Here is a 110,849-nt window from a genome sequence, read left to right as displayed (position 1 = left end):
CAGGCCGTCCGCGGCGGGGTCGAGCCCGCGCAGCCAGGACACGGCCACGGCGGCCGGCGAGAAGGTCACCAGGGACAGCGCCAGCAGGATCCGGCCGGCTCGCCGGGGCCAGGCGCCCGCCCGGTCGAGCGCCAGTGCCAGCAGCGGGCCGACCACCAGGGCGACCAGCAGCGGCATGATCGTGAGCGACAGGGTGAAGCCCAGCGCGGGCCATAACGAGCCGGTCGCGCCCAGGATCGTGTCGTAGTTCTTCAGCCCCGCCGACTCAGACGGGCCGACGAGCCCGCCCGACCTGAAGCTGAACGCGATCGTCTGCACGGTGGGCAGGACCAGCGTGATCAGCATGCCGAACACGGCCGGCATGAGGAGCAGCCAGCCGAGCGCCGGCGGTGGGGTCTGAGGTGCGGTGCGGGAGGTCACGACGCCCGACCTTACGCCGACTTCCACGCGCCCGGCCAACTGGAGAACGGGAGCGATGAAACCGCTCAGATGCCGCCAGATCAGCCCTGCACCGCAGCGAAGGACTTGATCACCGGCATGGGCCCACGCTCGCCGTACCGGCGCTCTGAGGAGCGTCTGGAGGCGTCAGACGTCGAGCTTCTCCATGACCTCGTCCGACACGTCGAAGTTGGCCCACACGTTCTGGACGTCGTCGCTGTCCTCGAGCGCGTCGATGAGGCGGAACACCTTGCGGGCCGCTTCCTCGTCCAGCGGCACGCTCATCGTCGGCAGGAAGCTGGACTCGGCCGAGTCGTAGTCGATGCCGGCGTCCTGCAGCGCCTTGCGGACCGGCACCATGTCACCGGCCTCGGAGACGACCTCGAAGGAGTCGCCGAGGTCGTTGACCTCCTCGGCGCCCGCCTCCAGCACGGCCATCAGGACGGTGTCCTCGTCGAGGCCGCCCTTGGGCACGAGCACGACGCCCTTGCGGTTGAACATGTAGGACACCGAGCCCGGGTCGGCCAGTGAGCCGCCGTTGCGGGTGAGCGCGACGCGCACCTCCGAGGCCGCGCGGTTGCGGTTGTCGGTCAGGCACTCGATGAGCACCGCGACGCCGCCGGGCGCGTAGCCCTCGTAGGTGATGGTCTGCCAGTCGGCGCCGCCGGCCTCCAGGCCGCCGCCGCGCTTGCGGGCCCGCTCGATGTTGTCGTTGGGCACGGAGCTCTTCTTGGCCTTGAAGATGGCGTCGAAGAGGGTCGGGTTGGCATCCGGATCAGGGCCACCGGTCCGGGCCGCCACCTCGATGTTCTTGATGAGCTTCGCGAACAGCTTGCCGCGCTTGGCATCGACCACGGCCTTCTTGTGCTTCGTCGTCGCCCATTTGGAGTGGCCGGACATTGGCTACTGATCCCTCACTGTGTTGACAACCATCTCTACGAAGTAACGGTGCACTCGCGGGTCCCCGGTCAGCTCCGGATGGAACGAGGTCGCGAGCAGAGATCCTTGGCGGACCGCGACGATCCTATCGCCAGGCTCGGCGGTGCCCAGCACATCGACGTCCGCGCCGACCGATTCGACCCACGGCGCGCGGATGAACACGGCGTGCAGCGGCGAGCCGGCGAAGTCGAGATCGGCCTCGAAGGAGTCGATCTGGCGGCCGAAGGCGTTGCGCCGGACGACCATGTCGATGCCGCCGAGGGTCTGCTGACCGGCGGCGCCGTCCTCGATCCGGTCGGCCAGCATGATCATGCCGGCGCAGGATCCGTAGGCGGGCATGCCCTCCTTGATCCGCATGCGCAGTGGCTGGAGCATGTCGAAGGCCTCGGCGAGTTTTCCCATGGTGGTCGACTCGCCGCCGGGGATGACCAGCCCATCGACCGCGTCGAGCTCGCCGGGCCGGCGGATGGCCATGGCCGAGGCGCCTGCCTCCTGGAGCATGCGCACATGCTCGCGCACGTCTCCCTGCAGCGCGAGTACACCGATCGCGGGCAACGTTCATCCTTCCGTCAGGTTCCGGGTGCAGTCGATTCAACACCACGTCCGCCCGACATCTTCCTCCAGACCCGCAGGAAAGCCGGAAAGCAGACCCGCGGGAAGGCCGGAAAGGCGGCACCCGTCCGGATGCCGCCTCGCCGTCGTCCGGGGTCAGGGACGCTCGGTCTCCAGGCGGACGGTCTCCTCCACGGTCATCTCCATGCGCAGGCGCAGCGCCGGGTCCACCGGGCGCAGGTAGGTCTGCCGCACGCCCGGCACCCGGTCCTCGATCACGTAGGTGGCCTTGGTGTGCACCGCCGCACCGGGCTCGCGCACCTGGGGCAGCACCTTGAAGTCGGCGGTGAGCAGGTCACGGTCGATCTTCGTCAGCACGTAGCCGCGCTGGTTGTTGTAGAACTTCAGATGCGGGTTGATCTCCAGGAACGGGTGGGCGGCCGGGTCGGAGTCGCCGCCGTCGCCGCCGGTGGAGATCGAGGTCGCCACCAGCTCCGAGCCGACCGACGGGCCGGTGGGGTCGTCGTAGTCGAGCTTGAGGTCGGCGGCCCAGTGCGCGTGCACGTCGCCGGTGAGCACGACGGGGTTGCGCACCTCGGCGTCGATCCAGCCCTGGGTGATGCGGCGGCGGGAGGCGACGTAGCCGTCCCAGGCGTCCTGGCTGGTGATCTTCGCGGGGCCGGCGTTGTTGTCACGCTGGGCGAAGAAGACCTGCTGGCCGATGATGTCCCACTGGGCCCGCGAGCGGCGGAAGCCGTCGAGCAGCCACGCCTCCTGCTCGGCCCCGGTGATCGACCGGGCGGGGTCGACGGCGGCCGGGCAGTCCCGGTAGCCGTCGCCGCAGCCCTGGTCGTCGCGGTACTGGCGGGTGTCGAGCATGTGGAAGGTGGCGGTCCTGCCCCACTGGACGCGCCGGTAGAGCTGCATGTCGATGCCGCGCGGGATGGAGGTGCGGCGCAGCGGCATGTTCTCGTAGTAGGCGCGGAAGGCGGCCTCGCGCCGGGACAGGAAGTCCGGCTGGGGCACCTCGGGCTTCTCCGGCACCTCGTCGGCCCAGTTGTTATCGAGCTCGTGGTCGTCCCACACGACCAGCCAGGGCGCGGCGGCGTGCGCGGCCTGCAGGTCGGGGTCGGATTTGTACTGGGCGTGGCGCTGGCGGTAGTTGGCCAGCGTCTCGGTCTCCGGCCCCTCGTGGTGGCGGACATTGCCGCCGGGGCTGGTGTAGGTGTTCTTGGTGTACTCGTAGGTGTAGTCGCCCAGGTGCAGGACGAGGTCCGGGTGCTCCTCCGCCAGCCTGCGGTAGGAGGTGAAGTAACCGTGCTCGTACTGCGCGCACGAGACGAAGGCCATGGCCAGCGGGCCGCCGTACGAGCGGGGGTGCGGCGCGGTCAGCGCCCGGCCGACCGGCGAGAGGTACGGGCCGACGCGGAAGCGGTACCAGTACGGGCGGCCCGCCTCCAGGTGATCCACCTCGACGTGCACGCTGTGGCCCCACTGGGGCGCGGCCGTGACCACCCCGGAGCGGACCAGGCGGCGGCAGCGTTCGTCGGCGTAGATCTGCCAGAGCACCGGGAACGGGCGCTGCGGCATGCCGCCGAGGCCGTCCTCGGCCAGCGGCTGCTGGGCCAGCCTGGTCCACAGGACGAAGCCGCGGTGGTCCGGGTCTCCGGAGGCGACGCCGAGGGTGAAGGGGTCGGCGCGCAACCCGCGCGAGGCCAGGCTCTGGGCACTCTCGGCGGCGGGGTCGGGGTCGGCGTGCGCGGCGCCGGCGGGGACGGTCGCGGCGGCGCCTGCGGCTAATCCGGTGACGAGGAAGTGCCGGCGGTTGAGCTCGGGCATGGGTGCTCCTGGGACGATCAAGGCCGGGGACGACCGACAGCCTGACTCGGCATGATGACCACGCAGTGAACTCCACACAACACGAAAAAGGCGACATCCTTCACGGATGTCGCCTTAATCGGAAATTTCCTACCGTCACGTCGCGACGCCCCGTCAGGGGCGGCTCGGCCGCCCGCCACGGACGATCATGTCATCCGGCGGGACGGCAGCACCGACGTGACGCGCCGACGTGAACATGCCGACCTGACGCGCCGACGTGAACGTGCCGACGTGAACATGCCGAACGTGACGTGCCGATCACCAGCCGCGCTCAGCCAGGCGGTGCGGCTGCGGGATCTCGTCGACGTTGATGCCGACCATGGCCTCGCCCAGGCCGCGCGAGACCTTGGCGATGACGTCCGGGTCGTCGTAGAAGGTGGTGGCCTTGACGATGGCGGCGGCACGCTTGGCCGGGTCACCGGACTTGAAGATGCCGGAGCCGACGAACACGCCCTCGGCGCCCAGGTGCATCATCATCGCGGCGTCGGCCGGGGTGGCGATGCCGCCCGCGGTGAACAGCACGACCGGCAGCTTGCCGGCCCGGGCCACCTCGGCGACCAGCTCGTAAGGCGCCTGCAACTCCTTGGCCGCGACGTACAGCTCGTCCTCGGGCAGCGAGGACAGGCGCTTGAGCTCGGCGCGGATGGTGCGCATGTGCGTGACGGCGTTGGAGACGTCGCCGGTGCCGGCCTCGCCCTTGGAGCGGATCATGGCCGCGCCCTCGGTGATGCGGCGCAGCGCCTCACCCAGGTTGGTCGCGCCGCAGACGAAGGGCACCGTGAACTGCCACTTGTCGATGTGGTTGGCGTAGTCGGCCGGGGTGAGCACCTCGGACTCGTCGACGTAGTCGACGCCGAGCGCCTGCAGGACGCGGGCCTCGACGAAGTGCCCGATGCGGGCCTTGGCCATGACGGGGATCGAGACGGCGGAGACGATGCCGTCGATCATGTCCGGGTCGCTCATCCTGGAGACGCCGCCCTGCGCGCGGATGTCGGCGGGCACGCGCTCCAGAGCCATGACGGCGACCGCCCCGGCATCCTCGGCGATCTTGGCCTGCTCGGCGGTGACGACGTCCATGATGACGCCGCCCTTGAGCATCTCGGCCATGCCTCGCTTGACCCGGGCGGTGCCGGTGACGGGGCCGGTGGTTGAAGCGGTTTCGGGCGTGCTGCTGGACACGGTCTTCCTTCACGAGCTCTGGGGGGACGGTAAGTTATCAAACCCATCGTAGGTCCTGAAGCACTCTTTCCCCGCATATCACCATGTCAGCGATGGCGGAGAATTTCGTACGTCAAGGAATCACGGGCTTGCGGCTGGCGAGCGCCACCCAGACCTGGCCGGGAGCGAAGTTCAGTGGCTCGCCGCTCGTTGTGGTGAACGTCGTGCCCCCGTCCTCGGATTCCCGCTCCCACTTCGCCTTGTACGCCATGCCGTCGCGCAGCACGATCGCCGAGCCCTTGCCGGTGGTGTGCACGAGGGGCGTGTAGCTCTGGTTGCTGTCGTGGAACTCCGAGCGCTCGGTCTTGGTGTACTGGACGACGATCGTGGGCGCGCCGAGCTGGCCGCCCTCGGCGGCCATGTCCTTCTTGCCGTCCTGCCAGATCAGCCACTGCTTCTTGGCGTCGGACCAGGCGAAGGTGAAGCGCGCGGCGGGCCATTTGACCGTGTACGACTTACGCTCGATCCCGCCCTCGGCCGGCGCGTCGCCGAAGGTGAAGCCCACATCCTTGGCCTTGGTCGCCTTGGGCGCGGCCGACAGCAGCTTCTTGGTGTTGGCGAACAGGTTGTAAGGGGCGAAGCGGCCGGGCTGGCGGAAGTAGGCGCCCGGCGCCCGGCTGTCGGAGACGTCGAACAGCGACGCCTCGGCGATGAACGGCAGCATCTTGGTCTGCGCGCCGGAGTAGGCGAACGCGGGCTTGCCGAACATCGGCGCGATGTGCAGGTCGGAGATACGGGCGCTGCGGACCGGGCCCACCTTGGGCGGGATCTTCGAGGAGAAGATCGCCATCAGGCGGGTCAGGCCGGCCTCGACCTGCTCGATGTAGACGATGTCGGCGCTCTTGAGCCCGAGTTGCGGCTTGCCCGCCGCGGTGTTCTCGATCTTCACGGCGATCACGCGTTTGGCCGCGTCGAAGGGCTCGCCGGTGAAGGGATGGAGTTTCTCCGGCGCCGGCTCCTCGATCGGGCCGGTGGAGACGCTGGCCTCTGGTGCCTGACCTGCGGCGGGCTCGTCGGACGAGCAGGCCGCAGTGGGTATCAAGATAGCCACTCCGGCAAGTGTCACCGTGATCATCCGGGGTAGCCGCACGTGTCCACTCCTCCGCTTTTGCCCAGAACGGAAGGAAGCCTACCGGTCCATCCAAATTGAGGTCATTCAGTTGCCATGGCCGCGGGCGGATTGTCATCAATCTCGAAGAATTGGGGATAGTCGGTGTGCCCGGCCAGCCGCAGCGTCCGGGCCAGCCAGCGGCGCTGCGCCGTACGGGTGACCCCCACCGCGTTGTTGTAGAAGCGGCGCGAGTAGACGACCTTGGCCACGGCCGCGTCGAGCTCCTCCAGGAGGTCCTGCCCGCCTGGGGACTCCGACAGCTTCTCCCGGAACCGCTCCTGGTCCACCGCCGCGCGCAGGGCGCCCGACAGGTCGCTCTCGGCGTGCTCGCGCTCCTCCGGCCCCGCCATTCTGGCCTCGTGCGCCGCCGCCGCGAGCACCAGCGAGGTGGCCGGGTCGAGCAGCCGCGAGCCCGCCAGCTCCAGCACCACCGCCCGGCGCCGCACCAGCGCCGCCTCCAGCGCCTCCCGGGCCAGCTCCAGGCGGATGTGCAGCCGGTCCAGGCGGCCCGCCCGCCAGGAGATGTAGACGGCCGTGAGCACCACGACGATGCCCACGATCAGGAAGATCATGGTGGATGTCACAGGTCTTCCTCCACCCGCCCGGCGCCACCGGCCGTCACGGTCTCATACACCCGCACCACGTCACGCGCCACCGTCGACCAGTCGTACTTCATGACCGCGATCAGCGCCTCCTCCGCCAGTTCGGCCCGCCGCTCGGGCGCGTCGAGCAGCGCCCCCGCCTCGCGGGCGAGCGACGCGGCGTCGCCGTTGGCGAACAGCGCGCCCGCCTGACCGTCGCCGAGCACCCGCCGGAACGCGGGGATGTCACTGGCCAGCACCGTGGCGCCGGAGGCCATCGCCTCGGCCAGCACGATGCCGAAGCTCTCGCCCCGCGTGTTGGGCGCGCAGAAGACGTCGACCGAATGGTAGGCGCGGATCTTGTCGGCCTCGCTCACCATGCCGAGCACCGTGACCCGGTCGTGGAACCGCTTGGGCACCCGGTCGTAGACGTCCTTGGCGTCACCGGGCCCGGCGATCAGCAGCTTCAGCTCCGGCCGGTCGGCGGCCAGCAGTTTGAACGCCTCCAGCAGGATCGGCAGGCCCTTGCGCTCCTCGTCCATCCGGCCCAGGAAGCCGATCGTCGCGCCGTCGGCTCCCCAGCCGTCGAGCGGCTCGGCCTTGGTGTAGCGGCCGACCGTCACCCCGTTGGGGATCAGCACGCTGTCGCCGCCGAACTGCTCGACCAGGCTCTTCCTGGCCGCGTCGGAGACCGCGATGCGCCCGCTCAGCTTCTCCAGCGCGCTGCGCAGTAACGGCTCGGCCATCGCGATCGCCCGCGAGCGCACCCACGAGGCGTGGAAGGTCGCCACGATCGGCCCCTTGGCCGCCCAGCAGGCCAGCACGCCCAGGCTCGGCACCAGCGGCTCATGGATGTGCAGCACGTCGAAGCCGCCGTCGCGCACCCAGCGCCGCACCCGCGCCGCCGAGATGAACCCGAACGACATCCGGGCCACCGACCCGTTGTAGGGCACCGGCACCGCCCGGCCGGCTCCGGTCACGTAAGGAGGCAGCTCGTCGTCCTCGCTGGCCGGCGCGATCACCGAGACGTCGTGCCCGTGCGCGATCAGCGCCTGGGCCAGGTCGTCGACGTGCTGCTTGACGCCGCCCGGCATGTCCCACGAATACGGGCAGACGATGCCGACCTTCATGGGCGCAGATCCTCCAGCCACAGCCGCTGCAGCATGTGCCAGTCCTCCGGGTGCTCGGCGATGCCCTTCTCGAACACGCCGGCCATCCCCTGCGCCACGGCCGCCACCTTCTCCTGGCGGGTGCCCTCGGCCGGGACCGGGATCTCCTCGTGGATGTGGATGCCCCAGTCGTCGCCGACGAAGTAGACGGTGGCCGGCAGCAGCGCCGCGCCCGTCTGCACGGCCAGCAGCGGCGGCCCGGCGGGCACCTTGGTGGTCGCGCCGAAGAACTCCACCTCGATGCCGCTCTTGGTGAGGTCACGCTCGGCCGGCAGGCAGACCACGCCGCCCTTGCGCACGCGGGTGGCCAGCGTGCCGAAGTTGTGCCCGTCGCCGCCGGTCAGCGGCAGCACCTCCATGCCGAGACCCTCACGGAAGCGCACATAGCGGTGGAACAGCGACTCCGGCTTGAGGCGCTCGGCGACCGTGGTGAACGGATGCCCCACCCCCACCAGCCAGGCTCCCGCCTGGTCCCAGTTGCCCATGTGCGGCAGCGCGAGCACCACGCCGCGGCCCGCGGCCACGTTGTCGTGCACGTGCTCGGCGCCGATCACGTGGGTGCGCCGGACGACCTCCTCGGTGGCCATCTTCGGCAACCGGAAAATCTCATGAAAATAACGGAAGTACGAGCGCATGCCGGCTTTGCTCAGCTCGCGGAGCTCATGGCTGCCGGGGTCCAGCCCGGTCACCCTGGCGAGGTTGGTCTCCAGCCGGCGCACGGACTTGCCGCCCTTGCGCCACACCCGATCGGCCATGAACCGGAACGCCGCGGCGGTCGGCCGCTCGGGCAGCAGCGGGACCAGCGTCCAACCGGCCGCGAACCCCGCGGCCACGACGCGATCGGTGACTGACGGCTTGTCGCTCATCGCTCCCTCGTCTGCCGATAGACATGGACCACACGCTGCACAACGGTGACGGCACTGGCCGCCGCGAGCAACCACATGCCGGCCGCCAGGATGTAGGGCACACCCAGCCCGCCGAAGCAGGCGGCGACCAGCACCACCACCAGCCGCTCCGGCCGCTCGGCCAGGCCCACGTCGCAGGTCAGCCCGAGCCCTTCGGCCCGCGCCTTCGCGTAGGACACCAGCAGGCCGGCCACCAGGCAGAACAGCGTCACCGCGGTCAGCAGCGCGTCACCGGTGGACACGAAGTAGAGGATCAGCCCGGCGAAGATGGCGGCGTCCGCCACCCGGTCGAGCGTGGAGTCCAGGAACGCCCCCCAGGTGCTGCCCCCTCCCCCGCCCATCCGCGCCACCAGGCCGTCGAGCAGGTCGAACAGCACGAAGACAGTGATCACGACAGCGCCCACGGGCAGCTGTCCCAACGGGAAGAAGAGCAGGGCGGAGACCACGGTGCCCAGGGTGCCGATCGCGGTGACGGCGTTCGGGCCGATCCCACGGCGGACCAGGGCCCTGCCCAGGGGGGTGAGTATCCGGGTCATGGCCGGGCGCAGGAGTTTCAGCATCGCGCTGTCGATCGTAGGCCATCCGGCGGCCGACCACTTTCTTTGCTTCACCCCTCTTGTGATATCCGCCACAGGGGTATTTGGTGAACACACCGCGTCCATGCGGTCCTGATCCCCTCCGTGCGGGCGCGGCGTTGGCACGCACAACGACGACGCGGGAGGCGGATGTGGCGGAGAAGCACGCAACCGGTGCCATGGGAGCCGCGGGCAGGGCACCAGCGGCCGACAGGGCGGACGCGATACGCAATGTCGTCCTGGTCGGCCACTCAGGATCGGGCAAGACCACCCTGGTCGAGCAGCTCCTGGCCGCCACCGGCACGATCCAGCGCACCGGCCGGGTGGAGGACGGCAACACCGTCAGCGACTTCGACGAGGTCGAGGTCCGCCAGCAGCGCTCGGTCAACCTCACCCTGGCGCCGCTCACGTACACCGGTATCAAGATCAATCTCCTGGACACTCCCGGCTACGCCGACTTCGTGGGCGACCTGCGCGCCGGGCTGCGCGCCGCCGACGCCGCCCTGTTCGTCGTGTCCGCCTGCGACGGCGTCGACGGCCTGACGCGGATGCTGTGGGAGGAGTGCGCCCAGGTCGGCATGCCCAGAGCCGTCGTGATCACCAAGATCGACCACCAGCGGGCGGACTTCGACGAGGTGCTGGCCACCTGCCAGGACGCCTTCGGCGACGGGGTCGCCCCCCTCTACCTGCCAGTGATCACCAACGGGCATGTGAACGGCCTGATCGGGCTGCTGACGCAGAAGTTCTACAACTACGCCACCGGCTCCCGCACCGAGAAGGACCCGGGGACGGAATATCAGGCCCAGATCGAGGAGCATCGCGGCGTCCTGCTCGAAGGGATCATCCAGGAGAGCGAGGACGAGTCGCTCATGGAGCGCTACCTCGAAGGGGAGGAGATCGACACCGCCGTCCTCATCGACGATCTGGAGAAGGCCGTCGCCCGGGGCAGCTTCTACCCCGTGCTCTGCAGCGGGCTCGGCGTCGGCGCGACCGAGCTGCTGGAGCTCATCGCCCAGGGGTTCCCCGCACCGCTCGAACACCCGATGCCCGAGATCACCACCCTCGACGGCAAGCCGGTCCAGGGCATCTCCTGCGACGCCGAGGGCCCGCTGGTCGCCGAGGTCGTCAAGACCACCAGCGACCCGTACGTGGGCCGTATCAGCCTGGTCCGCATCTTCTCCGGCACCCTGCGGCCCGACATGACCGTGCACGTCTCCGGGCACGGCCTGGCCGACCGCGGGCACGAGGACCATGACCTCGACGAGCGCATCGGCGCCTTGACCTGCCCCCTGGGCAAGCAGCAGCGCGGTGCGGCCAAGGGCGTGGCCGGCGACATCATCGCCGTCGCCAAGCTGTCCAGGGCCGAGACCGGCGACACGCTCTCCGACGTCGACCGGCCCCTGCTGATAACCCCCTGGAGCATGCCGGAGCCGCTGCTGCCGATCGCGATCCGCGCCAAGTCCAAGGCCGACGAGGACAAGCTCTCCCAGGCGCTGGGCCGGCTGGTGGCCGAGGATCCGACCCTGCGCCTGGAGAACAACCCCGAGACCCGCCAGCTCGTGCTGTGGTGCATGGGCGAGGCCCACACCGACGTGCTGCTGGACCGCCTGTCCAAGCGCCACGGCGTCGAGGTCGAGCGGGTCGAGCTGCGGGTGCCGCTGCGCGAGACGTTCGGCGGCAAGTGCCAGGCGATGGGCCGCAACGTCAAGCAGACCGGCGGCCACGGCCAGTACGCCATCTGCCACCTCGAGGTCGAGCCGCTGCCGTCCGGCGGCGGGTTCCAGTTCGTCGACAAGATCGTCGGCGGCGTGGTGCCCAGGCAGTTCATCCCGTCGGTGGAGAAGGGCGTACGGGCGCAGATGGAGCGGGGCGTCGTCGCCGGCTACCCGATGGTGGACGTGCGCGTCACCCTGTACGACGGCAAGGCGCACTCGGTGGACTCCTCCGACATGGCCTTCCAGATCGCCGGCCAGCTCGCGCTGAAGGAGGCCGCCTCCAAGGTGTCGACGCTGCTGCTGGAGCCGGTGGACGAGCTGTCGGTGCTGGTCGCCGACGACCACGTCGGTGCGGTGATGTCCGACCTGTCCGCGCGCCGCGGGCGGGTGCTGGGCACCGAGCCGGTCGGCACCGGACGCACCCTGGTCAAGGCCGAGGTGCCGGAGCTGGAGCTCACCCGCTACGCGATCGACCTGCGGTCCATGTCGCACGGCACCGGGAGCTTCCACCGCGCGTTCCTGCGCTACGAGCCGCTGCCGCAGCATCTGGCGGGCAAGGTGGCGGAGACGGAGTGAGCAGGGGGCCGGGAGGGTCATCCCTCCCGGCCCACGCCTACCGTTTCATCACAGGAGCATCACAAATCGATTTCCTTTTTCCGTACAGAGCATGCCGGACCTGATGTCACACTGGGTGGCATTATGCGAACCGGACGCCCACTCCTAGCCGTTGCCGCCCTCGCGATCGTCTCCACCAGTGCCGCCTACGCCTTCGGCCCCGGAGCTGACCAGAGCACGGCGGCCACCGCGGCCAAGAAGAAGACGACCGAGACGGTGGAGACCGCCGCCTGCACGGCCGACGCCCGATACCCCAAACGACAACTGCGCGGGGTGTGGATCGCCACCGTCCAGAACATCGACTGGCCCTCCCGTACGGGCCTGGCGGTCGAGCGCCAGAAGGCCGAGTACGTCAAGTTGCTCGACGCCGCCGCCCAACGCCGGCTCAACGCGGTCTTCGTGCAGGTCCGGCCGGCCGCCGACGCGATCTACAAGTCGTCGATCGAGCCGTGGTCGCGCTTCCTCACCGGCACCGCGGGCAAGGACCCGGGCTGGGACCCGCTGCCGTTCCTCATCCAGGAGTCGCGCAAGCGGGGTATGGAGTTCCACGCCTGGTTCAACCCGTACCGCGCCTCCTACGACGCGGACGTCTCCAAGCTTCCGTCGAACCACCCCGCGCGCCGGCACCCGGACTGGACCGTCAAATACGGCGACCGCGTCTATTTCAACCCCGGCCTGCCGCAGGTCCGCGACCATGTCATCAAGGTCGTCACCGACGTCGTGAAGAGGTACGACATCGACGGCGTGCACTTCGACGACTACTTCTATCCCTACCCGGCGCAGGGCGCCACGTTCGACGACGCCGCCGCCTTTACAAAGTATGGCAAGGGCAAGAAGCTGGCCGACTGGCGCCGCCAGAACGTCAACAAGCTCATCGCCGAGGTCGACAAGGCCGTCCACGCCACCAAGGGGCACGTCAAGTTCGGCGTCAGCCCGTTCGGCATCTGGCGCAACAAGTCCAACGACCCGAGTGGCTCCGACACCGGCGGCATGTCCGCCTACGACGCCATCTACGCCGACGCCCGCGCCTGGATCAAGGCCGGCACCGTCGACTACGTGATGCCCCAGCTCTACTGGTCGCGCGGCCACAAGACGGCCAGCTACCAGGCACTCGCTCCCTGGTGGGCCGAGGCCGTCAAGGGGACCGACGTCCACCTCTACATCGGCCAGGCCCTCTACCGGGTCGGCGCCAAGGACGAGGCCGCCTGGACCAAGCCGGGCGAGCTGCCGGCTCACCTGACGCTCAACCGCAAGCACAAGCAGATCGACGGCGACGTCTACTTCAGCGGCAAGCAACTGCTGACCAACCCGCTGGGCGCCATCGACCGGGTCGCCAAGGCGCACTACGGCCGCCCGGCCCTGCTCCCCCTCATGAAGGAGCGCGGCGGCCAGGCCCCGGCCGCGCCGTCGGGCGTCAAGGCCGCGGGCATGGCCGTGTCGTGGCCCGCCACGGCGGGAGCGCGCTCGTACGCCGTCTACCAGGTGCCGAAGTCCGGCAAGGACTGCCACACCACCGACGCCCGCAACCTGGTCGCCGTGGTGTCCGACCCGGCGTTCACCGCCAAGTCCCCCGGCACCTACCTGGTGACGGCGCTGGACCGCCTGCACCACGAGAGCAAGGCGGTCAAGATCAAGGTGAAGTCGCCCTGATCGGCCCGCCCGGTCACCGCCAGGTGTCGGCGAGCAGTTGCCGCGTGTCGCGCAGCAGCTGCGGCAGCACCTTGGTCTGCGCGACCACCGGCATGAAGTTGGTGTCGCCGCCCCACCTCGGCACGATGTGCTGATGCAGGTGGGCGGCGATGCCCGCGCCCGCCACATGGCCGAGGTTCATGCCGACGTTGAAGCCCTGCGCGCCACTGGCCGCGCGCAGCGCCCGCACCGACCGCTGGGTGAACTCCCCCAGCTCGCAGAGCTCCGCGCCGTCGAGCTCGTCGTAGTCCGACACGTGGCGGTAGGGCACGACCATCAGGTGGCCGGAGTTGTAGGGGTAGAGGTTGAGCACCGCGTAGACCACCTCGCCCCTGGCGACGACCAGGCCGTCCTCGTCGCTCATCTTGGGGATCGCGTCGAACGGGCAGCCGTCCTCCGGCCCCGACCCCGTCGGCTTGTTCTCGCCCTTGATGTAGGCCATCCGATGCGGGGTCCACAGACGCTGGAAGTTGTCCGGCTCCCCGGCTCCTGCCTGATCGTGCATATCTAGCAGCATAGAGCCACGGGTCAGCGGACAAACGGGGTGAACATCCGGCACAATCCAGACACGCCAGAAGGAGGCTGCCATGAGCGACGCCCTAGCCGAGCACACCGCCCCGACCGAGCCCACCGCCGACGACGACCTCCCCTCCGACAGCGCGCTCACCACCGCGCCCAACGGCTCCACCGCCCCGGACGGCGAACCCTCGCCGTCCTCCCGACCGTACGGCGAACTCGCGCCGTCCTCCCCCGCCACCGCCGTCAAGGGACGCATCACGGTGGCCGACGAGGTGGTGGAGAAGGTCGCCGCCCTGGCCGCCCTGGAGGTGCCGGGCGTCGCCGACCTCGGCGGCGACTTCGCCCGCGCCCTGGAGTCGGTACGCGACCGCATCGGCATCGGAGCCCGGCGCGGCACCCAAGGGGTGAGCGCCCAGATCCAGGACCGCCAGGTGGGCATCGACCTGACCGTCGTGGTCGAGTACGGCCACGTCGTGATGGAGGTCGCCGGCGAGGTCAAGGCCAACGTCGCCGGCAGCGTCAGCCGGATGCTGGGCATGCGGGTCATCGAGGTGAACGTGACGGTCGACGACGTCCGCCTCCCCGGCGAGGCCCGACCCAGTCCGGCCCCCGAGGAGGACGACCCGTTCTGACCCGCGCCACCCCCGTGCACGGGCTTACCGGCCCGCTCCGGTGTTACTTCAGACGGGTCATGTTCGAGTCGTAGCCGCCACCGCCCGGGTAGATCCAGGCGCCGGTGGCGGTGTCGCCGTCGGGGCTGAACGTGCCTCGGTAGTAGGCGGGTGAGCCCTTCTCGCCGCCCCAGATGGTGAGCGTGTCGCCGTCGAGTTCGTACACGTAGTCGAAGGTGTTGCCCTGGTTGTCGTAGAAGCGGGACTTGATGTCCTCGCCGGGCTGCTCCGCGCCGAAGGGCCGCTCCCGGCCGATCATCTCCACGCCGCTGATCCGCCGGCCGTACTGCTCGAGCTCGACCTCCTGGATGAGGAAGAAGCCGCCGTCGAGCCAGCGGTAGGTGGCGGTGCCCTCGGCGCCGCCGGTCACCCGCCAGGTGCCCACCAGCCGGTCCAGGGCCTTGAGCTGAGCGTCCGGCCGAGCCGTGTCGGCGGCGGTGCTACCGGTGGTGGTGTGCTCGGTCATGTCGGTGATCCCTTTGGTTCGTCGTTTCAACCGGTGTCGCCCATATGACCGGAGGGCGCGGCGAAAGGAATCGGCCCGGAGGGATAATTCAGGAAATTTCCTTTTTTCGCTGGTCAGAGGGTGTCCGGGAGGCCGAAGGCGGGGAGCACCTCCGGGGCGAACGTGGTGATCTCCGCGATCAGTCCGTCCTCGATGCGCACCACATCGAGATTGACGGCCGTGAACGCGGTCTCGCCACCGCGCCGGACATAGTTGGCGACCGCGGGCCGCCGGTTGGCGAAGGTGAGGATGGACCGCCACTCGCCCCACGCCTGCGCCCCCTCCACGACCGGACGCCACATGTCCAGGATCGCCTCGCGCCCGGCGTACAGCAGAGCCGCGGGCGGCATCGCCTGACGGGCGTCCTCGCGGAGCAGCGCGGCCAGGCTCACCAGGTCGCCCTCCTCCGAGGCCCGCATGTAGCGCCGCAGCACCGCCCGCTCCTCCTCGCTCGGCCTGCTCGCCGGGCCCCACTGGGAGCGCCGCTCGGGCAGGTGCAGGCGGAGGGTCGCCCTGGCCCGCTGCAGGGCGCTCTTGACCGCCGCCACGCTCATCTCCAGCGCTCCCGCGGTCTCCTCGGCCGGCCAGCCCGCCACGTCACGCAGGATGAGCACCGCCCGCTGACGCGGCGGCAGGTGCTGGATGGCGGCCAGGTAGGCGAGCTCGACCGTCTCCCTGGAGACCACGAGCGCGTCCGGCTCCCCGTCGCCCGGCCCCGCCAGGTCCAGCAACCGATCAGGGTAGGGCTGCAGCCACGGCACCTCCGCCAGTGCCGATCGCTCGCCGCCCTCCATGGTCACCACGACCTCACGCGAGCGAGCCGGGCCGGACAGGGCATCGAGGCACACGTTCGTGGCGATCCGGTAGAGCCAAGCCCTGAACGTCGAACGCCCCTCGAACGTCTCCCGCCCGCGCCACGCCTTCAGCAGCGCCTCCTGCACCATGTCCTCGGCCTCGACGTAGGACCCGAGCATCCGGTAGCAGTGCACCTGCACCTCATGCCGATAGCGCTCGGCCAGCTCGGCGAACGCCGCCTGATCGCCCGCCCGAACCGCCTCGACACCCTCGCCCGCTTGGGCCGCCCCCTGTGGCCGCGTCCCCACACCAGCCCCCGATTCGCCATTCACGCCGGCCATCGTAAGCCCCGGGTCCGACGGATTCGGGCTTGACCGGCTTACGGTGACGGGCATGGCTGAGCAACTCGCACCCATGCCCGGCGACTGGCGGCGCGCCCTGGCCGTGGTGGCGCACCCCGACGATCTCGAGTACGGCTGCGCGGCGGCCGTGGCGACCTGGACCGGTGAGGGGCGGGAGGTCACCTACCTGCTCGCCACGCGCGGCGAGGCCGGTATCGACACGCTCGAACCGGCCCAGGCCGGTCCGGTGCGCGAGCGGGAGCAGCGTGCCAGTGCCGCCGTGGTCGGCGTGACGAGCGTCGAGTTCCTCGACCACGCCGATGGCGTGATCGAATACGGTACGGCGCTGCGCCGGGATCTCACGGCCGCCATCCGCAGGCACCGCCCCGAGCTGGTGATCACGCTCAACTTCGACGACACCTGGGACGGCACGGTGTGGAACACCCCGGATCACAGAGCAGTCGGCAGGGCCACCTTGGACGCCGCCGGTGACGCCGGAAACAGGTGGATATTTCGCGACACCGACGCTGAGCCGTGGGACGGCGTCCGCTGGGTCGCCGTCGCGGGCACCGACTCCCCGACCCACGCCGTGGACGTCACCGACGGCCTGGAGGCAGGCGTCCGTTCCCTCATCGAGCACCGCGCCTACATCGAGGCCCTCACCGACGAGGACCCCGAGACCTACGCCCGTACCTTCGTCGAAGACACCGTCCGTCAGGCGGCGAAGCACTTCAACGGCGACCCCGCCGTGACCTTCCGCCTCTATCCCCGCTGACCGAGCGACCCCAACTGACCGAGCGACCCCAACTGACCGAGCGATGATGGCTGACCGAGCGATGATGGCTGACCGAGCGGTCCCGGCCGCCCCCGTCGCTTCGAGGAGGCAGCCGGGCGCGGCGGGCCGGACCCGCGAGGGGCCTCGCCGCGGTCAGACCTGGACGCGGCGCTCAACGGCGTCGATGATCTCGGCGATCGCCTCGTCCACCGGGACGCCGTTCTTCTGCTCGCCGTTGCGGTAGCGGAAGGACACCGCGCCGTTGGCGATGTCGTCGTCGCCCGCGAGCAGCATGAACGGCACCTTGGCCTTCTGCGCGTTGCGGATCTTCTTCTGCATCCGGTCGTCGGCCACGTCCACCTCGACCCGGATGCCGCGCTCGCGCAGCCGCTTGGCGATGTCCTGGAGGTAGGGGGCGTGGGCGTCGGCGATCGGGATGCCGACCGCCTGGACCGGGGACAGCCAGGGCGGGAACGCGCCGGCGTAGTGCTCGGTGAGCACACCGAGGAAGCGCTCGATCGAGCCGAACAGCGCCCGGTGGATCATGACGGGCGTCTGGCGGCTGCCGTCGGCGGCCTGGTATTCGAGCTCGAACCGCTTGGGCTGGTTGAGGTCGAGCTGGATGGTGGACAGCTGCCAGGTGCGGCCGATCGCGTCCTTGGCCTGGACCGAGATCTTGGGGCCGTAGAAGGCGGCGCCGCCCGGATCGTCGACCAGCTCCAGCCCGGACTCCTCGGCCGTCTGGCGCAGCGCGGCGGTGGCCTCGTCCCAGTCGGCCGGGTCGCCGATGAACTTGTCGGAGTCGTCGCGGGTGGACAGCTCCAGGTAGAACTCCGCCAGGCCGAAGTCGCGCAGCACGCTGAGCACGAAGGTGAGCAGGCTCTTGATCTCGCCGACCATCTGCTCGCGGGTGCAGTAGATGTGCGAGTCGTCCTGCGTCATGCCGCGCACCCGGGTCAGGCCGTGCACCACGCCCGACTTCTCGTAGCGGTAGACCGAGCCGAACTCGCACAGCCGCAGCGGCAGCTCACGGTAGGAGCGCCCGCGCGCCCGGAAGATCAGGTTGTGCATCGGGCAGTTCATCGGCTTGACGCGGTATTCGATGCCCTCCAGCTCGAAGGGCGGGAACATGTCCTCGGCATACCACGGCAGGTGACCGGAGGTCTCGAACAGCGTCGACTTGGTGATGTGCGGGGTGTTGACGAACTCGTAGCCCGCCTCGCCCTGCCGCCTGCGCATGTAATCTTCCATCTCCTTGCGGATGATCCCGCCCTTGGGATGGAAGATCGGCAGCCCGCTGCCCAGCTCCGGCGGGAAGCTGAACAGGTCCAGCTCCGCGCCGAGCTTGCGGTGGTCGCGCTTCTCGGCCTCCTCCAGCAGCTTGAGGTAGTCGTCCTGCTTGTCGCGGGACTCCCAGGCGGTGCCGTAGATGCGCTGGAGCTGCGGGTTCTTCTCGCTGCCGCGCCAGTAGGCGCCGCCGGAGCGCATCAGCTTGAAGGCGGGGATGGACCGGGTCGACGGCACGTGCGGGCCGCGGCACAGGTCCTTCCAGCGCAGGTCGCCGGTCTTGGCGTCGAGGTTGTCGTAGATGGTCAGCTGCCCCGCGCCGACCTCCACCGACTCCTCGTCCGCGGCGCCGCCCTTGAGCCCGATGAGCTCCAGTTTGTACGGCTCGGCGGCAAGCTCCTGGCGGGCCTCGTCGTCGGTCACGGCCCGGCGGGAGAACAGCTGGCCCTGCTTGACGATCTCGCGCATGCGCTTCTCGATGCGCTTGATGTCGTCGGGGTGGAAGGCCTGGGCGACGTCGAAGTCGTAGTAGAACCCGTTGTCGACCGGCGGGCCGATGCCCAGCTTGGCCTCGGGGAACAGCTCCTGCACCGCCTGCGCCATGACGTGCGCGGTGGAGTGGCGGACGATCGCCCTGCCCTGCTCGCTGGAGATCTCGATGGGCTCGACCACGTCGCCCTGCTCCAGCTGCCAGGCCAGGTCGCGGGCCTCGCCGTTGACCTGGGCGGCGATGACGGCGCGGCCGTCGGCCTCCAGCGCCTCGCCGGCCGTCGTGCCGGCCTCGACCACACGCTCGGCTCCGGCGAGGGTGATGCGTAGCTCGGCTGACACGATGGCTCCCTTGGATGGCACGAGATGGTGATCCGATGCTATCGCGGGTCGAACCCCAGCCTGGTCAGGTCCCGGCGGCTGCCGTGGAACACGTTACGGTCGACGGGGCTGTTGGCGTGCTGGTGGATCGTCCAGTCCTGCCAGGGCCGGGGCACCTCGGGCCTGCCGCGATGGCTGTGCGGGCTGGCGATCCAGAGCGGATAGCGCTCCAGCCCGGCGCAGTGACCCGCGGCCGCGAAGGAGTGGAAGGTGTAGATGAACGGGCGCACGCCCGAGCGCCGTTCGACGACGTGGCACCAGCGGCGGGCGTAGCGGGCGACCTCCTCGGGCCGCTGCCCGTCGGCGGTCTCCAGGTCGAGCGCGATCAGGTCGCCGCGGCGCAGCCCGCCCGCCGCCCTGACGGTGTGCAGGAAGTGGCGTGCCTGCTCGCCGGGGTCGCCCTTGGGGCGGGCGAAGTGGTAGGCGCCGCAGACGATCCAGCTCTCCCGCATGCCGTCCCAGTTGCGGGCGAACCACCGGTCGGTGAAGTCGCCTCCCTCGGTGGCCTTGGCGAAGGCGAACGCCACTCCGGACCGGGCGTGCCCGCCCCAGTCGACGGAGCCCTGCCAGTTGGACACGTCTATGCCGTGCAGCAAGCCCTTCATCGTGCCGGAGTTTATGGCGACGCCACCTGGTCAGCCCTTCGACGCGCCGATCAGCACGTCGAGAGTGCGCCGGCGGTCGCCCAGCACGGCGGCCACGAAGTCGGTGACGCCGGCCTCGGCGAGCTGGTCGATCTGGGCACGGACGGAGGACTCGTCGCCGACGATCGCCACGTCCCCGGGACCGGCCGCGCCCTCGCGGTCCAGCATGGCGCGGTAGGAGGGGAGCTGGCCGTACACCTCGAAGATCTCGTTGGCGCGGGCCCTGGCGGCGTCGGGGTCGTCGGTGACGCTGACGGGCAGCTCGCAGACGATGCGCGGGGGCTCGCGGCCGGCCTCGGCGGCGGCCGCGTTGATCGTGGGCGCGATGTGGTCGGCGACGGTCTTGGGGCCGGTCATCCAGAGCACGGTGCCGTCGGCCACGGTGCCCGCCAGCTTGAGCATGCGCGGGCCGAGCGCGGCGATGAGCACCGGGAAACCGGCGCCCGGCGTGCCGAGCCGGATATTGGCCTTCACGGTCTCGCCGGTGTAGTCCACCTGCTCGCCGCGGGAGGCGGGCAGCAGGACGTTCAGATACTCCGTCATGTGCCGGGCGGGCTTGTCGTAGCTGTAGCCGTACATGTTCTCGATCACGACCTGGTGCGAGAGCCCGATGCCGAGCGTCAGCCGCCCGCCCAGGGCGGCGTTGGCGGTCATCGCCTGCTGGGCGAGCGCGGCCGGGTGGCGCGGGTAGACGGGCACCACCGCGGTGCCGAGCTCGATGGCGTGCCCGCGGCCGGCGACGGCCAGCGCGGTGAGCGCGTCGACGCCGAAGATGTGGGACGACCACGCCGAGTCGAAGCCGTCCTCGGCGGCCTGGGCGATCGCGTCGCCCAGCTCGGCGAGCGGATCCTGGCCGGTGGGCTCGTTGAGCAGCAGTCCGAATCGCATGGCTCCAGAACTCCATTCGGTTGGCTCAGGCGAGTGTAACTCCGATCATGTACGCGAGCGGGTGTCGACCCGGCCGTCCTGGCGGAGATTTGTACAGTGGCCCCATGACCGACGAACGCGCGGGACAACCCGCTCAGCCCGCCGACCTGGTCGACGTCTCCAGGCTGGTGACCGCCTACTACGCGCTCCACCCGGACCCCGGCGAGGTGGCCCAGCGGGTGGCGTTCGGCACGTCGGGGCATCGCGGCTCCTCGCTGAACGCGGCGTTCAACGAGGACCACATCCTGGCCACCAGCCAGGCCATCTGCGACTACCGGCAGGCGCAGGGCACCGACGGGCCGCTCTACCTGGGCGTCGACACGCACGCGCTGTCGGAGCCCGCGCGGGTGTCGGCGCTGGAGGTGCTGGCGGCCAACGGGGTGCGGGTGCTGATCGACGCCCGCGACGGCTACACGCCGACGCCCGCGGTGTCGCACGCGATCCTCACCCACAACCGGGGCCGCGCGTCCGGCCTGGCCGACGGCGTGGTGATCACGCCGTCGCACAACCCGCCGGCCGACGGTGGCTTCAAGTACAACCCGCCGAACGGCGGACCCGCCGACACCGAGATCACCTCGTGGATCCAGGACCGCGCCAACGAGCTGCTCGCGCAGGGCCTGAAGGGGGTGCGCCGGGTCTCCTACGCCAAGGCCGTGGCGGCGGCGGGCCGTCACGACTTCATCGGCGCGTACGTGGACGACCTGCCGAACGTCGTGGACCTGGACGCGATCCGGGCCGCCGGGGTGCGGATCGGCGCCGACCCGCTGGGCGGCGCGAGCGTCGCCTACTGGGGGGAGATCGCCGAGCGGCACCGGCTCGACCTGACCGTGGTCAACCCGCTGGTCGATCCGACGTGGCGGTTCATGACGCTCGACTGGGACGGCAAGATCCGGATGGACTGCTCGTCGCCGCACGCCATGGCCTCCCTCATCGCCAATCGCGATAAATACGATATTTCCACGGGGAACGATGCCGACTCGGACCGGCACGGCGTCGTCACCCCCGACGGCGGCCTGCTGAACCCCAACCACTACCTGGCCGTCGCCATCTCCTACCTGTACGAGCACCGCGACGGCTGGCCGGGGGCGGCCGGGGTGGGCAAGACGATGGTCAGCAGCGGCATCATCGACCGGGTCGCCGCCTCGCTGGGGCGGAGCCTGTACGAGGTGCCGGTGGGCTTCAAATGGTTCGTGCCCGGTCTGCTGGACGGCTCGCTCGGCTTCGGCGGCGAGGAGAGCGCGGGGGCGTCGTTCCTGCGCCGGGACGGCTCGGTGTGGACGACGGACAAGGACGGGATCATCCTGGCGCTGCTGGCCTCGGAGATCCAGGCCGTCACCGGCCGCTCGCCCAGCGAGCACTACCGGTCGCTGACCTCGCGCCACGGCGAGCCCGCCTACGCCAGGGTGGACGCCCCGGCGACGCGGGAGGAGAAGGCGGTGCTGGCGAAGCTGTCGGCCGACCAGGTGACCGCCTCCAGCCTGGCCGGTGAGCCGATCACCTCCGTGCAGACCTCGGCGCCCGGCAACGGGGCGGCCCTGGGCGGGGTCAAGGTCTCGACCGCGAGCGCCTGGTTCGCCGCGCGGCCGTCCGGCACCGAGGACGTCTACAAGATCTACGCCGAGTCGTTCCAGGGCCCGGACCACCTGGCGAAGGTCCAGCAGGAGGCCCGGACCCTGGTCTCCTCGACCCTGGGCTGAAGACCTTCAGGTGAGTTCGCGGGGGGCGTCGTGGTGGACGCGGGTGCGGCCGAGGTCGGCTCGGCGGCCCGCCGCCACGCCGTCGCCGTAGCCGCTGCCGCTGGTGCGGGGCACGCTGAGCCGGATGCGCGGGTAGGCCGCCGCCACCGCGCGCTCGACCTCGGCGTGCCGGTCCGCGAGGACGAGGGCGGTGCCCGCCACCGGCGCCTCGGCCTCGGCGCGCCGCTCGGCCTCGCGCAGCAGCCGGTAGACCTCGTCGGTGAAGCCGAGCAGCCACGACCGCCGGTAGGCCCGCACGGCCGTCACCTCACCCGGCGGCCGTACGCGGGCCAGGCCGGAGGCCATCTGCAGCAGCAGGGACGTGGCGAGCAGCTCCGCGCGCTCCAGATCGGCGGCGAAGCCGAACACGTGCACCCGGTGCCCGCCGTCGCCGCGCCCGATGAGCAGCGGGCGGCAGCGCAGCGCCTGGGCGACCAGGCTGACCAGCCGGGCCTTCTCCCCGGCCCAGGGGCCGGGGACGGTGACGATCCGGTCGCCAGGCGCCTGGCGGGGCCGCTCCGGGTCGAGGGAGTCGATGCCGTACTTGGCCATGAGCGCGGACGCCGCCGCCATGAAGGCGGCCCGCTCGTGCTCGTTGTCCGTACGCTCGGCCTTGGCCAGCAGTTTCCTGACCCGCTCCAGCGTGCGTCCGCGCACCCACTCCCCCGCTCCTGGGACCTATGACTTGGTCAGCACCCGCCCGTCGGCGGCGATGACCGGGAAGGTGCCGGTGTCGACGATGCCGTGCTGGTGGTAGAGCGCCTCGATGAGGGCGTGCGCCTGAGGCTCCAGCTTCCACAGCGAACGATACTCGCGCGCCGTGGTCAGCGAGATGCCGATCTCCTGGGCGATGTCGACCGTGCGGGGCACGATGCCCTTGGCGATCTGCCGGTCCCAGAACTCCCTGGACGCCCGCATCAGCACCGCTCGCTGGGCGGTGTCGACGACCTGCGGGTTGGGGTCGAGGATCTCGACGTCCTCGTCCTCCTCGTCCACGAGCTGGGCCAGCGCCGGCGGCAGCGCGGGCCTGGCGGGCACCGGGTGGTGGTCGGCGTGCGGCTCCCACGGCACGCGCGGGTCGGCGTCGATGAGGGCGGAGGTGTTGTAGAGGGCGGCGATCTGGGCGAGCAGCGCCTCCTGGCGGGTGGCGTCGACGGCCAGGCCGGTGTGCTCGACGGCCTGGTCCATGGCCTTGTCCAGCTTGGCCAGCGCGGCGCGGACCTTCCGCTCGGGGGCGCCGCCCTCGCGCAGCACCTTGGCCTGCTTGGCGGCCAGCGCGACGCGGGTGAGCCTGCGGTGCGCGTCGACCTCACTCGCCGTACGGTCGCTGACCTCGGCGATGCCGAGCCTGACCAGCAGCCGCTCGGGGGTGAGACGCCAGTTGATCCGGCCGGTGCCGCGGATGCGGTGCCGCTCGATGGCCATGCCGCGCTCCCACAGCCAGGCGGCCACCAGCGGCGCGGCGAGCCTGAAGATCGCCTCGGGCAGGCTGTGCGCGTCCATGCTGGACAGCACCGCCGTGAGGCAGGTCAGAGCCCATACGGCGATGCCGTCGATGCCGGCGGAGTAGTTCTCGCGCATGTTGCGGCGGGCCCGTACGGCGGAGGTGATGATGGCCACTTCGATGAAGGCGAACAGCAGCAGCCGGAGGGGGCCGTCCAGGCCCAGCACGTCGCCGGAGAAGCGCCACATGCCCTGGGCGGAGACGCCGGTCGCGATGGACGCGGCGACGACGGTGAGTACGTCCTCGATGGGGCGGGGGGCGACGTAGCGGGCGACCAGCCAGGTCAGGGCGCGCCAGGCGACTCTGAGCACCAGGTAGGCCAGCACGAGGCCGACCAGGCTCAGGAGGGTGATGACAGCGGTCGCGAGTGGCTTGTCTGTGATGAAGGCAGTGATTTCCTCGAATGTGGGCATCAGTCACTATCCGTGAGGCTCAGGCTTGGGCTTTAAACGACGAGATCATCGCAGAATGTCGCCATCTTGTATGCCAAACACCGCCTGCTGCCCCACTTTGCCCGTCTTTCCCCATACGTCCCACCTGCATGATCAGTGCGCGGGACCGTACCAAAATCGCTTCTTGAGGACCGTCGCGCACGCCGGGCCCGAGGCTCACAATGGAGGGGCGAATCGGCCCTAGGAGGATTTGTGAGCAAGCGATCCCGCAGGCGCCGCGCGCTCACCGGTGGCGCGCTCGGCCCGCGGCCCGGTTTCGGGCCGGGCGAGCCGCACGAGCCCGGTGCGGATGATGATCCCCCGTTCGACGATCCCTTCGGCGGTGACGGCGGGGTGCGCGAGCCGCGCAGGCCCAAACCCGCGCCGCCGTCCATGACCATGGAGGCGCCGCCGCCCGAGCCGCCGCTGCGGGCCCGCGACCGGACGCTGCCGCCGCCCGGCGAGATGACCAGCGTGCTCACGCCAGGTTGAGATGAAATCTCGTCCTTCCGGAGGGGGCGCACCCTGCCTATAAATGGGACCATCTATGGAGGGATTTATCCCAACATGGTGCGATGCATCCCAAATAGGACGGATTCGATGACTGACTCAGAGTTCCCCCTCGTCCAGTTCATGCGTGACGGGTTCGATCCCGACGCCGAGCTCGCGCGCATCCGCGCCGAGCAGCCCGTCTTCCCCATGGCCATTCCTGGCGGGCAGACGGTGTACCTGGTCACGCGGTGGGACGACGTGCGCAACGTGCTCGGCGACCATGAGCGTTTCAGCAACGACTTCGCCGGCGTGATCGGCCTGGGCTCCAGCCAGGAGGACCCCGGCGGCCTCGGCTTCCGCGACCCGCCCGAGCACACGCGGCTGCGCAGGTTCCTGACGCCCGAGTTCACGGTGCGCCGCCTGCGCCGGCTCGAGCCGCGCATCGAAGCCATGGTCGAGGAGCACCTGGACCGGATGGAGGCCAAGGGCTCCCCCGTCGACCTGATGGAGGAGTTCGCGCTGCCGCTCCCGTCGCTGGTCGTCTCCGAACTGCTCGGTGTTCCGTACGAGGACCGCGCCGACTTCGTGAAGATCAGCACGAACCGCTTCGACTTCACCGCCGGTCCGGAGGCGTCGCTGCAGGCGGTCAACGACGCGATGGCGTACCTGACGGAGCTGGTGGCCCGCGAGCGGCGCAACCCGGGCGAGGGGCTGCTCGGCCAGTTGCTGCGCGACCACGGCGACGAGCTCGACGACCGGACGCTGGCCAGCATGGCCGACGGCCTGCTGACCGGTGGCCATGACACCAGCACCAGCATGCTCGCGCTCGGCACCCTGTGGCTGCTGGAGAACCCCGAGCAGGCCGCCAAGGTGCGCGAGGTCGACGGCTACGTCAACGACGTGGTCGAGGAACTGCTGCGCTACATGACCGTCGTGCAGGTGGCCTTCCCCCGCTTCGCCCGCGACGACCTGGAGCTGCACGGGCAGCTGATCAAGAAGGGCGAGCTGGTGCTCTGCTCGCTGGCCGCCGCCAACCGCGACCCGAACCTGGGCGAGGACATGGACCAGGTCAGGCCGGGCCGCGCGACGGTGGGCTCGCACCTGTCGTTCGGGCACGGCATCCACCGCTGCCTCGGCGCGCCGCTGGCCCAGATGGAGATGCGCATCGCCTACCGGGGACTGCTGCGCCGCTTCCCCGGCCTGCACGTCGCCGGCGAGGTCCCCTGGCGCAAACTGGCCATCGTCTACGGCGTGGACAAGCTACCCGTCGCCTGGTAGCCGAGCCACCTACGCGACCGCACGGCCGCGCCGCAAAGCCGCGCGGCCTCGGCGAGCTGACCGTACGCGGCGGGGGTCGCGGTGACCGCCCACTCGTGAACCCTGTTCGCGAGCGCCCTATTCTTGGCGTCGTGACCGTGCTCATCGACCCTCCCCACTGGCCCGGCCCGCGGGGCCTCATGTGGTCGCATCTGGTCAGTGACCTGTCCCACGCCGAGCTGCACGACTTCGCCGTCCGACTGGGCGTGCCGGCGCGGGCGTTCGACCGGGATCACTACGACGTGCCGGAGAGCGTGCACGCACGGGCCGTGTCACTGGGCGCGCATGCGGTCAGCTCCCGCGAGCTGCTACGCCGCCTGATCGACGCGGGCCTGCGCCGCCGCAAAGTCCACGGCGCGACGAGCTAGCGTGCCTGCTCCAGCGTCGTGAGCTCGGCGTTCATGTGGGTGCGTGCCCGCTCTTCCCACAGCTCCCGCGCCCGCGGGGTCCTGAAGAGCTCCGGTACGGCCAGCAGCCGGCGCAGCACCTGGGCGCGGCCCTGCCGGAAGAGGTCGTCCGGTACGTGGGCGTACTCCTGGCGGATGGCGGCCGCGTACTCGTCGTAGCCGTCGCCGCCGAGCACGGCCAGGTCGGCGTCGCACAGGACGGCGCCGTCGCGGTCGGTGCCGGTGAGCGTGTCGTGCGCGGCGGTCAGCCGTACCAGCCGGGCCACCTCGGCGATCCGTGCGGGCGGCACGCCGCAGCGCGGCAGCCTGGACTGCGCGAGCTGGGCGCTGCGCTCCTCGTCCCAGCCGGGCCTGCCGTCGTAGACGGCGTCGTGGAACCAGGCCGCCAGCCGTACGGCGTGCGGGTCGTCGGCCTGGTCGGCGAGCCGGTCGACGGCGGCGAGCACGGCGGCGAGGTGGGTGCGCGTGTGGTAACGGCGATGCGGCTCCGACCAGCGGGCCACCAGCTCGGCGCCGACGGCCTCGGCCGCCGACGACTCCCCGGCCTCGGCCCGCCAGCCCCTCAGGCACGGACCCTCAGCCCGCCAGCCCCTCAGGCACGGGCCCACAACCCATCGGCTCGTCAGCATGGGCCCACAACCCATCCGCTCGTCAGCATGGGTCCACGATAGGGCCGCGGCCACGGGGAGACGCGCGGCCCCCGGCTTGCTAGCGTGGCGGGCATCGACGTGACATCGGGTGATCCTCGGCGGCTGCCTCGCTGGCGGGAGTTGCGGGCGTTCATGCCCGGGCGGCCGCGGCTGTTCCCGTCGCGGGAGCGGCGGCTGGCGCGCGCGGCCGACGTGGCCGATCTGCGGCGGCTGGCGGCGCGGCGGGCGCCGCGCGTGGTGTTCGACTATGTGGACGGGGCCGCCGAGGGCGAGGTGTCGCTGGCCAGGTCGGTGGAGGCGTTCGGCCGGGTGGAGTTCCGGCCGCGGGTGCTGCGTGACGTCGCGCAGGCGCCCACTGCGGTGGAGATTCTGGGCCGGCAAATCGGGATGCCGGTGGTGCTGGCGCCGACGGGCTTCACCCGGATGATGCACCGGGAGGGCGAGCGGGCGGTGGCTCGGGCGGCGGCCAGGGCCTCGGTGCCCTACACCCTGTCCACGATGGGCACGACGACGGCAGCGGACGTCGCGGCGGCGGCGCCCGGCGGCTGGAACTGGTTCCAGCTCTACGTGGTGCGCGATCGGGGCCGCACCCGGGAGTCGCTGCGCCTGGCTCGGGCGGCGGGCATGGACGTGCTGGTGGTGACCGTGGACGTGCCGGTGGCGGGGGCGCGGCTGCGTGACGTACGGCACGGCATGACGATGCCGCCCTCCCTGCGCTGGGGCGGGGTCCTGCGGGCGGTGGGCCGGCCGGCCTGGTGGTTCGACTTCCTGACCAGCGAGCCGCTGCGTTTCGCCACCGTCGAGGGGGCGCCCGACGACCTGGCGGGGATCACGAACCTGCTGTTCGATCCGACGGTGACGATGCGGGATCTGTCGTGGATCCGGTCGGAGTGGGAGGGTCCGCTCCTGGTCAAGGGTGTGCAGCGGGTGGACGACGCCAAGGAGCTGGCGACTTTGGGGGTGGACGGGGTGGTGGTGTCCAACCACGGCGGGCGTCAGCTCGACCGCTCCCCCACGCCGCTGGAGCTGCTGCCGGAGGTGGTGGCGGCGGTGGGTGACCGTACCGAGGTCTTCCTGGACGGCGGCGTGCGCAGCGGCGCCGACGTGGCGGCCGCGGTCGCGCTGGGCGCCCGCGCCTGCTTCGTCGGCAGGGCTTACCTGTACGGACTCATGGCGGGCGGTGAGCCGGGCGTGGACCGGGCGCTGCAGCTCATCCACGCCGAGTTGGTGCGCACGCTGCAACTGCTGGGCGTCGGCGGGGTGGCCGGGCTGAACCAGGACGCGGTCCACCTACGCTGACGGCGGCACGCCACCCGCACGGGGCCCACCTGCGCTAACGGCAGCGCGTCACACGCACGTGGCCCGCCTGCGCTAACGGCAGCGCGTCACACGCACGTGGCCCGCCTGAATTAGCGGCGGCGTGTTACCCGTACGTGCCACTCGTCCGGCCCCTCGCGGAGGTAGGCGAAGCCGTAGTCGCCGCGTCCGGACGCGGACAGCCACCAGCACAGTGCGTTCAGGTCGTGGCCGGAGCGCAGCTCGATCTCCTCGTCGCGGCGCAGCCGGCGCAACCGGTCGGTGACGGCCTCGGTCGCCGTGGCGGGCGGCAGCGCGTCCAGGTCCACCACCGGTCCCTCGGTGAGGGCGTACCAGCGATGGGGGTGGGCCCCCAGGGCGGCGGTCGCCGCCGCCGGGGTGCCGAGCCCGGCCAGGAGGCGTTCCTCGGTGGCGAAGTGGTCGCTGAGCTGGGTGAGCAGGTCGCGGGTCATCGTGACCAGCCGGGTCAGCGAGCAGCGGCGCTCGCCGCCGGCCGTGCCGGCCATCGCGTCGACGGCGGCGCGCAGCCGGGCGTGGTCGCGAGCCACCCAGGCGAGGACGGGCGCCGCGCCGTAGATGGGGAGCAGCAGCCGCTCCTCGTCCCTGATCTGCCGGATGACCTCCGCGCGCAGGTAGGCGGTCAGCGCCCGCAGCTCGCGCTCGGGCCAGCGGCTCTGGGCGGCCACCGCGAGCAGGTCCCTGGCCCGGGCGGAGACCTGGGCGAGCAACTGGGCGTGTTCGGCGGTCAGGGAGTCGCCGCTCTGACGGGCCGGCGTGCCCCCGCTCACCTCAGGACACCCTGCTCTTGGCCGACGCGCTGCTCTTGGCCGACGCGCTGCTCGGGCTCGAGGCGCTGCTCGGGCTCGGCGGTGGTGGCCCGTTCCAGGAAGCGGAGCAGCTCGACGGGGAAGGGCAGCACGAGAGTGGAGTTCTTCTCGGCGGCGACCTCGACGACCGTCTGGAGCAGCCGGAGCTGGAGCGCGGCCGGGTGCGCGGCCATGCACTCGGCGGCCTGGGCCAGCTTCTCCGAAGCCTGCAGCTCCCCTTCGGCGGTGATCACGCGGGAGCGCCGCTCCCGCTCCGCCTCCGCCTGTCGTGACATGGAGCGCTTCATCGTCTCCGGCAGCACCACATCCTTGATCTCGACGCGGTCGATGTGCACGCCCCAGTCCACGGCCGGGCTGTCGATCATCAGCTCCAGGCCCTGGTTGAGCCGCTCCCGGTTGGACAGCAGGTCGTCGAGCTCGCTCTTGCCGATGATCGACCGCAGCGAGGCCAGCGCGACCTGGCAGATGGCGGATCCGTAGTCCTGGACGTCGACGATCACGCGGACCGGGTCGACGACGCGGAAGTAGATCACGGCGTCCACCCGGACCGTCACGTTGTCGCGGGTGATGCCGTCCTGGGCGGGGATGGGCAGGGTGACGATCTGCATGCTGACCTTGTGCAGCCGGTCGGCGATCGGCAGGATCACGGCGAGCCCGGGACCGATGGTCTTCGGGCGGACCCGGCCGAACCGGAAGACCACTCCCCGCTCGAACTGCCTGACGATGCGCACGCTCAGACAGGCCCAGAGCGCGGTAGCCGCCAGGATCCCGATGAGCACAGCGACAAGGGCGTTCATGTCATCCTCCGATCTCCGGCCCGGCCGGCGCGCAGCCGGAGTCCCCACATCACGCCGGCCGCCATGGCGAACACCAGTCCGCCGAGCGGCGCCCCCGCCATGAGCGCGATCACGCTGAGCATCAGGCTCATCACGAGCAGGGTGGTGTAGGTGGACCGGGGCAGATGGGACGGCGTTTGTTCCAGACGCCGGGCGTCGGTACTGAAGACCCGGGCGAAGGCCGGATCCTCGGCCAGCAAGCGGCATTGAATCTCGCGCAATGCCTCGCGTTCGCGATCGCTGAGCACGACACACCTCCTGGGTGCCCGTCTGCCGGAGGCCGTCGTCCCATCTGTGCCACCCGAGCAGTTGTATCGTAACACGATAGATATGAGATGAACATGACCTGTTGGATCAAGCACGACATGTCGCATCACGATAGGCTCAGGCTGTGACGAACCCAGAGGGCGCGCAGCTGACCAAGCAGGACTTCGAGGCGCTGGCCAGGTTCCGGTTCGGCATCCGCCGTTATCTGCGGTTCAGCGAGGAGACGGTGCGCGAGGACGGCCTCACCCCGCAGCAGTATCAACTGCTACTGGCGCTGAAAGGGTTTCCCGGCCGCGAGTGGGCGAGCGTGCGCGAGCTCGCCGAGCGGCTCCAGCTCCGCCACCACAGCGTCGTCGAGCTGGTCAACCGCGCCCAGGCGCAGGACCTGGTACGGCGGGAGGCGCATCCGGACGACGGCCGGGCGGTGCGCGTGCTGCTGACCCCGAGGGGCGAAGAGGTGCTGGCCCGGCTGAGCGCGCTGCACCGCGACGAACTGCGCCGCATGCACACCGTGCTCACCCTTCCGGTCTGGAACAGCGCGCCACCCGAAGGATAGAAAAGACGGGTGAACCATCGCCGCCCCCGCGACGTACCTCCGTCTGTGAGCGGTGATCGTGTGCACGGCGGCCGGCCGGTTCCGCGCGCCCTGCGTGCCGCCGCGTTCGCCGTCGTCTGCGTGTACACCGCGCTCGGCACGCACATGCTGGCCGGTGGCGGGGGCGCCCGGCTGGGCGTCGTGGCCGCCGCCACCGCGATCACCGGGGCGGGGGCGTTCGTCCTGGCCGCCCGCCGCCCGTCCATGGGGACGCTGCTGGCCGCGGCCTTCGCCGCGCAGTACGGCATGCACCATCTGTTCAGCGCGGGCGCCACCGCCGTGCGCACTCCCGTGCCCGGCGCCGACCATCACCAGCCCGCCGGGCTCTTCCCCGGGCTGGGGATGCTGGTGGCGCACGTCCTCGTCGCGATGCTGTCCGCCTGGTGGCTGGAGCGCGGCGACGCGGCGCTGCTCACGCTCCTGCGGCTGCTCGGCTGCGCGCTGCGCGATCTGTGGCGCCCCCTGCCCCGAGGGTTCACCCCGCTCGCCACGCCCCGTCCCGCGCCGCCCGTCGCGGCGCCGGCGCCCGCTCTTCGCACCGCCCAGGCGCTGTCCTCGGCGCTCTCCCGCAGAGGACCGCCGAGGTAGCAGGAGGCATCCGCCCGTCACCGCCGCCGCGCCAGCGCGCGCGGCCGGCCCTGCCTGCCCTGCCCCTCCTCGCGCGCCTTTCGGAGAACTCCCATGACCTCTGTCCACGTACGACCGGAAGCCACCCAGCCGGTCGCCGCCTCCTCCTCCCAGCGCTACCGTGCCGTCTGGCGCTGGCACTTCTACGCCGGCCTGTTCGTCGCCCCCGTCCTGCTGGTCCTCGCTGTGACGGGGGCCATCTACCTGTTCAAGGAGCCGTTCGAGGAGTGGCGCTACCAGGACGTACGCGCCCTCTCCTCCCCCGCCACCACCGCCCGCCCGCTCTCGGAGCAGATCGCCGCGGCCCAGCGGGTCCGTCCGGGCGCGGCCGTGATGTCCGTCATCCCGCCCAACGCCGCAGACCGCACCACCCGCGTCATCCTCCAGGGCGCCGACACCGGGCCGTTCGCGGAAGGGCTGTCGGTGTACGTGAACCCGGCCACCGCCACGGTGACGGGCCAGATCGACGACTCGGCCACCTTCATGCGCGTCGTACGCACGATCCACGGCGAGCTGATGGCCGGCGTCGCCGGCGACCGGGTGGTGGAGATCGCCGCGTGCTGGGCGCTCATCCTCGTCGCGACCGGCACGTACCTGTGGTGGAGCAGCCCTCGCAAGCGCCGCGCCACCTCGGCTCGCGGACGGCTGCTCCGGCTGCACACGATGACCGGCGTCGGGGCGGGCGCGGTCGTCGTCTTCCTCGTCCTGTCCGGGCTTCCCTGGTCGGGCGTGTGGGGTGCGGGGCTGCAGAGCCTGCAGGAGACCACCGGCTCCACCACCCCGAGCGCGGGCGACTACCCCAGCGCCTCCACCGTGCCCGCCCTGTCGGGAGACCTGTCCCACCACCCTGACGCCAAGGTGCCGTGGGCCGCCGAGCAGCTGCCCGTGCCCGACTCGCAGGACGACCCGCACGCCGCCCACAAGAGCACGGGTGGCGTCCTGCAGCCCGGCGCGCTCCCTGTCGAACGCGCGCTGGCCGCCTCCCGGCCCGCCATCCGGGACTGCCCGGCCGCCGAGTGCGACGTCAAGATCCTGCTCCCCGACGGCGCGAAGGGCGTCTACACGATCGTGACCGACCCGCGCCGCGACCCGTCGGCCGCGCAGACGCTGCACGTCGACCAGTACAGCGGCCGGGTGCTGGTCTCCTACGGCTGGGCCGAGTACGGCCTCATGGCCAAGGCCGTCGAGCAGGGCATCGCGGTGCACGAGGGCCGCCGCTACGGCGTCGCCAACCTCATCCTGATGCTCGGCGCCTGCCTGGCGCTGATCACCCTGATCGTCACGGGCGTGTGGATGTGGTGGAAGCGCCGTCCCCGGGGCCGCGTCGGCGCCCCCGCCCGCGTCACCAACAGGCGGACGGCGTACGGCGTGATCGCCATCATGGCGGTGCTCGGCGTGCTCTTCCCGCTGGCCGGCGTCACCATGGTGGCTGTGCTGGCCCTGGACCTGCTGCTGCGGCGCATCCCCAGGCCGGCCCGCGCCTCCGGCTGAGCCCACGCCGCCTCGTCACACGGCCGGATCCGACGTCTCGTCGGGTCCGGCCGCGCCGTTTCCGCACCTCGCCGTAAATTCCTTTATTACCCACTTGGACAGTAGGTTATATAGGGATTAGAGTGAAGGGCATGCACGAGACCTGCCATCTCGTCACCCGATGTAGGCTCTGCCGCTTTCGGTGACGGCGTCACCCCGTCCTGCCGCACCCTTCCCATCGCCCGCTCACGATCTCTTCCGACGCCGCCTGGCGCATGCCCTTCGAGCCGGCATTCCCTCCGACGTCCCACCCGATCGCCGCCGTGTGTCCCTCCGGCGTGCGCGCACGTCTCAAGGAGCCTCCCCCGATGACGTCCCCCGTCCTGAACGCCCCAGCCCCGGACCAGCTCGCCGGCCCGAGCGCGCCCGCGCCGAAGGCCCTGCCACCACCGGTGACGCGGTTCGCCGGCGCCGTCACCGCTCGCGGGCGCAGGCTGGTGGGACTCGCGGCCATCCTGGTCTTCTGGCAGATCGGCGCCTCCCAGGGGTGGTTAGGGGTGAGCACCCCGCCCCCGACCCGGGTGTGGACCGCGGGCGTCGAGCTGATCAGCACCGGCGAGCTCCAGCACCACCTCGCCGCCTCACTCGCCCGCGTGGCGAAAGGGCTGGCGATCGGGCTGACCGCCGGACTGGTGCTCGGCCTCGCGGCCGGGCTGGTCAAGCTCTTCGAGGACCTCGTCGACGCGCCCATCCAGGCCCTGCGGATGCTCCCGCACCTGGCTCTGGTGCCGGTGTTCATCATCTGGTTCGGCATCGACGAGACGGCCAAGATCGCCCTGATCACCATCGGCCCGATCTTCCCGCTCTACCTCAACGTCTTCCACGGCATCCGGAGCGTCGACGAGCGGTTCGTGGAGTCGGCCAGATCCTGCGGGGTGCAGGGGTTCGGGCTGATCCGCCAGGTCATCCTGCCCGGCGCCCTGCCGCAGATCCTCGTCGGGCTGCGCCAGGCGCTCGGCATCGGCTGGCTCAGCCTGGTCGTCGCCGAGCAGACGGCGACCACCTCCGGCATCGGCTTCCTGGTGACGGACGCCAAGGAGTTCCTGCGCACCGACGTGGTGTTCGTCGTCCTGGTCGTGTACGCCCTGCTCGGGCTGGCCACCGACCTGTTCGTACGCGCCCTGGAACGGCACGCCCTGGCCTGGCGCCGAGGGCTGACCGCGAGATGAACCGAGCCGAACCCGAAAGGAGCCCCGCATGAGCCAGGGCCACCTGACAGAAGTCCGCCCCCTTTCCGACGCCACGGGCGGCGTGCGCGTGCGCGGGCTGCGGCGGGCGTTCTCCGGACGCGTCGTCCTCGACGGCGTCGATCTCGACATCGCCCCCGGGGAGTTCGTCGCGCTGCTGGGCGCCAGCGGCTCGGGCAAGAGCACCCTGCTGCGCGCGGTGGCCGGGCTGGACACGGGCGCGGAAGGCGTCCTGGACGTCCCCGGGGAGTCGGCCGTCGTCTTCCAGGAGCACCGGCTGCTGCCCTGGTCGCGGGTGTGGCGCAACGTCACGCTCGGGCTCACCGGCCCGGACCTGCGGGGGCGGGCGCTGCGCGCGCTCACCGAGGTCGGCCTCGCGGCCCGCGCCGACGCCTGGCCGTCGACGCTGTCCGGCGGCGAGTCCCAGCGCGTCGCGCTGGCCCGCGCGCTGGTGCGCACCCCCAAGCTCCTGCTGCTCGACGAGCCCTTCGGCGCGCTGGACGCCCTCACCCGGCTGAAGGCGCAGGCGCTGGTCGCCCGGCTGTGGACCCAGCACCGCCCGGCCGTCCTGCTGGTGACCCACGACGTGGAGGAGGCTCTCCTGCTCGCCGACCGGGCCCTGCTGCTGGCGGACGGCAAGGTCGCCGACGAGATCCACGTCGACATCCCCCGCCCTCGCTCCCTCGACCACCCGCGCTTCGCTCCCCTGCGCCGGCGGCTGCTCATCAGCCTCGGCGTCGACCCCGATCTCGGCCATGACGACCAGCTTCAGGAGTTCTCGTGACAGTGACAGGTCTCTCCCCGCACACCCATGAGCTGTCGGCCGGCGTGTTCGTCGTCGGCGGCGGCCCGGCGGCCGCGTGGGCGGCCTACAAGGCGGCGCAGGCGGGCGCGGACGTCGTGCTCGCGGACAAGGGCTACTGCGGCACCAGCGGCGCCACCGCCGCCGCGGGCACCGGCGTCTGGTACGTGCCGCCGCATCCCGCCGAGCGGGAGAAGGCGATGGCCGGCCGGGAGGCCCTCGGCGGCTACCTCGCCGACCGCCGCTGGATGGCCCGCGTCCTCGACCAGACCTACGAGGGCGTCAACGAGCTGGCCGACACCGGGCGCTACCCGTTCCCGCCGGACGGCGCGGGCGGCCAGCTCCGGCGCGGCGTCCAGGGGCCGGAGTACATGCGGCGGATGCGGATCCTGCTGCGCCGGGCCGGGGTGCGCATCCTCGACCACAGCCCGGTCGTCGAGCTGCTGGTAGACGCCGACGGCGCGGTCGCGGGCGCGGCCGGCTACCAGCGGCGCCACGACCGGCCCTACCGGGTCTCGGCGGGCGCGGTGGTGCTCGCCACCGGCGGCTGCGCGTTCCTGAGCCGCGCCCTGGGCTGCGACGTGAACACCGGCGACGGCGCGCTGATGGCCGCCGAGGCGGGCGCGGAGCTGTCCGGCATGGAGTTCTCCAACGCCTACGCGCTCGCGCCGGAGTTCTCCTCGGTGACCAAGACCGCCTACTACTCCTTCGCCACCTTCTACCACGAGGACGGCACCGTACTGGAGGGAGCCGGCAGCCAGAAGGGCCGGTCGGTGATCGCCCGCACCCTGCTGACGGAGAAGGTCTACTGCCGGATCGACCGCGCCGACGCCGACGCGCAGCGGGCGATGCGGCTCGCCCAGGCGAACTTCTTCCTGCCCTTCGACCGGATGGGCATCGACCCGTTCACCCAGCGCTTCCCGGTCACCCTGCTGCTGGAGGGCACGGTGCGGGGCACCGGCGGCATCCGGATCACCGGCGACGACTGCGCCACCTCGGTGCCCGGCCTGTACGTCGCGGGCGACGCGGCGACCCGGGAGCTGATCTGCGGCGGCTTCACCGGCGGCGGCAGCCACAACGCGGCCTGGGCCATCTCCTCGGGCACCTGGGCGGGCCGGGGCGCGGCCCGGCACGCCGCCTCGCTCGGTCCGCTGACCGCGCGCCGCCGGGTCAGCGCCCTGGGCGGCGCGGGTCTGCGGCCCACCGGCAAGCCCGGCCGGCCCGGTGCGGCCCGCGAGGTCGTGGCCGCCGTGCAGGCCGAGGTGCTGCCGTACGAGAAGAACCTCCTGCGGCACGAGGACCGGCTGGCGCCCGCGCTGGCCGGGCTGCACAGCACCTGGAGCGGGCTGCGCGCCTCGCTGTACGGCGGCGACGGCGCGGAGGTCGTGGCCACCAGGCAGGCGGCGGCGCTGGCCGCGCACGGCCGCTGGATGTACACCGCGGCCCTGGCCAGGCAGGAGACCCGGGGCATGCACAAGCGCGAGGACCGCCCCGGCGCGGACCCGTCCTCGCGGCGGCGGCTGCTGGTCAGCGGGCTGGACGAGATCCAGGTCCGGCCCGACCCGGTCGCGCCGGTCGGCCCGCAGGAGTACGCCGGACTGCGGGCGGCGTCGTGATCGAGATCGTCTCCCAGGAGCGGTGCATCGGCTGCGACCGCTGCGTGGAAGTCTGCCCGACCAGCGTCTTCGACACGGGCCCCGGCGGCATCCCGGTGATCGCCCGCGTGCAGGACTGCCAGACGTGCTTCATGTGCGAGGCGTACTGCCCGGTGGACGCCCTGTTCGTGGCGCCCCAGGCCGAGCCGGTCGAACCGGGCTCGCCGCTGCGTGACGAGGCGTACGTGACCGCCGCCGGGCTGCTCGGCGGCTACCGCAAGAAGATCGGCTGGGGCCGCGGCCGCACCCCGGGCGCCCTGCGCGCCGTCGGCCCCGACCTCCCCCGCCCCACCCCCGCACCACCCCGCAAGGAGCATCGATGAAGACCCGCGCAACGTTCGCACTCATGGTGGCCGCCGCACTCGCGCTCCCGGCGGTCCTGTCGGGCTGCGGCGCGGACTCCGCCGGCGCCACCGGCGCGCCCGCCACCCTGCGGATCGGCGTGATCGGCACCGGCAACAAGCTGACCGGCGTGATCGGCTATCTGAAGGAGAAGAACAAGCTGCTGCCGCTGCTGGCCCCGGCCGGGATCACCGGCGTGGAGGTCTACTCCTTCCCGAACGGCCCCGACCTCAACCAGGCGCTCGTCGCGCGCGAGCTGGACGTGGCCTCCTACGGCGACACCCCCAGCCTGGTCGCGCGCGGGGCGGGCCAGCCCACCAGGCTCATCGCGCAGGCCTCGGTCGGACTCGACGCCGGCGTCCTGGCCAAGAAGGACGGCGGCCCCACGTCGCTGGCCGAGCTTGCGGGCAAGCGGGTGGCCACGCAGAAGGGCTCCTACATCCACCGCTACCTCCTCGGCGCGCTCGGTGACGCCGGGGTGAAGCCGGGCGAGATCGTGCACATCTACAACACCGAGATCGAGGCGGCGCTGGAGCGCGGCGACGTCGACGCGGTGGCCGTGCCCTCGGCGAACTTCGAGGCGCTCAAGAACAAGGGCTACCCCGTGATCGACGTCGCCTCCAAGGACCATCCCCAATATCTGGGGACGAGCTCCACCGTGGGGTCGGAGTCCTTCCTCGACGCCAACGCCGGCTTCGTGAAGGTCTGGCAGCAGACCCAGCGGGAGGGGACCAAGCTCGCCAAGGCCAACTGGGACGACTATCTGGACTTCGCGGGCAAGGTCGGCGGCTTCGCCCCGGAGATCACCAAGGCCACGACGCTGCGCGGCCAGCTCCCCGACGAGCCCTTCACCGACAAGGGGCTGGCCCTGCTGGAGAGCACCAAGAAGTTCCTGGTGAAGGAGGGCTTCGTCAAGACCGACTTCGCCCTCGACGACTGGATCGCCGCCGGAGCGCGTGGATGACCGCCGAGGTGACGCTGCTGCGGCATGCCGACGTGCTGGTGCTGGGCGGCGGCCCCGCCGGGGCCTGGGCCGCGATCGCGGCGGCCGAGGCGGGCGCGGACGTGGTGCTCGCCGACAAGGGCTACTGCGGGACCAGCGGGTCGGCGGCGGCGGGCGGCAACAACCTGTGGTACCTGCCGCCCGACCCCGCCCTCCGCGAGGCCGCGATGGACGCGCGCGAGGCCATCGCCGGCCGGCTGACCGAGCGCCGGTGGATGGAGCGGGTCATCGAGGAGACCTACCACCAGATCGGCAGGCTCGCCGGCTGGGGATACCCGTTCCCGGTGGACGAGGGCGGGGTGGAGCGGCGCGGCAGCCTGCAGGGGCCCGAGTACATGCGCAGGATGCGGCGCAAGGCGCACCGCAGCGGCGTGCGGATCCTCGACCACCATCCCGCGCTGGAACTGCTCGCCACTCCCGACGGCACGGCCGTGGGCGCCGCCGGGATCCGCCGCCAGGACGGCGGCGGGCGCTGGGAGGTGCGGGCGGGCGCCGTCGTGCTCGCGACCGGCGGCTGCGCGTTCCTGTCCGGCGCGTTCGGACTCGACGTCGACACCGGCGACGGCCACCTGATGGCGGCCGAGCTGGGCGCGGAGCTGTCGGGCATGGAGTTCTCCAACGCCTACGCGCTCTCCCCGGCGTACGGGGCGCACACCAAGGGCCTGATGATGCAGTTCGCGAGCTACTACGACGAGGCCGGGCGGCCTCTGGAGCTGGGCGACATGGGGACCGCCCGGCAGGCGGTCGCCCGGCTGCTCGCCGACGGCCGCCAGGTGCTCGCCCGGCTGGACCAGGCGCCGCCCGGCCTGCGCGAGGCGATGCGCCGGTCCCAGCCCAACTACTTCCTTCCGCTGGACAAGGCCGGCATCGACCCGTTCACGCAGGCGTACCCGGTACGGCTCGTCATGGAAGGGACCGTACGCGGGACCGGCGGGCTGCGCGTCGTCGGCGAGGACTGCGCCACCACGGTTCCCGGCCTGTACGCGGCGGGGGACGTGGCCACCCGGGAGCTGATCACCGGGAGCGTCAGCGGCGGCGGCAGTCACAACGGCGCCTGGGCCATCTCCTCCGGCACCTGGGCCGGCGCCGCCGCCGCGGCCTTCGCCACCAGGGGCGAGGGTCGCGCACGGTCGCGCCCCGCCGGCCGGGCCGGGCTGCGCCCGCACGGCCCGGCCACGGGAGCGGCGGCCGAGGTGGTCCGGGCCGTTCAGGACGAGGTGCTGCCGCTCGACCGCAACTACTTCCGCACCGCCGCCGGACTGCGCCGCTCCCTGACCTCCCTGGACCGGCTCTGGACGGACGTCGCCGCTCACCTGTCCGGCGAGGGGCGTGGGGCGCTGCGGGCGCGGCAGGCCGCCGCCATGGTGGCGCACGGGCGGTGGATGTACCGTGCGGCGCTGGCCCGTGCGGAGTCGCGCGGCATGCACCAGCGGCTCGACCGGCCCGAAGCCGACCCGCGCCTGGCCCGGCGCATTCACGTCGGCGGCCTGGACGAGGTCTGGACGGCGCCGGAAGAGCCGAAGGAGGCCGTCGCATGATCGAGGTGGTCAGCCAGGACCGGTGCGTGAAGTGCGACGTGTGCGTGAAGGTGTGCCCGATGGACGTGTTCGCCCTCGGGCCGGACGGCATCCCGGTGATCGCCCGGCAGGACGACTGCCAGACCTGTTTCATGTGCGAGGCGCACTGCCCGGTGGACGCGCTGTTCGTCGCCCCGCTGTCGGGTCCGGCGCCGGCCGGCTCGCCGTACACCGACGAGGCCGCGCTGCTGGAGGCCGGGGCGATGGGCCGCTACCGGGCCGTCCTGGGCTGGGGCGGCGGCCGGACGCCCGGCAGCCGCCTGGACCAGAACCACGTCTTCACCGCCCGCCTGGCGGCCGGCTCGCAGCCCGCGGAGGAGACGCCGGCCGGTCGGCGCCGGGTCAGCGGCGAGCCTTCAGCCTGAGCACGGCCTTCTTGCCGGACAGCGAGGTGACGGTGAACTGGATGCCGTTGACCGTCACCGCGCCGCCCTTGCTGAATCCTCCTCCGGCCGTGACGCCGGGGCCGGTGCCCTTCACCCGGACCTGCCGGGAGTTGAAGGTGATGGTCAGCCGGGTGATGCCGAAGCGCGGGTGGACGCGGAACGACGCCTTCTTCTTCAGGGTGATCTTGCAGGTGCCGTCGTAGCAGGCCCGGTAGCTCGGAGCCGTGGTGGCGGCTGACTGGGCCGCCGAGGCCGGCGCGGCGGCGGTCATCGAGGCGGCTATCAGGATTGCGGCGAACGCGTGGGGCATGACTCTCCGTACTTGCGCTTTCGCGGGCCGTTCTGCTGATCCACTATGCGTGGCGCGTCGCCTACCCGTCCAGTAAATCTGGATGAATAGTCATATTTCCTGTCAAGTCTCACAGGCGCTCGATGATGGTGACGTTGGCCTGGCCGCCGCCCTCGCACATGGTCTGCAGGCCGTACCGGCCGCCGGTGCGCTCCAGCTCGTGCAGCAGGGTGATCATGAGCCGGGCTCCGGTGGCGCCGAGCGGGTGGCCGAGCGCGATGGCGCCGCCGTTCGGGTTGACCCGTGCCGGGTCGGCGCCGGTCTCCTTCAGCCAGGCCAGCACGACCGGGGCGAACGCCTCGTTGATCTCCACCGCGGACATGTCGCCGATCGACATGCCGCTCTTCTTCAGCGCGTACGCCGTCGCCGGGATCGGCGCGGACAGCATCCGGATGGGGTCCTCGCCACGGGCGGACAGGTGGTGGACGCGGGCCCGGGGCCGCAGGCCGTGCGCCCGCACCGCCGCCTCCGAGGCGAGGAGCAGGGCGGCGGCGCCGTCGGAGATCTGCGAGGCCAGCGCGGCGGTGAGCCGCCCGCCCGCCACCAGGGGCTTCAGGCCGGCCATCCGCTCCCGGGTGGTGTCGCGGCGCGGGCCCTCGTCGGTCGTGACGCCCTCGATCGGGGCGATCTCGCGGGTGAAGCGTCCCTCGTCGATCGCGCGGACGGCGCGCCGGTGCGACTCGAAGGCGAACGCCTCCATGTCCTCGCGTGACACGTCCCAGTCGCGGGCGATCATCTCGGCGCCACGGAACTGGGAGACCTCCTGGTCGCCGTAGCGGGCCCGCCAGCCGCGCGAGCCGGCGAACGGGCCCTCGGTGAGGCCGAGCGCGTCGGTGGCGCCCACAGAGGCGTACGCGATCGGGATCTGCGACATGTTCTGCACGCCGCCGGCCACCACGAGATCGCAGGTGCCCGACAGCACCGCCTGGGCGGCGAAGTGCACGGCCTGCTGGGAGGAGCCGCACTGCCGGTCGACGGTGACGCCCGGCACGTGTTCGGGCAGTCCGGCCGCCAGCCAGCAGGTACGCGCGATGTCGCCCGCCTGCGGGCCGACCGCGTCCACACAGCCGAAGATCACGTCCTCGACCGCCGCCGGGTCCACGCCGGCGCGGGTCATCAGCTCGTTCAGCGCGTGCGCGCCGAGGTCGGCCGGGTGCACGCCGGCCAGGCCGCCGCCGCGCCGGCCCACGGGCGTGCGGACCGCTTCGACCAGGTACGCCTCCGCCATCGCGAACTCCTCAGCTGGTCAGGATCCCTTCCAGGACCATCGCTATGTACTGCCGGGCGATCTCGTCGGCGGGCAGCGGGCCGTCGCTGCGGTACCAGCTCGCGGCCAGCCAGACGGTGTCACGGATGAAGCGGTAGATCAGGCCGGTGTCCAGGTCGGCGCGCAGGACCCCGTCGGTGACACCCCGGTCCAGCACCGCCAGCCACATCTCACGGAACCGCCGCTGCGAATCCAGCAAGTACGAGAAACGCGGATTTGTCACGAGATGCTTGGATTCGTTCTGATAAATCACCACAGCGGGCCGGTAGCGTTCGATGCACCGGAACGACGCGACGATCAGCGCCTCGAACGTCTCCCGCGCGCCCAGACCGGCCGCGAGCACCGTGTCGTAGGCCGACCACAGGTCGGTCAGGAAGACGGACAGGATCTCGTCGACCATCGACTCCTTGGAGTCGAAGTGGTAGTAGAGGCTGCCGCCCAGGATGTCCGCCGCGTCGGCCACCTCACGGACCGTGGTGGCCGCGTATCCCCGGGACGCGAACACCTCGGCGGCGGTCGCGAGCAGCTCCGCCCGCCGCCCGGCGCGGGCGGCGGCGGTGCTCTGGGAATCTCGGCGTCGTGCGCTCATGGGACGGTGGACCTCTCAGGGATGCCGGCTGGAGACCGAGACGACCTCTCCGGTCATGTAGGAGGAGTAGTCGCTCGCCAGGAAGACGATAACGTTGGCGACCTCCCACGGCTCCGCCGAGCGGCCGAACGCCTCCTGGCCGGTCAGCTCGGCCAGCAGCTCGCGCGTCGTCACCTTCGCCAGGTGCGGGTGCAGGGCCAGGGAGGGGGCCACCGCGTTGACCCGCACGCCGTGCGGCGCGGCCTCGACCGCCGCGCACCTGGTCAGCGCCATCACGCCCGCCTTGGCCGCGGCGTAGTGCGCCTGGCCCTCCTGGGCCCGCCAGCCGATCACCGACGCGTTGTTGACGATCACGCCGCGCCCGCGCGGCTGCATCCGGGCCAGCGCGGCGCGGGTGCAGCGCATGGTGCCGCCCAGCGTCACGTCCAGCACCCGGCCCCACTGCTCGTCGGTCATCTCCACGAGCCTGGCCGTGCCACCGAGCCCGGCGTTGTTGACCACCACGTCGACCGGGCCGAGCCGCTCCTCGGCAGCCGCGAACAGCCCCTGGACCTGCTCCTCTGAGGTGACGTCGCACGGCACCCCGGTCACCGCGCCGCCGAACTCGCGCGCCAGCCCCGCCACGCTCTCGGCCAGCCGGCGCTCATGGGCGTCGCTGACGACCACCCGCGCGCCCTCTTCGAGCATCCGGCGGGCGCACGCGCCCCCGATGCCGGTGCCGGCCGCGGCCGTGACCACCGCCACCCGATCGCGCAGCAGGCCGTGGCCGGGCACGTAGACCGGCCGCGCGGGCGAGCCCTCCTCGCTGAGCTTCACATGAGTTACCCTACCAAATACTTGTTAGAAAGAATGCGAGGGCCCCATGACCGTGGTGAACTACGAGCGGCGCGGCCCCACGGCGCTGGTCACCATGAACCGCCCGGACTACCGCAACGCCCAGAACTCCGCCATGACCTACGCCCTGGACGAGGCCCTCTACCGGGCCGCCGCCGACGACGAGGTCAAGGTGATCGTGCTGGCCGGCGCGGGCGAGCACTTCAGCGCCGGGCACGACATCGGCACCCCGGAGCGCGACGCGCACCTGTCCTTCGAGCGCCGGGCCGGCCTGTGGTGGGACCACGTGGGCAAGGACGGCGCGGAGAGCCGCCTGGCCCGCGAGTCGGAGGTCTACCTCGGCATGTGCCGGCGCTGGCGGGAGCTGCCGAAGCCGACGATCGCGATGGTGCAGGGCGCGTGCATCGCGGGCGGGCTGATGCTGGCCTGGGTGTGCGACCTGATCGTCGCCGCCGACGACGCGTTCTTCGCCGACCCGGTGGTGCGGATGGGCATTCCGGGCGTGGAGTACTTCGCCCATCCGTGGGCGATGCCGCCGCGCATCGCCAAGGAGTTCCTCTTCACCGGTGACCGGATGCCGGCGCGGCGTGCGTACGAGGTGGGGATGATCAATCAGGTGGTGCCGCGTGCGGAGCTGGCGGCGCGGACCTTCGCGCTCGCCGGGCGGATAGCCGCCATGCCGCGGCTGGGCCTGGCGCTGGCGAAGAAGGCGGTCAATCAGGCGGAGGACCTGCAGGGACTGCACGCCGGCCTGGACTCCGTCTTCGGGCTGCACCACCTCGCGCACGCGCACAACGCCGAGACCGCGGCCGACCCGCTGGCCGGGATGGACGCCCGGAGCATGAAGGCGGCCGCCGATGGATCTTGACCTGTCGGCCGTGGAGCCGTTCCGGGCCGAGGTGCGGGCGTGGCTGCGCGCGCACGTCCCCGCCGCCGCCCTGCCGTCACTGGAGACCGAGGCGGGGTTCGCCGCGCACCGCGCCTGGGAGCGCGAGCTGAACGCGGCCCGCCTGTCGGTGGTGTCCTGGCCACGGGAGTACGGCGGGCGGGCCGCGACGCCGCTGGAGTGGCTGGTCTTCGAGGAGGAGTACCACGCGGCCGGCGCGCCCGCGCGGGTCGGCCAGAACGGCGTCAACCTGCTGGCCCCGACCCTGTTCCGGCACGGCACCCCCGAGCAGCTCGCCCGCGTCCTGCCGCCGATGGCCTCGGGCGAGGAGATCTGGGCCCAGGCCTGGTCGGAGCCGGAGGCGGGCAGCGACCTGGCGTCCCTGCGCGCCACCGCGACCAGGACCGGCGGCGGCTGGCTGCTGAACGGGCAGAAGACGTGGAGCTCGCGCGCGGCCTTCGCCGATCGGGGTTTCGGCCCGTTCCGCGCCGATCCGGAGTCGCGGCGGCACCACGGCCTGATCTACCTGATGTTCGCGCTGGACGCCGACGGGGTCACCCGCCGGCCGATCGGGCGTCTCGACGGCAAGCCGGCCTTCGCCGAGTTGTTCTTCGACGACGTGTTCGTGCCCGACCGCGACGTCATCGGGCGGCCCGGCGAGGGGTGGCGGGTGGCGATGAGCACCACGGGCAACGAGCGGGGGCTCACGCTGCGCAGCCCCGGCCGGTTCCTGGCCGCCGCCGACCGGCTGGTCGGGCTCTGGCGCTCCTGCGGCGACCCCGCCGACACCGCGCTCCGGGACCGGGTGGCCGACGCGTGGATCAGGGCCCGCGCGTACCGGCTCAAGGGCTTCGAGACGATCTCCCGTGGCGAGGACGTGGGCGCGGCGGCCAGCGTCAACAAGATCTTCTGGTCGGAGCTGGACGTGGCGCTGCACGAGACCGCCCTGGACCTGCTCGGCCCGGACGGGGAGCTGGACGGCGAGTGGCTGGAGGGGTACGTCTTCTCCCTCGCGGGCCCGATCTACGCCGGGACCAACGAGATCCAGCGCGACATCGTCGCCGAGCGGGTGCTCGGCCTGCCGAGAGCGGGACGGTCGTGAGGCTCGCCCTGGCCGGCGAGAGCGGGACGGCCTTGAGGGGCGTCCTGGCCGGCGAGTCCGGGACGGCCTTGGGGGGCGTGCCGGACGTGGAGCGGAGGCTGTGGTGAAGTTCGTGCTGGATGCCGAGCAGCGGCTGTTCGGTGAGACGGTGGACAAGGTGCTGGCTCAGGCGGCGGTGCCCGGCGTCATCCGGGCCTGGGCGGGCGGCGATCCGGGGCCCGGCCTGGCGCTGTGGCGGTCGCTGGCCGGGGCGGGGGTGTTCGCGGTCGCGGTGCCGGAGAGGGCGGGCGGCGCGGGCGTGCTCCCGGTCGAGCTGGTGACCGCCTTCCACGAGCTCGGCCGACACGGCGTGCCCGGCCCCTGTGCCGAGACGGTCGCGGCGGCCGTGCTGCTGGACCGGCTGGCTCCGGACTCCCCGTGGCCGGCGGGCATCGCCGACGGCACGGTCATCGCCACCCTGGCGCCGCCGCCCACCCTCGACTCGCCGACGTCCCCGTACCCACCGGACGCCGGGACACCGACGCCCCTGGATTCGCTCAACGCCGGCACGCTCACACCCCCAGATTCGCGCACCGCCGCGCGGACGCCTCCCTATGCGCTGGATGCGGACGTGGCCGCCCCGGTGCTGATGGTGGCGGGGGCGCAGCTGCGGGCCGCAGTTCCGGGCAGGGTCCTCGCATCCCTGGATCCGGCCCGCCGGCTGTTCCCGGTCACGCCGGGGGACGTGCTCGCCGCCGGTCCCGAGGTGGTGGCCGCCGCCGGGGAGGCTCGCGACCTGGGCACGCTGGTGTGCGCCGCCCAGCTCACGGGACTGGGCCGCCGTCTGCTGGAGGTGTCGGTGGAGTATGTCAGGACGCGGCGGCAGTTCGGGCGGCCGATCGGCGAGTTCCAGGCGGTCAGGCACCAGCTGGCGAACGCGCTGGTCGAGCTGGAGTACGCCCGCCCGCTGGTGTACGGCGCGGCCCTCGCCCACGGCACGCCGGACTTCGCCCGTGAGGTGTCGGCGGCCAAGGTCATGGCGTCGGAGGCGGCGTACCGTACCGCCAGGATCGCCTTGCAGGTGCACGGCGCGATCGGCTACACCGACGAGTACGACCTCAGCCTGCTGATCCGCAAGGCGCGCGCCCTGCGCGCCGCCTGGGGATCCCCCACCGAGCACCGCGCCCGCCTGATGTCCTCGCTGAGCTGACGCGCCCCCGGACAGGCGCATGGCGCTCAGTGGGGCAGGTGCGCGTCGAGGTCGCGGATCGCGGCGGCGGCGCGGGTGACGATGGCGTCGATCAGGGACTCGCAGGAGGGCAGGTCGTCGATGACCGCCACCGCCTGGCCGGAGGCCAGCACGCCGAGGTCGGGGCGGCCGTCCACCATCGCGGCCCTCAGGAGCATCGGGGTGTTGGCCGCCATCAGCACCTGCGACCAGGTGAGTTCCTTGCCGCGCTTCATGGTCAGCCCGTCCCGGATCAGCTCCGGCCATGACATCCGGGAGACCGCCTTGAACCGCGCGGCGTTGCGCAGCGCCCGGATCGTCCGGGTCACCGGGCCCGACACTTCCAGGCCGTCCACCAGCCGGGTACGCAGGACGCGGTGCGGCAGGCCGTCCACCTGGCGGGTGACCACGGTCTCGGCCCCGGCGAGGTAGGTCCGCTTGACCGCGTCCGGGACCGTGCTGTCGGAGGTCAGCAGGAACCGGGTGCCCATGGCGATGCCCGCCGCGCCGTACGCGAGGGCGGCGGCCAGCCCGCGCCCGTCGAAGAAGCCGCCGGCCGCGATGACCGGGATGCCGACCGCGTCGACGACCTGGGGCAGCAGCAGCGTGGTGGCGATCGGGCCGGTGTGCCCGCCGCCCTCGCCGCCCTGGACCAGCACGGCGTCGGCGCCCCAGGCCGCGACCTTCTCGGCGTGCCGCCGCGCGCCCACCGACGGGATCACCACGACCCCGGCGTCCTTCAGCCGGGCGATCAGCTCTCGGCGCGGGGCCAGCGCGAACGAGGCGACCCGTACCCGCTCTCTGATCAGCAGGTCGATACGGTCGCCCGCGTCGGCGGCGTCGGCGCGCAGGTTGACCCCGAAAGGCTCGTCGGTGCGGGCGCGGACCTCCTTGATCGCGGCGGCGAGCTCGCCGAGGCTCATGGTGGCCGAGCCGAGAATGCCGAGCCCGCCCGCGCGCGCCACGGCGGAGACCAGCCGGGGGCCCGCCACCCAGCCCATCCCGGTCTGCACGACGGGATGCCGCACCCCGGTGAGCCGGGTCAGCGGCGTGTCCAGCACCTGCCTCGTCATGTCCGGACCTCGCGGTCACGCGCCGACCGTGGGTCGAGGACCTCGCGGATCAGGCGGAGCTCCTCGTCCGTGGGCTGCCGGGTCTCCGGTACGTCGCCGTCGATGGCGAGGGCGAAGCCGGTGGCGGCCAGGACCTGCTCGACGGGCACGCCCGGGTGAGTGGAGACCAGCCGCATCGTCCCGTCCGACGCGCCGAAGTCGAGGACCGCGAGGTCGGTCACCACGCGCCGCAGGTCGTGGAAGCGCGCCGCCACGGGGCCGAGCGCGGCGGCGCGGTCGGTGCCGACGCCGCTGACCACGTCCACCTTCGGCACGAAGACGCGGGTGGCGTGGCGCGGGATCCAGTAGCTCGTCGGGTTGGCGATCGTGTTGCCGGGCGCGCCGCGGACGCCGAGGAGTTGCGAGGCGGGCCGCTCCCAGGAGCCGATGGCGGAGATGTTGGTGTTGCCGTGCCGGTCGATCTGTGAGGCGCCCATCATCACGTGCCGCCGGCCGTTCTGCACCAGCCACAGGTGCTCGCGGAACGGCAGCCACCCTTCGACCGGGCCGGCGGGTGCGCCGATCGGCACCGGCTCGGCGGTGAGCAGCGCGCCGCCGTCCGTCGTCAGCAGGCCGGGTTCGAACGTCAGCCGGGCCAGCCTGGCCCCCAGGATCGAGCAGGTGCCCATCGCCGCGGCCAGCACCTCGCCGTCGCCGCGCCACGCCTCGGCGCAGGCGACCACGCACACTTCCGCCCGGCTCGCGCTCATCGCGTCTCCTGTTCCTGGTGCCATCGGCGTAGGGCCTCCTGGTAGGCCCGTTCGTCGCCGGACAGGAACCGGCCGGCGAAGGCCTCCCACCGCTCGGGGTCGGCCGCCGAGGTGGCGTAGTGCCGCTGGAACGCCTCGTCCCTCCCGGTGCCGAGGTCGGTGAAGTGGCCGCCGCCGGGCGTCTCGACGACCCCGGTGACGTGCATGCGGCTGAGCAGCAGCGTCTGCGGCGGGCCGCCCAGCTCGCCGGGCCGCACCAGCCGCTCGCAGGACAGGTAGCAGCGGGCGGCGGCCTTGGCGAACAGGTCGTCCATGAAGGGGTCGGGGCCGAGGTAGCGGCCGTTGCCGCGGGTGTCGGCCAGGTCCAGGTGCAGCAGCGCGGCGTCCAGGGTGAGCGCGGGCACCGCGACCAGCTCCTCCTGGTCGGCGTACGGGGAGCGTACGGTGCGCAGGGCGGGGTCGACCCGCAGGACGTCGGAGCCGAGCCCGGCCCGCGTCGGCAGGAACGGCAGCCGGTGCGCCCCCGCGAGCAGGCCGAACATGAACATGCCCTCGTCGTACTCGGTGAACTCGACGGTCCCGCGCTGCCTGGCGGTGCGGAAGTGCGGTTCGAGGGCGATCGAGTCGAGGGTCACGAACGGCGCGACGACCCGGCGGACCTTGCCCGCCGCGCACAGCAGGCCCACGTCCGGCCCGCCGTAGGACACGATGGTCAGGTCCCGCAGCGCCGACCGGCACAGCGCCCGGACCAGCGCCATCGGCTTGCGCCGCGAGCCCCAGCCACCGATCCCGATCGTCATGCCGCTCTCCAGCGCGGCGACGACCTCCTCGACCTGCATCACGGCGCCCATCATCGGCCTCCATCCGTGAGGAAGGCGTCCCGGTGGCGGTCACCGGCGCCCATCAGGTTGAGCTCGTAGGTGAAGCCCTGCTCGTAGCGGTAGCTGCGGTTGACGTCGATCGGGTCGATGCCGTTCAGCGACTCCTTCGCGCGGCGGATGACGTACGGATCCTTGGCGGCGATCGTGGCGGCCACCTCCAGCGCGGCCGCGCGGAGCCCGTCGCGGGGGGTCACCTCCAGGACGGAGCCGAAGGCGTGCAGCTCGGCGGCGGTGACGTTGCGGCAGGTGTAGACCATGGCGCGCATCAGGTGCTGGGGCACCAGCCGGGCCAGGTGGGTGGCGGCGCCGAGCGCGCCCCGTTCGACCTCGGGCAGCCCGAAGTAGGCGTCGTCGGAGGCGATCACGATGTCGGCGTTGCCGGCCAGCCCGACGCCGCCGCCCAGGCAGAACCCGTGCACGGCGGCGATCACCGGGACCTCGCACGCGTAGACGGCGGCGAACGCGGCGTAGCAGCCCCGGTTGGCTCCCACCAGCGCTTCGAAGCCGCGGGCGGCCTGCATCTCCTTGAGGTCGACGCCGGCGTTGAAGCCGCGGCCCTCGGCGCGCAGCACCACGACGCGGTTCGCGGGGTCGCGCCCGGCGGCCCGCACGGCGTCGGCCAGGTCGAACCAGCCCTGGACGGTGAGCGCGTTGACCGGCGGCACGTCCATGACGACCTCGGCGATGCCCTGGCCGGGGCTGTGGGCAGAGATTCCCATGAGCCACCTTTCGACCTAACATTTGTTAGAAACAATAGCTCGTCAACGAGGACAGCGCGAGGAGACCCTGGGCATGAGCGTGGACTTCACCGGTCGCACGGTGCTGGTGACCGGCGGCACCAAGGGCATCGGGTACGTGATCGCGCGAACGTTCCTCGCCGCGGGCGCCGACGTGGTGGTGTGCGGCAGAACCGACCCGACCGCTCCGCCGGCCGCAGGCGGCAGGACCGCCTGCTTCGTCGTGGCGGACGTCCGGGACCCGGCGGCCGCCGTGCATCTGGTGGAGCAGGTCGTCGAGCGGTTCGGGCGGCTCGACGTGCTGGTCAACAATGCCGGCGGCTCTCCGGACGCGGACGCGGCGACCGTCTCGCCCAGGTTCGTCGAGCGGGTCGTGGCGCTGAACCTGCTCGCCCCGTTCTACGTGGCGCAGCCCGCCAACCAGGTGATGCGGTCCCAGGACAGCGGCGGGTCGATCATCAACATAGGCAGCGTCTCCGCCGTGCACCCCCAGCCGGGCACCGCCGCCTACTCGGCGGCCAAGGCCGGGCTGCTCACGCTGACCAAGGCGCTGGCGCTGGAGTGGGCGCCGAAGGTGCGAGTCAACCACGTCACCGCCGGCCCGATGGCCTCCGCCTACGGCGAGGACGGCGGCGCGGCCGTGGCCGGGGTGATCCCGATGGGGCGGCCGGCGGTCCCGGCCGACGTCGCGAACGCCTGCCTCTTCCTGGCCGGCGACGCGGCCTCCTACCTCACCGGCGCGGACCTCGCGGTGCACGGCGGAGGCGAGTTCCCGGCCCGCTACCTGGCGACGCGCAGCTGACCCAGGGTCAGGGACGGGCCTCGCGAGGCAGGCCGAGCACCCGTTCGACGGTCAGGGACGGGCCTCGCGGGGCAGGCCGAGGACGCGTTCGGCGATGATGCCTCGCTGGATCTCGTTCGATCCGGCGTAAATCGTGTCGGCGCGCGAGAACAGGTAGAGCCGCTGCGCGTCGCTCAGCTCGTACGGCGGGCCGTCGGCGATCATCCCGCCGGCCCCGAGCACGTCCATGGCCAGCTCGCCCAGCTCCCGGTGCCACACGCCCCACACGAGCTTGGAGATGGACGACTCGGGCCCCGGCGGGCCCTCCATGGTGCGGATCGCGTTGAGCCGCATCACCCGCAGGCCGATCCACGAGCGTACGAGCCGGTCGCGCAGCAGCGGGTCGTCGATCGCGCCCGTCCGGCGGGCCGTCTCGATCACGGCCTCCAGCTCGTGCCGGAAGCCCACCTGCTGGCCGAGGGTGGCCACGCCGCGTTCGAAGCCGAGCGTGGCCATGGCGATCCGCCAGCCGTCGCCCGGCGCGCCCACGATGTCGGCGGCGCCGGTCACGGCGTCGTCGAAGAAGACCTCGTTGAACTCGCTCGTCCCGGTCAGCTGGACGATCGGCCTGACCTCCACCCCGTCCTGCCGCATCGGCACGAGCAGGTAGGACAGGCCGTGGTGGCGGGTGGAGCCCGGCTCGGTACGGCAGAGCGCGAAGCACCAGTCGGCCTCCACCGCCAGGGAGGTCCACACCTTCTGCCCGGTGACGCGCCACCGGTCGCCGTCCAGCTCGGCGCGGGTCCGTACGCCGGCCAGGTCGGAGCCGGCGCCGGGCTCGGAGTAGCCCTGGCACCACAGCTCGCGCACGGCCACGATCGGCGGCAGGAACCGCGCACGCTGCTCGTCGGTGCCGAACGCGATGACGGTCGGGCCGAGCAGGTTCTCGCCGATGTGGTTCACCCGGGCGGGGGCCCTGGCCAAGGCGTACTCCTCGTGGAAGGCGACCTGGTCCGCGATGCTCGCGCCCCGGCCGCCGTGCTCCTCGGGCCAGCCCAGGCAGGTCCAGCCGGCCGCGGCCAGGTGCCGCTCCCAGGCCAGCCGCAGGTCGAACGCCTCGTGCTCGCGCCCCGGCCCGCCCAGCCCGCGCGCCTCGGCGAACTCGCCCGTCAGACTGTCCCGCAGCCAGGCCCGGACCTCCGCCCTGAACGTCACACCTGGAACCCTACCAAGCACTTGTTAGATAATACGAGTGTGATCACCACGGACGAGCAGGAGGAGCTGCGGAGCACCGTGCGCACCCTCCTGGCGCGCACTCCCCCGTCCCGGCCCGCGCCGGACGCCGAGGCCGGGTACGACGAGACCATCTGGCGACTGCTCGCCGACCAGGTGGGCGCGTTCGGCCTCGCCGTGCCCGAGGAGCACGGCGGCGCGGGCTGCACCCTGGCCGAAACCCAGGTGGTGTGCGAAGAGCTGGGCCGGGCCGTGGCCACCCTGCCCTACCTGGGCTCCGCCGTACTCGCCACTCAAGCCCTCCTCGCGTGCGGCGCGACCAGCACGCAGCCCAGCCCCGCCGACAGCGTGAGCGGCGCGACCGGCGCGCTGCCCGGTCTCGCCGACGGTAGCCGGGTCGGGGCGCTGGCCTGGGCCGAGGGCGGCACCTGGGATCCGGCGGCGATCCGCGCCCAGGTGGCGGGCGGGCGGCTGACCGGCGTCAAGGAGCATGTGCTCGACGGCGCCCGCGCCGACCTGTTCATCGTGCCCGCCCGAACTCCCGACGGCGGTCTTGGGCTTTATCGTGTGGACCCCGCTGCCCCCGGCGTCCGGGTGGAGTCGCTTGTCACGCTGGATCGCACCAGGCCGCAGGCGCGGGTGCGGTTCGACGCCGCGCCCGCCCGGCTGCTCGCCGCCGACGGGCGGCGCGTCCTCGAACGGCTGCTCGCCGTGGCGGCGACCGCGCTCAGCGCCGAACAACTCGGCGGCAGCGACCGGTGCCTGGAGATGACGCTCGCGTACGTGAAGGTCCGGGAGCAGTTCGGCAGGCCGATCGGCTCGTTCCAGGCGGTCAAGCACCGGCTGGCCGACCTGTACGTCCTGGTCGAATCCGCCCGATCGGTCAGCCGCGACGCCGCCCGCGCGCTCGCCGACGACGCACCCGACCTCGGGGTACGGGCGGCCACGGCCCAGGCGTACTGCGCGGAGGCGTACGCGGCGGTGGCCGCCGAGACCATCCAGCTGCACGGCGGCATCGGCTTCACCTGGGAGCACGAGGCCCACCTGCACTTCAAGCGGGCCCACGCGGCGGCGGCCCTGTTCGGCTCGCCCGCCTGGCACCGGGCCCGGCTGGCCGCCCACGTGCTCGACGAGTGATCATCGTCACATCGCTCTTGTAAGGTCACACCGTCGGCACCCGCCCTGCTCGTCCAGAGAGGACTCCCATGTCCCGTCGCGACCTGATCGACCCTGCGAGCCGCATCCCCCTGGACGCGATGCGCGCCATGATGCCCGAAGGACTCCAGAGCATCCCCGACATCACCGAGCGCCGCGCCGCCGCCGCTGCCATGGCGCTCGCCGTCGAGGCGCCCGACAACCCGAACGTCACCAAGGAGGACCGGACCGTTCCCGGCCCTGACGGGGCTCCCGACCTCACCGTGCGGATCTACCGGCCGGTCGACCAGGCGGGCCCGCTGCCCGGCCTCTACTACATCCATGGCGGCGGCATGATCCTCGGCGACCTCGCCTCGGAGGACGACGTCGCGACGAAGATCTGCGACGCGGTCGGCGCCGTCGTGGTCTCCGTCGAATACCGGCTCGCTCCGGAGCACCCCCACCCCGCCCCCGTCGAGGACTGCTACGCCGGCCTGGTGTGGACCGCGAAGAGCGCCACCGAGCTGGGCATCGACCCGCAACGGCTGGCGATCTACGGCGGCAGCGCCGGCGGCGGGCTGACCATCGGCACCGCGCTCCTGGCACGCGACCGCGGCGGCCCCGCGCTGTCGTTCATGATGCCGATCTACCCGATGATCGACGACCGGAACGAGACGCTGTCCAGTCATGAGATCACCGACATCGGGCTGTGGGACCGTGCCACCAACATCGAGGCCTGGGCCTGGTACCTCGGCGGCAAGGACGCCGACCAGTACGCCGCCCCGGCCCGGGCCGGGGACCTGGCCGGCCTGCCGCCCGCCTACCTCGACGTCGGCACCGTCGACCTGTTCCGGGACGAGGACATCGCGTTCGCGCAGCGGCTCATGCAGGCGGGCGTGCCGACCGAGCTGCACGTCCACCCGGGCTCCTATCACGCCTCGGAGATGTTCGCCCCCGACACGGCCCTGTCACAGCGCATCTGGGCCCACCGGCTCGACGCGCTCCGGCGGGCCCTCGCCTGAGCTACCGCCCGTCGAGCCGGCTCACCGTGACGTCGAGCCGGGCGGCGAGCTCGTCGACGGTCGTGCCGTACGTCTCGACCGCCGTGACGCCGCCGGGGCCGACCTGGAAGAGCGCCTGGTCGGTGTAGAGGCGGCTGACGCAGGCCAGGCCGGTGAGCGGATAGGTGCACTCCCGGACGAGCTTGGGTGAGCCGTCCCTGGCGAACAGCGTCATCATGACGAACACGTCCTTGGCGCCGATGGCCAGGTCCATGGCGCCGCCGACGGCGGGGATCGCGTCGGGGGCGCCGGTGTGCCAGTTGGCCAGGTCGCCGCGCTCGGAGACCTGGTAGGCGCCGAGCACGCAGACGTCCAGGTGGCCGCCGCGCATCATGGCGAAGGAGTCGGCGTGGTGGAAGTACGCCGCGCCGGGCGGCTCGGTGACCGGGATCTTGCCGGCGTTGGTCAGATCGGGGTCCACCTCGTCGGCCGACGCGGCGGGGCCCATGCCGAGCATGCCGTTCTCGGTGTGCAGGATGACGCCGGAGTCGGCGGCGAGGTGGTCGGCCACCGTCGTCGGCTGGCCAATGCCGAGGTTGACGAACGAGTCGCGCGGGATGTCGCGGGCGACCACGGCGGCGAGCTCGTCGCGGCCGAGCGGACCGCGGCCCAGGTGCTCGACGGTCCGGCCCGCCGGAGGGATGGGGAACGTCATGAGCTGGCCTCCGCTGCGCTCAGGTCCAGGATCCGGTCCACGTAGATGCTGGGCGTGACGACCGCCTCGGGGTCGAGCTCGCCGAGCTCGACGACCCGGCGCACCTCGGCGATCGTCAACGTCGCCGCCGTCGCCATGACGGGCCCGAAGTTCCGGGCGGTCTTGCGGTAGACGAGGTTGCCCCTCCGGTCGCCGAGGTAGGCGCCGATGAGCGCGACGTCACCCTTGATCGGATACTCCAGCACGTACTCCCGGCCGTCGATGGTGCGCCGCTCCTTGCCCTCGGCCAGCAGCGTGCCGACGCCGGTGGGGCTGAAGAACGCGCCGATGCCGGCGCCGGCGGCGCGCATCCGCTCGGCGAGGTTGCCCTGCGGGACGACCTCCAGCTCGATCCGCCCCTCCCTATACAGGCCGTCGAAGACCCAGGAGTCGCTCTGGCGCGGGAACGAGCAGATCATCTTGCGCACCCGGCCGGCGGCGAGCAGGGCGGCCAGGCCGGTGTCGCCGTTGCCCGCGTTGTTGCTGACCACGGTCAGATCCGTGGCGCCCTGCCGGATCAGCGCCTCGATCAGCGTGACCGGCATGCCCGCCATGCCGAACCCGCCGACGAGCACGGTGGCGCCGTCCGCGATCCCGGCGACGGCCTCGTCGGGATCGCCGGTGATGGCCGTCATGAGGCGCTCACGTTCTCGAGGACGACGGCCAGCCCCTGGCCGACGCCGATGCAGATGGCGGCGACCCCCCACCGCTCGCCCCGTTCGGCGAGCACGTGGGCGAGGGTGCCGAGGACGCGGCCGCCGGAGGCGCCGAGGGGGTGGCCGAGGGCGATGGCGCCGCCCTTGGTGTTGACGATCTCCGGGTCGACCTTCCAGGCGTCCACGCAGACCAGCGACTGCACGGCGAACGCCTCGTTCAGCTCCACGGCCCCGACGTCGTCCCAGCCGATGCCGGCCCGGCGCAGCGCCTGGTCGGCGGCGGCCACCGGCGCGTACCCGAACAGGTGCGGTTCGAGGGCCGAGGCGGCGCGCCCGGCCACGCGGGCGATCGGGTCGGCGCCGATCCGGCTCGCGGCCGCCGCCGAGCCGAGCACGACCGCCGAAGCGCCGTCGTTGAGCGGTGAGGCGTTGCCGGCCGTGATGGTGCCGTCGGGCCGGAAGACCGGCTTGAGGCCGGCGAGCGTCTCCGGGGTGGAGCCGGGTCTGATCCCCTCGTCGCGCGCCAGGTCCACGCCCTCGACCGGCACCACCAGGTCGTCGTAGAACCCGGCGTTCCAGGCGGCGTCGGCCAGCACGTGCGAGCGGGCCGCGAAGGCGTCCTGCCGCTCGCGGGAGATGGCGTACCTCTCCCGCAGTCGCTCGTTCGCCTCGCCGAGTGAGACGGTCCACTCCTTGGGCATCCTCGGGTTCACCAGGCGCCAGCCGAGCGTGGTGGAGACGGCGGTCACGTCGCCGGCCGGGAACGCCCGCGAGGGCTTGGGCAGCACCCACGGGGCGCGCGTCATCGACTCCACGCCGCCGGCCACCACCACGTCGGCGTCGCCGCTCTCGATCGTCCGCGACGCCATCATGGCCGCGTCCAGGCTGGACCCGCACAGCCGGTTCACCGTGGTGGCGGGCACGCTCACCGGCAGGCCGGCGAGCAGCACGGCCATCCGGCCGACGTTGCGATTGTCCTCACCGGCGCCGTTGGCGTTGCCCCAGACGACGTCGCCGATCGCGGCCGGATCCAGCGCCGGGACCTTGGCCAGCGCGCCCCGCAGGGCGGTGGCCGCCAGGTCGTCGGGGCGCACGCCGGCTAGCGCGCCGTTGAACCTGCCGAAGGGTGTACGCGCCGCGGCGTAGACGAAGGCGGAGCCCATACCGTCCTCCAACTGTTCGCTATGCGAACACTTGTCCTCTTTATGAACATCTGTAGAGTAGCCCACCGACACGACCGACCCAGGCGCCGATCTCGGCCGGCTCGATCGGCGATGAGGTCCATCGCGCGGGCATACCCGTACGTGCTTGTCGCGGCGTCAGATCTGGGCGGGGACGGCGATCGCGGTGATCAGCAGGCCGTCGCGGTGGATCCAGCGGCCGGTGAACCCGGTCAGCGGGCCGATGACGGTGCTCGGCGGCGCCACCAGCAGTGTCGCGGTGAACCCGCCGGCCGGGTCCAGCTCGATCCGGGCCTGGTCGAACTCCAGGAACCGGTGGGTGAGGGGGAACCAGGCCTTGTAGACCGATTCCTTGGCGCTGAACAGCAGCCGGTCCCACGGAACCCCCGGTCCCAGGCGGCGGAGTCCGGACCGCTCTTCCGGCAGCGCGATGGCGTCCAGGACGCCGTCGGGCAGCGGCTCGGCCGGCTCGGCGTCGAGGCCGATCGTGCGCAGGTGGGTGGCGTGGGCGACCGCGCAGCCACGGAAGCCGGCGCAGTGGGTCATGCTGCCGACGACCCCCGCCGGCCAGCGCGGCGCGCCACGCTCGCCAGGCAGGATCGGGCCGGGCGTCACCCCGAGTCGTTCCAGCGCGGCGCGGGCGCAGTGCCGGACGGTGGCGAACTCACGGCGGCGCTTGTCCACCGCGCGCGCGATCACCGCCTCCTCGTCCGGGAACAGCACGACACGAGGCGGATCGGCGTACACCTCGGCGGTCAGCGCCTGCGCGGGCAGGACCTGGGCGAGCAGTCCGGTCGTGGACAGCGGGTCGTTCATCCCGTCCCGGTGCGCGGTGCCGCCATCGCGCGTCACTCCGCCGCGTCTCCGGTCACGCTGATCTTCCGGCTGAGAACCAGCGAGAACACCTGCCCCACCGCTCGTCACCTCGTTGATGTCGACCGCGTGTCGGCGACGGTGCGGGAATCCACCGGCCAGCAGCACGGTACCCAGACCGATCGGCGCGAGACAACCCTGGGGCTCACGTACTGGATGGCGGCAGGGGGTTGAGGTCGGCGGGGGCCTCGCTTAGCCTTCGCCCGTGGAAGCCCCGACGCCTTCGGCCGTGGAAGCCCCGACGCTGTTCGCGATCAGCGACCTGCACGTCGCCTACAAGGAGAACCGTGAGATCGTCGAGAGGATCAAGCCCGAGCACGACGGCGACTGGCTGATCGTCGCCGGTGACGTCGGAGAGCTCTTCGCCGACGTGGAATGGGCCCTGGGCCTGCTCGCCGGCCGGTTCGCCAAGGTGATCTGGACGCCGGGCAACCACGAGCTGTGGACCCCCCGGGAGGACCCGGTCCAACTGCGCGGCGAGGCCCGCTACCGCCGCCTGGTGGAGTCCTGCCGCGAGCTCGGCGTCGTCACCCCGGAGGACCCGTATCCGGTGTGGACGGGGCAGGGCGGCCCGGTCGCGGTCGTGCCGCTGTTCCTGCTCTACGACTACTCCTTCCGGATGCCGGGCCTGACCACCAAGGAGGCGTCGCTGGACTACGCCTACGAGACGGGCGTGGTGTGCACCGACGAGATCCTGCTCCACCCCGACCCGTACCCCAGCCGGGAGGCCTGGTGCTGGGCCCGGCTGGCCGAGACCGAGCGGCGGCTGGCCGACCTCGACGACACCCTGCCGACCGTGCTGGTCAACCACTATCCCCTGGTACGCGAGCCCACCCGGATCCTGCGTTACCCGGAGTTCGCCCAGTGGTGCGGCACCGAGCGGACCGCCGACTGGCACCTGCGCTACCGGGCCGCGGTCGCCGTCTACGGGCACCTGCACATCCCCCGGACCACCTGGCACGACGGCGTCCGCTTCGAGGAGGTGTCGGTCGGCTATCCGCGCGAGTGGCGTCCGCGGAGCACCCCACCGGGGACGCTCCGCCGGGTGTTCGACTGAGCGGGCGCGGGCGTGGAACACCCACTCCTCGCGCCGGCCGGAGCGGTCGTGCGAGCACCCTTCAGCGGCGCGGTGCTCTCCGCCGCCGGGCGGCCGTGACGTGATGCGCGAAGGCCAGGTTGTCGGCCCGTTCCTCGTCGCCTTCGGCGATCGCGTCGAGGAGCGCCTGGTGCTCGCGGTAGCGGCGGACGAACCGTTCGGGCTGGCTGTCGATCCGCTCGATGGTCCGGTGCAGCCGCTCGTCCCGCGAGAACACCCGCGACTGCGCGAGCAGGGCCTCCATGACCGGGTTGGCGGCGGCCCCCTCGATCCGGCGATGGAAGCGGGCGAGGATCGCCATCACCCGGTCCAGCGATTCGGCGCACTCGCCCAGCGTGCCGTCCTGCCGAGCCCTCAGGAGCCGCGCGACCAGCGCGTCCGCCTCAGCGAGGCTCTCGTTCAGGCTCTTGACCAGTGACGGCGGCCGTTTGCGCGCGGCGAACCGGGCGACGAGTCCGCGCAGCCGGGCCTCCGTCTCCGCGATCTCGTCCAGGGTCTCGGGGCCGTAGTCCGCGATCTGCAGGGAGCGTGGCCCGGTGCGTACGACGACACGCTCGTGGATGAGCTGCCGAAGCGCCTCGCGTACGGGCGTCGGGCTCACGCCGAGCCGGGCCGCCAGCTCTCGCTCGGTGACCTTCTGCCCCCGGCTCAGCGTGCCGCCTTGCACCGCGGCACGCAGCCACGCGTACACCTGATCGGCCAAGCTGGTCTCCGGGACGCCCGCCCAAGGATCGAATGCCACCTCGACACCATATGCTGTAGCAAAAATTGGGCACAAGCGGCTCAGGGAGCGATGCCCACCCCGTCGATCCGGCTCCAGGCGCGCTCCTGCGCGGCGGTCATCGCGGGCCAGCGCAGGCCGCCGGGCCGGGGGCGGATCTTCGTGGCGAACGACGCGGGCCGGAAGTTCCAGTCGTAGAAGCACCCGCTGCCGTACGTCTTGTCGAACGTGCCGCAGGAACGGGCGATCGCGTGCGGGGCCGGCTTCCGGCCGGAGCGCACCCACGTGTCGAGCGCGGAGATGGAAGTGGCGTACTCGGAGTCGCTCAGCTCGCCGTGCTCGGACTCCGTCGTGAACGTCTGGACGAGCCGCCCGTCCCGGCCGGCGCCCCGGAGAGTGGCCCGGTAGGCCGCCTCGTGCTCCACGAAGACCTGCGGGTCGTGGATGGCGTGCAGGGTGAGGACCGGGATGGACACCCGGCCGGTGAGGTCGCTGTCGTAGGACAGGTCACGGCGGGCGGCGGGGTCGGCCGAGAATCGCGCCACTCCGGCGTTGAGCGCCTTGTCGTCGTGGGAACCGCTGTACCGCACGCCTCGGTTGCCGAACGGGTTACGGCCGTCGAGCCGCTTGAACACGATGTCCTGGAACAGGTAGGTCGCGTACAGCAGATCCGTTTTCAGGGTGTCCTGCTGAATACGGGTGACGGCGAGGATGGCGTCGAGATTGCGCTGCTGCCGCGCGGTCCGGTCGCCGGGGTCGGCGTCGATGCCGGTGCACTCCTGCAGCCGGGCGTGAATCGCGGCGGGGGTCAGGGTGGAGTCGGCGGGGAGGCCCTGCCACAGCGGGTACTGCCGCTCCTTGGGACGGGGAAGGTTGCGGCAGTAGTACTGGTAGACCACGCGCAGGTCCACGCGGTGGTCGTAGCCGCGCGAGCCACCGCTCAGGTTGCCGCTGGTCAGCAGCAGCCCGTCGTAGACGCCGCGCTTCTGACCGTAGGTCTCGGCGACCTTGGCCGCGACGTTGCCGCCCCAGGACTGTCCGTGCAGGTAGGTGCGGGACGGCCGGCCGAAACGCGCCGCGAAGAGGCGGCGGACGTTCTCGGTGTCGGCGGCGGCCATCCTGACCCCGTACCCGCCGCGCCGGTAGGAGGAGCCGGCCCAGGCGTATCCCTGGTCGACCATCACCGCCCAGCGCGCCAGATCCTCGGTCGGGGTGGACGCATCGTAGGAGACGTCGGGCCCGCCATGGGCGTGCACGACGAGGGAGCCGTTCCAGCGCTTCGGGACGGCCATCGTGTAGTAGGCGCCGTTGGCGTCCCGGCCGGTGTGGCAGGTGGCCTTGTCGGCCAGGCCGGACGGGCAGGCGGCAGCCTTGGGCCGCGTGGTGCGCGCTTCGGCCTCGGCGGACGCCCCGGGGCCGAGCGTGCCCGTGAGCGCGGCGGCGAGCACCGCCGTGAGGACCACCGGACGGCGGGAGGACCAGGAACGAGGGGCAGGCGCATCAGAGGTTTTCAAGGAGTTACTCCTTCAGGTGCTCGGTGCGACCGACGCGTCGGGTCGGGAACAAGGGAAACCGTCCCGTGCTGGGACCGCCCGACGAGCGTAACGTTCTATGTGCTATAGCATGCAGCTCACAGACGGCCCCCCGTGCCGGCCGCGCCGTGCGGCTACGTGAGCCCGTCTCCACGCCGGTCCGCGCCGTCGGCGCGCGCCTGGCCGGCGGACGCGTCTTCCGCCCCTCGACCCTGCCCGGCCACCACCTCGGCCAGCAGCCTGGCCGTTCCCTCGGGAGCCTCCACCGGGAAGTGATGGCTCCCCAGGTCGACGAGCACGACGTCGACGCGGTCCCCAAGCTGATCGATCGCCTCCTGCGTGACCAGGTCCCGCACCCCGAACACCGTGATCGGCTGCTTCGCCTCGGCCAGCGCCTCTTCCATGTTCCAGCGCACCAGGCCCTCGAACGCCCGCCTGCCCGCCGGCTGGCGCACGGAGACGATCTTCTGGAAGTACACGTCCTTGAGAGCCGGATCGGTGCCGGCCGGCGAGCCCGCCTCGACCATGCCGCGCACCAGCCCGGCGAAGTCGTCGTCCAGGGGCCGCAGCATCTCCTTCGTCTGCTGCTCGTCCAGCGCGCCGAACAGGAAGACGTAGTGCAGCGCGTCGAGCGTGACCACGTGCGTGACCGTGCCGGGAAGCAGTCGGCCGACCTCGACGGCGACCGCCCCGCCGAGGGAGTGCCCGGCCACGACACACGTGTCGACCGACTCGGCCTCCAGCACCGCCGCCACGTCGCGAGCGAACTCCTCCATCGTCCAGATGTCCCGCGTCGAACGCGACTCGCCGTGCTCGGCGAGATCGATCGCGATGACCCGACAGTGGTCAGGAAGGTAGGTGGTGATCGCGTCGAAGTCGGTGCGGTTGCAGCCCCAGCCATGAATCAGGATCACGGTGGTCCCGTCGGCCGGGCCACCGATCGTGTAGCGAATCGTCGTGTCGCCCGAACGCCGAACCTCACGGTTCGTCGCAGTCCTGCTTGCTCCTGCCATGAGAACCCCTTGTGCCGCATGATGAAACGCCGTGTCGTTTGGTAGCATGACTTTAATAACAGCACCCTGCCGCGTCAACGACGATCGGTGCTTTGACACGCCGAGTGCCGCACCAGTGCTCCTGGTCGTCACTGCTTGTCCATGCCATGGCCGGCCATGGACGTCGCGCGCCCTGGCGTCGCCACCGGACCTGCCGGCCAAGGGAGTACGCGCATGTCCCATGACCTCTTCAGCCCGCTCGAGATCCGAGGAGTGCGGCTCAAGAACCGGGTGGTGGCCTCTCCGATGTGGCAGTACTCCGGCGTGGACGGCATGCCGACGGACACGCACGCCGTGCACCTCGGCCGGCTCGCCGAGGGCGGCGCCGGCCTGATCTTCCAGGAGGGCACGACCGTCGACCGCAAGGGCCGGGGCACCGTTGGCGACCTTGGCATCTGGGACGACAGCCTGGTGCCGCACTACGCGCGACTGGTCGACCTCGTGAGGGCCGGCGGCGCCGTGCCGGGCATCCAGCTCATCCATGCCGGTCGCAAGGGTCGCCGGAATCCACCGTGGGCCTGGCGCGAGCCCAATCCCCCGGCCGCCGAGGACTGGCAGGTGCTGGGCCCCAGCCCGTTACCCGTCATGCTCGACGGCTACAACCTGCCCATCGAGATGTCGCTGCGCGACATCCAGGAGACGGTGGACGCATGGGCGCACGCGGCGCGGCGGGCACAGGAGGCCGGATACGACGTCCTTGAGGTGCAGGCGGCGCATGGTTACCTGATCCACACCTTCCTCTCGCCGCTGTCGAACCATCGCACGGACGACTACGGCGGATCGCCGGAGAACCGCTCCCGGCTTCTCATGGAGATCATCGACGGAATCCGGACCGTCTGGCCGGCCGACAAGCCCCTGTTCGTCCGCCTGTCCTGCGTGGACGTCGACTGGGGGATCGACCAGACCGTCGAGTTGGTACGGGAGCTGCGCGGACATGAGGTGGATGTCATCGACTGCAGCTCGGGGAGCCTCACGGGCCGGCCCGTCTTCGACACCGCGAGCGCGGGTTACGGCTACCAGGTGCCCTACGCGGAGGAGGTGCGGGCACGTACCGGGATCAGGACGATGGCGGTCGGGCACATCGTGCACGCCAAGCAGGCCCAGGCGATCATCGAACAGGGCCGGGCGGATCTCGTCGCACTGGGCCGCGAGCTGCTCTACAACCCGAACTGGCCCATGGACGCCGCCCGAAAGCTCGGGGTGCCCGATCCGTACGCGCAGGCACCGTCCCGCATCGCCTACTGGCTCGCCAAGCGCGACGGCGGTTTCGAGGGATTCGCGCCCTCCACCGAGGGGACCCGTTAACGCGACCGCCGCTGGAGGCTAGGCGGATGAGATCAGTCGGCTGATCTCATCCGCCGCCGCGACGGTCATCCGCGCCAGCGCGTCCCGCCGGGAGTGGTCGTAGCGCATCTCCGGGATGGCCAGCGCGAGCGCCGCGACGGGTCGTCCCTCCGCGTCCGTGATGGCCGCGCCGATGGAGGCGACGTACGGCGGGTGGTACCACGACGACATGTTGAGCGCGTAACCACGCTCGGCGGTCCGGGCGATCTCCTGCCGGAGCTCTTCGGAGCTCGGCATGGGCGTGCCCGCGAACTCCTTGAACTCGGGCCGCAGCAGCCGGTCGACCTCGGCGGCCTCCAGGCGCGACATGATCGCGACACCGGCCGACGTGGCGCGGAGCGGCAGGCGAGCGCCGATGTCGAGGAACGCGCGGACGACCTGCGTGCTGTCCTCCCGTGCGACGATGACGCACTCTTCGCCGTCGCCCACCCCGAGGAAGACGGTCTCGTCCGCCTCGGCCGAGAGGCGCTTCATCGCCGGTCCCGCCAGCTCTCTGAGGTCCTGCTCGCCGGCCCCGCGCAGCCCGAGGGCCAGCACCTTCATCGTCACGCCCCAGCGCGCGTGCTCAGGGTCCACGACTCTCAGCCAGCCGGCCTGCTGGAGTGTCACCAGGCACCGCTGGACCGAGCTCTTCGGGATGCGCGTGACGCGGGACAGCTCCGAGACGCCGATCGGCTGTCGCACGGCGACTTCTTCGAAAACGCGGAGCGTGCTCAGCACGCTGTTCATCGTCCGGATGCCGCTGGCCGGCCTGTCCTGGGCAGGCGTGTCGTCGTCGCCTTTTCCGGTGCTCATGGGGAGTCGAGCGTACCACTCAGCACTAAGCCATGCCTCATCGCGGCACAGTCCGGAGCGCACCTCTTTACCGCCACGTCACCATCGGACTACCATGCGGCACGTCGTACTGCATAGTGGAACGGACGATCCATGGATCTCACCGTCGTAGGAGACGTCGTCGTATCAGGGTGGCCGCGGCGCCCGGTCGTGAACCGCCCTGGACCGGGCGACTCCGCGTTCGGGCTGCTGCGGAGCGGGGATCTGACGATCGGCAATCTGGAGGCTCCGCTCACCGCGGCCGGGCAGCGCGCCGAGAAACTGGTCGCCATGCGCGCGCCGACGGCGGGCGCGGCGGAACTGGCGGGACTCGGCGTCGACCTGGTGTCGCTGGCGACGAACCACGCGATGGACTACGGCGCCGACGGCATGCGCGACACCGTGCGGGCGCTGGACGCGGCAGGAGTCCTGCATGCCGGCTTCGGCGAGTCGGTCACCGAGGCGACCGGCCCCCGGGTCGTGTCCGCCGGCGGGAGCACCCTCGCCTTCTTCAGCTTCTGCTCCGCGCTTCCGCTGGGCTACGACGCCACTCCCGACCGGGCGGGCATCGGTGCGATCCGGGTACGGCAGAGCTTCGAGTACGACACCGGCTTCCTGGAGGAGACGCCCGGCACGCCTCCGTTCGTGCACTCCAGCGCGCATGAGCCGGATGTCCGAGCGGCCGAGGCCCTGATCGGCGAGGCCAAGAAGAGCAGCGACTTCGTCGTGGTGGCGCTGCACTGGGGAGTTCCCTTCCCCTATCTGCCGACGGCGCAAGGACCCCTGGCGCAGTATCAGCGACCCCTGGCACGGCGCCTGATCGACGCCGGAGCGGACCTCATCATCGGGCACCATCCGCACTGCCTGCACCCCGTGGAGTTCTATGCGCACGGACTGATCCTCTACTCGACGGGAAACTTCGTCTTCGACTGGTGCGACGGGTGGAGCCCGGACTCGATGGTCGCCCGGGAGGACGCGCACCCGTTCGCCCCCTACCGGCCGGTCCTGTTGAAAGGCCCGTGGTATGAGAGTGCGGTGTTCCAGGTGCGGCTGGGGGTGGCCGACGCGCCCACGCTCCGGGTCGAGCCCGTCGAGCTCGATCAGGACAGCCAGCCGATCATGCCGCGACCCGAGGTGGCGGCCTCGATCCTCGCGCGGTTCGCGGAGGCGTCGAGGGATCTGGACCCGTCCGTCGTGGTGGACGACGACGGGTCCGTACGACGCCGGCCGGTCGGACGTTGACAGCGGAACGTGACGACTGCCACAGTTTGTACTGCAATGCAGAACAGCGTACCGCAATACGGCACGAAGCTCGAGAGAGGCGACATTCCATGTCCAGCCCGGTGGCCAGGCCGTCCGACTACGAGTCGTTCCCGTACATGCGGCGCGGGATCGACTTCCCCGCCGTCGAGCTGTCCGATCCCCGCCATCGCCGGAGCGGTTTCGCCGCCGCACTGGACGAGGAGCAGGTGGCACGGGTCGAACGACTGCTCGCGGACAACGTGGTGATCAGCTTCCACGACCATCCCCAACTGTTCCCTGCGGACCAGAGCGACGTGTCCGCCTTCCTGCGGACCACGCGGGAGTTCACGGCCTTCACCGAACTGCGGCGATCCGGACTGACGGCGATCTTCGACAACTGGTTCGGCGTCATCGGGAGCTCGACCCCGTCGGGATGGCAGTGGGACGACCTGATCACGACGCTCGGCATGCGCCTGGCGGACCTCGCCCACCAGGACGGGGTCGTGGTGGCGCACACGGTCCGGGACATCCTCGACGCCAAGCGCGACGGCCGCCTCGCCTTCGTCATGGGCACCGAGTCCGTGGGACCGATCGGGACCGAGCTGGACCGCATCGACGTGCTCTACGGCCTGGGGATCCGGCAGATGGGCCTGGTCTACGCCACGGCGAACACCCTCGGAAGCGGACAGAAGGACCCCAAAGACGAAGGTCTGACGGCCTTCGGCCGGCGCGCGGTGCGGCGCATGAACGCGCTGGGCGTCCTCATCGACGTCTCCCATGCCGGCGACCGGACCTCCCTGGAGGCGATCGAGGCCTCCTCGAAGCCGGTCGCGATCACCCACGCCGGCGCCCGCGGGGTGTGGCCGATCGCCCGCATGAAGCCGGACGAGGTGCTGCGGGCATGCGCGGAGCGTGGCGGCGTCCTGGGCCTCGAAGCGGCGCCGCACACCACCGTGTCCTACGACCACCGCACGCACACGATCGAGTCGGTGATGGATCACTTCACCTACGCGGTCGACCTGATGGGCATCGAGCACGTCGCGTTCGGCCCGGACACCCTGTACGGCGACCACGTGGGTTTCCACCACGCGATCAGCGGACAACTCGGTCTCACGCCGACCGACGTCGCCTACGACCGGGTCGCGCACGTCGACGGGCTGGAGAACCCGAGCGAGAACTTCCGCAACATCACCGGATGGCTCGTCGAGCACGGCTACAGCGACAGCGAGATCCAGGCCGTCCTGGGCGGCAACATCCTTCGGCTTCTTAACGAGGTGTGGCGATGACCGACATCAACGACCGGATCACCCGTGAGTTCGACCAGAACCTGAACGCGGTCCTGGACCTCTCACACCGGATCAACGCCGATCCCGAGCCGGCGTTCCAGGAACACCGGGCATCGGCGTCGATCGTCGCGGCCCTCGAAGGCGGTGGGGCGTTCACGATCGAGAAGGGAGTGGCCGACCTGCCGACGGCCTTCGTGGCGTCGGCGGGATCCGGTGATCTGGTGTTCGGCATCTGCGCGGAGATGGACGCGCTTCCCGGCATCGGCCATGGGTGCGGTCACAACGTCATCGCCGGAGCGGCCGTGGGCGCCGCGCTCGCGCTGGCGCCGTTCGCCGAGGAGCTGGGACTGACGGTACGGGTCTTCGGCACGCCCGCCGAGGAGAGCGGGACCGGCAAGGAGATCATGCTGAACCGTGGCGTCTTCGCCGGGACGCACGCCGCCATGATGGTGCATCCGTCGCTGAAGGACGTCGTCGCGCCGCGGTTCCGCGCGTCGCGGTCGTGGCGGGTCACGTACACCGGCCGTGGCGGGCACGCCTCGCGGCCGTGGAGCGCGCTGAACGCCGCCGACGCGACGGTAGTCGCCCAGGTCGCCATCGGGCTGCTGCGGCAGCAGCTGCGGGACGGCATCCTGGTGCACCACGTGGTGAAGGAGGCGGGCTCCGCCGTCAACGTCATCGCCGACCGCGCCGTGGTCGAGTGCATGATCCGGGGCGACACGATCGACGAGGTCGACGAGGTGTGGGAGCGGGTGCGCCGCTGCTTCGAGGCCGGAGCCGTCGCCACCGGGACCGCCGCCGAGTTCGCCTTGCTGCCCTCCCTCTACCGCGAGTTCCATCACGACGACGATCTGGCCGCCGCCTTTCAGGCTCAGGCGGAGGCCATCGGACGCACCTTCCCCGACTATCCGGACAAACTGTTCGGGTCGACCGACATGGGGAACGTCTCGCAACGCGTCCCCGCCCTGCACCCGATGCTCTCGTTCGACCTTCCGGCCGAGGAGGGCAACCACACCGCCGCCTTCGCGGTCGCCGCGGGAGGCCCGGAGGGCGACCGGTTCGTCCGCGACGGCGGGCTGGCGATGGCGCTCACGATCGCGGACATCGCGCGGTCCGCGCCGCTTCGCGCGCGACTGCTGGCCGGCGGCCCCGCCGTGGGCACGGATCATTGAGGACCGTCACGGTGCCCGCCGTCGAACAGGCCGGCTCAGTCTGACCGCTCGACGGCGCGGGCCGTCGGCCATCCCCCGTCCTTGACCAGCCGGCGCGCGGCCCGGACGAGTTCGGTCGCGACCACCTGCACCGCGGCCGGCACCCGGCCGCTGCGTTGCAGGGCGAGGACGACGGTGCGGGACACCTCGGGCTCGGTCAGCGGGCCGCCGTTCAGCCGTCCGGCCGCCACGTCCCCGGCGACGCCCGCGGCGGGCAGGACGCTCCACCCGCTGCCCGAGGCCACCAGCCTCTTCTGCAGCAGCATCGAGTTGGTCTGGCACACCACCGTGGGCTCGGCGTCGGTGATGTGCAGCGCCTCGTCGATCAGGACCCGGAGGCCGTGCCCGGCCACGGGCAGCACGAGGGGCTGCTCCGCCACGTGCTTCCAGGTCAGCGCGTCGGCGCCGAGAGCCGCGCCGGGCGGCGCGACCGCCCACAGCGACTCGTGGAGCAGCGGCGTGACGAAGATCGAGGGTGTCGACTCCAGGTTGTACAGCAGGGTCATGTCGACATCGCCGTCGTCGAGCCACTGCTGCAGATGGCCGGAGAAGGCGCTGAGCAGGCGCAGCTCGACGCCCGGGTGCTGCCGCGCCACCGACTCCAGCAGGGGCGCGGCGAGGATCTCGACGGTGCTCTCCAGCAGGCCGATCGTCACGATCCCCTGGACCGGCCCGCGATCCGGGCGGATCTCGGCCCGGGCCCGCTCCAGTTCGAGGAGCGCGCGACGGGCGCGCTCGGTCAGGATCTCACCGGCGGGGGTGAGCGTCATGCCCTGCCGGGTGCGCTCGAAGAGCGGCACGCCGACCTCCTCCTCCAGGGAGCGGATGTGCCGGCTGACCGCGGGCTGCACCACGTGAAGCAGGCGCGCCGCCTTGGTGACGCTACCGACGTCGCTCACGGTCACGAGCGCGGTGAGCTGCTTGAGGTCCATCGAGTCCTTCCGCCGTCATGCGCGAACCGCCTGGGGTCATTACAAATCAGCATTACACCGTACGACCTATAACAAAGCAAGATGTAAGCAGCCCTGCGCACCCACCCGCTCCGAAAGGCCCACCATGTACGAGCTCAGCGCAGATGAGACAGCGATCGTCGCCCTGGTACGGGACTGGGTCGACCATGAGGTCAAGCCCGTCGTACGGGACCTCGAGCACACCGACACCTATCCCGAGGCCCTCATCGAGCAGATGAAACAGATGGGCATCTACGGGCTGGCCATCCCCGAGCCGTGGAACGACGCCGCCGTGTCCGCGCCCTGCTACGCCGCGGTGACCGAGGAGCTCGCCCGCGGCTGGATGAGCCTGGCCGGCGCCATGGGCGGGCACAGCGTGGTCGCGAAGCTGCTGCTGAACTACGGAACCCAGGAGCAGAAGGACACCTACCTGCCGAAGATGGCCACCGGCGAGATCCGGGCGACCATGGCCCTGACCGAACCAGGCGGCGGATCCGACCTCCAGGCCATGCGCACCGTCGCGCGCAAGCAGGGCGACGAGTACGTGATCAACGGCTCCAAGACCTGGATCACGAACGCGCGGCGGTCCCAGCTGATCGCCCTGCTGTGTCTCACCGATCCGGCGGCCGAGCCGGCGCACCGGGGCATCAGCGTCCTGCTCATCGAGAAGGGGCCGGGCTTCGAGGTGTCGCGCGACCTCCCGAAGCTCGGCTACAAGGGCGTCGAGAGCTGCGAGCTGTCCTTCGACGATCTCCGCGTGCCCCGGTCCGCGCTGCTCGGCACGCAGGAGGGCCAGGGCTTCGCGCAGATGATGCGCGGCCTGGAGATCGGCCGCATCCAGGTGGCCTCGCGCGCGCTGGGCGTCGGCGCCGCGGCGTTGGAGGACGCGGTGCGGTACAGCCAGGAGCGGGAGAGCTTCGGGCAGCCCATCTGGAAGCACCAGTCCATCAGCAACTACCTCGCGGACATGGCCACCCAGTTGACGGCCGCGCGGCAGCTCGTGCAGTACGCCGCCCGCCGGTACGACTCGGGTGAGCGAGCCGATCTGGAGGCCGGGATGGCCAAGCTGTTCGCGTCCGAGACGGCCATGAAGATCGCCCTCGACGCCATGCGCATCCACGGCGGGTACGGCTACTCGACCGAGTTCGACGTCGAGCGGTACTTCCGCGACGCGCCCCTGATGATCCTCGGTGAAGGGACCAACGAGATCCAGCGCAACGTCATCGCCAGGGAGCTCGTGAAACGCAACAGGATCAGCTCATGAACTCCTGGCTGTTCGTCCCGGGCCACCGGCCCGACCGGTTCGCCAAGGCCGCCGCCTCCGGGGCGCACGAGATCATCGCCGATCTCGAGGACGCGGTCTCCCCCGAGCACAAGGACTCCGCCCGGAGCGAGGTCGTCCGGTGGCTCGCCCACGGCGGCACGGCCTGGGTGCGCGTCAACGCCGCCGGCACCCCCTGGCACCACGACGATCTGGGCTCCCTGCGGGACTCCCCCGGGCTGCGGGGCGTGGTCCTGCCCAAGGCCCAGGGACCGGCGACGGTGCGGCGCGTCCAGCGGGAGCTGCCGGGCACGCGGATCCTCGCGTTGATCGAGACCGCTGTCGGGCTCCAGGACGCGCCCTCCGTCGCGGCGTGCACCGCGGTGACCGGGCTGGCCTTCGGCTCGATCGACTTCGCCCTCGACATCGGAGCCGACGAGAGCGACGAGACCCTGCTGTTCGCCCGCAGCGCCCTGGTGGTCGCCGCACGCGCGGCCGGCCTCCCCCCGCCCATCGACGGCGTCACCGTCGAGACGCGCGACATCGAGGCCGTCCGCGCGGCGGCCGTCCGCTCCCGGCGCCTCGGCTTCGGCGGCAAGCTGTGCATCCACCCCGCCCAGGTGGATCCCGTCAACCACGCCTTCAGCCCGGAGCCGGCCGAGATCGACTGGGCCCGGAGCGTGCTCACCGCCGCCACCGCCCAGAGCGGCCCGTTCACCGTCGACGGCCGCATGGTCGACGAGCCGGTCCTGGCCAAGGCCCGCCGCATCCTGCAAGCCCGACACTGAGGAGATCTCATGCTTCCGCTGGCCGGCATCACCGTCGTCTCCCTCGAACAGGCGGTCGCCGCCCCCTTCGCCACCAGGCAGCTCGCCGACCTCGGCGCGCGGGTCATCAAGGTCGAGCGCCCCGGCGCGGGCGACTTCGCGCGCGACTACGACCGCACCGTCCACGGCGACTCCAGCTACTTCGTGTGGCTGAACCGCGGTAAGGAGTCGATCGAGCTCGACATCAAGGACCCCGGCGACCGGCAGGTGCTCGACACCATCGTCGGCGCGGCCGACGTGGTCGTCCAGAATCTCGCCCCCGGCGCGGCCGCCCGGCTGGGCCTCGACGCCGCGACGCTGCGCGCGTCGCGTCCCGAGCTCGTGCACTGCTCGATCTCCGGGTACGGACCGCAGGGACCCTACCGGGCGAAGAAGGCCTACGACCTGCTCGTCCAGTGCGAGACCGGGCTCGTCATGGCCACCGGCACCCCGGAGGCGCCGTCCAAGGCCGGCGTCTCCGTCGCCGACATCGCCACGGGGATGTACGCGTACTCGGGGATCCTGACCGCCCTGCTCCAGCGGGCGACGCAGGGGGCCGGGGCGACGGTCGAGGTCGCGATGATCGACGCGCTCGGCGAGTGGATGGTCCAGCCGGCCTACCACGCCGCTTACGGCGGGTCGGAGACCCGCCGGACGACCGCGAAGCACCCGTCGATCTCGCCGTACGGCCCCTATCAGGCCGGTGACGGGAATCGGGTGTTCGTGGGCGTCCAGAATGATCGCGAGTGGGCCCGGCTGTGCCATGAGGTCCTGGGGCGGCCCGATCTGGTCGACGATCCCCGCTTCGCCCACAACCCCGAACGGGTGGTCAACGACGACCTGATCGGTCCGCTGATCGAGTCGGCCTTCGCCACGCTCGACGCCGACCGCGCCGTCGAGCTGCTCGACCGGGCGGGCATCGCCTGCGCCCGCCTGCGGCGACCGGTCGAACTCCTGACCCACCCGCAGCTCGTGGCACGCGACCGCTGGCGTGAGGTCCGTACTCCGGGAGGTGTCGTCGAGGCGATGCTGCCGCCCGTCACGATCGCCGGCCAGGAGCAGGTGATGGGGGACGTGCCGCGGCTGGGCGAGCACAACGAGAGCCTGCGCGCCGAGTTCGGCGGAGCACGAGAGGAGGTCACCGCATGACCGGGGACCACGAGGTCATCACGCGCACCGAGGTGCTGCGGCCGGAGCCCGCCATCGCGTTCGCCGGGCTCCTCGACGTCGGCCTGCCCGACCTGGAGACCGAAGGACTCCCGCTGCTGTGGCACTGGTTCTACCTGCTGGAGCGGCCGCGCCAGGCCGACCTCGGGCCGGACGGTCATCCGGTGCGCGGCGTGCTCCCCACCCCGCCGGGACCGGGGCGGCGCCGGATGTTCGCCGGTGGCCGGGTCACCCGGCTCGGCCCGCTGGTCGTGGGCCGCGAGGCGACCCGGCGCACCGAGGTCGTGTCGTCCTTCGACAAGGAGGGGCGTACGGGCCGGCTCACCTTCACCGTCGTACGGCACACCCTCACCCAAGGCGGCGAGGTGAAGGTGGTCGAGGAGCAGGACGTCGTCTACCGTGACGCCGCGGCCCTCGGCGCGCCCGCCGAGGCGGCCCCGGTCACGCCGGTGCCGCCCGAGGACGGTGCGTGGTCCCTGCTCGTCGACCCGGTCCTGCTGTTCCGGTTCTCGGCGCTGACGTACAACGCCCATCGGATCCACTACGACCGTGACTACGCTCGCGACGTCGAGGGCTACCCGGGCCTGGTGACTCATGGCCCGCTGCAGGCGCTGGCGATGGCGGAGTCCGTACGGCGGACCGGCGTGACCGCCACTTCCCTCGACTATCGGCTGGTGTCCCCGCTGTTCGACCATCAGGGCCTCATCGTGAGCAGCGTCGAGTCCGGCTCGGGCCATGCGGTGATCGTGCGCGACCTCGGTGGCCGCGTCACCGCGAAGGGCCAGGTCGAGGCGTGAGCGGATCAGCCGGCAGGTGACCCCGGGGCGGGCGGCTCGCGAAAGGTCGCAGCCGCTGGAAGACCATGACAAAGGACAGGAACGATGGAGATGAAGATGAAGGCCGGTGTGGTGCGGCGCTTCGGCGGTCCGGACGTCGTCGAGATCGACGATGTGCCACGGCCCGTCGTAAGCGACGGGGATGTCCTGGTCCGGCTGCGGGCCGCCGGGCTGAACCGCGCTGACGTGACCGTCCGGGAGGGCCGTTTCGCCGAGCAGCAGCCGCTTCCGATCATTTTGGGCGTGGAAGGCGCCGGGGACGTCGTCGAGGTCGGCAGTGCGGTCACCACGCTGCGGCCGGGGCAGCGGGTCGTGCTGCTGCCGATGCTGGTGTGCGGATCCTGCGCCGCCTGCCGGTCGGGGCTGGACAGCCAATGCCACGCGCTGAAGTTCCTCGGCGAGCACACCGACGGCACCTACGCCGAGTACATCGCGGTCCCCGCGCGTAACGCGATTCCCGCCCCGGAATCTCTCGGCTACGCCGAACTGGCGGCGAGCATCCTGGCCTACCTGACCGCCTGGCATATGCTCGTGACGCGTGGCCGGCTGCAGCCGGAGGAGACCGTGCTGGTCGTCGGGGCGGGCAGCGGCGTGGGCAGCGCCGCCGTCCAGCTGGCCGGCGTCCTGGGCGCGCGGGTCATCGCCACCACCGGAACCGACGACAAGCGCGACAGGCTCCTTCGGCTCGGCGCGCACGAGGTCGTGAACTACAGGCAGGTTCCCGAGTTCAGCGACGCCGTCCGGACGCTGACCGAGGGGCGCGGCGCGGACCTCGTCCACGATTCGGTCGGCGGGGCGACGATCCAGCAGTCCATTCACGCGCTGCGTCATGGCGGACGCCTGATCGGCATGGGATCGCACTCCGGTCCCCACGCCGACATCGTCCTGTACAGCCTGTACCGCAAGGAGATCGACTTCCGTGGCGCGCACGCCGCCGACTCTCGCGAACTCGCCGAGGTCCTGCCCATGCTGGCCGACGGGCGGCTGCGTCCCATCGTCGACTCGGAGTTCGCCCTGGACAACGCACCGGCGGCCCAGGAACGGCTGGTCAGCCCGGACCGCTTCGGCAAGGTGGTGTTGACCATCGAGTGACCCGGCATGCCGTCCCTGAGTCCCGCCTTGCCAAGGGGCGGGATTCAGAAACGGGATGTGCACTGCAATATGCCGTGGACGGCGTCAGGAACGCATCGACCCGCTGACGCTCCGTCAGCCCCCGTCAGTCCCCGTCAGTCCCCGTCAGTCCAGGAAGCGGCCGGCGATCCGGGAGGCGTTCGAGCTGTGGCTGTGCGCCCTCATCAGCTCTTCGGCCCGTTCTCCGTCACCGGCGGCGATGGCCTCGAAGATGGCTCGGTGCTGCCCGTAACGCTCGCCAACGGCCTCCCGGTGCTCACCCCGCACCTGGGACAGAACGCTGCTGCGCCGCTCCGCCGAGTCGAACGCCTCAACGGTGCGCAGCATCTGCATCAGGGTCGCGTTGCCGCTCGCCTGGTCCACGAGCGAATGAAAACGCTGCATGCGGACCTGAACCTCGATCACCAGGTCCAGCTCTCTCGCGCTCCCCGGCGCGACGTCGCGCATCTCGGTGCGCAGCGCGTCCGCCTCGCCCAGGCACCGGGACATCTCACGGCGCTGGGCCGCCGTCGACTTCTCCGCGGCCAACCGGGCGGCGAGCGCCCGGAGCACATCCTCGATCATGGTGAACTCGCGCAGCTCGTCCTCGCCGAACTCGGCGACGCGGACAGATCTGGGCCCCGTCCGCTCGACCAGGCGATCCTGCTCCAGCCGCCGCAACGCCTCGCGGACAGGGGTCGCGCTGATGTTGAGCGACTCCGCCAGACCCCGCTCCGTGACCTTCTCCCCGCGCTGCAGAGAGCCGGTGACGATGGCCTCGCGGATGGCGGCATACGCCTGATCACCGAGAGTCACCGGCGAGGGAAGCTGAGAAAGCGCGGCCATGGATCGCATGGTATTTGCTACAGCATCCTTGTCAACCATGATCCGGATCCGCCGGCGGTGATGCCCGCAGGGTATGACCGCCGGCGCTGCGAAGAGTCTTTCCCTTCACCTACGCGTGCCGCTGACATGAGCCGCTCGAAATGAGCATCAGCCGAATAGGGACGATGAGCGTATCGGTGATCTAAGCACAATACCGCTGATGCAACCGTGGGCCTGTTCTGCGCGGTCCAGAGGTTGCGAAGGCCGGCCACCTGATGGTTGACCAGTCGCCTGACCTGGGAAACATGGTAGGCGATACTGGGATCGAACCAGTGGCCTCTTCGATGTTGAGCAGTCACGACAAGTTCTCGACTTGGCGTTGCACCTGGTCGATGAATATCTGCACAATGGCGGCAATGGCGGATATCGTACCGATGATCAGAGGTAGATTGAGTTCAATTTCCTCTTCGTCAAGAACACCCTCGCTTGGATCTGAAGGATAGGCCGACATCCTATTGCCTCCCGCGCAATCGTGCACCACCTCGCCCGACTCCTGCACGAGAAAAGCCGACTGCGCGGCACTCCGAATAACAGTCGAGCGTTGACCCCGTTTCGGCAAGCGGTCATGGTGCCGCACAGGTTGCGCGGGGAGCGTGACACCGCAGAAGCCGCGATCACCACGCCCCCGGCCCACCGCCTACCGCTCCACGAAGGCAGTGACGTTCTCGCAGGTCAGGAACCAGATCTCCACGAGGCCCTCGATCGCGCCCAAGCCGCTGGCGAACCCTCTTCAACCACGACCACCTACAGGAACTTCAACGAGATCACGTCAGTGGATTCGAAGTGTTCCGACACACACCCAACCCACCGTCGGGAATGTCATGACAGTACGCCTGGGGATGTACGTTGGATTCGCCGAATGATCGTCCCAGAACGTGATGTCGTTGTTTCCCGTGGAGATTTTGTTCGCCCACCAGCAGTTCGACGATCCGGTGAAATCGTAGGACTTCCAGGTCCCGGCATTGGCGAAGCATATGTTGCCGCTGTGTCCCCACAGTTCCACAAAATTGTGATCGCCGCATGAGACAGTGTTGATGGCGTAAGCACTGCCCGCCGGCGCCGCCAGCGTGAAAGCGGAAACCAGCGCCGCCACCAACGCGAGAGATTTCAACTTCGAGCGCATCATGCTCCTTGGATTCGTGTAGATCTTGTTTTCTTCTTCACGGTAAGGGGCCTTATGGAAAGCTGTCAATCCCTGAAAATGCGGAGGCGGTTCCATGCCGAAGCGGCCCCATCAGGGCTGTTCATGCAATTCTTTTCTCGTTCATCCGCCGCTCGAATTTGTTATGGATGCTTTTCTCATATCGTTCATCTGACGCTCGGATGTCCCGTCGCCCCACGCAGAACTGCTGCGGGCCGAACCCTGGTCAACGCGCCGGCTGTTCGCTTGGCTGGTGGAGCCATTCCTGTCGATCGCCCTGCTGGTCGTCGTCGGCGCCCGCGCCTACCCGGCCACCCGCGGCCGGCGACTGGACGAGCCCAAGCTGATCCGCATCGAGTGGCTGTTCCTCGCGCTCACGCTCGGCATGAACGCCTGGCCGTACCCGCCCTGGGCCGTCGCTGAGTTCTCGCTGTCGCGGCTGCTCCTGCACATCCCGGGGCCGATCGTGGCGGCCTGGTTCACCCACCGGCCCGCCGAGATGGCGATATGCCCGTCCGGTGTCACCGCCGGGCTACTGGATGCGACACAGCTTCGTGTCACCGTTGGACACAGCTTCGTGTCACCGTTGTCCGCAGACCTTCGTGTCACCGTTGTCCGCAGACGGTGTTCCCGTCGAGAACATCGCCCGGTTGATCGGGAATGCTGGCGGGTCAGCGGTCACCGAGCAGGTCTACCGTCATCAGATCAAGCCCGTCATCCAGGACGGCGCGACTGTCATGGATCGGATCGTCCCTGGCGGCGACCGCAGAGCGGGGCAGTCACCCGAAAGATCAAAAAAGCCGCCTCCCGCATTCGGGAGGCGGCTCTTGAGCCGGTGGGCGATACTGGGATCGAACCAGTGACCTCTTCGGTGTGAACGAAGCGCTCTCCCCCTGAGCTAATCGCCCGGCAGGTCGGTGCCTTACGGTGCCGACGGGGAAAACCATACCGCATCCCAGGGGCCGCTGGCGAAACGGCGAGCGAGCGGGCCCGGAGGCGGCGGCAGGTGGATGATTCGGGTGAAAGGCGGCGGTTGCCCATCGGTGTGGCGGCCGGGTGGCATACCATCGTCCTGTCCCGGGTAGACGCCGATCGTGATCCACGCCGTAAACGTTCTTGGAGCCTCTCGGAACCTGGCTTCGCCCCACGCAAAACCCTTGCAAATACGACCCGATAGATGCCGTTTAGCCAGCTAGAGGGCTAAATGTCCAGCTGTGAGTTGCGTTACAGAAGGCCCTTGGAGCGGAATCTTTCCTACAGGTTTCTTCGTTCCGCGTCATAGCTCAAGGACGAAGTCCGCAAGAGCAGTGAAAGCCCCGCAGAGGGGACCTACGACGAAAAGGTTTGGCTGACGATGAACAGCACCACCGTCTCCGCCGAGCTTGGCCTTCGGCTTGTGGTCCCCGACCGTACTACCGTCCCCCTGCTCGCCGGACTGAGCTACACAGCCGACGATCCGTACGCCATCCGCATGGCATTCCACGTAGGGAACGACGAACCGGTCGAGTGGATCTTCGCACGCGAGTTGCTGACCGTCGGGATCGTACGACGGGTCGGCGACGGCGACGTGCAGGTGTGGCCGGCGCGCGCCGACGGCGAGCGCACGCTGCACATCAGCCTGACCTCCCCCTTCGGGCAGGCGCTGTTCGAGGTGCCGTTGGCGCCGCTGACGGAGTTCCTGCACAGGACGTACGAGAAGGTGCCCGCCGGCCGCGAGGCCGACTACATGGATCTGGACGCGGAGCTGACCAACATGCTCTGGCCCTCCTGAGCCTCAGCCGGGCAGTGTGTCCAAGGTCGTGCGCATCCTGGTGATCTCGATGCTCTGGCCCGCGTACACATCCCTGGCCATCCGCCGCATCCGCTGGTCACGGCCGCCCGCGAGCTGCTCCCCCGCCATCCGGACCGCGCCCTCGTGGTGCCGGATCATGAGCTCCAGGAACATCCGGTCGAAGGCCGCGCCCCGGGCCGCGCGCAGCTCCCGCAGCTGCGCCTCGGTGGCCATGCCGTAGCCGTCCCCCGCGCCGTCGTGCGTGTGCCCGCCGGGGACGGGGCGGCCGAGAGCCGTCAGCCAGTTCGACATGATGGTGATCTCGGGCTGCTGGGTGAGCGCGATCTGGTCGGCGACGGCCCGGATCGCGGGGCTGGTGGTGCGGTTCGGCACCAGCCCGGTCATCTCCAGGGCCTGCCGGTGGTGCGGGATCATGCCTTCGGCGAAGCGCACGTCCGCGGCCGTCGGGCTCGCGGGCAGCCGCCCCACGCGCTCGCCGGGTGTCGCCGTCCGGCCCGTTCCGCCCGGCTGCTGGGGGACGATCACCGGAGCGTCGGTGCCCACCGGCGCCGGGCGTTCCGGCTCCTGGCCGCAGCCTGCCGACCCAGATATCAGCAGAACCGTGACGAATAGTGCGCACATTCGGGACTTCTCTGGCATAGCTTCCATACTGAGCTATGTGACGAGGGGGACAGGCGTGATCTTCGCCAAGGTTCGGGGGGCGGCGCTGTGCGCCGCCGTTCTGCTGGTATCCGCGTGTGCGGCGAGCCCGGAGCAACCGGCGGCCGCGCCGCCGACCCAGCAGCCGAGCACGCAGCCGGGCACGCCGTCGAGCAGCCTTCCGCCGGGCCAGGTCAAGACCAGCGACAACGTCAAGCTGGTGACCAACGTGCCCCGCGCGGCCCCGCTCAACGGCGCGGACGACTGGAACACCGACCTGGCCTTCCAGGGCGACTACGCGTTCGTGGGCAACTTCGGCGGGTTCTCGATCTACGACATCAGCGACCCGACCGCACCCAAGACGGTGAGCCAGGTGGCCTGCCCCGCGCAGCAGAACGACGTCACGGTCCACGGCGACCTGCTGATCCTTTCGGTGGACGAGCCGCGCAGCGGCGAGGGCTGCGACTCCACCGATGAGGAGCGCGCCTGGGAGGGCCTGCGCATCTTCGACATCAGCGACAAGAAGAGCCCCAAGTACGTCTCCTCCGTCGCCACCGCCTGCGGCTCGCACACCCACACGATGGTGCCGAAGAACGACAAGCTGTACGTGTACGTCTCCTCCCCCGGCCCCGAGCCGGACTCCAAGACCTGCCCGCCGCCGCACAAGCTGCTGCAGATCGTGGAAGTCCCGGTGAGCGATCCGAAGTCCGCGCGGGTCGTCGCCGCGCCCGACATCCCGATCAAGGGCGCCGAGGAGGGCTCCGTCGGCTGCCACGACATCACCGCCTTCCCGGAGAAGAACCTGGCCGCGGGCGCCTGCTTCGGTGACGGCGTGCTGCTGGACATCGCCGACCCGGTGAACCCCAAGCTGCTGCAGCAGATCAGCGACCCGGAGAACTTCCAGATCTGGCACTCCGCGACGTTCAACAACGACGCGACCAAGGTCCTGTTCAGCGACGAGCTGGGCGGCGGCGGCGCGCCGACGTGCGACGCCAAGACCCCGGCCACCAAGGGCGCGGACGCCATCTACGACCTCGTCGACGGCCAGTTGCAGAAGCGCGGCTACTTCAAGATCCCGCGCGAGCAGCAGGAGAGCGAGAACTGCGTCGCCCACAACGGCTCACTGCTGCCGGTGCCGGGCAAGGACATCATGGTCCAGGCGTGGTACCAGGGCGGCGTGTCGTTCGTCGACTTCACCGACTCCGACAACCCGAAGGAGATCGGCTACTTCGAGCGCGGCCCGTTCGACGGTGAGGGCGGCATCGCCGGCTCCTGGTCGGCCTACTACTACAACGGGTACGTCTACTCCTCCGACATCCAGCTGGGCCTGGACGTCCTGGAGATCACCGACCCGCTGACCGATCCGGCCAAGCAGGTCAAGATGGACGACTTCAACGTCCAGACCCAGAAGACCTACTGAGGCGCCTCGATCGTGCCGGTGCGCCAGCCGCTGTAGCCGGTGGTCCAGGAGGACGCGAGCACGGCCTCCTGGATCGGCGCCCGCCAGACGAGCTGGAAGGCCCGCGGGCAGTTCCGCTCGTCCAGCGTGAGCTTCCAGTTGAGGGTGCTCTTCTCCAGCTCCTGCCTGCTCCAGCCGCCGGCGATCTCGGCGAGGATGTCCTGTACGGTGTGCGGCGCGGTCGTGGTGACGAGCGAGCCCATGTAGACGCGGTCTGACCTGCTCAGCCTGGGGGTGAGCGCGACCAGCTCAGTAATGGCCCCGACGGAGGCCACGAACGCGATGACGCGGGTGTACAGCACGACCCCGGTCTCGTCCTTGCCCTTGACCTCGCGCCCGTTGAGGTAGACGCCCTCCCGCTCGCCGGCGCCGATGACCACGACCTGGTCGTCGTCTGTCTCGGGGGTGGTCAGGGTCATGGTGACGTTCACGCTGCCGGAGCCTTCGGTGGCCGGCGGATCGTGGACGAGGCTGCCCTTGGCCGTGGCGGTGAAGCTGCTCTGGGACAGCCCGCCCTCATGGGTGAAGTCGGCCATCGGCGTGCCGGCGAGGGCGGCCCGCAGCGCGGCGGCGAGCGGTTGCGGCTCACCGGGCGGCGCCGCCACGGCCTCGGGAGCGGACGTCGGCTCGGTCGCCGGGGTGCCGGACGTGGTCCGCCATCCGACGGCGGCGGCGATCCCCGCGGTCAGCGCTCCCGCCCCGAACAGCAGCAGCCTGCGCCGCGAGACGGGGGCGGGCGTGGCGGCTATGGCGTCCCACCGCCCGTCAGCACCTTGATGGCCATGCGCTCCGCACCGTCGGCCCCGCCCAGATAAACGCCCAGATAGACGCCCGGGCGGACGCCCGGACGGACGCCTGGGCGGACGCCCGGACGGACGGCGTCCTTGCCAGGCCGGCCCACGATGCGGTGGTCGCCGAGCCGTTCGGGATCTCCCGGACGCGGCTTGCCAACGGCCAACGCGATCAGGGATCGATGTCGGCGGCGGAGCGCTCGGCGAAGACGCGCATCGCCTTGGCGGTGATCGGGCCCGGCGCGGTGGGCAGCACGGTCTCGTCGACCAGCGCGATCGGCTGGATGTCACGGGTGGTGGAGGTGAGGAACGCCTCCTCCGCGCCGTAGAGCGCCTGCAGCGGCACGTCCACCTCCTCGGCGCCGAACCACTCCACGACCAGCGCGCGGGTGACGCCCGCCAGGCAGCCGGAGGCGAGGGTCGGGGTGAGCAGGTGCCCGTCGCGGACGATGAAGATGTTGGACCCGGTGCCCTCGCACAGGTCGCCGGCGAGGTTGCCGAAGATGGCCTCGCCGCCGCCGCGCGCCTTGGCGTAGGCCAGGGCCTTGGCGTTGTCGCCGTAGGAGGTGCTCTTGACGCCGGACAGCGCGCCGCGCTCGTTGCGCGGCCACGGGACGACCGTGACGTTCGCGGTGGCGGGGAACGGCTTCTGCTCGTCGACGATCACGACCGAGGTGCCGCCCTGGTCGCCGCGGTCGGAGCCGAGCGGGCCGGGGCCGCTGGTGTAGGTGATCCGGATCCGGCCGAGCGTCCAGGCGGGCGCGGCGGCCAGGCACTGGTCGATGCCGTCGGCGATCGCCTTGACGTCGGGCTCGGGCAGGTCCATGCGCTGGGCGGAGAGCGTGAGCCGGTCGAGGTGCCGGGTGAGGGCGAACGCCCTGCCGTGCACGATCTTCACGGTCTCGAAGACGCCGTCGCCGACCATCAGCCCGTGGTCGAACACCGAGACGCTGGCCTGCGCGGGGTCGAGAAGCTCTCCGTTGACCCAGACAGGGATGTTCATCAGTTGCCTCCTGAGGATGCCAGGGCTATCAGCCTGGACGCTTTGAGCTCGGTTTCGACCCACTCTCGCCTGGGGTCGCTGCCCCAGGTGATGCCCGCTCCGGTGCCGAAGCGGATCTCGTCGCCGGTGATCCAGAAGGTCCGGATGCTCACCGCCAGCGCCGCCGTGCCCCGATCGGCGTCGACCCAACCCACCGCACCACAGTAGGGCCCGCGCGGCTCTGGTTCGAGCTCATTGATGATCCGCAGCGCGGACGATTTGGGCGCGCCGGTCACCGAGCCGGGCGGGAACGTGGCGGCGAACAGCTCCGGCCACCCCATTCCCGGCGCGAGCCGGGCCCGCACGGTGGAGACGAGGTGCGCCAGGCCGGGGTGCTCCTCGATCGCGCAGAGCTCCGGCACCTCGACCGATCCGACGGCCGCTACCCTGCCGAGGTCGTTGCGGACCAGGTCGACGATCATGACGTTCTCGGCGTAGTCCTTGGCCAGCATGTCGTCGGCGGTGACGCCGGTGCCCTTGATGGGCCGGGACTCGACGACGTCACCGGCCCGCGACAGGTAGAGCTCGGGGGAGGCCGACACGACGGTGAGGCCCGGCACCTGGATGACGGCGGAGTAGGGGGCCGGGTTGCCGGCCGCGAGCCGGGCGGCCAGCGCCAGCGGGTCTGCGCCGGGGGCGACGGGCGCGGTCAGCACCCGGCACAGGTTGGCCTGGTAGACCTCGCCGCGCTCGATCTCGTCGCGGATCGCCTGGACGCCGCGCTCGTAGGCGGCCTGGTCGAGCGAGCTGCGCCACTCGTCGAGGCGCGGGCCGGGCCAGGCGCCGCGCGGCTCGGGCAACGGTGCGGGACGAACCTGGTCGAACCGGGCGCAGGTCACCTTGCCCTCGTAGTCGGCCACGACGGCCCACCAGCCCTCGCCGTCGAGCGCGGCGAGGTCCGTCGTCACGTCGCGCAGCCCCGTGGCCAGCCGGTGGCCCAGGTGCGCGAAACCGTCGTACACGCTTCCCATTCTCCCAGCATTCCAGCGAGCCCCCGCGCCGCGGGCAGCGGCCTGTCCGGAAGGGCGGCGTACACCGTCCGCGCGGGCATCTGCCCGCGCAGCGGCACCAGCACCAGATCATGAGGTACGGCGCGGGCCGCCAGTTCGGGGACGAGTGTGACGCCGAGCCCGGCGGCCACGAAGCCGAACTTCCCCGACCATTCGGCCACCCGCAGCCCGCCGCGCGGCGTGAACCCGGCGGCGGCGCACGCGTCCACCAGCAACGTCGGCTGCCCACGCGGCGCCGCCTCGATCCACCGCTCCCCCGCCAACTCCCGAAGATCAATCCCACCCTCCGGCGACTCCCGAAGATCGCCCCCACTCTCCGGCGACCCGGCCACCGTCCCGCCCTGGCAACACCCCGGCGCACCGCCCTCGTGGCCGTCGCCGGATCCGGTGCGGCTTCGGGCCAGGGGGTGGTCGCGGGGTAGGGCGACCAGGAGGCGGTCCTCGTACAGGGGGATCAGGCGGCCCGCGAAGGGGGGCAGGCCCGCCGGGTAGTCGCTGATCACCGCGAGGTCCAGCGCGCCGGCGGCCAGCCGGTCGGTCAGGCGCGGGCTGAGTCCTTCGACGAGCCGCAGCTCCACCTCTGGATGCCGGTCGGCGAAGCGTTTCAGCGTCGCGGGCACCAGGTCCACGTTGGCGGTGGCGAACGCGCCGACGCGCAGCGTCCCGCCGCTGCCGGCGTGGATCGCGGCCAGTTCCTCGCCCGCGCGGCCGAGCCGGTCCAGCACGTCGATGGCGTGCCGGTGCAGCGCCGCTCCCGCGGGCGTGAGCCGTACCCCTCTCGGCAACCGTTCGAAGAGCGGCCCGCCGGCGGCGCGTTCGAGGGCGGCGACGCGGCGGGAGACCGCCGACTGGGTGTAGCCGAGCAGCTCGGCGGCGGCCGTGAAGGAGCCGCTCCTGGCCACCTCGTCGAGCAGGCGCAGGGCGGTGATGTCGAAGGCATTCACATCAGGCATGGCTGGTATGCAATCTAGTCGCTGGTGGAATACCGCACATTCCCTTTCACTGAGGACGTGATTGCATTTCTCGGACAGGGACGCATGGGCGTCCCCATGGCCCGGCGGCTCAGCGAGGCCGGGCACGAAGTGACCACGTGGCGGCGCGGCAGCGGCGTCACCGCGGCGGCGGCGGTGGACGGGGCGGACCTGGTCATCACGATGCTGCGGGATCCGGACGCGGTACGGGAGGTGCTGGCGGCGGCCCTGCCGGGGCTGCGGCCCGGCGCGACGGTCGTGGAGATGTCCACGATCGGGCCCGAGGCCGTGCGCGAGCTCCGCGCGGCGCTGCCCGCGGCGGTGCGCCTGGTGGACGCGCCGGTGCTGGGCAGCGTCGGCCCGGCCGCGGACGGCACGCTGACGGTGCTCGCGGGCGGGGACCTGTCGGGCTGCCGCGAGATCCTCGAAGTCTTCGGCACCGTGCGCGAGCTCGGCCCGCTGGGCGCGGGGGCGGCGATGAAACTCGCCGTCATGAGCGCGCTGGTGCCCGCCCAGGTGCTGCTCGCGGAGACCTTCGGGTACGCCGACGCGCACGGGATCGATCGTGGCGCGCTGGCCGACGTGCTGTCGGGCACCCCGCTCGGCGCGCTGGCCGGGCGGCTGCACGCCCCGGCCCAGGACACCCGCTACGCGCTCGGGCTCGCCGCCAAGGACATGGGCCTCGCCGCCTGGCCGGGCGCCTCCCTGGCGAGCGCCGCCCTCACTCGCCTGCGCGAGGCCGAGGCGGCCGGCCTGACCGACCGCGACATCACGGCCATCGCCGACCACGTACGCGCCACACCACCCCAGAACCCGCCCCACCAGAGCCCGTCGGCACCTCCGAGCCCGGCTTCGGCACAGACCCACGCGGAACCGCACAGCCGAGTGGAACCGCAGAGCCGGGCGGTGGCGGTCAACCCGGAGACGGTTCCCGCCACCAATGGGTTCTACTCGCACGCCGTGCGGGTCGGGGACATGCTCTACATCTCCGGCCAGGCGGCCTTCGACGAGCGGGGGGAACTGGTCGGCGTGGGCTCCATGACGGACCAGGCCGAGCACGTCTTCCAGTGCCTGTCCCACATCCTCGCCGACCAGGGCGCCACGTTCGACGACCTCGCCTTCCTCAGGACGTACCTCACGGACATGGATCTGCGCGTGGAGTACGGACAGGTACGCAGGAAGTACATCACCGGCGCCCCGCCGGCGAGCACGACGGTGGAGGTGTCGCGGCTGTTCATGCCGGGCCTGCTCCTGGAGATCGACGCGATCGTCGCCCTGCCGGGCCCGCGCCAGCGGCCGCGGTCGGCGCCCTGCCGTGCTCGCGCCGGCGGCTAGGCGAGCGGGCCCGTCACCGACTCGACCGCGTCCAGCACCGTGCCGTCGGCCACGAACCGGACCGCGGACTCGATCTCCGGCGCGAGGAAGCGGTCCGGCCCCGGCCCGGGGACGGTCTCGCGCAGCGCCCGCACCACGGCGGCCGTCGCCGGGGCCGGCGTCAGCGGGCGGCGCAGGTCGAGGGCGCGGGCGGCGGTGAGCACCTCGATGGCCAGCACCCGGGTGAGCCCGTCGATCGACCGGCGCAGCTTGCGGGCCGCCGACCAGCCCATCGAGACGTGGTCCTCCTGCATGGCCGAGCTCGGGATGGAGTCGACGCTGGCGGGCACGGCCAGCCGCTTCAGCTCCGACACGATGGCCGCCTGGGTGTACTGGGCGATCATGTGGCCGGAGTCGACGCCGGGGTCGTCGGCCAGGAAGGCGGGCAGTCCGTGGTTGCGGGCCACGTCGAGGAAGCGGTCGGTACGGCGTTCGGACATCGAGGCCAGGTCGGCGGCGACGATGGCCAGGAAGTCCAGCACGTAGGCGACGGGGGCGCCGTGGAAGTTGCCGTTGGACTCCACCCGGCCGTCGGCGAGCACGGCGGGGTTGTCGACGGCGCTGGCGAGCTCCCAGGTGGCGACCGTCGCGGCGTGCGCGATCGTGTCGCGGGCCGCGCCGGCGACCTGGGGGGCGCAGCGCAGCGAGTAGGCGTCCTGGACGCGGGTGCAGCTGTCCGGGTCGCGGTGGCTGGCCATGATGCCGGAGCCGGCCAGGACGGCCGTCATGTTGGCGGCCGCGGCGGCCTGGCCGGGGTGCGGGCGCAGGGCCTGGAGCTCGGGGGCGAAGACGCGGTCGGTGCCGAGCAGCGCCTCCACGCTCATCGCGGCGCTGACGTCGGCGGTCCTGGCGAGCCGGGTGAGGTCGTGGATGGCCAGGATGAGCATGCCGAGCATGCCGTCGGTGCCGTTGATGAGCGCCAGGCCCTCCTTGGCGGCCAGCTCGACGGGGTCGATCCCGGCCTGCTTCAGCGCCTCGGCGGCTTCCGTAATATTTCCGGACTTATCCCGTACGACGCCTTCGCCCATGAGCGTGAGGGCGACGTGCGCCAGCGGGGCCAGGTCGCCCGAGCACCCCAGGCTGCCGTACTCGTGCACGACCGGCGTGATCCCCGCGCTGACGAGCGCGGCGAGAGTCTTGGCGGTGGTCGGCCTGATGCCGGTGTGGCCGGTGGCGAGGGTGTGCAGCCGCAGCAGCATGAGCGCGCGCACCACCTCGGTCTCCACCTCGGGACCGTTGCCCGCCGCGTGCGAGCGCACCAGCGAGCGCTGCAGCTGCGCGCGCAGCTCCGGGTCGATGTGGCGGGTGGCCAGCGCGCCGAACCCGGTGGAGATGCCGTACACCGGGACCGGGCTCTCGGCCAGCTCGTCCACGCGCTGCCGCGCCGCCGCGACGGCGGCCATGGCGTCGTCCGTGAGCCGTACGGGGGCGCCGTGGCGCGCCACCTTGATCACATCGTCGAAGGTCAGGGGCTCGGGACCGACGTTCACGACTCCGTTGTCGCGCATGATTACTCTCCCGCATAGGTAACTGGCGTATGCGATGTTAGCTCCTTACCCGGGAACAGTTCCGCCAGCCCCTGCCTGCCTTCTTCGGTGAGCGTCACCGCGCGGGGTGTCGTGCCCGGCCGGTACCACCCTCGCTCCAGCAGCACCCCGGTGATCGCCGCGCCCAGCGCGCCGCCGAGGTGCGCACGGCGCTCGGTCCAGTCCAGGCACTCGGGCGCGAACCTACGCCTGGTCGCCCGCGCGCCCGCCACGTCGACGCCCAGGCCCGCCAGCCGCCGCTCGCCCTCGGCGGTCACCTCCTCGCCGTCCAGGCAGCCGCCCGCGCGCAGGCCGTCGAGCAGCGCCACCCCGGCCCGCCCCGCGAGGTGGTCGTAACAGGTACGGGCCTCCTCCAGCAGCCGGGCCTGCCGCGACTGGCGCAGGGACCGCACCGGCGGCCGGGCGCTGACCCGGGCCAGCACCTCCAGCACCTCCGCCACCTCGTGCCCGGCCAGGCGGTAGTAGCGGTGGCGGCCCTGCCGCAGCACGTCCACCAGGCCGCCGTCGAGCAGCCTGGCCAGGTGCGCGCTCGCGGTCGCGGCGCTCACACCGGCCAGCCGGGCCAGCTCCCCCGCCGCCAGCGCGCGTCCCCCGAGAAGCGCCGTCAGGATCGCGGCCCTGGTCGGGTCGGCGATGAGCGCCGCCACCGGGGCGATATCGGCATCGCGTGCCGCGTGGTCAACAGCCATGCCGTGACGTTAACTCACTCACGTTTCGTCCCCCGTCGAAGCGTCACCGGTGCTGCCCCCTACGGCGGCTCAGCAGCAGGCCGAGCGCGATCATGCCGACGCCCAGCAGGAAGTGCAGCCAGTCGTCGGCCGTGTTGAGCGGCACGAAGTTGGCGGTGCTCGCCTTGCCGATGAGCAGCCCGTACAGCCACAGGATCAGATAGATGATCCCGCCGCCGACCAGGAACGTCCGCGCCGTGGAGACGGCCCGGGACATGAGCACGCCCGCGATCCCGAACAGCAGGTGCACGATGTTGTGCAGGATGGACACCTGGAAGATGCCCAGCAGGTACGCCTCGGAGTGGTGGCCGGCGAACCGCATGCTGCCGTAGCCGGTGGTGATGCCGGGGATGAATCCGAGGATCCCGACCAGCAGGAACACCACGCCCACGACCAGCGCGGCCAGCTGGAGGGGTGTCCGAGTATGTGACTTCGGGGTGACCATGTGACCCTCCCGTTCACTGAGTTTCTCGCCCGGCCTGGGCGAAAGTCCCCCATCTGATCCGGGTGAGTGCCCGGTGCGGGTTGACCTTTATTGCCACCTGCCCGCCAGGTGGGGTCTTATAGTCGGCTCGGCGTCCGTTTTCGGGCTCCGGGCCGCTTACCGGTGGGCGTGGTTCAGGCTCATCGAGACACGGCCGGGCAGAACTCGGCGGCGAGCACGTCGGTGAAGACGCTCAGGGGCGCCCAGTCGCCGTTGACCTGGGTGGTGAGGCGGTGCTTGCCGTCACGGGTGCCCATGGCATAGCTCCATGAGCCGTAAGTGGCACCGGCGTTGCCCCAGACGCTGGTGCCGCAGGGCAGCTTCTGCTCGAAGACGCCCAGGCCGTACCGCGTTCCAGGGATCCAGTTCGCCCCCTCGGTGGGGACGGTGGTGAGCATCTCGCGCAGCTGCGCGGCCGGCAGGACGCGCCCGCCGAACAGGGCGCCGAAGAACCGGTTGAGGTCGATGGTGGTGGAGATGACGCCACCGGCGGCCCAGGCGAAGGACTGGTTCATGCGGGTGGCGTCGTAGATCGTGGGCTGGGGGTCGCGGGAGAACAGGATGGAGTAGTGCATCGGGTGCGGACCGCGGATCTCGGGGTCGGTGCCGGGCAGGGAGGTGCCGGTCAGGCGCAGCGGGCGGATGACGGTCCGGGTGAGTTCCTGCTCGAACGTCCTGCCTGTCGCCTTCTCGACGACCATCGCGGCGAGGATGTAGTTGGTGTTGGAGTAGGTGAAGCGCTGACCCGGCTCGCCGGTGGGCGGGTGCGCCAGGGCGATCTTCGCCAGCTGCCGCGGGGTATAGGTGTCGTAGCGGTGCTTGAACCACTCGGCGCCGACGCCCCTGGCGAAGAACTCCTCATCGCCGGTGTAGGCGTAGATGCCGCTGGTCTGGTTGAGCAGCTGCCTTATGGTGATCTTGCCGGGCTTGTAGGCACTGCCGTCGAACAGCCCTGGCAGCCACTTGTCCAGGGGGTCGTCGAGGCTCAACTTGCCCTCGGCCGCGAGCTTGAGCACCACGGTGGCGGTGAAGGCCTTGGAGGCGCTGCCGATACGGAACCGCTCGTTCTGCCGGCGCTGGCGTCCGGTCCCGGTGTCGGACACGCCCGCTGAGCCGAACCAGGAGCGGTGACCGTCCCGGACCTCGGCCACCATCCCAGGGGCGAGCTTGGCGGCCACGGTCCGGTCGAGCACTCGCTGCACCTGGGGATGGACGGGAGCAGGCGATGCGGCGGCGGGCAGGGCGGTGGCGGCCAGGGTCGCGGTGACGAGCAGCGCCGCCTTGGCGGACTTCGATGCGATCACGTCAATTCCTTCGAGGGGTGGGGCGCCGTCCAGCGGGGCGCCCACTTTGCGTTCACAATAATCGAAAAGCTAACTTGCATTTACTGAAACGTCAACATGAATCGAGCCTTCATACAGGCGATGCATGCATGACTTGCAATGTGAATGGCGGTGAACGCAAGCCAAGTGACTTGCAATGAGATGGGTACGAATGCAAGACTGCCCTGTCCGAACGCGCATGACCAGGGAGGCGTCGCCCATGCCCGGAGGCAGGCTGACCCACCAAGACCGCCGGCAGATCGCCGACGGACTGACCCAAGGGCTGTCTCCGACCGAGATCGCCGCTCGGCTGAACCGGCCGCTGTCCACCATCACGCGGGAAGTCGCCCGCAACGGCGGCCCCGACGGTTACCAGGCCGACCAGGCGCACCAGGCCACCCGGGACCGCGCCCGCAGACGTCCGCCGCCGCAGGGACGACGCGACCCCAAAACGGTCGGTGAGCTGGAGGAGCAGTTCACCACGGTGATGATCGACACCGGGCTGTCGCGGATGACCGCCCGCGTCCTGGCCAGCCTCTACCTCACCGACAGCGGCAGCCTCACCGCGGCCGAACTCACCCACAAGCTGCAGGTCAGCCCCGCCTCCATCTCCAAGGCCATCGGCGAACTCGAACGACAGGAACTGATCCGCCGCGAACGAGATCCCCGCCGCCGGCGCGATCGCTACGTCATCGATGCCGATGCCTGGTTCCGCGGCTGGCTGGCCAGCGCCCGCCAGAACACCCGGCTGGCCTCCTTCGCCCACCAAGGAGCGGCGACGCTCGGCGCCACCTCACCCGCCGGAATCCGGCTCCGGGACATCGGCGACTTCTTCGACCACGTCAGCCACGCCATGCTCCAAGCAGCCGAGCAGTGGCGCCAGGCCTACGAACGTTCCCTGCGGGAACGCCCGCCGACCGGCTCGCAGCCGGATGAGCCGACCCATGCTCGCTAGGCTGGCGCGCATGTGCGTACCAAGGAGTGAGCAGTGAAGGTGGCGCTGGTGACCGGCGCGTCCCGGGGGCTCGGCGCCGCCATCGCGCGGCGGCTGGGCGCCGACGGCTGGGCCGTCGCGGTCAACTACCGCTCCGACTCCGGCGGGGCCGCCCAGGTGGTCGAGGAGATCCGTACGGCGGGCGGCCGCGCCGAGTCGTTCGCCGCCGACGTCACGGACGAGGCGGGCACCGCCGAGCTGGCCGCCCAGGTGGCCGAGCGGCTCGGTCCCATCGACGCGCTGGTGCTCAACGCGACCGGCCCGCAGCCCGAGGCGCCGGTGGCGGAGGTGACCTGGCAGGCCTACCTCGATCAGCTCACGTTCTTCGTCAAGAGCCCGACGCTGCTGGTGCAGGCCTGCCTGCCGTCCTGGCAGGCCCGAGGCGGCGGCCGGGTCATCCAGATCGGCTCCGACATCGTCGACCGCGCCCTGCCCCTGACGTCCGCGTACACCGCCGCCAAGGGTGCGCAGCAGGCCCTGACCCGCCTGTGGGCCCGCGAGCTCGGCCCGCACGGCGTCACCGTCAACCTCGTCGCTCCCGGCTGGATCCCGGTCGAACGGCACGCGGGCCTGGAGGTCGCCGACTATCTGACTCAGGTCCCCCTGGGCCGCATGGGGACGCCCGAGGACGTGGCGGGCATGGTGGCCTACCTCGCCTCGGACCAGGCCGCCTTCGTCACCGCCCAGCACATCACCGTCAACGGCGGGCACACCTGACCTTCGCGTGAGCCGCTGTCCCGATGTCCCGCTCGCACGTGAGCCCCGGTCCTCGCACGTGAGCCCCGGCCCGCGCCTTCGGAGTGGTGCACGGCTCAGGTGTTCAGCGTCGCGGCGGTCGCCATCGTGGTGTAGGTCATGGTGAAGCCGCCGCCGATCGCGTCGATGGCGGCCCCGACGCTCTCCAGCACCTCGGCCAGCCTGTCCGGTGGGAGCCGGGTGAGCGCGCCGGTGGTGGGCAGCAGGTCGAGCCAGTCGTCGCGGCGGTAGTGCCGCTCCCAGTCGAATCGCCACCGCTCCGGCTCGCCGAACCCGGCCGCATCACGGATGCCGTCGCTGAACGTGTCGAACATCGCCTGGTAGACGTCCTGGGCCGGCCTCGGCGGTCCGGCGCTGAGCGGCGAATCGGGCGCCACCTTCCGGAAGACGGTGGCGAACGCCTCCGCGACGGACGGCGGCGGGGCGTACGCGTGCGCGAACACCGCCAGCAGGCCGCCGGGACGCAGCACCCGCGCCGCCTTGGCCGCGCCCGCGACGGGGTCCACCCAGTGCCAGGACTGCCCGGCGACGACCGCGTCGAAGGTGCGACCGGCGGCGTCCCAGTCCTCGAACGTCGCCACCTCGACCTCGACCCCCGTGCGGCGGGCGAACTCGGCCATCCGGGCGTCCGGCTCGACGCCCAGCACCGTGCACCCGGCCGCCAGGAACTGACGGGCTTCTATGCCGGTGCCGCAGCCGACGTCGACGAGGTCAGGGCCCGGGGCGGCGGCGATGATCCGCCGCACCAGGGCGTCGGGATACTCGGGCCGGGTCCGGTCGTAACGTTCGGTGTCGGCCCCGAAGGACTCCGCCATCTGCCTGGCCTTATGAGGTTCGTTCCACGGAGGCTCAGGTCGTTCTCGCGCTATAGTGGGCATGCGCCCACGGTAGTGGGCAGTCGCCCACTCTACAACCGGTCAGCGGTTCGCCGTGAGCGAAGGCGTGTGCAGAAGGAGGAACGGGCGATGCCGACGGGAGTGGCTCTCCGGGATGTGCGGCAGCAGTTGTTCGACGCCGCCGAGCGTGTCCTGCTCCGGGACGGGGCCGCCGGCCTGACCAGCCGGGCGGTCACGGCGGAGGCGGGTGTCGCCAAGGGCGTCCTGCACCGGCACTTCGAGGACTTCGACGCCTTCCTCGCCGACCTCGTGCGGGACCGCATCGCCCGGCTCGAGAGCCAGACCGCCGCCCTGCGCGCCGCCGCCGGGACCGGCGACGTCGCCGGCAACCTGACCGGGGCACTGTTCGAGCTGTTCGACTCGGTCGCCGTGGCGATCGTCGGCCTGGTCATCTTCCGGGATGAGTTGCGTGCCCGGCTGCGTCAGGCCGGGCCTGCTGTCGGCATCCCGGTCCTGACGGATGCCGTAGCCATGATCGCCGCCTATCTGAACGAGGAGTGTGAGCTTGGCCGCGTCGCGGCGGACGCCGACGTGGACGCGCTGGCGCTCTCCCTGATCGGGGCCGGGCACCTGCTGTTCGCGGGCCGGGAGGGGGTCGCGCCGCAGCCTGCGGAAGTCAGCGAAGTGGTGACCGCCGTCATCGCCGACATCGTGCAACGACGACTGCTGTGAGCCGATGATCAGCGGACACGTCGCGGGATCACCTGGTACGCCGAGCGGGTGGGGTAATCCGGTTTGGGGACTTGGCCGTCATTCGCTAGAGTTCTCTTCGTCGCCCGGTGTTCAGCCGGGACGGACGCGGAAGTGGCTCAGTGGTAGAGCATCACCTTGCCAAGGTGAGGGTCGCGGGTTCGAATCCCGTCTTCCGCTCTGAGCTTCGGCTCGACACGGACGATTAGCTCAGCGGGAGAGCGCTTCCCTGACACGGAAGAGGTCACTGGTTCAATCCCAGTATCGTCCACCACACTTTGCGCAGTCCAGGTCCGATGGGCCGGGCAGGCTCAGCGCCCGCCATCGGTGACCTCCTCGCTCCCGGCCGAGGTCCCGAAACCGTCCAGGGTCTCGCGTTCCTCCTGGCCGACAAGCTCCTGGAAGAGCGTGATGTGCAGGTCCGCAGGCGCGTCCAGGCGTGAGTTCAGCGACTGCCAAGGCGTGACGGTGGGTGGTGCGACCTGGGTGGCGCCGGCGGCCAGCAGCCGGTCGGTGGCGGCGACGCTGTCGTCCACCTCGAACGCGACGCGGATCCGGGGCGCCACCTGGCGGCCTACCTCGACGTCGTCGATCATCCGCTTCTGCGCCGGGTTGGCGATCTCCAACGTGGCCCGGCCGGCGTCCAGGATCATCACCTCAGCGCCGTCGCCCCCGGAGAAGGCGGCTTCCTCGCGCAGGCCCAGCTGGTCGCGGTAGAACGCCACGGCGGCCTCGTAGTCCTCCGCCTCGACCACCAGCCGGAGCTGGCGGACAATGGGGGTCGGAGAGTCGGTGGGTGAGGTCATGCGAAGCTCCATGGGGAAGGTCAGCGGATACCGGTCCGGTGCACCGGGCCGGGAGCGGGCGTGTCCATCATCTCGATCAAACCCCTGCCCGGTGTGGCGGGGTCGCATCACGGCCTGGTCACCGCCAGTGCGCCCGCGCGAGCTTCGACGATCTTAAGTGGCACACGAGCGGAGACCGGGACCAGGACGTAGGCGGCGGGCATCTCCATGATCGGCCGCGAAGTCCCGCCGTGGGTCCGGCGAGTTGGGAGAGCCGATGAAGGTGATCATCTTCGGCGCCGCCGGCATGGTCGGGCAGGGCGTGCTGCGCGAATGCCTGGCCGATGACCGGGTGGAGGCGGTGCTGGTGGTGGGCCGGTCCCCCACCGGGCGGGCACACGGCAAGTCGCGTGCGATCGTGCACGGTGACCTGCTCGACCTGGCGCCCATCGAGAGCGAGCTGGCGGGGTTCGACGCGTGCTTCTTCTGCCTGGGCGTCTCCTCGGCGGGCCTGGACGAGCACCAGCGGGTCACTCTGTCCGCCGGGACGACGCTGGCCAGGGTCAACCCCGGCTCGACGTTCGTGTACGTGTCCGCAGCCGGGGCCGACGCGCAGGGTCGCCAGAAGTGGGCCAGAGTGCGGGGCGCGACCGAGAACGCGCTGCTCGCCCTGCCTTTCGAGGCGTACGTCCTGCGGCCCGGTTACATCCAGCCCCGGACGTCGCGGACGCCGTTCTACCGGCTGGCGTACGTGGTGGCGCGGCCGTTCTACCCTGTGCTGCGGCGGTTGATGCCGTCGGCGGTGACCACGACCGAGCAGATCGGGCGGGCTATGATCGCGATCGCCGACCACGGGGCGCCGAAACGCGTCCTCGGCGCGGCGGACATCAACGCTCTGTGATCTGGAATATACGAGCAGGCCCTGTCGCTGTTAGCAGTTGAAAGTTCAATAGTTCGGGATGGTGACTATCATGCAGTTCGGGATTTTCAGCGTCGGGGACGTGACCACCGATCCGACCACAGGCAGGACCCCGACCGAGGCCGAGCGGATCAAGGCCATGGTCACCATCGCGCTCAAGGCCGAGGAGGTCGGGCTCGACGTGTTCGCCACCGGCGAGCACCACAACCCGCCCTTCGTGCCGTCCTCGCCGACGACCATGCTCGGCTACATCGCGGCCAGGACCGAGCGGCTCCAGCTGTCCACGGCCACCACGTTGATCACGACCAACGACCCGGTCAAGATCGCCGAGGACTTCGCCATGCTGCAACACCTGGCGGACGGCCGGGTGGACCTCATGCTGGGCCGTGGCAACACCGGACCGGTCTACCCGTGGTTCGGGCAGGACATCCGCCAGGGCATCCCGCTCGCCGTGGAGAACTACGCCCTGCTGCACAAGCTGTGGCGCGAGGACGTGGTGCACTGGGAGGGCCGCTTCCGCACGCCGCTGCAGGGCTTCACCTCCACGCCCCGCCCGCTCGACGGCGTGCCGCCGTTCGTGTGGCACGGCTCCATCCGCAGCCCCGAGATCGCCGAGCAGGCCGCCTACTACGGTGACGGGTTCTTCGCCAACAACATCTTCTGGCCGAAGGAGCACTTCGTCCGGCTGATCGACCTCTACCGGCAGCGGTACGCCCACTACGGGCACGGCACCGCCGAGCAGGCCATCGTCGGGCTCGGCGGCCAGCTGTTCATGCGGAAGAACTCCCAGGACGCCATCCGCGAGTTCCGCCCGTACTTCGACAAGGCCCCGGTGTACGGGCACGGGCCGTCGTTGGAGGATTTCATGGCTGAGACGCCGCTGGCGGTCGGCAGCCCGCAGCAGATCATCGACAAGACGCTGCGCTTCCGCGAGTACTTCGGCGACTACCAGCGCCAGCTCTTCCTCATGGACCACGCCGGGCTGCCGCTGAAGACGGTCCTGGAGCAGCTCGACATCCTCGGTGAGGAGGTCGTGCCGGTGCTGCGCGAGGAGTTCGCCAAGAACCGCCCCGCCGAGGTGCCGGAGACCCCGACCCACGCCTCCCTGCTGGCCGCCCGTACGACCGAGCCCGCCGGCGCCTGACCCGCCGCCGTCCGGCCCGCCTGACCAGCGCCTGGCCGGGCCGCGCGACCGACCCGTCAGGGTCCGAAGAAGGAGATCACCTCATGAAGCTCGTCGTCGTCACGGCGGGACTCACCCAGCCGTCCTCCACCCGCCTGCTCGCCGACCGCCTCGCCGAGGCGACCGGGGAGCGACTCCAGGGCGCGGCCGACACGACCGTGATCGAGCTGCGCGAGCTCGCGGTGGACATCGCGAACAACTTCGTCACCGGGTTCGCCAACGCCCGACTGCGCGCCGCCCTCGCGGCCGTGACGGAGGCCGACGGGCTGATCGCCGTCACGCCGGTGTTCACCGCCTCCTACAGCGGGCTGTTCAAGTCCTTCTTCGACGTCGTGGACAACACCGCGCTGGCGGGCAAGCCGGTGCTGATCGCCGCCACCGGCGGCACGCCACGTCACTCGCTGGTGCTGGAGCACGCGCTGCGCCCGCTCTTCGCGTACCTGCGCGCCGTGGTCGTGCCGACGGCCGTGTACGCGGCCTCGGAGGACTGGGGCGCGGGCGGCGACGCCGGCACCGACGGCCTGGCGGACCGCATCACCCGCGCGGCGTCCGAGCTCGCCGGCCTCATGCGCCCCCGAGCCCCGCACGCCGCCCCCCAGACCGACGCCCAGGTCAAGATCGGGACCGGCGACAGAACCGGGGCCGGTAACAAGACCAAGGGGAACGGACAAAACGGGCGAAGTGGCGGAGACGGCAAGCGGGCCGGCACCACGCTGCCCGAGGACGTCGTCCCCTTCGCGGAGTATCTCGCCTCCCTGCGCCCCTGACCGGCGACACTCCCCTGTCGCCGGCCACCCGGCCCCGCTCGTGCGGGCCGGGCGCTCGGCAGGCGAAGGTCGGCCGAAGGTCAGCGCTTGATCGAGACGACGTCGTACGGCGTGTCAGGGGTGGGCGGGGTGCTGAAGCGGGCGTTGGGCAGGTAGAGGCGCTTGCCGAAGGCCGCCACCGTGGTCGGGATGTCGAAGCGCTCGTCGGTGAGGCGTCCGGTGACGCGGCCGGAGGTGCCGTCGTGGCTCAGATGGAGCACGGCGACCGCGTTGAGCCGGTTCTGCACCACGTACAGCTTGCGGCCGTTCAGGAGCAGGCCGTCGCCGTTGGTGAGGAGTTCGCCGCCCAGGTTCACCTCGGTGGTGACGCCGGTACGGGGGTCGGCCCTGAACAGTTTGCCGGTGTTGGACTGGATGAGGAGCAGGCCCTTACCGTCCGGCGTGGCGGCGATGCCGTTGACGTTGATGCCGTCGGCGTACTGAAGAGCGCCGGTGAGGGAGAGCGTGACGGCCTGGCCGGGCAGCTTGCCGTGGCGGAGCGGCAGCTTGTACAGGACGGGGTTGGTCGAGTCGGTGATCCAGGCGGCGTCGCGGGTGAGCACGACGTCGTTGACGAACGAGGCGCCGGTGGCCAGCGGGTACGACTTGAGCACCGCGCCGGTGCGCAGGTCGACGACCCGGGCGTTGCCGGCGTTGCCGCCCGCCACGAAGAGCCTCCCCCGGTCGTCGCTCTTGAGGCCGAGCGAGGGGGTGCCCGGCCCGTTGCTGATGATCTTGCCCTTGCCGGTCCGCAAGTCGGCCCGGTAGATGGAGCCGGTCGCCCGGGAGCCGAAGTAGGCGAAGGGGCCTGGCCCGATCTCGATGCCCTCCGGCTGGAAGCCGTTGGGCAGCGAGAAGGTGTCAGGCAGCGGGGTCGCCTGGGCGGGCGGCGTCAACAGCACGCCCGCGAGCGCGGCGCAGAGCGCGGTCTTGAGGATCGCTGATCTCATGCGGACCACGATTCCTCTGCCCGAGGCGCCCCGAAAGGCCCAAGTGTCGGCTTCACAGGGACTTCGGAGGATCCGCCGGCCGGGCCCACGCCCTCGCGCTACTCGCCGTTGCGCAGGTCGGAGAGCCGTTTGGGGGTGTACTGAATGTCCTCGAAGCGGACGGTGGCGCCGTCGCCGGTCGGGCTCTGGGCGAGGAAGCCCACCTCGGGGTCTCCGTCGAGCGCGAAGTAGCGGATGAGGCTCCAGGGGCCGTCCCCTTCGGCGATGTGGAAGGCGAAGGCGGAGCCGACCCGGGAGACGCGGAGCCGGATGTCGTCGCCCCTCATCGGCATGGAGTTGCAGTCGTCGGACACGCCCCGGTTGACCACCGAGACGACCGTGGGCGTGCCCTGCGGGGACAGCTCCAGGCAGAACTTGGCCCACCGGTCGCCGTCGGCGTGCAGCAGCAGGACGGCCGCGTCGAAGGTGGACAGCAGGTCGAGCCTGACCCGGGCGCTCAGGGTGAAGTCGCCGTCCAGGCGTCCCACCAGGGCGGGGGCGTTGGCGTACCGGTTCGGCTCGCCCGGGTCGGAGAACAGGTCGGTGCCCGCCGCGGCGGTGATGACGAGCGCGTCGTCGCCGTCGACACTCCACTGCTCGGGCTCGTTCAGCCAGTGCAGCGGCGCGGGGAACGCGGGCAGGGATACGGCGGCCGTCATGTGTCTTCCTCCAGAGGGGTGGCGGCCGCGTACACGGCCGAGATGAGTCGGTCGACGGCGAAGGCGTCGCGGACGGGACAGATCGGTGCGGACCCATCGCGGACGCTACGCGCGAAGTCGGCCATGAGCGGGATGTGCAGGTTCGCCGGTGGCGGCAGGAACTCCTCGACGGTCACCCCGTCGACGGTCCCGCGCACGTTGCCCGAGTCCAGGGGGTCGAGCTCCAGGTGCCCGCCGTCGAAGGCGAGGCGCAGGTGGTCGCGGCGCGGCTCGGGGCCCCACACCGTCCTCACCTCGCCGGTGGCCCCCGCGGGCCAGGCCAGCCGCGCCCGTACGTCCCGCTCGGCACCGAGCGGGAAGCGCCGGCCGGTCCGCGCGCCGGTCACGGCCGGCTCGCCCAGCAGCAGGCAGAGCAGGTCGAGGCGGTGGCTGCCGACGTCGGCGAGCACGCCGCCGCCGGACAGCGCCGGGTCGGTACGCCACAGCTTCGGGTCGTCGGGACCGGGGTCGAAAGGACCTCGACAGTCCACGGCCACCTCGTGGATCGCGCGGCCGCGCAGCAGGTCGAGCGCGCGGCGGACGGCGGGCGCGAGCCTGCGGTAGTAGGCGACCCCCACGTGGGCGGCGGCCAGCTCGGCGAGAAGCGGTGAGCCACCAGGAGACTCCTCCTCCGGCGCCGACGAGCCGCCGGGCCCTTCCCACTCCAGCGTGGGCAGACCACCGAGCGGTTGCTCCGCCAGCGCGGGCAGAGCGCCCAGTGGCTTCTCCATGAGTACGGGCAGGCCGGCGCGGGCCGCCGCCACCGCGAGAGGCACGTGGGTCGCGACCGGCGTGGCGACGTAGACGACGTCGACCGTGTCGAGCAGCTTGCCGTAGTCGGAGGTGCCGAAGCCCGTGCCGAACTCGTCGCAGGTCCGCTGCGCACGCGCCGCATCGCGGCCCCACACGCAGGTGACCGTCTCGCCGAGGGAGAGCAGCGCGGGCAGGGCGCGCTTGCGGACGATGTCGCCGTAACCGGCGACTCCCCATCTCAGGGGCATATCGCGATCTTCAGGGTCTTCTCCGGCGGAGTGCGGTGGGGCGTGTCGTGCCCGGCGGGATGCAGGGTGGGGCTCTGGGAGAGGCGGTCGAGGGCTTCCTGGAGGTTCTCCAGCGGATAGGTGGCGGTGAGGATCGTATCGAGGCGCACCCGCCCGGCGAACGCCAGCCGTACGGCGACCGCCATGGCCTCGGCCCTGGCCGTGTCGGTCGGCTCGGCGGAGCTGTGCACGCGCAGCCCCTTCTTCTCCCACTTGACCATGTCGAAGGTGACCTCGGTGTCGACGTGGTGGGTGCCGAGGAAGACGACGAGCCCGTTCTGGCGGACCAGGTCGACGCAGGCACGGGCGGTGTGCGGGGTGCCGACCGCCTCGACGGCCACGTCGAAGTCCGCGCCGAGCCGGTCGGGCACGGCGTGCGGGGACTCCACCAGGACCGTCCGGTCGGCGCCCAGCAGCATCGACTGGTCCAGCCGCCACGGATCGAGGTCCGCGACGGCGATCTCCGCCGCGCCGCGCAGCCGCGCGACCTGGAGGGCCATCAGGCCGACCGGGCCCTGGCCGACGATGGCCACCCGGTCGCCGAGCCGTACTCCCCGGGTGGCGTGCACGGCCAGCGGCAGCAGTTGCAGGATCGCGCCGCGCTCGAACGGCACGTCGTCGGGCAGCGCGCCCACGCTGACCTCCCTGGCGGCCGCGAACTCGGCGAATCCCGAGGTGAGCGGGGTGCGCACGAACACCCGCCGCCCCGGCTCGACGCTGGTCACCCGCTCGCCGACGGCCGCCACGGTGCCGGCGATCTCGTGGCCGAAGCAGCCGGTGGCGCAGTGGTCGCGCAGGCCGTAGTAGTGGTAGTAGGCCAGGTCGCTGCGGTTGCAGACGGTGCAGGCGGCCACCCGGACCAGCACGTCGCCCGGCCCGATGGCGGGCACGGGCGCGTCGTGGTCCAGCCGGATGCGGCGGCGGCCGGCGAGCGAGATGTGGCGCACGCGCTTCCCCTCAGAGGTCGATGTCCATGAACGGCTCCCGCCAGTGGAGGTCGCCGGCCGGGGTGGCGCCGATGAGCCTGCCCGCCGTGCCGGTCAGGGTGGTCAGGCCGGGGGTCGGGCCCGATCGGGTCCACGCTCCGGTGTCCGGCGCCCTGCCGTACAGCGTGCCGTGGTCGTCCAGGCCCATCAGCCGTCCGCCCACGTGCGCGAGCGCGACGAGGCGCGGGCCGTCGGCCAGGCGGGTCCACGGGCCGGAGTGCGCGGCGGTGAGCGGGCGGCTCCACAGGTCGCCGCCGGGGCCGAGCGCGTACATGGTCCGGTCGACGGGTGCGATGCCGATCGCGCCGGGCGGCGCCTGGTAGATCTCGGTCCAGGCCGCCGCCTCGGGCACCGGGTCACGGGCGAGCACCCGGCCGGTGGAGTCCAGCCCGTACAGGAAGACAGGTGAGCCGGGCGTGGCCTCGCGCGGGGCCGCCAGCGCCATCAGGCCGGGCGCGGGCTCGATCCGCCGCCACGGCAGGTTCTGGGTGCGGCCCTGCCGGACGTGCAGGTCGCCGTCGGCCAGCACGCCGAAGAGCAGGTGCGCGCAGGCGGCCAGCCCGAGCGCGCCGGTCCCGCCGCCCATCGGCTCCCACCAGCCGGTGGGGCCGCCCAGCCGGCGCAGCACATTGCGGGTGACGCGGTCGATGACCGGGTCGTCGATGGCGTCGCCCCAGCCGATCGTGGCCGCGTTGAAGACGGTGCCGGCGCCGCGCCGCATGATGCCCATCGTGGCGTGCCCGCCCTGGCCCAGGCTCCGCCAGTGCCGCAGGTCGGCGGTGGCCAGGATGGCGAACTCGGCGGGCGTCCCGTCGGCGCCGGTCGCCAGCGGCACCCCGTCGACCTCGGTGTACTCGGCGGCGTCGGTCTCGTAGCCGATGGCGCCCCTGCCGAAGGTGTCGCCGTCGCGCAGCCCGGTGCCCTCGAACACCCAGTGCCCGGCGAACCGCACGGTGTACGCCTCGGACTTCACGGCGTTCATGTCCTCCCAGCAGCCCGCGCCGCGCCGGAAGCTCACACCGGTCAGGGTGTTCTCCGGCCGGGACACCGGCGCGCTGGTCCACTCGACCGTGACCAGGCTCGGATCGACGGCGGCCATGGGGTCGAGCAGGGCGTCACGATGGCACACCATCGTCCGGCCGCCGTCCTCCAGCCGGGTCTGCCACCAGCAGGTGTTGCCGCCGAAGAAGGCGATGTTGCCGCCGGCCGCGACGAACGCCTCGGCCGCGTCGCGCATCCGCCTGGTCCAGTACTCGTCGTGGCCCGCGATCACCAGCAGCCGCCGGCCGCGCAGCAGCGCGCCGGGGTCCTGGTGCAGGTCCAGGTTGGAGCAGTAGTCGGCGGGGAGGCCGGTACGGCTCAGCCAGTGGTAGAAGCGGTCCTCCCAGTGGCCGGCCGGACCGCCGCCGGGCCGGTCGAAGGTCACCCGGCCGGCCCGGCTCGCGCCTTCGGTCGGGTAGAGCCCCTCGCCGGGCACGCCCGCCTGGTTGTACGCCTGCCAGGTGAGGAAGGGGACGGACACCAGGATCGCGTCGCGGGGCGGGCCGCCGGGCCGGACGACGAAGTAGACGTCGTCGTCGGGGTCGGCGGAGCCGAACGACGCGGCGTACAGGGAGCTGGGCCAGTCGTGCGGGATCCGCAGCGTCCACCCCGGCTCGGTGCGGCCCCGCTCCGCCCGGATCTCGCCGGTCACCGCGTCGCGGATCGCGCAGCGGTCCGCGACGGCGGCCAGGTGGAAGCGCAGCCGTCCCCCTTGCGGCGCGGAGGTGCCGCTCGCGTACGCCTTCATCCCCGGGGTCCTCGCAGGTCTCCGTATCCGGCGTCGGCGGTCCAGCTCAGCGGCTCGATGTGGGCGTTGAACGGCGTGCCGTCCAGCGTCATCTGCGGGCGCGGATGCGCCAGGTGCAGCAGCGGATCGTCGAATCGGGTCAGCCGCCCGGCGCGGGCCAGCCTGGCCACGACGTCGTCGTCCTCGCCTCCCCAGCCCTGGTAGCGCTCGTCGAACCCGCCGATCTCGTGGAAGAGCGCGGCCCTGACCCACAGGCAGGCGCCGGGCGGCTCGCGCAGCACCAGCGAGCGGATCTCGTCGAGCGGCACGTCGCCCTCGCCCTGCTCGATCCGGCGGCGGATGGCGGCGGCGGAGGACTCAGTGTCGAGGCAGTACATGCGGCGGTAGGGCAGGAAGGCCGACAGCGCGGGGTCGGCGGCCATCCTGTCCAGGTTGCGCGCCAGGAAGCGGCGGTCCGCCAGGATGTCGGTGTCCAGCACGCAGATCAGCTCGGGCTCGCCGGGGGTGTTCCGCACCCCGGCGTTGACCGCCCACGACTTGTTGAAATGGCCGTCGTGCCGGGCGAACAGGTAGTGGTCGGCCAGCGGCTCGACGGTGTCGCGCCAGCGCGGCTCAGAGTCGGACTCGACCACGGTGACGCGCACCTGGGCGCCGTGATGGTGCTGGTCGCGCAGGGCGGCCAGGCAGGCCAGCAGGTTGCGGGCGCGGGCGCCGCCCACCCGGTCGCGGAAGGGGATCACGATCGTGACGGGCAGCCGCGGCCGGGCCCAGACGGCGACCTCGTCCAGGCTCGCGTCGGCGGCCGATCGGCCGGCCCGCTCGCCGTTGTGGTAGTCGACCAGCACCTGCTCGTCGGCCGCGGCGACCAGCTTCTCGAACCGGGCGCGCTCGTCGGGGAACTCCCGCAGCAGGTCGGTGAGCGCGTCGGCGAGCGCCGACTCCAGCGGGCGGTCGTCGGGCGCGTCGGCGAACCGGGACACGAGCGCCGCGGCGGGACCGCGGGCCACGAGGTCGGCCACCGCTCCGGCCACCTCCTTGTAGTGCGGGCCGCTGATCTCCCACCAGTCGGCCGCCACGGCCGGAACCGATGGATCGTTCGCCAGGAAGACATAAGCGGCCAGCCTGCGACCAAGTGCTCCGACTTCCGTTCCGGACATTCCGGACGACGCTATCGGGAATTCTGCCACGCCGATTCCTCTCACCTGCAATAACACGGAGCGCGCCAAACGTTACCGCGCGGAAAATTGCCTCACAAGAGGGGTTGACCAATTTCGACATTTACCCTAGCGTCACCTGGGAGCGCTCCCAAAACCTGCCTCCAGCAGGAATAGAGGCCTTCCAGAGCTGGCGTTAGAATGCTGGCGAAGCGCCCGCCGACGACTCGCGACTTACCGGCCGTCATGGAGACTGAGCGGCCGAGGGTGGAGACGAGATGCCCGACGAAACTTATCGATCCGCGCGCCCCCAGAACAGCGACGGTCTACCGGAGGTCACTCTCGACCAGGCCCACGCACCCGACAAGGTGCTGGCCCACGAGGATCTGCTGCGGAAATTCGTCAACGGCGAGACGTTCCGGCCCATCCATATGCGCATTGGCATCATGGGTGCCTGCAACATGCGTTGCAATTTCTGCAACTTCCATTCGCCGAACGAGGAGAACTTCTACGACCTGTTCTCCTTCAAGGATGCCATTCCCACAGATAAGAGCGTCAAGCTCATGCGGGAATTCGCCGAGTCCGGCGGCCGGGCGGTCACGTTCTGCGGCAGCGGCGAATGCACCATTCATCGCGGATACACGGAGATCTGCGCGGCCGGGCACGAGGCGGGGCTGCGCATCGGCCTCATCACCAACGGATCCCGCCTGCACAAGCAGCAGATCTCCGACTGCGTGATCAACACGCACACCTGGGTGCGGATCGGGCTCAACGCCGGCACCGAGGCGACGTTCAACGAGATCACCCGGGACAAGGAGCGGACCTTCACCACGTTCTTCAAGGCCGTGAGCCGCCTGCGCGAGCAGGCCGTCGACCCGGAGTTCCGGATCGGCTTCAACTTCGTGATCACCCGGCAGAACTACAAGGAGATCGTCCAGGCCGCCCAGGCCGTGCGCGACTCCGGAGCGCACTATGTGCGCTTCGAGCCGGAGTTCTACAGCTCCATGGGTCACGAGACCATCGAAGAGGTCATGGCCGAGGTCTCCGCCTCGTTGGCCGAGGTCGCCGCGCTGTCGTCGGAGGAGTTCGAGATCTCCGTGCCCAAGCTCGACCGGGGCCCGATGGACCAGGTGGAAGAGGTCGAGGGCGACTTCGAGCACTGCCACTACAGCCGCTTCGTCACAGCCGTCGGCGCGGACGGCAACCTCTACCCGTGCCCGCAGGTGCACCTGAACAGCCGTTACCTCATCGGCAATGTGCTGGAGGAGGGCTATCTCCCCGTCCTTGAGGGCGGCCCCAGGGCCGAGTGGGAGGCCAGCAACCCGCGCCGGACCGATCTGTGCAAGTCCTGCTTCTACCGGCCGCAGAACGAGCTGCTCGAATGGCTGCGCCGAGGGCAGATCAAGATCGACGACGCGCTGAACAACTACCGCATCGAAGTGCCCCACGCGCTTCACACCGACTTCGTCTGAGATCCGAGGACGCCGTTGACGCCGATCGAGCGCTTCACCCACCTCGGCCGCTCCCCCGTACGTGCTCCGGACCAGACCACCCGCAACGCGCAGGTGCGCGGGGCGGTCGTGCGGCTGGCCGCCGTCCAGGAGCGGACCCTGCGGATCCGCTCCACCTACGGCGCGGACCGGCAGGGGGCCCGCGTGGACCACTACGTCTTCGAGCACGACGGCCGCGGTGAGCTGCGCGCCGTCATGCTCACCCCGGCGAGCCCGCCGCCGTGGCCGGGCGTGCTGGTGTGCCCGGGGCGCAACGCGACCCTGGAGCGGGTGACCGGCCTCATCCCGCCCGACCATCCGGGCCGCGACGTGGCCGCCCATCTGACCCGGGCCGGATTCCTCACCCTCACCCTCGACCACGGCCTCGACCTGTGGGCCGCGCCCGCCGCGCTGGGCGGGCGCGACGCCGGCGACGTACTGGACGGCACGTTGCGGCTGCACGGGGGCAGCTTGCTCGCCGCGCTGGCCGAGGACGCCCTGGCCGCGCTCGACTGGCTGCGCGCCCGGCCGGACGTGGCGGCCACCGGCCTGTTCGGCCACAGCATGGGCGCGGCCGTGGCGCTGCACACCGCCCTCCTGGCGGACGAGCCGATCCCGCTGTGCGCGGCCAGCCACCTGGGCACCTACCAGACGATGATCGGCAAGCTGCTGGCCTGGAACCAGTACACCGCCCTGCCGTCCATCCTGCGCCACGCCGACCTGCCCGAGCTGTACACGGCCCTGTCCCCCGCACCCCTCCAGATCCAGTACGGCAACGCCGACGCGCGGCTCGACCACGACGACGCGGCACAGGCCGGCGAGCGGATCGCCACCTCCTACGAGCCGGGCCGGGCCGAGGTGCTCGACCTGCCCATGGGCCACAGCACCGGCCTGGCCGAGGCGGCGGACTTCTTCACCCGCGCCCTGGCCAAGCCCGCCGCCGGCGACGACGAGCCGTTCGTGCCCGCCGCCCGGGTGTCCTTCGGTGTACGGGCCCGCCTGGACGTCCTGGACCTGGTGGACGACGCGCTGGCATCCGGGTCGCTGACGCTCGGCCCGTGCGGCGCGCGGCTGGAGGACCTGGCCGGGCACGAGCTCGGCCGTGGCACCGCCGCCGTCAGCTCTGGCTCGTCCGCCCTGGAGATCGCCCTGCGGATCGTCGGGGTCGAGGGGCGCACCGTGCTGGTCCCGGCCAACACCTTCTTCGCGACCGCGGCGAGCGCCGTCCGCGCCGGGGCGCTGGTCGACTTCGTCGACATGGAGCCCGACGGTCTCGGCCTGGACCCCGAGGGCCTGCGGGCGGCGCTGGACGCCCATGAGGACGTGGCCGCGGTGGTGCCCGTGCACCTCGCCGGCGTCCTGCCGGACTCCCTGCCGCAGGTGCTGGCCATCTGCGCCGAGCGGGGCGTCGCGGTCGTCGAGGACGCCGCGCACGCGCTCGGCTCGTCGCTGGACGGGCGGCAGGCGGGCACGTTCGGCCGGCTGGCCGCGTTCTCCCTCTACCCCACCAAAGTCATCACCAGCGGCGAGGGCGGCCTGCTGACCGCCGCCGACCCCGCTGACCTGGAGCGGGTGCGGCGCCTGCGGGACCACGGCAAGCTGTCCTTCGAGGAGAACCTGCACGAGGACCTCGGCAGCAACTGGCGGATGAGCGAGCTGCACGCGGCCGTGGGGCTCACCCATCTGGCCCGGCTGGCGGAGGTGCTGGCCGAGCGGCGGCGGCTGGCCGCCTGGTACGACGAGAACCTGGCCCGGGTGCCCGCCCTCACCCATCACGAAATTTCGCCTGATTGCGCGACAAATCATTACAAGTACCTGGCGTTGCTGCCGGACGGCGTGGACCGGGCGGCGCTCAAGCGCCGGCTGCGCGCCGGCGGGGTGCGCCTGGCCGGCGAGGTGTACGACGTCCCGCTGCATCGCCAGCCCTACTTCGCCCCGCGCTTCGGCGACCGCTCCTACCCGCGCGCCGAGGCGTTCACGGCCCGCCACATCTGCCTGCCGATCTTCCCCGGCATGACCACCGCCCAGCAGGAACGGGTCGTCCAGGCCCTGCGGGACGCGCTCTCATGATCGGTCAGGCGGTCCTCCCGCTGCTGCGCGGGGGCCGGTGGTACCGGTCGATGGACACCGTGCCCGTCCCCGGCGCCGGGTCGCTCTGCCTGGCCCCGGAGATCATCGTCCGCGACGACGCCGCCCGGCTGCGCGCCCGGACGGCGCAGGACGGCCCCGGCCGCGCCGCGGGACCGGACCGCGACCGGCGGCTCGACCTGCTCCGCGAGGCCGTCGACCTGTTCAGGTTCGGCCGGGTCCCCGTCGAAGGGCTCGGCGTTCAGGACCCCGGCGACTTCGCCGCGTCGATGGGCGCGGCGGCCGGACTCCCGCCCGCCCTGGTACAGCGCTGGTCAGACCTGCTCGCCGCCCAACTGGAGGAGCCGGCGCCGCACGAGCACGACGGCCGGCCGGACCAGCACGACGGGCGACGGGCCGAGCTCGCGCCGCACGAGCACGACGGCCCGGCGGCCGGGCTCGTGCCGGAGGAGCGCGGGGGCCTCACTCTGGTTTCGCTGCCCGCCAACACCTTCACCTGCCTGGAGGCGGTGCTGGAGGCGGCGCTGTCCGGCGCGGCCGTCTGGGTCCGGCCGAGCCGGCGCGAGCCGCTGTCGTCGGCCCGTCTGATCGGGGCCCTGCTGAGCGTGGGCTGGCCGGCCGAGACGCTCGGCTACTACCCCACCGCGCCCCGTACCCTGCATGCCCTCATCCAGAGCTCCGACCACCAGATCGTGTACGGAGGGGACGATCTGGCGGCGGAGCTCTCCCGGCGGGCGGCGGGTCCGCCGGCGCTGGAGTTCCGCGGTCCGGGGCGAGCCTGCGTGATCGTGGACGAGCCGCCGGACCCCGAGTGGCTCGCCGAGCGGATCGCGCAGGACGCGGGCCGGTTCTGCACCAGCGCCTGCGTGGTGGCCTGCCTGCGCGGCACCGAGCCGCTCGGCCGGCGGGTCGCCGAGGTGCTGGACGGCATCTCGCTCGACCCGCCGGACCCGCGCCGCCCGCAGGCGGCCTGGCCCGAGCCCGAGGCCGCGCGGCTGGCCGAGTTCGTCATGGACCGGCTCGAACCCGGCGGGCGGCTGCTCACCCGGCGGCCGCTGCTGTCGGCGGGGTTCCTGGCGCCCACCCTGGTCGAGGTGGACGACCCCGGCCACCCGCTGGTCGGCGTCGAGCTGCCCTTCCCGTTCGCCGTCATCGTCGCCACGGACCGGGTCGGGGCGCGTGGCCTGGCCGCCCGGTCGCGCTTCGTCCACCCGCCCCGCTTCGCGATCTCCCCGGAAGGAGTGTCGTCCTGAACACGAATCGCCTCCCAGAGCCGGGCGGCTCCCTGTTAGAGGCCATGCGAGAGCACGTCCCGCCGCTGCGCGAGTCACTCGACGAGTGGACGGCACGCATGATGAGCTGGCATTTCGACGACCGGACCGGGTCGGCGTTCTGGCTGGCGCGCAAGGGCGGCCTGCCCTTCGACCCGATCAGGGACGTCACCGACTACGCCTCGCTGCGCCTGTTCGGCCTGTTCGACAAGACGGATCTGCGCGGGGTGCGGGCGCGTGACCTGGTGCCGCGCGGCTTCGCCGGCCGCCCGTTCCGGGTCGTGGAGACCGGCGGCTCGTCGGGCCGCCCGTACCGGGTGGTCGATGTCACCCGCGCCATCTACGACGTGCGGATGTACCGCGTCATGCTGGAGGCGCGCGGCCTGCTCGGCGGCGACATCCTGGCCATGACGCCCAGCGGCCCGCACGCCTACGGCCACTTCGTCAAGCTGCTCGGCGACAGCTGGGGCGCGGCCGTCTTCTCCGTCGACTTCGACCCGCGCTGGGTCAAGCAGCTGGTCCGCGCCTCGGGAGAGGCCGACGCCTACGTCGGCCATCTGATCGCGCAGACCGCGGACATTCTTGAGGACGAACGGCCCGCGCTGCTCTTCACGACCTCCCGGCTGCTCATGTCGCTCGCGCCGGCGCTCCGTAAACCCCTCAGCGCGTACGGCGTGCGCGCGGTGTGCACCGGCGGCACCTCCTGCTCGCCCGAGGAGGCCCGCTACCTGCGCGAGGAGTATCTCCAGGACGTGCAGTGGATCGACACCTACGGCAACACCCTGTCCGGGCACGCGCTGCAGGGTGACGCCCTGGAGCCCGGCGCGCCGAACAGCCACCACCTGCCGCCGCCGCTGGCGGTCATGCACGTGGTGCGGCCGGACGACGTGTGGCAGGAGGTCCCCGTCGGGGAGCGGGGGCGGATCCGGGTGGTGACCCTGCTGGAGGACCTGTTCCTGCCCAACCTGCTGGAGCGGGACACGGCGGTCGCCGCCCCCGCGCATCCGTGGTTCCCGTGGCCGGGAGTGTCGCAGGTGGGGGCGTACGAGTCGGAGGACGCGCCACGCGTCATCGAGGGGGTCTACTGATGTCCCGGCAGGCGGTGACGTCCAACGGCGTGCCCATCCCGTTCACCCCTGAGCTGTTCGCGCCGCTGGCCGACAGCACGCCGCTGGCCGGTGACCTGCTCGCCCTGCGCCGGCGTTTCCGCCAGGACGGGGTGGTGCTGCTGCGCGGCTTCCTCGACCGGCGGAAGGTGCTGGACCTGCGCGGGGCGTACCTGTCGAGGTTCCCGGACGGGTTGTTCGCGGCCGGGTCCACGCCCGAGGAGGGGATCTTCTCGGGCCGGGTGCCCGACGGGCTGCCCGCGCACGGGGTGCGCGGCCATCCGGCGCACGCCTTCGTCCGCGAGCGGCTCTTCGCCTCCTTCGCCGATCAGCCGGTGCTGCGGCGTTTGGCGGAGGCGCTGCTCGGCGGCCCGGTCGACCGGCTGCCGCGCGCCATCCTGCGGCACTTCCACGCGGGCACCCTGATGGCCTCGCGCGCGCACACCGACCACGCCTACATGACGCGGGGCAGCGAGCGGGTGCTCACCATGTGGATCCCGGTCGGCGACTGCCCGATGGAGGCCGGCGGCCTGGTCTACCTGGAAGGCTCGCACCGGGAGGCGGCCGAGCGGTTCGAGCGGGCGCGGCTCGGCAGCGACCGCGCCGGCGACCCCCGGCCGATCAGCCACGACCTCCGGGCCACGGCGCAGGCCGTCGGCCGCCGGTGGCTGTGGCATGACTATGAGGCGGGCGACCTCACCGTGCACAGTCCGCACCTGGTGCACGCCTCGCTCGATACCGTGACCGATGCCATGCGCGTCTCCGTGGACCTGCGGTTCATTCTCCGGGGCGAGAAGGCGGACACCCGATGGATGAAGGAGTGGGCCGGCGATGACGGCGCCTGAGGACACGACCACACCCGAACTCGACCCCGAGCCACGCACGGCGGCCCTGACCAGGCTGGCCGCGATGTCCATGTTCTTCATCGTGGGGCTCGCCTTCGCCACGTTCCTGATCCGGGTGCCGACCCTGAAGGTCGAGCACGGTCTCACGGACGGGCAGCTCGGCCTGCTGCTGGTCGTCCCGTCGGTCTGCGCCGTGATCTCCATGCAGGTCACCGGCGCGCTGGTCGCCAGGTTCGGCAGCGCGCCGATCGCCAGGATCACCGGCGTGGCGCTGCCGCTGTCGCTGATCGGCATCGCGGTGGCCGCCGACCCGATCCAGCTCGCCGTCGCGCTGGTGGTCTTCGGCCTGATCGACGGGCTGCTCGACGTGTCCATGAACTCCCACGCGATCGCGGTGGAGCGCACGCTCAAGCGGGCCGTGATGAACCGCTGCCACGCCGCCTGGAGCATCGGCGCGCTGGGCGCCTCCCTGCTGGGCGGCCTGACGCTGCAGCTCGACATCTCCCTGGCGGCGCACTTCGCCTGGGTGGGCGTGGGCGTGGCCGCGCTCGCGCTGGTGGTCGGCTTCTGGATGCTGCCCGCCGGCGCCGACCAGCAGCCGGAGCCCGACAAGAAGATCAGGATGCGCTGGCGGGCCGGCTGGACGCCCCGGGTGCTCCTGCTCGGCGCGATGGGGGCGAGCGTGCTCATCCTGGAGGGCGCGGTCGGCAACTGGAGCGGCGTCCTGCTGATCGACGACCGCGGCGCCACCCTGGCCGTCGCCTCGCTCGGCTACATCCTGTTCAACATCTGCCAAGTCGGCGGCCGCCTCGTCGGCGACCGCCTGCACGAGAAGTACGGCGCGCCGCCCCTGGTCCGGGTGAGCGGCGCGGTCGCGTTCGCCGGTCTGGCCATGGTCGTGACGGTCCCGAACGCGGTGGTGACCATCGTCGGCTTCGGCGTGGTCGGCGTGGGCCTGTCCGTCCTGCTGCCCCTCATCTTCAGCGCGGTCGGGCACGGCAGCTCGGACGGCGCGGCGATGGCGCTGTCCCGGTTCACCACCATGACCTACTCCGGCCTGCTGTTCGGCCCGGTCCTGATCGGCTGGATCGCCGAAGCCATAGGCAAGATCACCACTTTCGCCGGGCTGCTCCTGCTGCTGATGGTGGTGATCCTCAACGCCAGGGCGACCGCCTCCGCCGACCTGAGGGACGCCTGACCTGACGGCCTCCCCCGCCACGCTCGGACGGCCGTGCCCCTCGCTGACCTGGTTCAGTCG

Annotated in this window: 111 protein-coding genes and 3 tRNA genes (1 of these 114 cut by a window edge); 52 read left to right on the top strand and 62 right to left on the bottom strand. The window is 71.5% G+C overall.

Features of this window, described 5'->3' with window-relative positions; translation table 11 throughout:
* From IEY87_RS38180 to pgsA, 10 genes are all read right to left on the bottom strand, one after another.
* On the bottom strand, positions 1-420 hold the 5' portion of the coding sequence (locus tag IEY87_RS38180) for a carbohydrate ABC transporter permease (protein WP_189143725.1). 1,413 nt of this gene lie to the left of the window's left edge; the window shows 420 of its 1,833 coding nt (coding positions 1-420); the start codon lies at positions 418-420; its stop codon lies beyond the left edge, outside the window.
* A gap of 165 nt (positions 421-585) precedes the next feature.
* On the bottom strand, positions 586-1,338 hold the full coding sequence (locus IEY87_RS38175) for a YebC/PmpR family DNA-binding transcriptional regulator (RefSeq protein ID WP_189143724.1): 753 nt from the start codon (positions 1,336-1,338) through the stop codon (positions 586-588).
* A gap of 3 nt (positions 1,339-1,341) precedes the next feature.
* Positions 1,342-1,932 (bottom strand): pyridoxal 5'-phosphate synthase glutaminase subunit PdxT, encoded by a 591-nt coding sequence (gene pdxT / locus IEY87_RS38170; RefSeq protein ID WP_189143723.1) that lies wholly within the window; start codon positions 1,930-1,932, stop codon positions 1,342-1,344.
* Between the two features lie 153 nt (positions 1,933-2,085).
* The gene (locus IEY87_RS38165; RefSeq protein ID WP_189143722.1) at positions 2,086-3,768 is read right to left on the bottom strand and encodes an alkaline phosphatase D family protein; all 1,683 of its coding nucleotides are present in this window, start codon (positions 3,766-3,768) and stop codon (positions 2,086-2,088) included.
* 297 nt (positions 3,769-4,065) lie between these two features.
* Complete coding sequence (gene pdxS / locus IEY87_RS38160; protein WP_189143721.1) at positions 4,066-4,986, bottom strand: pyridoxal 5'-phosphate synthase lyase subunit PdxS; 921 nt, start codon at positions 4,984-4,986, stop codon at positions 4,066-4,068.
* A 112-nt stretch (positions 4,987-5,098) separates the two neighbouring features.
* Entirely contained in the window at positions 5,099-6,076 is a 978-nt protein-coding gene (locus IEY87_RS38155; protein ID WP_225278005.1) for a DUF3048 domain-containing protein, read from the bottom strand.
* Positions 6,077-6,177: 101 nt separating this feature from the next.
* On the bottom strand, positions 6,178-6,720 hold the full coding sequence (locus tag IEY87_RS38150) for a LemA family protein (RefSeq protein WP_189143720.1): 543 nt from the start codon (positions 6,718-6,720) through the stop codon (positions 6,178-6,180).
* Complete coding sequence (locus IEY87_RS38145) at positions 6,717-7,847, bottom strand: glycosyltransferase family 4 protein (protein WP_189143719.1); 1,131 nt, start codon at positions 7,845-7,847, stop codon at positions 6,717-6,719. Before IEY87_RS38145 ends, IEY87_RS38150 begins: the two co-directional genes overlap by 4 nt.
* Entirely contained in the window at positions 7,844-8,752 is a 909-nt protein-coding gene (locus IEY87_RS38140; RefSeq protein WP_189143718.1) for a phosphatidylinositol mannoside acyltransferase, read from the bottom strand. Before IEY87_RS38140 ends, IEY87_RS38145 begins: the two co-directional genes overlap by 4 nt.
* Complete coding sequence (gene pgsA, locus IEY87_RS38135) at positions 8,749-9,351, bottom strand: phosphatidylinositol phosphate synthase (RefSeq protein WP_189143717.1); 603 nt, start codon at positions 9,349-9,351, stop codon at positions 8,749-8,751. Before pgsA ends, IEY87_RS38140 begins: the two co-directional genes overlap by 4 nt.
* Positions 9,352-9,518: 167 nt before the next feature.
* On the opposite strand from pgsA, the gene IEY87_RS38130 reads away from it, so the two are divergent.
* Together IEY87_RS38130 and IEY87_RS38125 are read left to right on the top strand one after the other, a co-directional pair.
* Positions 9,519-11,657 (top strand): elongation factor G-like protein EF-G2, encoded by a 2,139-nt coding sequence (locus IEY87_RS38130; RefSeq protein WP_189143716.1) that lies wholly within the window; start codon positions 9,519-9,521, stop codon positions 11,655-11,657.
* Positions 11,658-11,780: 123 nt separating this feature from the next.
* Positions 11,781-13,346, top strand: coding sequence for a glycoside hydrolase family 10-like protein (locus tag IEY87_RS38125; RefSeq protein WP_189143715.1), 1,566 nt, complete (start codon positions 11,781-11,783; stop codon positions 13,344-13,346).
* Positions 13,347-13,359: 13 nt separating this feature from the next.
* Here IEY87_RS38125 and IEY87_RS38120 read toward each other — a convergent pair whose 3' ends face one another.
* Complete coding sequence (locus IEY87_RS38120; protein WP_308113006.1) at positions 13,360-13,890, bottom strand: HIT family protein; 531 nt, start codon at positions 13,888-13,890, stop codon at positions 13,360-13,362.
* Between the two features lie 82 nt (positions 13,891-13,972).
* Between IEY87_RS38120 and IEY87_RS38115 the strand changes: the two genes are divergently transcribed.
* Positions 13,973-14,536, top strand: coding sequence for an Asp23/Gls24 family envelope stress response protein (locus IEY87_RS38115; RefSeq protein WP_189143713.1), 564 nt, complete (start codon positions 13,973-13,975; stop codon positions 14,534-14,536).
* Between the two features lie 43 nt (positions 14,537-14,579).
* Here the strand turns inward: IEY87_RS38115 and IEY87_RS38110 are convergent, their stop codons facing one another.
* Both IEY87_RS38110 and IEY87_RS38105 read right to left on the bottom strand, forming a co-directional pair.
* Positions 14,580-15,041 (bottom strand): hypothetical protein, encoded by a 462-nt coding sequence (locus tag IEY87_RS38110; protein ID WP_189143712.1) that lies wholly within the window; start codon positions 15,039-15,041, stop codon positions 14,580-14,582.
* Positions 15,042-15,154: 113 nt separating this feature from the next.
* Positions 15,155-16,207: an RNA polymerase subunit sigma-70 gene (locus IEY87_RS38105; protein ID WP_225278004.1), complete on the bottom strand. Its 1,053-nt coding sequence runs from the start codon at positions 16,205-16,207 to the stop codon at positions 15,155-15,157.
* Positions 16,208-16,268: 61 nt separating this feature from the next.
* On the opposite strand from IEY87_RS38105, the gene IEY87_RS38100 reads away from it, so the two are divergent.
* Positions 16,269-16,991 carry a PIG-L deacetylase family protein gene (locus tag IEY87_RS38100; RefSeq protein WP_189143710.1) on the top strand — a complete coding sequence of 241 codons (723 nt, stop codon included), beginning with the start codon at positions 16,269-16,271 and terminating at the stop codon, positions 16,989-16,991.
* A gap of 153 nt (positions 16,992-17,144) precedes the next feature.
* On the opposite strand, the gene thrS is transcribed toward IEY87_RS38100, so the two are convergent.
* Genes thrS through IEY87_RS38085 form a run of 3 tightly spaced genes read right to left on the bottom strand, consistent with a single transcriptional unit; the run spans position 17,145 to position 20,680 of the window.
* Positions 17,145-19,112, bottom strand: coding sequence for a threonine--tRNA ligase (gene thrS / locus IEY87_RS38095; protein WP_372462282.1), 1,968 nt, complete (start codon positions 19,110-19,112; stop codon positions 17,145-17,147).
* 35 nt (positions 19,113-19,147) lie between these two features.
* Positions 19,148-19,753, bottom strand: coding sequence for a glycoside hydrolase family 25 protein (locus IEY87_RS38090; RefSeq protein ID WP_189143708.1), 606 nt, complete (start codon positions 19,751-19,753; stop codon positions 19,148-19,150).
* A gap of 30 nt (positions 19,754-19,783) precedes the next feature.
* Positions 19,784-20,680 (bottom strand): TIGR03564 family F420-dependent LLM class oxidoreductase, encoded by an 897-nt coding sequence (locus tag IEY87_RS38085; RefSeq protein ID WP_189143707.1) that lies wholly within the window; start codon positions 20,678-20,680, stop codon positions 19,784-19,786.
* A gap of 104 nt (positions 20,681-20,784) precedes the next feature.
* Here IEY87_RS38085 and pgm point away from each other — a divergent pair, with 104 nt between their 5' ends.
* Entirely contained in the window at positions 20,785-22,416 is a 1,632-nt protein-coding gene (gene pgm, locus IEY87_RS38080) for a phosphoglucomutase (alpha-D-glucose-1,6-bisphosphate-dependent) (RefSeq protein ID WP_189143706.1), read from the top strand.
* Positions 22,417-22,422: 6 nt separating this feature from the next.
* Here the strand turns inward: pgm and IEY87_RS38075 are convergent, their stop codons facing one another.
* Complete coding sequence (locus IEY87_RS38075; protein ID WP_189143705.1) at positions 22,423-23,112, bottom strand: DUF2786 domain-containing protein; 690 nt, start codon at positions 23,110-23,112, stop codon at positions 22,423-22,425.
* Positions 23,113-23,133: 21 nt separating this feature from the next.
* The gene (locus tag IEY87_RS38070) at positions 23,134-24,372 is read right to left on the bottom strand and encodes a hypothetical protein (protein ID WP_189143704.1); all 1,239 of its coding nucleotides are present in this window, start codon (positions 24,370-24,372) and stop codon (positions 23,134-23,136) included.
* 231 nt (positions 24,373-24,603) lie between these two features.
* Here IEY87_RS38070 and IEY87_RS38065 point away from each other — a divergent pair, with 231 nt between their 5' ends.
* The 3 genes from IEY87_RS38065 (at position 24,604) to IEY87_RS38055 (ending at position 26,567) form a co-directional block, all read left to right on the top strand.
* Positions 24,604-24,882 carry a hypothetical protein gene (locus IEY87_RS38065; RefSeq protein WP_189143703.1) on the top strand — a complete coding sequence of 93 codons (279 nt, stop codon included), beginning with the start codon at positions 24,604-24,606 and terminating at the stop codon, positions 24,880-24,882.
* Positions 24,883-24,990: 108 nt separating this feature from the next.
* Positions 24,991-26,160, top strand: coding sequence for a cytochrome P450 (locus IEY87_RS38060; RefSeq protein WP_189143702.1), 1,170 nt, complete (start codon positions 24,991-24,993; stop codon positions 26,158-26,160).
* 131 nt (positions 26,161-26,291) lie between these two features.
* Entirely contained in the window at positions 26,292-26,567 is a 276-nt protein-coding gene (locus IEY87_RS38055; RefSeq protein WP_189143701.1) for a DUF4031 domain-containing protein, read from the top strand.
* Here the strand turns inward: IEY87_RS38055 and IEY87_RS38050 are convergent.
* A complete protein-coding gene (locus IEY87_RS38050) occupies positions 26,564-27,235 on the bottom strand; it encodes an HD domain-containing protein (RefSeq protein WP_225278003.1) in 672 nt (223 codons plus the stop codon). The two genes, IEY87_RS38055 and IEY87_RS38050, sit on opposite strands and share 4 nt — an antisense overlap.
* A gap of 84 nt (positions 27,236-27,319) precedes the next feature.
* Here IEY87_RS38050 and IEY87_RS38045 point away from each other — a divergent pair, with 84 nt between their 5' ends.
* The gene (locus IEY87_RS38045) at positions 27,320-28,555 is read left to right on the top strand and encodes an alpha-hydroxy acid oxidase (protein ID WP_225278002.1); all 1,236 of its coding nucleotides are present in this window, start codon (positions 27,320-27,322) and stop codon (positions 28,553-28,555) included.
* A 110-nt stretch (positions 28,556-28,665) separates the two neighbouring features.
* Here IEY87_RS38045 and IEY87_RS38040 read toward each other — a convergent pair whose 3' ends face one another.
* The 3 genes from IEY87_RS38040 to IEY87_RS38030 are packed head-to-tail and all read right to left on the bottom strand — an operon-like array spanning position 28,666 to position 30,484.
* Positions 28,666-29,361, bottom strand: coding sequence for a hemerythrin domain-containing protein (locus IEY87_RS38040; protein WP_189143700.1), 696 nt, complete (start codon positions 29,359-29,361; stop codon positions 28,666-28,668).
* Positions 29,358-30,197, bottom strand: a complete 840-nt coding sequence (locus IEY87_RS38035; RefSeq protein ID WP_189143699.1) for a slipin family protein — start codon at positions 30,195-30,197, stop codon at positions 29,358-29,360. The genes IEY87_RS38040 and IEY87_RS38035 overlap by 4 nt, the downstream gene beginning before the upstream one ends.
* Entirely contained in the window at positions 30,194-30,484 is a 291-nt protein-coding gene (locus IEY87_RS38030) for a DUF3040 domain-containing protein (RefSeq protein ID WP_189143698.1), read from the bottom strand. Before IEY87_RS38030 ends, IEY87_RS38035 begins: the two co-directional genes overlap by 4 nt.
* Positions 30,485-30,627: 143 nt before the next feature.
* On the opposite strand from IEY87_RS38030, the gene IEY87_RS38025 reads away from it, so the two are divergent.
* From IEY87_RS38025 to IEY87_RS37980, 10 genes are all read left to right on the top strand, one after another.
* Positions 30,628-31,059: a MarR family winged helix-turn-helix transcriptional regulator gene (locus IEY87_RS38025; RefSeq protein WP_189143697.1), complete on the top strand. Its 432-nt coding sequence runs from the start codon at positions 30,628-30,630 to the stop codon at positions 31,057-31,059.
* Positions 31,060-31,104: 45 nt separating this feature from the next.
* Complete coding sequence (locus tag IEY87_RS38020; protein WP_189143696.1) at positions 31,105-31,686, top strand: hypothetical protein; 582 nt, start codon at positions 31,105-31,107, stop codon at positions 31,684-31,686.
* A 93-nt stretch (positions 31,687-31,779) separates the two neighbouring features.
* Positions 31,780-33,216: a PepSY-associated TM helix domain-containing protein gene (locus tag IEY87_RS38015; RefSeq protein WP_189143695.1), complete on the top strand. Its 1,437-nt coding sequence runs from the start codon at positions 31,780-31,782 to the stop codon at positions 33,214-33,216.
* A 347-nt stretch (positions 33,217-33,563) separates the two neighbouring features.
* Complete coding sequence (locus IEY87_RS38010; RefSeq protein ID WP_189143694.1) at positions 33,564-34,424, top strand: ABC transporter permease subunit; 861 nt, start codon at positions 33,564-33,566, stop codon at positions 34,422-34,424.
* Between the two features lie 28 nt (positions 34,425-34,452).
* Positions 34,453-35,226 (top strand): ABC transporter ATP-binding protein, encoded by a 774-nt coding sequence (locus IEY87_RS38005; protein ID WP_189143693.1) that lies wholly within the window; start codon positions 34,453-34,455, stop codon positions 35,224-35,226.
* Positions 35,223-36,860 (top strand): FAD-dependent oxidoreductase, encoded by a 1,638-nt coding sequence (locus IEY87_RS38000; protein WP_225278001.1) that lies wholly within the window; start codon positions 35,223-35,225, stop codon positions 36,858-36,860. The genes IEY87_RS38005 and IEY87_RS38000 overlap by 4 nt, the downstream gene beginning before the upstream one ends.
* Positions 36,857-37,222, top strand: a complete 366-nt coding sequence (locus IEY87_RS37995; protein WP_189143692.1) for a 4Fe-4S dicluster domain-containing protein — start codon at positions 36,857-36,859, stop codon at positions 37,220-37,222. The genes IEY87_RS38000 and IEY87_RS37995 overlap by 4 nt, the downstream gene beginning before the upstream one ends.
* Entirely contained in the window at positions 37,219-38,205 is a 987-nt protein-coding gene (locus IEY87_RS37990; RefSeq protein WP_189143691.1) for an ABC transporter substrate-binding protein, read from the top strand. Before IEY87_RS37995 ends, IEY87_RS37990 begins: the two co-directional genes overlap by 4 nt.
* Positions 38,202-39,782, top strand: a complete 1,581-nt coding sequence (locus tag IEY87_RS37985) for an FAD-dependent oxidoreductase (protein WP_189143690.1) — start codon at positions 38,202-38,204, stop codon at positions 39,780-39,782. Before IEY87_RS37990 ends, IEY87_RS37985 begins: the two co-directional genes overlap by 4 nt.
* Positions 39,779-40,186 carry a 4Fe-4S dicluster domain-containing protein gene (locus tag IEY87_RS37980; protein ID WP_189143689.1) on the top strand — a complete coding sequence of 136 codons (408 nt, stop codon included), beginning with the start codon at positions 39,779-39,781 and terminating at the stop codon, positions 40,184-40,186. The genes IEY87_RS37985 and IEY87_RS37980 overlap by 4 nt, the downstream gene beginning before the upstream one ends.
* Here IEY87_RS37980 and IEY87_RS37975 read toward each other — a convergent pair.
* The 4 genes from IEY87_RS37975 to IEY87_RS37960 all read right to left on the bottom strand — a co-directional run bounded on the left by IEY87_RS37975 (position 40,164) and on the right by IEY87_RS37960 (position 43,228).
* Positions 40,164-40,517 (bottom strand): hypothetical protein, encoded by a 354-nt coding sequence (locus tag IEY87_RS37975; RefSeq protein ID WP_189143688.1) that lies wholly within the window; start codon positions 40,515-40,517, stop codon positions 40,164-40,166. The two genes, IEY87_RS37980 and IEY87_RS37975, sit on opposite strands and share 23 nt — an antisense overlap.
* A 109-nt stretch (positions 40,518-40,626) precedes the next feature.
* Complete coding sequence (locus tag IEY87_RS37970) at positions 40,627-41,784, bottom strand: acetyl-CoA C-acetyltransferase (RefSeq protein WP_189143687.1); 1,158 nt, start codon at positions 41,782-41,784, stop codon at positions 40,627-40,629.
* 10 nt (positions 41,785-41,794) lie between these two features.
* Positions 41,795-42,412 (bottom strand): TetR/AcrR family transcriptional regulator, encoded by a 618-nt coding sequence (locus tag IEY87_RS37965; protein ID WP_189143686.1) that lies wholly within the window; start codon positions 42,410-42,412, stop codon positions 41,795-41,797.
* A 15-nt stretch (positions 42,413-42,427) separates the two neighbouring features.
* Positions 42,428-43,228: an SDR family oxidoreductase gene (locus IEY87_RS37960; protein ID WP_189143685.1), complete on the bottom strand. Its 801-nt coding sequence runs from the start codon at positions 43,226-43,228 to the stop codon at positions 42,428-42,430.
* Between the two features lie 46 nt (positions 43,229-43,274).
* Between IEY87_RS37960 and IEY87_RS37955 the strand changes: the two genes are divergently transcribed.
* From IEY87_RS37955 to IEY87_RS37945, 3 genes are all read left to right on the top strand, one after another.
* Positions 43,275-44,114, top strand: coding sequence for an enoyl-CoA hydratase (locus IEY87_RS37955; protein ID WP_189143684.1), 840 nt, complete (start codon positions 43,275-43,277; stop codon positions 44,112-44,114).
* Positions 44,104-45,234, top strand: coding sequence for an acyl-CoA dehydrogenase family protein (locus IEY87_RS37950; RefSeq protein WP_189143683.1), 1,131 nt, complete (start codon positions 44,104-44,106; stop codon positions 45,232-45,234). The genes IEY87_RS37955 and IEY87_RS37950 overlap by 11 nt, the downstream gene beginning before the upstream one ends.
* A 103-nt stretch (positions 45,235-45,337) precedes the next feature.
* Positions 45,338-46,423 (top strand): acyl-CoA dehydrogenase family protein, encoded by a 1,086-nt coding sequence (locus IEY87_RS37945; protein WP_189143682.1) that lies wholly within the window; start codon positions 45,338-45,340, stop codon positions 46,421-46,423.
* 26 nt (positions 46,424-46,449) lie between these two features.
* Here IEY87_RS37945 and IEY87_RS37940 read toward each other — a convergent pair whose 3' ends face one another.
* From IEY87_RS37940 to IEY87_RS37925, 4 genes are read right to left on the bottom strand one after another with little or no spacing between them, the layout of a single operon-like run.
* Complete coding sequence (locus IEY87_RS37940; RefSeq protein ID WP_189143681.1) at positions 46,450-47,514, bottom strand: NAD(P)H-dependent flavin oxidoreductase; 1,065 nt, start codon at positions 47,512-47,514, stop codon at positions 46,450-46,452.
* Complete coding sequence (locus IEY87_RS37935) at positions 47,511-48,263, bottom strand: CoA-transferase subunit beta (protein WP_189143680.1); 753 nt, start codon at positions 48,261-48,263, stop codon at positions 47,511-47,513. The genes IEY87_RS37940 and IEY87_RS37935 overlap by 4 nt, the downstream gene beginning before the upstream one ends.
* Positions 48,260-49,117, bottom strand: coding sequence for a CoA transferase subunit A (locus IEY87_RS37930; protein ID WP_189143679.1), 858 nt, complete (start codon positions 49,115-49,117; stop codon positions 48,260-48,262). Before IEY87_RS37930 ends, IEY87_RS37935 begins: the two co-directional genes overlap by 4 nt.
* Positions 49,114-49,863, bottom strand: a complete 750-nt coding sequence (locus tag IEY87_RS37925) for an enoyl-CoA hydratase family protein (RefSeq protein ID WP_189143678.1) — start codon at positions 49,861-49,863, stop codon at positions 49,114-49,116. The genes IEY87_RS37930 and IEY87_RS37925 overlap by 4 nt, the downstream gene beginning before the upstream one ends.
* A gap of 73 nt (positions 49,864-49,936) precedes the next feature.
* On the opposite strand from IEY87_RS37925, the gene IEY87_RS37920 reads away from it, so the two are divergent.
* Complete coding sequence (locus IEY87_RS37920) at positions 49,937-50,683, top strand: SDR family oxidoreductase (RefSeq protein WP_189143677.1); 747 nt, start codon at positions 49,937-49,939, stop codon at positions 50,681-50,683.
* Positions 50,684-50,734: 51 nt separating this feature from the next.
* Here IEY87_RS37920 and IEY87_RS37915 read toward each other — a convergent pair whose 3' ends face one another.
* Positions 50,735-51,877, bottom strand: a complete 1,143-nt coding sequence (locus tag IEY87_RS37915; RefSeq protein ID WP_189143676.1) for an acyl-CoA dehydrogenase family protein — start codon at positions 51,875-51,877, stop codon at positions 50,735-50,737.
* Between the two features lie 39 nt (positions 51,878-51,916).
* Here IEY87_RS37915 and IEY87_RS37910 point away from each other — a divergent pair, with 39 nt between their 5' ends.
* Complete coding sequence (locus tag IEY87_RS37910; protein WP_189143675.1) at positions 51,917-53,032, top strand: acyl-CoA dehydrogenase family protein; 1,116 nt, start codon at positions 51,917-51,919, stop codon at positions 53,030-53,032.
* 68 nt (positions 53,033-53,100) lie between these two features.
* A complete protein-coding gene (locus tag IEY87_RS37905; RefSeq protein ID WP_189143674.1) occupies positions 53,101-54,051 on the top strand; it encodes an alpha/beta hydrolase in 951 nt (316 codons plus the stop codon).
* A 1-nt stretch (position 54,052) separates the two neighbouring features.
* Here IEY87_RS37905 and IEY87_RS37900 read toward each other — a convergent pair whose 3' ends face one another.
* From IEY87_RS37900 to IEY87_RS37885, 4 genes are all read right to left on the bottom strand, one after another.
* Positions 54,053-54,745: a 3-oxoacid CoA-transferase subunit B gene (locus IEY87_RS37900; RefSeq protein WP_189143673.1), complete on the bottom strand. Its 693-nt coding sequence runs from the start codon at positions 54,743-54,745 to the stop codon at positions 54,053-54,055.
* Positions 54,742-55,419, bottom strand: a complete 678-nt coding sequence (locus IEY87_RS37895) for a 3-oxoacid CoA-transferase subunit A (protein WP_189143672.1) — start codon at positions 55,417-55,419, stop codon at positions 54,742-54,744. Before IEY87_RS37895 ends, IEY87_RS37900 begins: the two co-directional genes overlap by 4 nt.
* A complete protein-coding gene (locus tag IEY87_RS37890) occupies positions 55,416-56,603 on the bottom strand; it encodes a thiolase family protein (protein WP_189143671.1) in 1,188 nt (395 codons plus the stop codon). The genes IEY87_RS37895 and IEY87_RS37890 overlap by 4 nt, the downstream gene beginning before the upstream one ends.
* A 156-nt stretch (positions 56,604-56,759) precedes the next feature.
* Positions 56,760-57,473 carry a 4'-phosphopantetheinyl transferase family protein gene (locus IEY87_RS37885; RefSeq protein ID WP_225278000.1) on the bottom strand — a complete coding sequence of 238 codons (714 nt, stop codon included), beginning with the start codon at positions 57,471-57,473 and terminating at the stop codon, positions 56,760-56,762.
* 226 nt (positions 57,474-57,699) lie between these two features.
* On the opposite strand from IEY87_RS37885, the gene IEY87_RS37880 reads away from it, so the two are divergent.
* Positions 57,700-58,551, top strand: a complete 852-nt coding sequence (locus IEY87_RS37880; RefSeq protein ID WP_225277999.1) for a metallophosphoesterase family protein — start codon at positions 57,700-57,702, stop codon at positions 58,549-58,551.
* Between the two features lie 61 nt (positions 58,552-58,612).
* Here the strand turns inward: IEY87_RS37880 and IEY87_RS37875 are convergent, their stop codons facing one another.
* From IEY87_RS37875 to IEY87_RS37865, 3 genes are all read right to left on the bottom strand, one after another.
* Positions 58,613-59,332, bottom strand: a complete 720-nt coding sequence (locus IEY87_RS37875) for a GntR family transcriptional regulator (protein WP_189143670.1) — start codon at positions 59,330-59,332, stop codon at positions 58,613-58,615.
* Between the two features lie 41 nt (positions 59,333-59,373).
* Positions 59,374-60,825 carry a DUF6351 family protein gene (locus tag IEY87_RS37870; RefSeq protein ID WP_189143669.1) on the bottom strand — a complete coding sequence of 484 codons (1,452 nt, stop codon included), beginning with the start codon at positions 60,823-60,825 and terminating at the stop codon, positions 59,374-59,376.
* Between the two features lie 152 nt (positions 60,826-60,977).
* On the bottom strand, positions 60,978-61,757 hold the full coding sequence (locus tag IEY87_RS37865) for an alpha/beta fold hydrolase (RefSeq protein ID WP_229699443.1): 780 nt from the start codon (positions 61,755-61,757) through the stop codon (positions 60,978-60,980).
* Between the two features lie 312 nt (positions 61,758-62,069).
* On the opposite strand from IEY87_RS37865, the gene IEY87_RS37860 reads away from it, so the two are divergent.
* On the top strand, positions 62,070-63,200 hold the full coding sequence (locus tag IEY87_RS37860; RefSeq protein ID WP_189143667.1) for an NADH:flavin oxidoreductase/NADH oxidase: 1,131 nt from the start codon (positions 62,070-62,072) through the stop codon (positions 63,198-63,200).
* Between the two features lie 18 nt (positions 63,201-63,218).
* Here the strand turns inward: IEY87_RS37860 and IEY87_RS37855 are convergent, their stop codons facing one another.
* Positions 63,219-64,034, bottom strand: a complete 816-nt coding sequence (locus IEY87_RS37855; RefSeq protein ID WP_189143666.1) for an IclR family transcriptional regulator — start codon at positions 64,032-64,034, stop codon at positions 63,219-63,221.
* A 132-nt stretch (positions 64,035-64,166) separates the two neighbouring features.
* Here IEY87_RS37855 and IEY87_RS37850 point away from each other — a divergent pair, with 132 nt between their 5' ends.
* The 3 genes from IEY87_RS37850 (at position 64,167) to IEY87_RS37840 (ending at position 67,752) form a co-directional block, all read left to right on the top strand.
* On the top strand, positions 64,167-65,294 hold the full coding sequence (locus tag IEY87_RS37850; RefSeq protein ID WP_189143665.1) for a CapA family protein: 1,128 nt from the start codon (positions 64,167-64,169) through the stop codon (positions 65,292-65,294).
* A gap of 89 nt (positions 65,295-65,383) precedes the next feature.
* Positions 65,384-66,580 (top strand): dipeptidase, encoded by a 1,197-nt coding sequence (locus IEY87_RS37845; protein WP_189143664.1) that lies wholly within the window; start codon positions 65,384-65,386, stop codon positions 66,578-66,580.
* Positions 66,577-67,752 (top strand): amidohydrolase, encoded by a 1,176-nt coding sequence (locus IEY87_RS37840; protein WP_189143663.1) that lies wholly within the window; start codon positions 66,577-66,579, stop codon positions 67,750-67,752. Before IEY87_RS37845 ends, IEY87_RS37840 begins: the two co-directional genes overlap by 4 nt.
* Positions 67,753-67,787: 35 nt before the next feature.
* Here IEY87_RS37840 and IEY87_RS37835 read toward each other — a convergent pair whose 3' ends face one another.
* The gene (locus IEY87_RS37835; protein ID WP_189143662.1) at positions 67,788-68,723 is read right to left on the bottom strand and encodes a LysR family transcriptional regulator; all 936 of its coding nucleotides are present in this window, start codon (positions 68,721-68,723) and stop codon (positions 67,788-67,790) included.
* A gap of 124 nt (positions 68,724-68,847) precedes the next feature.
* Between IEY87_RS37835 and IEY87_RS37830 the strand changes: the two genes are divergently transcribed.
* From IEY87_RS37830 to IEY87_RS37810, 5 genes are all read left to right on the top strand, one after another.
* The gene (locus IEY87_RS37830; RefSeq protein WP_189143661.1) at positions 68,848-70,005 is read left to right on the top strand and encodes an acyl-CoA dehydrogenase family protein; all 1,158 of its coding nucleotides are present in this window, start codon (positions 68,848-68,850) and stop codon (positions 70,003-70,005) included.
* Positions 70,002-70,790 carry an HpcH/HpaI aldolase/citrate lyase family protein gene (locus IEY87_RS37825; protein ID WP_189143660.1) on the top strand — a complete coding sequence of 263 codons (789 nt, stop codon included), beginning with the start codon at positions 70,002-70,004 and terminating at the stop codon, positions 70,788-70,790. The genes IEY87_RS37830 and IEY87_RS37825 overlap by 4 nt, the downstream gene beginning before the upstream one ends.
* A 9-nt stretch (positions 70,791-70,799) precedes the next feature.
* Complete coding sequence (locus IEY87_RS37820) at positions 70,800-71,957, top strand: CaiB/BaiF CoA transferase family protein (RefSeq protein ID WP_189143659.1); 1,158 nt, start codon at positions 70,800-70,802, stop codon at positions 71,955-71,957.
* Positions 71,954-72,772, top strand: coding sequence for an HTD2 family dehydratase (locus IEY87_RS37815; RefSeq protein ID WP_189143658.1), 819 nt, complete (start codon positions 71,954-71,956; stop codon positions 72,770-72,772). Before IEY87_RS37820 ends, IEY87_RS37815 begins: the two co-directional genes overlap by 4 nt.
* A gap of 84 nt (positions 72,773-72,856) precedes the next feature.
* On the top strand, positions 72,857-73,903 hold the full coding sequence (locus IEY87_RS37810) for an alcohol dehydrogenase catalytic domain-containing protein (protein WP_189143657.1): 1,047 nt from the start codon (positions 72,857-72,859) through the stop codon (positions 73,901-73,903).
* Between the two features lie 144 nt (positions 73,904-74,047).
* Here the strand turns inward: IEY87_RS37810 and IEY87_RS37805 are convergent, their stop codons facing one another.
* The 4 genes from IEY87_RS37805 to IEY87_RS37790 all read right to left on the bottom strand — a co-directional run bounded on the left by IEY87_RS37805 (position 74,048) and on the right by IEY87_RS37790 (position 76,855).
* Positions 74,048-74,767, bottom strand: coding sequence for a GntR family transcriptional regulator (locus tag IEY87_RS37805; protein WP_189143656.1), 720 nt, complete (start codon positions 74,765-74,767; stop codon positions 74,048-74,050).
* A 334-nt stretch (positions 74,768-75,101) separates the two neighbouring features.
* Positions 75,102-75,365: a hypothetical protein gene (locus IEY87_RS37800; RefSeq protein ID WP_189143655.1), complete on the bottom strand. Its 264-nt coding sequence runs from the start codon at positions 75,363-75,365 to the stop codon at positions 75,102-75,104.
* A gap of 210 nt (positions 75,366-75,575) precedes the next feature.
* Positions 75,576-76,025 (bottom strand): beta/gamma crystallin domain-containing protein, encoded by a 450-nt coding sequence (locus IEY87_RS37795; protein WP_189143654.1) that lies wholly within the window; start codon positions 76,023-76,025, stop codon positions 75,576-75,578.
* A 758-nt stretch (positions 76,026-76,783) separates the two neighbouring features.
* Positions 76,784-76,855 (bottom strand) — tRNA-Val (locus IEY87_RS37790).
* A 446-nt stretch (positions 76,856-77,301) separates the two neighbouring features.
* On the opposite strand from IEY87_RS37790, the gene IEY87_RS37785 reads away from it, so the two are divergent.
* Complete coding sequence (locus IEY87_RS37785; protein WP_189143653.1) at positions 77,302-77,718, top strand: SsgA family sporulation/cell division regulator; 417 nt, start codon at positions 77,302-77,304, stop codon at positions 77,716-77,718.
* Positions 77,719-77,721: 3 nt separating this feature from the next.
* Here IEY87_RS37785 and IEY87_RS37780 read toward each other — a convergent pair whose 3' ends face one another.
* Entirely contained in the window at positions 77,722-78,360 is a 639-nt protein-coding gene (locus IEY87_RS37780; RefSeq protein WP_225277998.1) for a DUF305 domain-containing protein, read from the bottom strand.
* Between the two features lie 37 nt (positions 78,361-78,397).
* Here IEY87_RS37780 and IEY87_RS37775 point away from each other — a divergent pair, with 37 nt between their 5' ends.
* Entirely contained in the window at positions 78,398-79,798 is a 1,401-nt protein-coding gene (locus tag IEY87_RS37775) for an LVIVD repeat-containing protein (protein WP_225277997.1), read from the top strand.
* On the opposite strand, the gene IEY87_RS37770 is transcribed toward IEY87_RS37775, so the two are convergent.
* The 5 genes from IEY87_RS37770 to IEY87_RS37750 form a co-directional block, all read right to left on the bottom strand.
* Positions 79,792-80,442: a hypothetical protein gene (locus tag IEY87_RS37770; RefSeq protein ID WP_189143651.1), complete on the bottom strand. Its 651-nt coding sequence runs from the start codon at positions 80,440-80,442 to the stop codon at positions 79,792-79,794. The genes IEY87_RS37775 and IEY87_RS37770 overlap by 7 nt on opposite strands.
* Before the next feature lie 140 nt (positions 80,443-80,582).
* The gene (locus tag IEY87_RS37765; protein WP_189143650.1) at positions 80,583-80,795 is read right to left on the bottom strand and encodes a hypothetical protein; all 213 of its coding nucleotides are present in this window, start codon (positions 80,793-80,795) and stop codon (positions 80,583-80,585) included.
* Between the two features lie 5 nt (positions 80,796-80,800).
* Positions 80,801-81,631 (bottom strand): aminotransferase class IV, encoded by an 831-nt coding sequence (locus IEY87_RS37760; protein WP_189143649.1) that lies wholly within the window; start codon positions 81,629-81,631, stop codon positions 80,801-80,803.
* Positions 81,631-82,641, bottom strand: a complete 1,011-nt coding sequence (locus IEY87_RS37755) for a chorismate-binding protein (protein ID WP_189143648.1) — start codon at positions 82,639-82,641, stop codon at positions 81,631-81,633. The genes IEY87_RS37760 and IEY87_RS37755 overlap by 1 nt, the downstream gene beginning before the upstream one ends.
* Entirely contained in the window at positions 82,575-83,633 is a 1,059-nt protein-coding gene (locus IEY87_RS37750; protein ID WP_189143647.1) for a LysR family transcriptional regulator, read from the bottom strand. Before IEY87_RS37750 ends, IEY87_RS37755 begins: the two co-directional genes overlap by 67 nt.
* A gap of 57 nt (positions 83,634-83,690) precedes the next feature.
* Between IEY87_RS37750 and IEY87_RS37745 the strand changes: the two genes are divergently transcribed.
* Positions 83,691-84,986, top strand: coding sequence for an NAD(P)-binding domain-containing protein (locus IEY87_RS37745; RefSeq protein ID WP_189143646.1), 1,296 nt, complete (start codon positions 83,691-83,693; stop codon positions 84,984-84,986).
* On the opposite strand, the gene hutH is transcribed toward IEY87_RS37745, so the two are convergent.
* From hutH to IEY87_RS37725, 4 genes are all read right to left on the bottom strand, one after another.
* Positions 84,983-86,533 carry a histidine ammonia-lyase gene (hutH, locus tag IEY87_RS37740; protein ID WP_189143645.1) on the bottom strand — a complete coding sequence of 517 codons (1,551 nt, stop codon included), beginning with the start codon at positions 86,531-86,533 and terminating at the stop codon, positions 84,983-84,985. The two genes, IEY87_RS37745 and hutH, sit on opposite strands and share 4 nt — an antisense overlap.
* Positions 86,534-86,535: 2 nt before the next feature.
* Positions 86,536-87,261, bottom strand: a complete 726-nt coding sequence (locus tag IEY87_RS37735) for an ArsR/SmtB family transcription factor (RefSeq protein ID WP_189143644.1) — start codon at positions 87,259-87,261, stop codon at positions 86,536-86,538.
* Between the two features lie 43 nt (positions 87,262-87,304).
* A complete protein-coding gene (locus IEY87_RS37730; protein ID WP_189143643.1) occupies positions 87,305-87,745 on the bottom strand; it encodes a DUF4383 domain-containing protein in 441 nt (146 codons plus the stop codon).
* Positions 87,746-87,924: 179 nt separating this feature from the next.
* Entirely contained in the window at positions 87,925-89,088 is a 1,164-nt protein-coding gene (locus IEY87_RS37725; protein ID WP_189143642.1) for a serine hydrolase domain-containing protein, read from the bottom strand.
* A 238-nt stretch (positions 89,089-89,326) separates the two neighbouring features.
* Between IEY87_RS37725 and IEY87_RS37720 the strand changes: the two genes are divergently transcribed.
* Both IEY87_RS37720 and IEY87_RS37715 read left to right on the top strand, forming a co-directional pair.
* Positions 89,327-90,061, top strand: coding sequence for a MarR family transcriptional regulator (locus IEY87_RS37720; RefSeq protein WP_189143641.1), 735 nt, complete (start codon positions 89,327-89,329; stop codon positions 90,059-90,061).
* 33 nt (positions 90,062-90,094) lie between these two features.
* The gene (locus IEY87_RS37715) at positions 90,095-90,817 is read left to right on the top strand and encodes an SDR family oxidoreductase (RefSeq protein ID WP_225277995.1); all 723 of its coding nucleotides are present in this window, start codon (positions 90,095-90,097) and stop codon (positions 90,815-90,817) included.
* A gap of 95 nt (positions 90,818-90,912) precedes the next feature.
* On the opposite strand, the gene IEY87_RS37710 is transcribed toward IEY87_RS37715, so the two are convergent.
* Complete coding sequence (locus tag IEY87_RS37710) at positions 90,913-91,671, bottom strand: class I SAM-dependent methyltransferase (RefSeq protein ID WP_225277994.1); 759 nt, start codon at positions 91,669-91,671, stop codon at positions 90,913-90,915.
* Positions 91,672-91,821: 150 nt separating this feature from the next.
* Here IEY87_RS37710 and IEY87_RS37705 point away from each other — a divergent pair, with 150 nt between their 5' ends.
* The 3 genes from IEY87_RS37705 to IEY87_RS37695 all read left to right on the top strand — a co-directional run bounded on the left by IEY87_RS37705 (position 91,822) and on the right by IEY87_RS37695 (position 92,716).
* Positions 91,822-92,424, top strand: a complete 603-nt coding sequence (locus IEY87_RS37705; protein WP_189143639.1) for a TetR/AcrR family transcriptional regulator — start codon at positions 91,822-91,824, stop codon at positions 92,422-92,424.
* Positions 92,425-92,550: 126 nt separating this feature from the next.
* A tRNA-Gly gene (locus IEY87_RS37700) sits at positions 92,551-92,622 on the top strand.
* 19 nt (positions 92,623-92,641) lie between these two features.
* Positions 92,642-92,716 (top strand) — tRNA-Val (locus tag IEY87_RS37695).
* 37 nt (positions 92,717-92,753) lie between these two features.
* Here the strand turns inward: IEY87_RS37695 and IEY87_RS37690 are convergent.
* Positions 92,754-93,248 (bottom strand): VOC family protein, encoded by a 495-nt coding sequence (locus IEY87_RS37690; protein ID WP_189143638.1) that lies wholly within the window; start codon positions 93,246-93,248, stop codon positions 92,754-92,756.
* Between the two features lie 256 nt (positions 93,249-93,504).
* On the opposite strand from IEY87_RS37690, the gene IEY87_RS37685 reads away from it, so the two are divergent.
* The 3 genes from IEY87_RS37685 to IEY87_RS37675 all read left to right on the top strand — a co-directional run bounded on the left by IEY87_RS37685 (position 93,505) and on the right by IEY87_RS37675 (position 96,096).
* A complete protein-coding gene (locus tag IEY87_RS37685) occupies positions 93,505-94,128 on the top strand; it encodes an NAD(P)H-binding protein (RefSeq protein ID WP_189143637.1) in 624 nt (207 codons plus the stop codon).
* Positions 94,129-94,198: 70 nt separating this feature from the next.
* Entirely contained in the window at positions 94,199-95,290 is a 1,092-nt protein-coding gene (locus IEY87_RS37680) for an LLM class flavin-dependent oxidoreductase (protein WP_189143636.1), read from the top strand.
* An 83-nt stretch (positions 95,291-95,373) separates the two neighbouring features.
* Positions 95,374-96,096 carry an FMN reductase gene (locus tag IEY87_RS37675; RefSeq protein WP_189143635.1) on the top strand — a complete coding sequence of 241 codons (723 nt, stop codon included), beginning with the start codon at positions 95,374-95,376 and terminating at the stop codon, positions 96,094-96,096.
* Positions 96,097-96,176: 80 nt separating this feature from the next.
* Here IEY87_RS37675 and IEY87_RS37670 read toward each other — a convergent pair whose 3' ends face one another.
* The 6 genes from IEY87_RS37670 to IEY87_RS37645 form a co-directional block, all read right to left on the bottom strand.
* Entirely contained in the window at positions 96,177-97,085 is a 909-nt protein-coding gene (locus IEY87_RS37670; RefSeq protein ID WP_189143634.1) for an NHL repeat-containing protein, read from the bottom strand.
* Positions 97,086-97,183: 98 nt separating this feature from the next.
* Positions 97,184-97,783, bottom strand: coding sequence for a DUF1349 domain-containing protein (locus IEY87_RS37665; RefSeq protein WP_189143633.1), 600 nt, complete (start codon positions 97,781-97,783; stop codon positions 97,184-97,186).
* Positions 97,780-98,823, bottom strand: coding sequence for a Gfo/Idh/MocA family protein (locus IEY87_RS37660; protein ID WP_189143632.1), 1,044 nt, complete (start codon positions 98,821-98,823; stop codon positions 97,780-97,782). The genes IEY87_RS37665 and IEY87_RS37660 overlap by 4 nt, the downstream gene beginning before the upstream one ends.
* The gene (locus tag IEY87_RS37655; RefSeq protein WP_189143631.1) at positions 98,814-99,809 is read right to left on the bottom strand and encodes a zinc-dependent alcohol dehydrogenase; all 996 of its coding nucleotides are present in this window, start codon (positions 99,807-99,809) and stop codon (positions 98,814-98,816) included. Before IEY87_RS37655 ends, IEY87_RS37660 begins: the two co-directional genes overlap by 10 nt.
* A 10-nt stretch (positions 99,810-99,819) precedes the next feature.
* Positions 99,820-101,637 carry a N,N-dimethylformamidase beta subunit family domain-containing protein gene (locus IEY87_RS37650; protein ID WP_189143630.1) on the bottom strand — a complete coding sequence of 606 codons (1,818 nt, stop codon included), beginning with the start codon at positions 101,635-101,637 and terminating at the stop codon, positions 99,820-99,822.
* Positions 101,634-102,794: a glycosyltransferase family 2 protein gene (locus tag IEY87_RS37645; RefSeq protein WP_189143629.1), complete on the bottom strand. Its 1,161-nt coding sequence runs from the start codon at positions 102,792-102,794 to the stop codon at positions 101,634-101,636. Before IEY87_RS37645 ends, IEY87_RS37650 begins: the two co-directional genes overlap by 4 nt.
* Positions 102,795-103,069: 275 nt before the next feature.
* Here IEY87_RS37645 and IEY87_RS37640 point away from each other — a divergent pair, with 275 nt between their 5' ends.
* From IEY87_RS37640 to IEY87_RS37615, 6 genes are read left to right on the top strand one after another with little or no spacing between them, the layout of a single operon-like run.
* Positions 103,070-104,263, top strand: coding sequence for a radical SAM protein (locus IEY87_RS37640; protein WP_189143628.1), 1,194 nt, complete (start codon positions 103,070-103,072; stop codon positions 104,261-104,263).
* Between the two features lie 15 nt (positions 104,264-104,278).
* Positions 104,279-106,351 carry a DegT/DnrJ/EryC1/StrS family aminotransferase gene (locus IEY87_RS37635; RefSeq protein WP_189143627.1) on the top strand — a complete coding sequence of 691 codons (2,073 nt, stop codon included), beginning with the start codon at positions 104,279-104,281 and terminating at the stop codon, positions 106,349-106,351.
* On the top strand, positions 106,348-107,622 hold the full coding sequence (locus IEY87_RS37630) for an aldehyde dehydrogenase family protein (RefSeq protein ID WP_189143626.1): 1,275 nt from the start codon (positions 106,348-106,350) through the stop codon (positions 107,620-107,622). Before IEY87_RS37635 ends, IEY87_RS37630 begins: the two co-directional genes overlap by 4 nt.
* Before the next feature lie 44 nt (positions 107,623-107,666).
* On the top strand, positions 107,667-108,728 hold the full coding sequence (locus IEY87_RS37625) for an acyl-CoA synthetase family protein (protein WP_189143625.1): 1,062 nt from the start codon (positions 107,667-107,669) through the stop codon (positions 108,726-108,728).
* Complete coding sequence (locus IEY87_RS37620; RefSeq protein WP_189143624.1) at positions 108,728-109,591, top strand: phytanoyl-CoA dioxygenase family protein; 864 nt, start codon at positions 108,728-108,730, stop codon at positions 109,589-109,591. Before IEY87_RS37625 ends, IEY87_RS37620 begins: the two co-directional genes overlap by 1 nt.
* Complete coding sequence (locus IEY87_RS37615) at positions 109,578-110,789, top strand: MFS transporter (RefSeq protein ID WP_189143623.1); 1,212 nt, start codon at positions 109,578-109,580, stop codon at positions 110,787-110,789. The genes IEY87_RS37620 and IEY87_RS37615 overlap by 14 nt, the downstream gene beginning before the upstream one ends.
* The last annotated feature ends 60 nt before the right edge of the window (positions 110,790-110,849 follow it).

Origin of the sequence: Nonomuraea glycinis, assembly GCF_014646515.1 — a bacterium.
Lineage (GTDB): Bacteria > Actinomycetota > Actinomycetes > Streptosporangiales > Streptosporangiaceae > Nonomuraea > Nonomuraea glycinis.
Note: the sequence above shows the minus strand (reverse complement) of the source record. Positions and strands in the feature narration are given on the sequence as shown.

What these genes read in the sequence shown, in the direction of transcription:
- IEY87_RS38035 (WP_189143699.1), bottom strand. Translation starts at nt 30,197, where the DNA reads ATGAACGCCCTTGTCGCTGTGCTCATCGGGATCCTGGCGGCTACCGCG.
- IEY87_RS37950 (WP_189143683.1), top strand. Translation starts at nt 44,104, where the DNA reads ATGGATCTTGACCTGTCGGCCGTGGAGCCGTTCCGGGCCGAGGTGCGG.
- IEY87_RS37645 (WP_189143629.1), bottom strand. Translation starts at nt 102,794, where the DNA reads ATGTCCGGAACGGAAGTCGGAGCACTTGGTCGCAGGCTGGCCGCTTAT.
- IEY87_RS37710 (WP_225277994.1), bottom strand. Translation starts at nt 91,671, where the DNA reads ATGGCGGAGTCCTTCGGGGCCGACACCGAACGTTACGACCGGACCCGG.
- IEY87_RS37930 (WP_189143679.1), bottom strand. Translation starts at nt 49,117, where the DNA reads ATGATGGGCGCCGTGATGCAGGTCGAGGAGGTCGTCGCCGCGCTGGAG.
- IEY87_RS38005 (WP_189143693.1), top strand. Translation starts at nt 34,453, where the DNA reads ATGAGCCAGGGCCACCTGACAGAAGTCCGCCCCCTTTCCGACGCCACG.
- IEY87_RS37685 (WP_189143637.1), top strand. Translation starts at nt 93,505, where the DNA reads ATGAAGGTGATCATCTTCGGCGCCGCCGGCATGGTCGGGCAGGGCGTG.
- IEY87_RS38120 (WP_308113006.1), bottom strand. Translation starts at nt 13,890, where the DNA reads ATGCACGATCAGGCAGGAGCCGGGGAGCCGGACAACTTCCAGCGTCTG.
- IEY87_RS37815 (WP_189143658.1), top strand. Translation starts at nt 71,954, where the DNA reads ATGACCGGGGACCACGAGGTCATCACGCGCACCGAGGTGCTGCGGCCG.
- IEY87_RS38175 (WP_189143724.1), bottom strand. Translation starts at nt 1,338, where the DNA reads ATGTCCGGCCACTCCAAATGGGCGACGACGAAGCACAAGAAGGCCGTG.
- IEY87_RS37980 (WP_189143689.1), top strand. Translation starts at nt 39,779, where the DNA reads ATGATCGAGGTGGTCAGCCAGGACCGGTGCGTGAAGTGCGACGTGTGC.
- IEY87_RS37940 (WP_189143681.1), bottom strand. Translation starts at nt 47,514, where the DNA reads ATGACGAGGCAGGTGCTGGACACGCCGCTGACCCGGCTCACCGGGGTG.
- IEY87_RS37890 (WP_189143671.1), bottom strand. Translation starts at nt 56,603, where the DNA reads ATGGGCTCCGCCTTCGTCTACGCCGCGGCGCGTACACCCTTCGGCAGG.
- IEY87_RS38050 (WP_225278003.1), bottom strand. Translation starts at nt 27,235, where the DNA reads ATGCTGACGAGCCGATGGGTTGTGGGCCCGTGCCTGAGGGGCTGGCGG.
- IEY87_RS37810 (WP_189143657.1), top strand. Translation starts at nt 72,857, where the DNA reads ATGGAGATGAAGATGAAGGCCGGTGTGGTGCGGCGCTTCGGCGGTCCG.
- pgsA (WP_189143717.1), bottom strand. Translation starts at nt 9,351, where the DNA reads ATGCTGAAACTCCTGCGCCCGGCCATGACCCGGATACTCACCCCCCTG.
- IEY87_RS37675 (WP_189143635.1), top strand. Translation starts at nt 95,374, where the DNA reads ATGAAGCTCGTCGTCGTCACGGCGGGACTCACCCAGCCGTCCTCCACC.
- IEY87_RS37780 (WP_225277998.1), bottom strand. Translation starts at nt 78,360, where the DNA reads ATGTGCGCACTATTCGTCACGGTTCTGCTGATATCTGGGTCGGCAGGC.
- IEY87_RS38165 (WP_189143722.1), bottom strand. Translation starts at nt 3,768, where the DNA reads ATGCCCGAGCTCAACCGCCGGCACTTCCTCGTCACCGGATTAGCCGCA.
- IEY87_RS37785 (WP_189143653.1), top strand. Translation starts at nt 77,302, where the DNA reads ATGAACAGCACCACCGTCTCCGCCGAGCTTGGCCTTCGGCTTGTGGTC.
- IEY87_RS37630 (WP_189143626.1), top strand. Translation starts at nt 106,348, where the DNA reads ATGATCGGTCAGGCGGTCCTCCCGCTGCTGCGCGGGGGCCGGTGGTAC.
- IEY87_RS38015 (WP_189143695.1), top strand. Translation starts at nt 31,780, where the DNA reads ATGACCTCTGTCCACGTACGACCGGAAGCCACCCAGCCGGTCGCCGCC.
- IEY87_RS38100 (WP_189143710.1), top strand. Translation starts at nt 16,269, where the DNA reads ATGGCTGAGCAACTCGCACCCATGCCCGGCGACTGGCGGCGCGCCCTG.
- IEY87_RS37680 (WP_189143636.1), top strand. Translation starts at nt 94,199, where the DNA reads ATGCAGTTCGGGATTTTCAGCGTCGGGGACGTGACCACCGATCCGACC.
- IEY87_RS38070 (WP_189143704.1), bottom strand. Translation starts at nt 24,372, where the DNA reads ATGCCCACATTCGAGGAAATCACTGCCTTCATCACAGACAAGCCACTC.
- IEY87_RS38060 (WP_189143702.1), top strand. Translation starts at nt 24,991, where the DNA reads ATGACTGACTCAGAGTTCCCCCTCGTCCAGTTCATGCGTGACGGGTTC.
- IEY87_RS37820 (WP_189143659.1), top strand. Translation starts at nt 70,800, where the DNA reads ATGCTTCCGCTGGCCGGCATCACCGTCGTCTCCCTCGAACAGGCGGTC.
- IEY87_RS37850 (WP_189143665.1), top strand. Translation starts at nt 64,167, where the DNA reads ATGGATCTCACCGTCGTAGGAGACGTCGTCGTATCAGGGTGGCCGCGG.
- IEY87_RS38010 (WP_189143694.1), top strand. Translation starts at nt 33,564, where the DNA reads ATGACGTCCCCCGTCCTGAACGCCCCAGCCCCGGACCAGCTCGCCGGC.
- IEY87_RS37935 (WP_189143680.1), bottom strand. Translation starts at nt 48,263, where the DNA reads ATGAGCGCGAGCCGGGCGGAAGTGTGCGTGGTCGCCTGCGCCGAGGCG.
- IEY87_RS38145 (WP_189143719.1), bottom strand. Translation starts at nt 7,847, where the DNA reads ATGAAGGTCGGCATCGTCTGCCCGTATTCGTGGGACATGCCGGGCGGC.
- IEY87_RS37760 (WP_189143649.1), bottom strand. Translation starts at nt 81,631, where the DNA reads ATGAACATCCCTGTCTGGGTCAACGGAGAGCTTCTCGACCCCGCGCAG.
- IEY87_RS38125 (WP_189143715.1), top strand. Translation starts at nt 11,781, where the DNA reads ATGCGAACCGGACGCCCACTCCTAGCCGTTGCCGCCCTCGCGATCGTC.
- IEY87_RS37970 (WP_189143687.1), bottom strand. Translation starts at nt 41,784, where the DNA reads ATGGCGGAGGCGTACCTGGTCGAAGCGGTCCGCACGCCCGTGGGCCGG.
- IEY87_RS37660 (WP_189143632.1), bottom strand. Translation starts at nt 98,823, where the DNA reads ATGCCCCTGAGATGGGGAGTCGCCGGTTACGGCGACATCGTCCGCAAG.
- IEY87_RS37905 (WP_189143674.1), top strand. Translation starts at nt 53,101, where the DNA reads ATGTCCCGTCGCGACCTGATCGACCCTGCGAGCCGCATCCCCCTGGAC.
- IEY87_RS37650 (WP_189143630.1), bottom strand. Translation starts at nt 101,637, where the DNA reads ATGAAGGCGTACGCGAGCGGCACCTCCGCGCCGCAAGGGGGACGGCTG.
- pgm (WP_189143706.1), top strand. Translation starts at nt 20,785, where the DNA reads ATGACCGACGAACGCGCGGGACAACCCGCTCAGCCCGCCGACCTGGTC.
- IEY87_RS38115 (WP_189143713.1), top strand. Translation starts at nt 13,973, where the DNA reads ATGAGCGACGCCCTAGCCGAGCACACCGCCCCGACCGAGCCCACCGCC.
- hutH (WP_189143645.1), bottom strand. Translation starts at nt 86,533, where the DNA reads ATGCGCGACAACGGAGTCGTGAACGTCGGTCCCGAGCCCCTGACCTTC.
- IEY87_RS37900 (WP_189143673.1), bottom strand. Translation starts at nt 54,745, where the DNA reads ATGACGTTCCCCATCCCTCCGGCGGGCCGGACCGTCGAGCACCTGGGC.
- IEY87_RS37855 (WP_189143666.1), bottom strand. Translation starts at nt 64,034, where the DNA reads ATGAGCACCGGAAAAGGCGACGACGACACGCCTGCCCAGGACAGGCCG.
- IEY87_RS37670 (WP_189143634.1), bottom strand. Translation starts at nt 97,085, where the DNA reads ATGAGATCAGCGATCCTCAAGACCGCGCTCTGCGCCGCGCTCGCGGGC.
- IEY87_RS37965 (WP_189143686.1), bottom strand. Translation starts at nt 42,412, where the DNA reads ATGAGCGCACGACGCCGAGATTCCCAGAGCACCGCCGCCGCCCGCGCC.
- IEY87_RS37835 (WP_189143662.1), bottom strand. Translation starts at nt 68,723, where the DNA reads ATGGACCTCAAGCAGCTCACCGCGCTCGTGACCGTGAGCGACGTCGGT.
- IEY87_RS37840 (WP_189143663.1), top strand. Translation starts at nt 66,577, where the DNA reads ATGACCGACATCAACGACCGGATCACCCGTGAGTTCGACCAGAACCTG.
- IEY87_RS37985 (WP_189143690.1), top strand. Translation starts at nt 38,202, where the DNA reads ATGACCGCCGAGGTGACGCTGCTGCGGCATGCCGACGTGCTGGTGCTG.
- IEY87_RS37825 (WP_189143660.1), top strand. Translation starts at nt 70,002, where the DNA reads ATGAACTCCTGGCTGTTCGTCCCGGGCCACCGGCCCGACCGGTTCGCC.
- IEY87_RS37640 (WP_189143628.1), top strand. Translation starts at nt 103,070, where the DNA reads ATGCCCGACGAAACTTATCGATCCGCGCGCCCCCAGAACAGCGACGGT.
- IEY87_RS37975 (WP_189143688.1), bottom strand. Translation starts at nt 40,517, where the DNA reads ATGCCCCACGCGTTCGCCGCAATCCTGATAGCCGCCTCGATGACCGCC.
- IEY87_RS37830 (WP_189143661.1), top strand. Translation starts at nt 68,848, where the DNA reads ATGTACGAGCTCAGCGCAGATGAGACAGCGATCGTCGCCCTGGTACGG.
- IEY87_RS37755 (WP_189143648.1), bottom strand. Translation starts at nt 82,641, where the DNA reads ATGGGAAGCGTGTACGACGGTTTCGCGCACCTGGGCCACCGGCTGGCC.
- IEY87_RS37735 (WP_189143644.1), bottom strand. Translation starts at nt 87,261, where the DNA reads ATGGCTGTTGACCACGCGGCACGCGATGCCGATATCGCCCCGGTGGCG.
- IEY87_RS37665 (WP_189143633.1), bottom strand. Translation starts at nt 97,783, where the DNA reads ATGACGGCCGCCGTATCCCTGCCCGCGTTCCCCGCGCCGCTGCACTGG.
- IEY87_RS37615 (WP_189143623.1), top strand. Translation starts at nt 109,578, where the DNA reads ATGACGGCGCCTGAGGACACGACCACACCCGAACTCGACCCCGAGCCA.
- IEY87_RS37795 (WP_189143654.1), bottom strand. Translation starts at nt 76,025, where the DNA reads ATGGAACCGCCTCCGCATTTTCAGGGATTGACAGCTTTCCATAAGGCC.
- IEY87_RS37805 (WP_189143656.1), bottom strand. Translation starts at nt 74,767, where the DNA reads ATGGCCGCGCTTTCTCAGCTTCCCTCGCCGGTGACTCTCGGTGATCAG.
- IEY87_RS37625 (WP_189143625.1), top strand. Translation starts at nt 107,667, where the DNA reads ATGCGAGAGCACGTCCCGCCGCTGCGCGAGTCACTCGACGAGTGGACG.
- IEY87_RS37750 (WP_189143647.1), bottom strand. Translation starts at nt 83,633, where the DNA reads ATGCCTGATGTGAATGCCTTCGACATCACCGCCCTGCGCCTGCTCGAC.
- IEY87_RS38140 (WP_189143718.1), bottom strand. Translation starts at nt 8,752, where the DNA reads ATGAGCGACAAGCCGTCAGTCACCGATCGCGTCGTGGCCGCGGGGTTC.
- IEY87_RS37895 (WP_189143672.1), bottom strand. Translation starts at nt 55,419, where the DNA reads ATGACGGCCATCACCGGCGATCCCGACGAGGCCGTCGCCGGGATCGCG.
- IEY87_RS37955 (WP_189143684.1), top strand. Translation starts at nt 43,275, where the DNA reads ATGACCGTGGTGAACTACGAGCGGCGCGGCCCCACGGCGCTGGTCACC.
- IEY87_RS37690 (WP_189143638.1), bottom strand. Translation starts at nt 93,248, where the DNA reads ATGACCTCACCCACCGACTCTCCGACCCCCATTGTCCGCCAGCTCCGG.
- IEY87_RS37990 (WP_189143691.1), top strand. Translation starts at nt 37,219, where the DNA reads ATGAAGACCCGCGCAACGTTCGCACTCATGGTGGCCGCCGCACTCGCG.
- IEY87_RS37925 (WP_189143678.1), bottom strand. Translation starts at nt 49,863, where the DNA reads ATGGGAATCTCTGCCCACAGCCCCGGCCAGGGCATCGCCGAGGTCGTC.
- IEY87_RS37730 (WP_189143643.1), bottom strand. Translation starts at nt 87,745, where the DNA reads ATGGTCACCCCGAAGTCACATACTCGGACACCCCTCCAGCTGGCCGCG.
- IEY87_RS37705 (WP_189143639.1), top strand. Translation starts at nt 91,822, where the DNA reads ATGCCGACGGGAGTGGCTCTCCGGGATGTGCGGCAGCAGTTGTTCGAC.
- IEY87_RS37620 (WP_189143624.1), top strand. Translation starts at nt 108,728, where the DNA reads ATGTCCCGGCAGGCGGTGACGTCCAACGGCGTGCCCATCCCGTTCACC.
- IEY87_RS38110 (WP_189143712.1), bottom strand. Translation starts at nt 15,041, where the DNA reads ATGACCGAGCACACCACCACCGGTAGCACCGCCGCCGACACGGCTCGG.
- IEY87_RS37920 (WP_189143677.1), top strand. Translation starts at nt 49,937, where the DNA reads ATGAGCGTGGACTTCACCGGTCGCACGGTGCTGGTGACCGGCGGCACC.
- IEY87_RS37720 (WP_189143641.1), top strand. Translation starts at nt 89,327, where the DNA reads ATGCCCGGAGGCAGGCTGACCCACCAAGACCGCCGGCAGATCGCCGAC.
- IEY87_RS37845 (WP_189143664.1), top strand. Translation starts at nt 65,384, where the DNA reads ATGTCCAGCCCGGTGGCCAGGCCGTCCGACTACGAGTCGTTCCCGTAC.
- IEY87_RS38090 (WP_189143708.1), bottom strand. Translation starts at nt 19,753, where the DNA reads ATGAAGGGCTTGCTGCACGGCATAGACGTGTCCAACTGGCAGGGCTCC.
- IEY87_RS37860 (WP_189143667.1), top strand. Translation starts at nt 62,070, where the DNA reads ATGTCCCATGACCTCTTCAGCCCGCTCGAGATCCGAGGAGTGCGGCTC.
- IEY87_RS38085 (WP_189143707.1), bottom strand. Translation starts at nt 20,680, where the DNA reads ATGCGATTCGGACTGCTGCTCAACGAGCCCACCGGCCAGGATCCGCTC.